The sequence below is a fragment of the Klebsiella sp. WP4-W18-ESBL-05 genome, from assembly GCF_014169075.1.
Classification (GTDB): domain Bacteria; phylum Pseudomonadota; class Gammaproteobacteria; order Enterobacterales; family Enterobacteriaceae; genus Kluyvera; species Kluyvera ascorbata_B.
On sequence record NZ_AP022057.1, the window covers coordinates 4,859,956 to 4,975,298 of the forward strand.

Below are 115,343 nucleotides of genomic sequence, written 5' to 3' on the forward strand. Positions count from 1 at the left end.
TTCCGACTGCCAGGTAAACTCAACCGGCTGGCCTTTCAGCTGCTGCCAGAAACGGTGGCAATGCAGCGGGTTACGGGTGACGCCCGCGCCTACCATCGCCACCAGCGCCAGCCCCTGACGCAGCCGCAGCTCGCCAGGTAAACCGGCTTCATCAAGAATTTTCAGCGCGCTATCAACAACTTCTGAGGTATAGCAGAACTGGAGCAGACGGTGATCCGCGTGTACGCCCACCGCCAGCGGACGAATCTGCGCACGTTTGAGGATTTGGTCGATCTCTTTATGTACCAGTTTGAAATCCTGGCCAGCCGGGACGCGGAATTCAATCAGGCAGACGTCATCATGGCTGGTCACGATTCGCGCGCCGGTACCGGAGGCAAGCACGCGTTCGATGCGCGTTGAGCCTTTATCTGGCGTGTAGCTACAGCGAAGCTGCAGGTCGATATCGCTGCCTGAAACCGGCTGTAAGGTACGCGCGTGCAGTACCGGGGCCGCCAGGCGCGCCAGTTCGCTGGCTTCATCCAGACGCAGCAACGGCAGCAGACAGGCATCTTTAACTTTGCGCGGGTCGGCGCTATACACGCCCGCCACGTCGCTCCAGATGGTCACGCGGGAAACTCCCGCCAGCGCGCCAATCTGGGTTGCGGAATAGTCGGAGCCGTTACGCCCCAGCAGCACGGTTTCACCGGCATTGTTGCGGCTGATAAAGCCGGTCACCACCAGACGTTTACCCGGATGCTGCGCCATCAGCTGTTGCAGCAACGGGTACGATAGACCCTCATCCACCTGCGGCTGCGCGCTGCGCTCCGCACGCAGGAAGGCGCGGGCGTCCAGCCATGCGGCATCCAGACCTTGCAGCTTGAGCACTTCCGCCATCAGGCGTGCCGACCACACTTCACCGTGACCGACCACTTCCGCATAGACAGCGTCATTCACGCCGTTATCCAGTAGCCCGGCCAGACGCTCCAGGTCGTGGATAAAGTCGGCAATCATGCCATCGGCAATCTCGGCAGGCAGCAGGCCGCTAATCAGATCCGACTGATAGCGGCGCAGCGTCTGCTGAACCTGATGCGCAGAGAGGCGATCGGTCTGACTGAGTTTCAGCCAGCTAATCAACTGGTTGGTGGTGCTACCGGCGGCCGACACCACCATCATATCGCCAGGCTGAGAGTACTCCGCCATAATGCCGGCCACGCGCAGGTAACACTTCACATCCGCCAGACTACTCCCACCAAATTTATGCAGCTGACGTTCGTTCGCCCCTGCCTGCGCAATCACACTCATGTTTACCCCTCGGCTGCGACCCGGAATCCATTTTCCAGATCGGCAATTAAGTCTTCGCTATCTTCAATACCGGTTGAGATACGCAATAGCGTCTCAGAAATGCCCGCGGCGGCACGCGCTTCTGGCGCCATGCCCGCGTGGGTCATGGTGGCCGCATGGGAGATCAGGCTCTCTACCCCGCCCAGCGATTCCGCCAGAGTGAACAGCGACAGCCCGCTCAGGAAGCGGCGCAGCGTTTGTTCGTCGCCGTCGAGCTCAAAGCTCAGCATCGCGCCAAAGCCTTTCTGCTGGCGCGCGGCAATCTCATGGCCCTGGTTTTCCGGCAGAGAAGGATGATACAGCTTTTTGACCAGCGGTTGGCGTTTGAGGAAATCAACAATCGCATTGGCGTTACGCTGTGCCGCTTCCATACGTGGAGAAAGGGTGCGTAAGCCGCGCAGCAGCAGATAGCTGTCGAACGCGCCGCCGGTGACGCCGATATTATTTGCCCACCATGCCAGTTCTGTGACGGTGTCAGGATCTTTCGCAATCACTACGCCAGCCACCACGTCAGAGTGGCCATTGAGGTACTTGGTGCAGGAGTGCAGCACCAGATCCGCACCCAGCGCCAGCGGGTTTTGCAGCGCCGGGCTGAGGAAGGTGTTATCCACGACGCTTACCGCGCCGGCCTCACGCGCCAGCTGGCAGATTTTCGCAATATCGACCACCCGCAGCAGCGGGTTGCTTGGGCTTTCGACCAGCACCAGCTTCGGTTTTTCTGCCAGCGCCGCTTTTAACGCCTCATCATTACCCTGATCGACAAACAGCACGCGATAGCAGCCGCGCTTTGCCAGACTGTCGAACAAACGATAGCTGCCGCCGTAGCAGTCATGAGGTGCCACCAGCAGATCGCCTGGCTTCAGGAAAACGGTCGTGACGAGGTGAATCGCCGACATGCCCGTATTGGTCAGGACCGCGCCCGCGCCGCCTTCCAGCTCCGCCAGCGCCCGCTGCACGACGTCACGCGTTGGATTACCGCGACGGGAATAGTCATGCGCACGCGGCTCGTTAAAACCGGTAAAGTTATAGGTACTGGAAAGATGAATCGGCGGGACAACACAACCATACTGCTCGTCGTCATTTAATCCGCTACGCACTGCGATGGTGGCCTGTTTACGGGTCATGAGGATTCGTTCCTGGCAAGGTCTGTGAAAAGTCAGCCCCCAGAGTAAACATTGTTGCAATAGCCGTCAATACATCTAGACATCTAAACCTCTTTGCGTATAGATTGAGCTATCGGCAAATAGCCGTTAAAATTATATGCATTAGCGCACATCTGCGAAGGCTAAGTTCGTGTCAGAGCAAGGTCTCTACGGTACACTACGCGCGATCATGGCCGTGTATCGGCCTGTTAACTAATGACTAGAGGATTAAAGGTATCTCATGGCTGAATGGAGCGGCGAATATATCAGCCCATACGCTGAGCACGGTAAGAAGAGTGAGCAAGTAAAAAAAATTACGGTTTCCATTCCTCTGAAGGTGTTGAAGATCCTCACCGATGAACGCACGCGTCGTCAGGTGAATAACCTGCGTCACGCCACCAACAGCGAACTGCTGTGTGAAGCGTTCCTGCATGCTTTTACCGGTCAACCGTTACCTAACGATGAAGACCTGCGAAAAGAGCGCAGCGATGAAATTCCGGAAGCGGCGAAAGAAATTATGCGTGAGCTGGGGATCGACCCGGAGACGTGGGAGTATTGATTCGATAAAAAAGCCGGGAAACGCCAACGTTTCCCGGCTTTTTTATTTTCAGCGGGCGCTATTTCACCTCAAACTCCGGCAGCGGCCGGGCGGCAATAAACTGCGCCACCGTTTCGCCGTCAGGAACCGCCGACAGCGCGCCCTTCTGCGTTGTCGCCAGTGCGCCACAGGCGCTAGCCTGGGCAACGGCCTGCTGTAGCTGTACGATATCACCCGGCATCCCGTGCCGCGCAATATGGCTGAGTAACCCTGCCATAAACGCATCCCCCGCCCCGGTGGTGTCGATACTCTCGACCCGATAGCCGCAGAAATGAATCACCTGCCCTTGCCACAGCACCATCGCGCCTTGTGCACCGTAGGTCACTATCTTTAACGCGGCGGGGTAAGACGCCAGCGCGGCGATCGCCTGACTGAAGTCCTGCGTTTGCGTTAACCAGTACCACTCTTCCTCGGAAAGCTTAAGGATGTCTGCCTGACAGGCCGAACCGTGCACCGTTTCCAGCATCTGTTGGGGATGGGGCCACATTTGCGCCCGCAGGTTAACGTCAAAACTCACCAACCCCTGATGATGTTGAATCTGCGCTACCGCCTCGCTTAAGGTCTGCCGACACGTTGGTGCCACCAGCGCCAGTGAACAGAAATGCAGAATATCGGCCCCCAGCGCGGGCAGCGCTTGTGTCGATAAAAACTGATCGGCGGATGGATTCACCAGAAACGTAAAGTCCCGTTCACCGCCCTTCCCCAGGGAAACCACCACCGTGCTCGTGCGGTGCTGGCTGTCCTGTTCCATTGCCGATGTGATCACGCCGTATTGCTGCAGCGTCTTGTACATCAGATGCCCGAACGGATCGTCACCCACGCGGCCAATAAAACCGCTGCGGCAGCCCAGACGAGCCGCGCCTGCCGCGACGTTCAACGGCGCGCCGCCGGGGCACACCTCGTAACGGGTCTCTGAGATCGGCAGGAGATCCGCCACCGCATCGCCCAGCGTCCAGATAGTCATAGCGTGCTCTCCTCTGTTTATTGATCCAACGGCCAATAGCCACCGTTACTGAGCATGGCGCTACCGTTACCGGCAAACAGCGACAGCTGGCGTTCCCCCTCTTGCGGGTAAATTCGGCTGCTCAGACAAGCTTCGCCGTCATTGACGAAGACTTCAATTGATGAGCGATCGATAAACACCCGCAGTTTCAATAATGCGGCCGCCGGTAACGCCACGCTGCGCACCCCCTCTAACGCATACTGCGGATAACGGCGTTCAAGCACCAGACGCTGCGCCTGGGTATCAACGTACAGCAGCAGCCCTTCACCGAGGGTAATACCGTAACGCTCCGCCGTCGCACCGTTTAATTCCCACGACAGTTCCAGCTCAACGGCCTGCGCATCATCCACAATCGGCGACGTTTGGTTTTTAAGCTGCTGCGCCAGCAGTGGATAATAACTGCCGCGCAGCGCCGCGACCTCTTCGGCTGGCACCATCCGCAAACGATGATCCGCACCGAGATAAATTTCGCGCGGTAGCGAGAGCATGCCGGCCCAGCCGTCCTGTTGCTCTGGCATCGGCGATTCCCACATATCCAGCCAGCCAATGACGATACGGCGACCATCCGGCGTGAGAAAACTTTGCGGCGCGTAAAAGTCATGGCCGTGATCCAGCTCGATAAATTCCCCGTCGGCGGCAAAAGTCTGCCCCGGCAGCCAGTCGCCGATTAAATAGCCGCTCTGGAACACGTTACGGTTGCGGTAGCCTTCCGCCGCCAGCCCCTGCGGTGAAAACATCAGCACGCGCTTGCCGTTGAGGGTGAAGAAGTCAGGGCATTCCCACATATAGCCCATGCCCGCGTTGGCCTGTGCAAGCACGCCTTCTTCCTGCCACTGATGCAGATCGGGCGAACGGAATAAACGTACCTGGCCAACATCACCCACACGTGCGCCGACGACCATGTACCAGTACTCACCCTCACGCCAGACCTTCGGATCGCGGAAATGATGCAGGCCCTCTGGCGTATCAACCACCTGCCCCTGGCGCTCGAAATGAATGCCGTCGCGACTGGTTGCCAGGCACTGTACCTGGTAGAGATTATCGTCGCTGCTCGGGTCGCCATGAAATTTATGCCCGGTGTAAATCAGCGCCAGCGTATCGCCATCCACCACCGCCGAACCGGAGAAACAGCCGTCTTTATCTTCAGGTCCCTCTGGCGCTAACGCCACCGGCAGATGTTCCCAGTGCACTAAGTCTTTACTCCGGGCGTGGCCCCAGTGCATGGGCCCCCACTGGTTCGAGTAAGGGTGGTGCTGATAAAACGCGTGATACCAACCGTCAAACCACACCAGCCCGTTAGGGTCGTTTATCCATCCGGCGCGCGCCGCCAGGTGATAGCGCGGATACCAGCGCGGGTTTAGCGTCGCGCTGCGTTTCTGAAGTGCTTGTTCAGCAAGGGCAATTGAAAATGTCATATTCTTCACTCTTAATTCAGACAGCAGAAGATTGTGTCAGCAGCGGTTCGGAAGCCGGTTTGCTGGCGCGTAACAGGAAAATGGAGATAAAGGTGGTGCAGAACACCAGGGCTCCCATAAACAGATAGGATTCGGCAAAGCCATATTTTTCATAGCTATAGCCAGCAAGAGGCGACAGCACGCTGGCGATAATCGAGCTGGTACAGGCGAATCCCACCAGATAAAGCGTTGAGGAGAGGCGCTTGTCGAAATGGGCGCTGTTGTATTTGAAGATGGAGACCAGCAGTACCGGCAGCTCCACGCCATGCAGTAATTTAGTGAGAGAGATAAGCAGTGGCCCCTCAACCAGACCGGAGGCCACCATACGCAGCGCCATTACCATTCCGGCAAAAATTAACCCATTTTTAGCGCCAATACGGTTTACCAGCCACGGCGCGCAGAACATGCCTGCGGCCTCCAGAAAGACCTGGAACGAATTCAGGTAGCCATACATGGCGTTGCCTTCCTTCAACGTCGGGAACTGCGAGGAAAAATAGACAGGAAACTGCTGGTCATAGACGCTGTAAATGCAGGTGCCGACCACAAAAAACACCAGTGCCCAAAAGCGCGGCAGTGAAAGCAGGCGCAGCGCATCTTCCAGCTTCACTTTACCTTCCGCTCCTTCGGCCGCCGTCGATTGTGCGTCGGTAGGAACCGACAAACGTACCAGCAGAAAGAAAAAAATCAGCCCCGAGCAGCTCGCCACCGCAAAGTTCAGCTGCGGGTTGATGTTAAACAGCAGCCCGGCGAAAAACGTAGCTACCGCCCAGCCCAGAGAACCCCACATGCGCGCTTTACCAAACTCAAAATGCGTCTGGCGCGCCACGCGCTCGGTGTAGGATTCCAGCACGCCTATCCCGCCGTTAAAAGTCAGCCCAATGTAGATACCGCCAAAAATACTGCCGGCAAAAATATTTATTTTCAGCAAGTAACCAAACAGCAGATACGCCGGACCGGACAAAATCAGCAGCGCGGTGATGTACCAGAGCAGATGCTTTCGCAGACCCAGCTTATCCTGGATAAAGCCGTAACAAACTTGTGCAAACAGCGCTGAAACCGACAGCACGGCGTAAATAATCCCTGTGTCTCCGGCTTGTAGTCCCACTTCCTGATGGAGCCAGATAGAGAGTAATGAGCCAGAAGAGGACCAGGTAACAAAAAAGAAAAACAGTAAGGCGCTCAGTAACAGGTAGCTGCGTGAGTGATGTTCTTTCATCGTGGCAATCTCATCGTGGATTAACGCCGTTATGGTAACGTTAACAAAAAACATTCATCATGTCGTTTTGTGACGATATTCGATGTTAATCACAAAAGTTAACGTTAACATAATGAAAATAGGATCGTGATCAAATATTTACCGCCGCGGGAAAAGAGCGGCGTTCACTAAAATAGCACGCAACCCTTTTACATCAGTAGGTTAGTGATATAGCGTATGGCACGACGCATGAGTGGAGTAAAAAAATGGCATCGTTAAAGGATGTGGCAAAACTGGCAAACGTCTCGCTGATGACCGTTTCGCGGGCCCTGAACTCCCCGGAGCGGCTCAAACCTGAGACATTGGCTCGCGTTCAGGCGGCCATTGCGCAAACCAACTACGTACCCGATCTCTCAGCGAAAAAAATTCGCGGCGCGCACGATACGCCGAAAACCATCGGCGTGCTGGCGCTCGATACCGTGACCACGCCCTTTTCGGTAGAAATGACGCTGTCGATTGAGGAAACCGCCCGCGCACACGGCTGGAACAGCTTTGTGGTGAATATGTTTTCCGACGATAGCCCGGACGCCATTGTTGACCTGCTGCTGTCGCATCGCCCTGGCGGTATCATCTATACCACGATGGGTCTACGCCAGGTACCGGTGCCCGCCAAACTGCTCACGCTCCCCTGCGTGCTGGCAAACTGTGAAAGCCTGCACCATCCGGTGGCCAGCTTTATCCCTGACGATGAACAAGGGCAGTACGTTGCCGTACAGGGGCTGCTCGCAGCAGGCTACAGACGCCCGCTGTGTCTGCATTTGCCTGAGAACCACCTTGCAACGGTTCGCCGCCGACGCGGCCTGGAACGCGCCTGTCAGGAAGCAGGGATCGACCCCGCCACGCTGACCCATTACTACATGGAATATGGCGACGCACACTATCGTGATATGCCAGCAAAAGTGCTGGAAAATATCGATGCGGGCCAACCACGATTTGATTCGGTTATCTGCGGTAACGATCGTATCGCCTTTATGGTTTATCAAACGCTGCTGGCGCAAGGGCTGCGGATACCTGAGGATGTCGCGGTGCTAGGCTATGACAATATGGTCGGTATTGGCGACCTGTTCCTGCCGCCGCTGTCAACGGTGCAGCTGCCGCACTATGAGATTGGGCGGCTCAGCGCGCTACACATCATTAATGGTGATACACATCGGAATACGGTGCACGTCGACAGCCCGTGGATCCACGGTGCATCGATATAAAAAAACCGCCTTGAAGGCGGTTTTTTAACATTTTTTTGCGTCTTAGAAGCGGGTGACTTCAGGATGAAGCTCAGACAGAGAGATCAGGTAAGATACAAACACGTTTTTCATTGCAGTCAGCATAATCACACCTTTACCCATAAAGTTATTGCGGTCATTTGATGGACAAATAGTAAGCGTCTTTCGATGACATCGCAACTTTTATGTGATTTAGATCACAAAATTTTTAGCACAAAATAACATCATCCCTACGTCATCCGCAGAGGGTCAGAAGTTATAACCCAGACCTATACGATAGCGCGTCTGGCGATCGTCAGTGGTGGTGGTGTTATAACCAGAAGAGACGTTACCCACCTCGAAGAATGGGATCCACGAATTAATATTGTACGCTACACGGAAGTTGTATTCGTAATCGTCTTTACCGTTATTATAGAGATTCTCGCTGTCGGCCACCTTATAAATCCCGTTAAGTTCGAACATCCAGTTGTTTATATTATACCCCAGCCAGGCTTCCGGGCGATAAACGGTGCGATCGTCACGGCCATCACCATTGCGACGAGCATATTCGGTACGATAGCGGAATGCGGTCCACCAGTTATCGTTAATATTATACTGTACGCGAATATACGGCTTATAAATCGCCATATCATCACCCATCTCCACGGCGATACCCGGCTGCCAGATAAAGCCTTGCCACTCGAACTGATAGCTTGCTGTATATTCAGCGCTGTTCGATTCCATATTGTTCAGCGCATGATTTGATTCTTTATCATCAGAGCGCGACACCGCTTCTACCGCGACACCAAAGCCGGTAGCAAAGCGATTCGACATGTACACACGGTCGTAGTTACGACCATCATCGTAGTATTCATGACGATAGTCGACATATCCCGCATGGGCCGCGCCACATAATAAAGGCAGAAGTAAGAAGGCGTATTTTGTTTTCATAATAATTACTCTTAAAAATATCAGCAATCAGTCCCATAATCCCTACTAATTAAAGTGGAGTATAAAAGGCTGTTTCGTATTCCATCCTGTTACGCTGAGAGTTTATTTTGTAATTTATAGAAACACCTTTTTATTATTGCCATCAGAAATTTAAAAATGGCAAAAAAGACAGAATAAATAAGATGAAGATCACCAACAAAAACAATTATCCGCACCTATATTAGATACGGTTTATCATATTAAAAATATATTTCATCAGGCCACGAATATTTTTCGAGGGATGAATATCGAATGCGGCATTGATTTACCTTATTCTTTAAAATATCTATTCACGGTTTTGATTTAAAATCGAGGAAGAATAACTGTCACGCCGGGCGATCGCGAGGCACAAAAAAAGCGCCCTAAGGCGCTTTTTTCGCTTGGCAACTTACTTGCTGCCTGGGATGCTGAAACGCTTGTTGAAGCGGTCAACACGGCCACCGGTAGCAACATCACGCTGCTTGCCAGTATAGAACGGGTGGCATTTACCGCACACGTCCAGGTTCAGATCGTGACCGACGGTAGAGCGGATTTTCATCACGTTACCGCAAGAACAGGTAGCAGTAACTTCTTCGTATTTCGGGTGAATATCTTTTTTCATGGGAAAACCTCGGTTAAGGCCGCGTCGCTCTTCCAGCCCTAACGCCAGACACCACGCGATGTTGATAGTAAGTTTCCTGATGCCAAAATGCATCAAAGGCGGCGAATCATACAGAATTTGACCAGCAGATGCAAACTGATCCGCGCTCCCTTACCACAATGTGTATACTGTCTCGCCAGATTTCAAGTCAGGAAGAAATTATGCCCGTTGCCCACGTCGCCCTGCCTGTTCCGCTGCCCCGTACGTTCGACTACCTGCTGCCTGATTCCCTCAGCGCCAAAGCGGGCTGCCGCGTACGCGTGCCGTTCGGCAAACAGGAGCGCGTCGGCATCGTGGTCTCCGTCAACGAAAGCAGCGAGCTGCCGCGCGATGAGCTCAAAGCGGTGCTCGACGTGCTGGACGGCGAATCGGTATTCTCCCACTCCGTCTGGCGTCTGCTGCTGTGGGCAGCGGAGTACTACCATCATCCGATTGGCGACGTCCTGTTCCACGCCCTGCCGATTATGCTACGCCAGGGGAAACCCGCCAGCGCCACGCCGCAGTGGTTCTGGTTTGCCACCGAACAGGGGCAGGCGGTCGACATCAATAGCCTGAAGCGATCGCCGAAACAGCAGCAGGCGCTGGCCGCGCTACGTCAGGGGAAAATATGGCGTCATCAGGTAGCGGAGCTGGAATTTAATGAAAGCGCCATGCAGGCGCTGCGCACCAAAGGCCTGTGCGAGCTGGGTAGCCTGGCGCCGGAAACGGTCGACTGGCGCGCAACCTACTCGGTGCCGGGTGAGCGCCTGCGTTTGAATACCGAACAGGCGACCGCCGTGGGCGCAATCCACAGCGCGTCTGACGAGTTTTCAGCATGGCTGCTGGAAGGGGTGACCGGCTCAGGCAAAACGGAAGTCTATCTCAGCGTGCTCGAAAACGTGCTCGCCAAAGGCAAGCAGGCGCTGGTGATGGTGCCGGAAATCGGCCTGACGCCGCAGACCATTGCGCGCTTTCGCGAACGCTTTAACGCCCCGGTAGAAGTGCTGCATTCAGCGCTTAACGATAGCGAACGTCTCGCCGCCTGGCTGAAGGCCAGAAGCGGCGAAGCAGCTATCGTCATTGGCACTCGCTCATCGCTGTTTACGCCGTTTAAAAACCTCGGCGTGATTGTCATTGATGAAGAACACGACAGTTCCTACAAACAACAGGAAGGCTGGCGATACCATGCCCGCGATCTGGCCGTGTGGCGCGCGCACAGCGAACAAATTCCTATCATCCTTGGCTCGGCAACCCCCGCATTAGAAACGCTGCTCAACGTCCGCCAGCACAAATATCGCCTGCTGCGCTTAACCCGCCGCGCGGGTAACGCGCGCCCGGCAACGCAGCACGTGCTCGATCTGAAAGGCCAGCACCTTCAGGCCGGGCTTTCGCCCGCGCTGATTAACCGTATGCGCCAGCATTTGCAGGCCGATAATCAGGTCATTTTATTTCTTAACCGCCGAGGCTTTGCCCCGACGCTGCTGTGCCACGACTGCGGCTGGATTGCCGAGTGCCCGCGCTGCGATAGCTACTATACGCTGCACCAGGCACAGCATCACCTGCGCTGCCACCACTGCGACAGCCAGCGGCCCATTCCGCGCCAGTGCCCTTCCTGTGGTTCAACGCACCTGGTGCCCGTGGGGCTGGGAACGGAACAGCTTGAACAGGCTCTGGCGCCTATGTTCCCCGGCGTCCCGCTGTCGCGCATTGACCGCGACACCACCAGCCGCAAAGGCGCGCTGGAGCAGCACCTGGCGGAAGTGCATCGCGGCGGCGCACGTATTCTGATCGGCACGCAGATGCTGGCAAAGGGCCACCATTTCCCGGACGTGACGCTGGTTGCCCTGCTGGACGTCGACGGCGCGCTTTTCTCTGCCGACTTCCGCTCTGCGGAACGCTTTGCCCAGCTGTATACCCAGGTCTCCGGCCGCGCCGGACGCGCGGGTAAACAGGGAGAGGTGGTGCTGCAAACCCACCATCCGGATCACCCACTGCTGCAAACGCTGCTCTATAAAGGCTATAACGCCTTTGCCGAACAGGCGCTGGCCGAACGCCAGACCATGCAGCTGCCGCCGTATACCAGCCATGTCCTGATCCGCGCGGAAGACCATAACAACCAGCAGGCCCCCATTTTCCTACAGCAGCTGCGTAATCTGATTCAGGCCAGCCCGCTGGCGGACGACAAGCTATGGGTGCTGGGCCCGGTTCCGTCGCTGGCGCCCAAGCGCGGCGGCCGCTATCGCTGGCAAATCCTGCTTCAGCATCCGTCGCGCGTGCGTTTGCAGCATATCGTCACCGGTACGCTGGCGCTCATCAATACGCTCCCGGAATCCCGTAAAGTGAAGTGGGTTCTCGACGTTGACCCGATAGAAGGTTAATTCAGAGTTGCGAGCGGGATCGTGGAATCAAACAATCATCACACTTTTGATGAAAATTCTGTAACAGATCTCCCTAACTATCTGATAAAAGTGTGTCAGATGTCAGGTCACAAAGGACGTGCCTGCGCCAGTGAGTGAGGAGAGAATCAGGTGAAGGCTAAAAAACCGGTTGTTGCCGCAACCATGAAAGATGTTGCCCTGCAGGCGAATGTCTCTACGGCAACCGTATCCCGTGCATTGATGAACCCAGAGAAGGTCTCGCAGGCAACGCGTAATCGCGTCGAGCAGGCGGCGCTGGAGGTGGGGTATCTCCCGCAAATGCAGGGGCGTAACATGAAGCGCAACGAGTCACGCACCATCCTGGTGATTGTCCCGGATATTTGCGATCCCTTCTTTAGCGAAGTGATCCGCGGGATCGAGGTCACCGCAGCGGCGCAGGGCTATCTGGTGCTGATTGGCGACTGTGCTCATCAGAATCAGCAGGAAAAAACCTTCATCGATTTAATCATCACCAAGCAGATTGACGGCATGCTGCTGCTCGGCTCGCGTCTGCCGTTCGATGCCAGTATCGAAGAGCAGCGCAACCTGCCGCCGATGGTCATGGCCAACGAATTTGCGCCAGAACTGGGCCTGCCGACCGTACACATCGACAACCTCACTGCCGCCTTTAACGCCGTTAACTATCTGCACGAGCTGGGTCATCAGCGCATTGGCTGCATCGCCGGGCCGGAAGAAATGCCGCTGTGCCACTACCGTCTTCAGGGCTACGTTCAGGCGCTGCGCCGCTGCGGTATTACCGTCGATCCCCACTACATTGCCCGCGGCAACTTTACCTATGAAGCGGGTGCCAGCGCGCTGGAACAGCTGCTGGCGCTGCCGCAGCCACCGACCGCAGTGTTCTGCCACAGCGACATTATGGCGCTGGGCGCGCTCTCGTTTGCTAAACGCCGGGGCCTTAAAATACCCGACGATCTGTCCATCATCGGCTTCGATAACATCTCGCTGGCCGAGTTCTGCGATCCGCCGTTAACCACCGTCTCTCAGCCGCGCTTTGATATCGGCCGAGAAGCCATGCTGCTGCTGTTAAACCAGCTGAGCGGGAAGTTTGTTGATAGCGGTTCGCGTCTTCTTGACTGTGAACTGATCGTTCGCGGCAGTACAAGTAAAATATGATGTAAAGCGGGGTCCTTTAGGACTTGCTTGTCTGGTCAAAGCCCCGCCGCTTAAGTAACATGTCGGGCTAACTAACGGAAAAAGACAGCGAAACGATAGTGGCACAACGAGACTATGTACGCCGCGGCCAGCAGGCACCTTCGCGGCGCAAGAACAGCGCTTCACGGAATACACGGAAAAAGCAGAGTAACTTTCCGGCAGTCTCTCCTGCCATGGTGGCGATTGCTGCTGCGGTAGTGGTCGCTTTTATCGGCGGTTTGTACTTCATCACGCACCATAAAAAAGAAGACTCGGAATCTCTGCAAAGCCGCCAGATGACCGGTAACGGCCTGCCGCCGAAGCCGGAAGAGCGCTGGCGCTATATCAAAGAGCTGGAAAGCCGCCAGCCAGGCGTGCGTGCGCCAACGGAACCGTCCGCGGGCGGGGAAGTGATTAACCCTAATCAGCTGACCGACGAACAGCGCCAGCTGCTGGCCCAGATGCAGGCGGATATGCGCCAACAGCCAACGCAGCTGACCGAAGTACCGTGGAACGAGCAAACGCCAGCCCAACGCCAGCAAACGCTACAGCGTCAGCGCCTTGCTCAGCAGCAGGTTCAGCAGCAACAACAGCAACAGTGGACGCAAACGCAGCCGGTCCAGGCGCCGCAGACGCAAACTCGCGCGACGCAGCCGGTGCAGCAGCCGCGTCAAACGCAAACGCAGCAGCCAAAAGCGGTCGCATCCAACTCGCCGTATCAGGATCTGCTGCAAACGCCAGCGCATACGACATCACAGCCTAAAACGCAGGCCGCCGCGCCGGTGACGCATGACACCACGCCGCCAAAAGCGAGCGAGAAAAAAGACGAACGTCGCTGGATGGTCCAGTGCGGTTCGTTTAAAGGCGCGGAACAGGCGGAAACCGTCCGTGCCCAGCTGGCGTTTGAAGGATTTGACTCGAAGATCACCACCAACAACGGCTGGAATCGCGTGGTCATCGGGCCGGTCAAAGGTAAGGATAACGCCGACAGCACCATCGCCCGTCTGAAGATGGCCGGTCACGGAAACTGCATTAGGCTCGCTACCGGGGGTTGAAACCCCTAAAAACCCCCCCATTTATACTTACATTCTGCCCCGTACGCGGTACGGGGCCCCTACATCCGTATTTGTAAGAAGGGGTCTGCTCGTGACAACAATAGTAAGTGTTCGCCGTAACGGCCACGTCGTAATCGCCGGTGATGGCCAGGCCACTCTGGGCAATACCGTCATGAAAGGCAACGTGAAAAAAGTTCGCCGTCTGTACAACGACAAAGTGATCGCTGGCTTTGCAGGCGGCACTGCGGACGCCTTCACGCTGTTTGAACTGTTTGAACGTAAACTGGAAATGCACCAGGGCCATCTGGTCAAAGCCGCCGTTGAGCTGGCGAAAGACTGGCGTACCGACCGGATGCTGCGCAAGCTGGAAGCCCTGCTGGCGGTCGCGGACGAAACCGCCTCTCTCATCATCACCGGCAACGGTGACGTCGTGCAGCCAGAAAATGACCTGATTGCTATCGGCTCTGGCGGCCCGTACGCCCAGGCCGCGGCCCGTGCGCTGCTGGAAAATACCGAGCTTGGCGCCCGTGAAATTGCTGAAAAAGCGTTGGATATTGCAGGCGATATCTGCATTTACACCAACCATTTCCATACCATTGAAGAATTACCGTCTAAGGCGTAAGGATCTCCCATGTCTGAAATGACCCCACGCGAAATTGTCAGCGAACTGGACAAACACATCATCGGCCAGGACGCAGCAAAGCGTTCCGTGGCTATCGCCTTACGTAACCGCTGGCGCCGTATGCAGCTTGATGAAGAGCTGCGCCACGAAGTTACGCCGAAAAACATTCTGATGATTGGCCCGACCGGCGTTGGTAAAACCGAAATTGCCCGTCGCCTGGCGAAGCTCGCCAACGCGCCGTTCATCAAAGTTGAAGCGACCAAGTTCACCGAAGTGGGCTATGTCGGTAAAGAAGTGGACTCCATCATCCGCGATCTGACCGACTCAGCGATCAAGATGGTGCGCGTTCAGTCCATCGAGAAAAACCGCTACCGTGCCGAAGAAATGGCCGAAGAGCGCATTCTCGACGCGCTGATCCCACCGGCCAAAAACAACTGGGGCCAGGCTGAACAGCCGTCTGAACCTTCTGCCGCACGCCAGGCGTTCCGTAAAAAGCTGCGCGAAGGCCAGCTGGACGACAAAGAGATTGAAATCGATCTCGCCGCCGCGCCGATGGGCGTAGAAATCATGGCGCCTCCGGGCATGGAAGAGATGACCAGCCAGCTGCAGTCTATGTTCCAGAACCTGGGCGGCCAGAAGCAGAAACCGCGTAAGCTGAAAATCAAAGATGCGATGAAGCTCCTGATTGAAGAAGAAGCGGCGAAGCTGGTGAATCCAGAAGAGCTGAAGCAAGACGCAATTGATGCGGTTGAGCAGCACGGTATCGTGTTTATCGATGAGATCGATAAAATCTGTAAGCGCGGCGAATCATCCGGCCCGGACGTATCTCGCGAAGGCGTACAGCGCGATCTGCTGCCGCTGGTCGAAGGCTGCACCGTCTCCACCAAACACGGTATGGTCAAAACCGACCACATTCTGTTTATTGCTTCCGGTGCATTCCAGGTGGCGAAGCCGTCCGATCTGATTCCGGAGCTGCAGGGCCGTCTGCCGATTCGCGTTGAGCTGCAGGCGCTGACCACCAGCGACTTCGAACGTATCCTGACCGAACCAAACGCGTCGGTTACCGTACAGTACAAAGCGCTGATGGCAACCGAAGGCGTGAATATCGAGTTCACCGAATCCGGTATCAAACGCATTGCCGAAGCGGCGTGGCAGGTGAACGAAACCACCGAAAACATCGGTGCGCGTCGTCTGCATACCGTTCTGGAGCGTCTGATGGAAGATATCTCCTATGACGCCAGCGACCTCAACGGCCAGAGCATCACAATTGATGCGGAATACGTGAGCAAACATCTGGATGCATTAGTCGCAGATGAAGATCTGAGCCGTTTTATCCTATAATCGCGGTCACTGCATTTTCATCTTTAATTGATGGGGCTGAAAAGCCCCATTTTTATTGGCTGATTACTAATGACAAATACACCTGTGAGCCGCACCCAGGCCTGGCTGGAAAGCCTGCGCCCTAAAACCTTACCGCTGGCCTGCGCGGCGATTATCGTCGGTACCGCACTCGCCTGGTGGCAGGGCCACTTTGACGCCATCGTCGCCGTACTGGCGCTGATTACCGCCAGCCTGCTGCAAATTCTTTCTAACCTCGCCAACGACTACGGCGATGCGGTCAAAGGCAGCGACAAGCCGGACCGCATCGGGCCACTGCGCGGGATGCAAAAAGGGGTGATTACCCAGGCGCAGATGAAGCGCGCGTTGATCGTCACCGTCGGCCTGATCTGCGTTTCCGGCCTTGCCCTGCTGTTTAGTGCGTCGCAGACTCCCGGCGATTTCATTGGCTTCCTCGTGCTGGGTCTGCTGGCGATTATCGCCGCCATCACCTACACCGTCGGCACGCGTCCGTACGGCTACATTGGCCTCGGCGACGTTTCAGTGCTGATCTTCTTCGGCTGGCTGAGCGTGATTGGCAGCTGGTATTTACAAACGCATAGCCTGAGCAGCGCGATTATCCTGCCGGCCACCGCCTGCGGCCTGCTGGCGACAGCAGTGCTCAATATCAACAACCTGCGCGATATCGACAGCGACCGTGAAAACGGCAAAAACACCCTGGCGGTGCGCTTAGGGCCGGTTAACGCCCGCCGCTACCACGTTTGTCTGCTGATGGGGACGCTGGTTTGCCTGGCGCTGTTTAACCTGCTGTCACTGCACAGTCCGTGGGGCTGGCTGTTTATTCTCAGCACCCCGCTGCTGGTGAAGCAGGCCCGCTACGTGCTGCGCGAACGCTCACCGCAGGCAATGCCACCGATGCTTGAGCGGACGGTCAAAGGCGCGCTGCTGACTAACCTGCTGTTCGTTATCGGTATTGTGCTCAGCAAGACGCTGGCTTAACTGACAAATATCAATTAACAATTGATGATTTTGCCAACAATGCATAGAGCGCGATATACTAAAATCACTCGCAGCAACTGAGCGTTAATCCTATGAAATACGATACTTCCGAGCTTTGCGACATCTACCAGGAAGATGTCAACGTAGTAGAACCCCTGTTCTCTAACTTTGGCGGACGGTTGTCGTTCGGTGGGCAAATCATCACCGTAAAATGTTTCGAGGATAACGGGTTGCTGTACGATCTGCTCGAACAGAACGGCCGTGGCCGCATTCTGCTGGTCGACGGCGGCGGTTCAGTCCGTCGCGCGCTGATCGACGCCGACCTTGCCCGTCTGGCCACGCAAAACGAGTGGGAAGGTATTGTGGTCTACGGCGCGGTGCGCCAGGTTGACGATCTGGAAGAGCTGGACATCGGCATCCAGGCCATTGCAGCCATTCCGGTTGGCGCGGCGGGTGAAGGCATCGGCGAAAGCGACGTACGCGTCAATTTCGGCGGGGTAACCTTCTTCTCCGGCGATCATCTGTATGCTGACAATACCGGTATTATTCTGTCGGAAGATGCGCTGGATATTGAATAACCCCTGCCAACAAAAAAGCCTTCTCAACGAGAAGGCTTTTTTTTTATCCGCTATTTTTACAGCGTCAATTAGTACAGCTGTTTAGCGCATTCCAGCCAGTCACCTTTGAACGGACGCTTCATGTTTTCAATCGCGTCGATGATGTCGTGGTGAACCAGTTTTTCGTTCTGAATACCGACGCAGCGGCCGCCGTAGCCCTGCTGCAGCAGTTCAATCGCGTACGCGCCCATACGGGACGCCAGGATGCGGTCGTAAGGCACCGGGGAACCGCCGCGCTGAATGTGGCCCAGTACGGTGGCGCGGGTTTCACGGCCGGTTTCCGCTTCGATAAAGTGGGCCAGCTCGTCAACGTCGCACATGTGCTCGGTAATAGCCACGATCGCGTGTTTTTTACCTTTAGCGATGCCCGCTTTGATTTCCGCGACCAGATCGTCACGCTTAAATTCGATTTCCGGCACGACGATAAACTCACAGCCGCCAGCAATCGCTGCCGCCAGGGTCAGATCGCCGCAGTAGCGGCCCATGACTTCAACCACGGAAATACGCTGGTGAGAAGAAGAGGTGTCGCGCAGGCGGTCAATCGCTTCTACCACGGTGCTCAGCGCGGTGAAGAAGCCGATGGTGTAGTCGGTGCCTTTGATGTCGTTATCGATGGTGCCCGGCAGACCGATGCACGGGAAGCCCATTTCGGTCAGACGCATGGCGCCCATGTAGGAGCCGTCGCCGCCGATCACAACCAGCGCATCAATACCGCGGTTTTTCAGGTTTTCAATAGCCACGTTACGGACGTTTTCGTCGCGGAATTCCGGGAAACGTGCGGAGCCCAGGAAGGTGCCACCGCGGTTGATCATGTCGGACACGCTGTAACGGTCAAGCGGAACCATACGATCTTCATACAGGCCCAGGTAACCGTCGTAGACGCCCATCACTTCCAGGCCTTCCGTCAACGCTGCGCGCACAACGCCGCGAATGGCGGCGTTCATGCCTGGCGCATCACCGCCACTTGTCAACACACCGATTTTCTTAATCATGACTACCTCTGAACTTAGGAATGCTAATAATTAATTCTTCTGCCCGAAGCGCTCCCGATGTAGGGGGGAGAGAACGACGCTATCTAGAGATAGTATATCAAGCGCTTCTTGCTGAATTGATTCAGGTCAGGCTAACCGGCGGTTATTTATACAAATAATGCCGATTTAGCTCACACTTTGTACAACCACTACGAAAGTTCAAATGCTGCTGCCCTGTGGCACGACAGAGCATGGGTCCTGGTGAATAATCACGTCGGAACCGGGAAAACGCTGCAAAATCGCCTGCTCCACCTGGTCAGCAACATAATGCGCCTGAACCAGCGGCAGGTTATCTTCCATTTCCAGATGGATTTGAATAAAGCGGGTCGGCCCTGACTGCCGCGTACGGAGATCGTGAGCACCGCTCACGCCAGGCCAGGCGGTCACGATGTCGATAATTTCCTGACGTTCCTCATCGGGCAACGCGCGATCCAGCAGCGACTGAACCGCTTCATACCCCATGCGCAACGCGCTATATAGAATATAGATGCCAATTCCTAATGCAAACAGCGCATCGGCACGATGCCAGCCGTACCAGGAAAGACCAAGCGCAATCAGAATGGCGCCGTTCATCATAACATCAGACTGATAGTGGAGCATATCTGCCCGCACGGCCTGACTTTGCGTTCTTCGCACCACCCAGCGCTGAAACGTGACCAGAATCAGGGTGCTAATGAGCGCAATCACCGTCACAATCACGCCAATACCAGGCTGGCTCATGGGTGTCGGCCGCGCCAGATGCTCAATACCGGTCAGGAACAGGAACAACGCAGAACCGGAAATAAACATACTTTGCGCCAGCGCTGCCAGCGATTCCGCTTTGCCGTGACCAAATGTGTGCTCTTCATCGGCCGGCTGCAGCGAATAGCGCACCACCAGCAGGTTAGTCAGCGAAGCGGCGATATCCACCAGCGAGTCCACCAGCGCAGCCAGAATACTCACAGAGCCGGTCAGCCACCATGCAAAAATTTTAATCACCAGTAACAGTGAGGCCATCACCGTTGCCGCAATTGCCGCGCGGCTGACCAATCGGCCATAAGATTGATTCATAAACACTCCTGACTTCAGATCTGCGTAGTATAGCGGAATGTTTAAGCGCCGTGATGTGACAAATTCAGGACAAAAAAAACCCCCTCATCATGAGGGGGAAGACAGGGATGGTGTCTATGGCAAGGAAAAACAGGGTTTGTTACTGGTTGCTACGGGTATTGCTACTAAACAGACTCACATTCGAATCTTGTTGCATCCGTGCAACGTCACGCAGCTGCTCCATTCGCTGCTGGTGATTCTCATTTAAAGCCGCTTGCTGCTCTGGCGTAAGCAGGCGGTACATCTGATTGCGAACCTTTGCCATTTCAACCTGGCGGTTCACCTGCTCCTCGGCCATTTTCTCGGCCTGGGCGCGCACAGCGGCTTCATCAAATTTTTCTGCGGTGACAAGGCGATGCATTGTCTCCATTTCGCTAACATTAACAGGTGGACGATCGTGTCGTGCCCGTTGCATCAGATCGCGCATCTGTTGACGTTGATGTTCGGTTAAACTAATACCGTCGAACATATGGCCCTGGCCGTTTCTCAGCGGGTTATTTTCCGCCGGGTGCCAGTTAACGCTGGTGACGACTTCATCGGCCTGGCTTAGTGCACTGAATGCCAGCGTTGAGGCCATGACGGCAGCGATAACATTGCGCATCACATGCTCCCAAAAACTTTTGTGTCGCGATTCAACGAGAGACAGTTTACGATTCAGGCTGAAAACATGCGTCAGGGGGTGTAAAACAACGTAAAGTCATGGATTAGCTGGCTCTGATGACGTAATTTCTGCCTCGGAGGGATGAAAATATGAATAAAATTTTATTAGTTGATGATGACCGAGAGCTGACTTCCTTACTTAAGGAACTGCTTGATATGGAAGGTTTTAACGTACTGGTTGCCCATGATGGCGAGCAGGCGCTTGCGCTTCTTGATGACAGCATCGACCTACTTTTACTCGACGTGATGATGCCGAAAAAGAACGGTATCGACACGCTGAAAGAATTGCGACAAACACACCAGACTCCCGTCATTATGTTGACCGCCCGCGGAAGCGAGCTGGATCGCGTTCTGGGCCTCGAACTGGGCGCAGATGACTATTTACCTAAGCCGTTTAACGATCGTGAACTGGTCGCTCGTATCCGCGCTATTTTGCGCCGTTCACACTGGAGCGAACAGCAGCAAAGTAGCGACGCCAGTTCGCCGACCGTTGAAGTCGATGCGCTGAGCCTCAACCCGGGTCGCCAGGAAGCCAGTTTTGATGGCCAAACACTGGAGCTGACCGGCACTGAGTTCACCCTGCTTTATCTGCTGGCACAGCACCTCGGCCAGGTTGTCTCGCGCGAACATTTAAGCCAGGAAGTGCTGGGGAAACGCTTAACGCCGTTCGATCGCGCGATCGACATGCATATTTCCAACCTGCGCCGGAAGCTGCCGGAGCGTAAAGACGGTCATCCGTGGTTTAAAACCCTGCGTGGTCGCGGTTACCTGATGGTCTCCGCTTCATGATAGGAAGTTTAACCGCCCGCATCTTCGCCATCTTCTGGTTAACCCTGGCGCTGGTGTTGATGTTGGTTTTGATGTTACCCAAGCTCGATTCGCGCCAGATGACGGAGCTGCTCGACAGCGAGCAGCGCCAGGGCATCATGATTGAGCAGCACGTTGAAGAAGAGCTGGCCAACGATCCCCCCAACGATTTGATGTGGTGGCGTCGGCTGTTCCGCGCAATTGATAAATGGGCACCGCCGGGCCAGCGTTTGCTGCTGGTGACCAGCGAAGGCCGAGTGATTGGCGCAGAACGTAACGAAATGCAGATTATCCGTAACTTCATCGGGCAGTCGGACAACGCCGACCATCCGCAGAAGAAAAAATACGGTCGCGTTGAGTTAGTCGGGCCATTTTCGATTCGTGACGGTGAGGATAACTATCAGTTATACCTGATCCGTCCGGCCAGCAGCTCGCAGTCTGATTTTATCAACCTGCTGTTCGACCGGCCGCTGCTGCTGCTTATCGTCACCATGCTGGTCAGCGCGCCGCTGCTGCTGTGGCTGGCGTGGAGCCTGGCAAAACCGGCGCGTAAGCTAAAAAATGCTGCGGATGAAGTCGCCCAGGGCAACCTGCGACAGCATCCTGAGCTGGAGTCGGGGCCGCAAGAGTTTCTGGCGGCGGGCGCCAGCTTTAACCAGATGGTAATGGCGCTGGAGCGGATGATGACGTCCCAGCAGCGTTTGCTTTCCGATATCTCCCACGAGTTGCGTACGCCGTTAACGCGCCTGCAGCTGGGCACCGCGCTGCTGCGTCGCCGTAGCGGCGAAAGCAAGGAGCTGGAGCGTATCGAAACGGAAGCACAGCGTCTGGATAGCATGATTAACGACATGTTAGTTATGTCGCGCAATCAGCAGAAAAGCGCGCTGGTCAGCGAAACGCTGAAGGCGAATCAGCTGTGGGGCGAGGTGCTGGACAACGCCGCATTTGAAGCCGAGCAAATGGGCAAATCATTTAGCGTCGATTACCCGCCGGGCCCGTGGCCGCTGTACGGCAACCCAAATGCGCTGGAGAGCGCGCTGGAGAACATCGTTCGTAACGCGCTGCGCTACTCGCACACCAAAATTGCCGTCAGCTTCTCGGTTGATAAAGACGGCGTCACCGTTCACGTGGACGATGACGGCCCGGGCGTTAGCCCGGAAGACCGTGAGCAGATTTTCCGCCCGTTCTACCGTACCGATGAAGCACGTGACCGCGAATCCGGCGGCACGGGACTGGGGCTGGCGATTGTGGAAAGCGCTATGCAGCAGCACCGAGGCTGGGTTAAGGCTGATGACAGCCCGCTCGGCGGATTACGCCTGACGCTGTGGCTCCCGCTCTACAAGCGAACGTAAAAGACAATCGGCCTGCTTATGCAGGCCGATTTTTTTGTAAGCTGAAAGAGGCGAAGCCGTCATCGGACAATGTGCACCTGACGGCCCGATGGCGCTAGGCTTATTCGGCCTTCCCCCACAATCTTCTGCGGTTATCTTCAATTTTGCCGCTCAGCCGACGTTTTTGCATCGTTCTGCTCCAGCTTGCCGACAGCCCGGCGGCGCTCAGCAGGCGGTGATACTGGTCGTCATCAAACGGCATATGCCAGGCAATAGCGGCGGCTTCATACACCGAAATATCGCTTAACCGCGATACCAGCTCCAGCGGCGCATCGCTGGAGACTTTGCCTGGTGCGATGACCCGATACAGCCACCCCACCTGACCGCTGTTCTGCATCAGGGAAGCCATGTCGCTAATCGCAAAGTGGAAATTAAGTTTGAAGCACGGCGAGCGCGGCTGAGTGACCTGAATTAACGTCTCGCCCCAGCGGTAAATATCACCGATAAACACGTTGTGCTCGGTCATTCCTTCCGTCGACAGGTTTTCACCAAATGCAGGGGGGCAAAACAGAGCGGCCTGTTCAGGAAATTCACGAATCAGCGTTTCGTAATGTTCGCGGGGGTACTGGCACAGCGCGCGATCGGGCCCACCGTGGATTTTTTTCTCGGCCTGTTCATCGCCGAGCAGTCCCCGCTCGGTCAGCTCCAGCTCACCGTCAATCTGTACTTTGGCAATCGCGCTGGGACGGCTGCCGTCATAATCACGGATTTTGCCAATAAACACGTCAACCGGATAATGCATCTGCTGCTCCTTAGGCGGATACAAAAAAAGCGAGTCATCAGACTCGCTTCTCAGGACGTGCAATGCAAATTATTTTTTAGCGGCGAAACGCGCTGCTGCTTCGTCCCAGTTCACCACGTTCCAGAACTCTTTGATGTAGTCCGGGCGGCGGTTCTGGAATTTCAGGTAGTAAGCGTGTTCCCACACGTCCAGACCCACGATAGGGAAGCCGGAAGCGCCAGAAACGGCTTCACCCATCAGCGGGGAATCCTGGTTAGCGGTAGAAACCACGGCCAGTTTGTCGCCTTTCAGCACCAGCCACGCCCAGCCGGAGCCGAAACGGGTCGCTGCTGCTTTTTCAAATTCAGCTTTGAAGTTGTCAACGGAACCGAAATCGCGCTCGATAGCCGCTTTCAGATCACCCTGCAGGGTGGTGCCTTTTTTCAGGCCTTTCCAGAAGAAGCTGTGGTTCGCGTGGCCGCCAGCGTTGTTACGCAGAACGGTTTTCTTGTCGGCCGGCAGCTGATCCAGTTTGGTGATCAGCTCTTCTGCAGACAGAGAAGCGAACTCCGGCAGGCTTTCCAGCGCTGCATTAGCGTTGTTCACGTAGGCCTGGTGGTGCTTGCTGTGATGGATTTCCATCGTCTGTTTGTCGAAGTGCGGTTCCAGGGCATCGTACGCATAAGGCAGTGATGGCAGGGTATAGCTCATAATCATCTCCATTATTGTCGGGCGGCAAACCTGTAAACGCCGCGTAATCAGTTGGTTCATTATAGTTAATTAAATGATATTGAAAATGATTATCAATGCCGTAGTTTTTATATGGATATAACGAATTGTTATGTTCCTGATATTCTGTGTGCTTTCGGTTAATCATCTTGATGAATTCTGAAAATTTCACACTTTGACCTCGCCCAATACAACTACGTCGTTATTGCCACCTGAAGCCAGACGCTGGCAATAACCACAAGGTCTTTCACGTTTTTAACAGGTAATTTCGCCCCGGAACTATCAAACGTTGAGGGCAATATGAAATTACTACGGACAGTCAAAATACTTCTGTTGTGCTGCCTTTCGCTGTCTGGATTTTCGCATGCCGGGACGGTACTCCGCCTCGCTTATGCCGAGAACAGCCAGCCGGTGAAAGATGCGCTGCGATTCCTGGGTGACCAGATCGAGGAGAAAACGCACGGCGATATCAAGGTGATGTATTTCCCGGACGGCCAGTTGGGAGGTGAGCGCGAGCTGGTTGAGCTGACCCAGGTCGGCGTCGTGGACATCACCAAAGTCTCATCCGGACTGATGGAAAGCTTCTCGCCAATGTACGGCGTGTTCTCCCTTCCCTATCTCTTCGCCGACCGCGATGAATACTACAAAGTGATGGATAACCCGGACGTTATGACGCCGGTTTATCAATCAACCCAGGCACAGGGCTTTATCGGTATAGGCTGGTACGACTCGGGGGCCCGTAACTTCTACATGAGTAAAGCGCCGGTACGCAGCATTGACGATCTGAAAGGCAAAAAAATCCGCGTCATGCAGAGCGACACCGCCATCCGTACGCTGAAACTGCTGGGCGCATCGCCTATTGCCATGGGCCAGGCCGAAGTCTATACCTCGCTGCAACAAGGCATTCTGGACGGCGCTGAAAACAACGAATTTGCCCTGACCATCGCACGTCACGGTGAAGTTGCCCGTTTTTACACCTACGACATGCATACCCGCATTCCCGACATTCTGCTGATGAGTTCGCTCACGCTGGAAAAACTCACCGCCGAACAGCAGCGCATCGTCAATGAAGCGATAAAAGCCTCCATTGAATTTGAGAAAGCCGCCTGGGACGCTGAAATCGAAAAAACCAAACAGCAGGCCGTGAAGGACTTCAACGTTGAGTTTTTTGAAATTGATATCAAACCCTTCCAACAGGCCGTGCAGCCCATCTACGCCGATCTGAAAAGCCGACCGGTGCTGGATAATCTCTATCAGAAAATCCAGGCCGCGAAACACTGATACCTAAGGACTCAAAATGGAAATAATCAGAAAAGGACTCGATCGGCTACTGGAAGCCGTCTGCTGCCTGGTGCTGGCAATGATGGTTGCCGTTTCATGCTGGCAGGTCATTAGCCGCTATATCGTTGGCCAACCAAGCACCATTACCGAGGAACTGCTGCGCTTCTCTTTAGTGTGGATCTCGATGCTGGGCATGGCCTACGTTGCCGGTAAACAGCAGCATATCAGCCTGACCATTCTGGTCGATAAGGTCTCCGCGCAGGTGCGTCACGGATGGATGATCGTTCTGCAGCTGACCTTTATGGCGTTTTCTACGTGGATTTTAATCATCGGCGGCCTGAAAATTTCCGCCATCTCCATGCTGCAAATCTCACCTGCACTGGGCATTCCCATGGGCCAGGTTTACTACGCGCTGCCGATTGCCGGCGTGCTGATCATTATCTATAGCGTGCTGAACATCATTGATTCCCTGCGCGCTATGGCGCAACCGTCCCCGCAGCACGTGGAGAAATAACATGATAGATCCGATTACCGCTTCGCTAACGCTGATCGGCGTTTTTGTGGTCCTGCTGGCGATGGGTGCGCCGATTGGGATTTGTATCGTCATCGCCTCATGCAGCACGATGATGCTGGTGCTGCCTTTCGATATTTCGATGTTCGCGACCGCGCAGAAAATGTTCTCCAGCCTGGACAGCTTTGCGCTGTTAGCGGTGCCTTTCTTCGTGCTTTCCGGGGTCATCATGAACAGCGGCGGCATTGCCGCACGATTGGTTAACTTCGCCAAACTGTTTACCGGCCGCCTGCCGGGCTCGCTGTCTTACACCAACATCGTCGGCAACATGATGTTCGGCGCCATTTCCGGTTCCGCCATCGCCGCCTCCACGTCTATCGGCGGCGTACTCGTGCCGATGAGCGCCAAAGAGGGCTATAACCGTAGTTTTGCCGCAGCGGTCAATATCGCTTCAGCGCCAACCGGTATGCTGATACCGCCAACCACCGCCTTCATTCTGTATGCCTTAGCCAGCGGCGGTACCTCCATTGCGGCGCTGTTTGCCGGCGGCATGGTCGCTGGCGTGCTGTGGGGAATTGGCTGTATGGTGGTGACCTGGGTTGTGGCTAAACGTCATAACTACCGCGTCTTTTTCACCCTGCAAAAAGGCATGGCGCTTAAGGTCACGCTGGAGGCCATACCTAGCCTGCTGCTGATTGTCATCATCGTCGGCGGTATCGTGAAGGGGATTTTTACAGCCATCGAGGCCTCCGCGATAGCGGTGGTTTATACCCTGTTTCTGACTCTGATTTGCTATAAGACATTGAAGCTCAGAGATATGCCGTCGGTGTTCATTCAAACCGTCGTCATGACCGGGGTGATTATGTTCCTGCTGGCGACCTCATCAGCGATGTCTTTCTCGATGTCGATCACCAATATTCCGACCGCGCTAAGCGAGATGATTCTCGGCATTTCAGAAAGCAAGGCAATGATTTTACTGGTCATTACCGTCTTCTTGCTGATCATCGGTGCGTTTATGGATATCGGCCCCGCCATTCTGATTTTCACCCCGATTCTGCTACCGATCATGACCAAACTGGGCGTTGATCCGGTGCACTTTGGCATCATCATGATCTACAACCTGGCCATTGGCACCATCACGCCGCCGGTGGGTAGCGGCCTGTACGTCGGGGCTAGCGTAGGTAAAGTGAAGGTGGAAGAGGTGCTGAAGCCGCTGATGCCGTTCTATATCGCGATAATCAGCGTACTGCTGCTGATAACCTATCTGCCGGAGCTGACGCTGTTCCTGCCGCGTCTGTTGGGCGTGATGTAAGACAACCCTCCCGACCGTGCAGTACGCGGCCGGGAGATAGCGTTACGCGGCTACCCGACTCCGCTGCCGCCACTGGCCGGGCGTCATACCAATCTCACGGTTGAACACCACCGAGAAATAGTTACTGTCCTCAAACCCACACTGCATCGCCACTTCGCCAATCAGCAGTTCGGTATGCTGCAACAGATACTGCGCGTGGCAAATGCGCAGCTGACGCAGGTAATGATTGACGGTCATCCCGGTCTGGTTGCGGAACTGCTGGCGCAGCGCGCGCTCGCTGCACGCCTGCTGCTCGCAGAAGGCATCCAGCGCGAATGGGCGATTAAGGCTGCCCGCCAGCGCGGTCAGCAGCTTGTCGAGCAGCGCTTCACTTTGCGTGGCCGCCAGATTGTCGGTGGCGTAGCGATAACGCTTCAGGCAAACCACCAGCTGCGCAAATAGCAGCTCAGACATCTGATTCGCCAGCGCATCATCTTTACGGCTTTCGTGTTCCAGTTGGGTCATGATCTGCCGCGCCTGCGTCATGCCGGTACTGCCAATGCGCCAGTGCGGCGCCCAGTGCGTACCGTGCAGGCCGGGGATGTGGGCAACCCAATCCAGGTTCAGCTTCAGGCGCTCTGGGCAATAAATAATGTTTTGTAAAACCAGATCGTTAACTGAGGCGTAGGAGTGTTTATCCTCGGCGCGGATATAGAAAAGATCGCCGCGGGTGATCCGATAAGGGCGATCGTTGAGGATATGCAGACCATTGCCGCGCCAGACCAGAACCAGCTCGCAAAATTCGTGCGTATGCTCGGCAAACACGTTCTGCGGATAACGATCCGCCACCGCCACGGCCTGCGTCGGGCTGGCAAAAAAATCGGCTTTTCGGAGAATGAGCTGGCCTGACACGCTAATACCTCAACGACTAACAACCGCTTATTATTCGTCGTTTTGCGGCAAAAAACGGTGACTGCCTTCGCGTTACTGAAGCATCGTATCCCGCCCCTGGCGGATATCGCGCGGCGACCAGTTGAACTCCCGGCGAAACAGCGTGGAGAAATGGTTGCTGTCGCCAAAACCGCAGTGATAGGCAATATCGGTCACGCTTTCATCGCTATGGCGCAGCATATGCCGGGCTTTAATCAGACGCAGACGGTTCAGGTAACGCTGTGGCGTCAGGCCAGTGCAGTGTTTCAGCTGGCGGTGCAGCGTACGCAGCGACAGTGAGAATTGCTCCGCCAGCCCTTCCCAGCACACATCGTCCGCATAGTGCTCCTCCAGCCACGCCATCAGCTGATTCAGACGGGCATCGTTATTCACGCCCCCCTGCACCTGGCTACCTTTACGCAGCAATACCAGCAGCTGCATAAACAGAATTTCACGATTCGCCAGCGACATCATATCGGTGCTGTCGCTGACCGCTTCCATCTGGCCGACAATCGCCCGCACCTGCTGTAGCGTGCTCTGGTTAACCCGCCAGTGCGACGGATAGTGGCCGTCTTGTTCCTGCGGCAGCAGTTTGTGAAGACCTGACAAGAACTGGAAAGCATCCGGCGCGCGGTACAGCACGTTGGTCAGACACAGATTGTCGGTATGCTCATACAGATGACGATCGAAGTCGCGGACGAAGCAAACGGTGCCTCCGCAAATAGTATGCGGCTGACCATTAAACACATGAATACCCGAGCCGTGCTCTACGATAACAATCTCATTAAAATCATGATGATGCTCAGGAAATGCAGCCTGAGGAAGCCGGGGTTCGATCGCAACGGGTAACTGACCGGAAGAGAAGAAATCCACGCTGTGTAGTACGGTCATAACGACTCCCGCCAAATGAGAAATGTTATCAGGATAGTAATATCCGCTGAGACATCTGACCTTGACGTTTTGACAGCAAAGCGCGCAAACCCGGTCGTTTTTTCAAGAAACAGCCGGAAAGATCGGGAAATGCGGTCACCATCACACCCCTCGCTAACGCGCAGTATCGCAGGAAACTGTGAACTCTCTCACGTTCATCTTTGCTTTCTTGCCAGCGCCCAATTTCGCCTGTCAGTAACGAGAAGGTAGTGACAATGGGCTTTTTTTAGACTGAGCGGCAATGACTCTCAAAAGGACTCTTGCCATGACTTTTCGCCATTGTGTGGCCGTCGATTTAGGCGCCTCAAGCGGACGCGTAATGCTGGCGCGCTACGACGCCCGGCAGCGTTCGCTTTCACTGCGCGAAATCCACCGCTTCACCAACAGCCTGCACCAGCAGGACGGGTTTGATACCTGGGATATCGACGGTCTGGAAGCCGACATTCGTACCGGTCTTAATAAGGTATGTGAGGAAGGCATCCGCATCGACAGCATCGGCATCGATACCTGGGGCGTTGACTACGTCCTGATCGATAACCTTGGCCAGCGGGTTGGCCTGCCGGTCGCCTACCGCGACAAGCGTACCGACGGCATCATGGCCATGGCGATGGAACAGCTGGGCAAAGGCGATATTTACCGCCGCAGCGGTATCCAGTTTCTGCCGTTCAATACCCTCTATCAGCTGCGGGCGCTGGTTGAACAGCAGCCGGAGCTGGTATCACAGGCCGCACACGCGCTGCTGATACCGGATTATTTCAGCTATCGCCTGACCGGCAACATGAACTGGGAATACACCAACGCCACCACCACTCAGTTGGTCAACATCAACAGCGATAGCTGGGATGAAGACCTGCTCAACTGGACCGGTGCACCCGCATCCTGGTTTGGTACCCCCACGCATCCAGGTAACGTCATTGGCCACTGGATCTGCCCACAAGGCAATGCCATTCCTGTCGTTGCGGTTGCCAGCCACGATACCGCCAGCGCGGTTATCGCTTCGCCGTTGGTCAGTGATGACGCCGCCTATCTCTCCTCCGGCACCTGGTCGCTGATGGGGTTCGAGAGCAAAACGCCCTACACCAGCGAGCGGGCGCAGCGCGCCAATATCACCAACGAAGGCGGTGCCGAAGGGCGCTACCGCGTGCTGAAAAACATCATGGGCCTATGGCTGCTGCAGCGGGTGCTGAAAGAGCAAAACGTCAGCGATCTGACGGCGCTGATTGCCGACACCGCAAAACTGCCCGCCTGCCGCTGGCTGATTAACCCGAATGACGATCGCTTTATCAACCCTCAGAACATGAGCGCGGCGATCCAGGCCGCCTGCCGTGAGGCGGGACAGCCGGTTCCCGTTACCGCCGCCGAGCTGGCCCGCTGCATCTTCGACAGCCTGGCACTGCTGTATGCCGACGTGCTCAATGAACTGGCGCAGCTGCGCGGTAGACCGTTCCGCCAGCTGCACATCGTAGGCGGCGGCTGCCAGAACCAGCTGCTGAACCAGCTGTGCGCCGACGCCTGCGGTATCACCGTTGTGGCTGGCCCGATTGAGGCCTCGACGCTTGGCAATATCGGCATCCAATTAATGACGCTGGACGAACTCGCCAACGTTGACGATTTCCGCAAGGTGGTGAGCCACAACTACGGCCTCACTACGTTCACCCCACATCCTGACCATGAAATTGCCCGCTACGTTGCGCAGTTTCAGCAACAACGACAGACAAAGGAGCTTTGCGCATGACCACTCAACTTGACCAGGCCTGGGAACTCGCGAAACAGCGCTACGCCGCCGTCGGTATCGACGTCGAAGAGGCCTTGCGCCAGCTGGATCGCCTACCGGTATCCATGCACTGCTGGCAGGGCGACGATGTCGCTGGTTTTGAAAACCCAGAAGGCAATTTAACGGGTGGGATTCAGGCAACCGGCAATTATCCGGGGAAAGCGCGTAACGCCAGCGAACTGCGTGCCGATCTGGAGCAGGCGTTGAGCCTGATACCAGGACCAAAGCGCCTGAACCTGCACGCTATTTATCTGGAGTCTGATACCCCAGTTGCGCGTGACGAGATTAAGCCAGAACACTTCAAAAACTGGGTTGAGTGGGCAAAAAAACATCATCTTGGCCTCGATTTTAACCCATCCTGCTTCTCGCATCCGCTGAGCGCTGACGGCTTCACGCTGTCGCACGCCGACCCGAAAATCCGCCAGTTCTGGATCGACCATTGCAAAGCCAGCCGTCGCATTTCCGCCTATTTCGGTGAGCAGTTGGGCACGCCGTCGGTCATGAACATCTGGATCCCTGACGGGATGAAAGATGTGACCGTTGACCGCCTGGCACCGCGCCAACGTCTGGCCGCCGCGCTGGATGAAGTCATCAGCGAGAAGCTCGATCCGGCACACCATATTGACGCCGTTGAAAGCAAGCTGTTCGGCATTGGCGCAGAAAGCTACACCGTCGGCTCCAACGAGTTCTATATGGGCTATGCCACCAGCCGTCAGACCGCGCTATGCCTTGACGCCGGCCACTTCCACCCAACGGAAGTGATCTCCGACAAAATTTCCGCCGCCATGCTGTACGTGCCGCGTTTGCTGCTGCACGTGAGCCGTCCGGTACGTTGGGACAGCGACCACGTGGTGCTGCTGGATGACGAAACGCAGGCTATCGCCAGCGAAATCATCCGTCATGACCTCTTCGACCGCGTACATATCGGCCTCGATTTCTTCGACGCCTCCATCAACCGCATCGCCGCGTGGGTTATTGGTACCCGCAACATGAAGAAAGCCCTGCTGCGCGCGCTGCTGGAGCCAACCGCCGAGCTGCGCCAGCTGGAAGCATCCGGCGACTACACCGCCCGTCTGGCGCTGCTGGAAGAGCAGAAGTGCCTGCCGTGGCAGGCGGTGTGGGAAATGTACTGCCAGCGTAACGATACGCCAGCGGGCAGCCAGTGGCTGGAGAGCGTGCGCAGCTACGAGAAAGAGATTTTGAATCAGCGTAAATAATCGAATGCGATTGCCGGGTGGCGGCGTTGCCTTATCCGGCTTACGAAACAACGGCCATTATAGGCCCGATAAGCGCAGCGCCATCGGGCAGCAAAGTACACAGGATAACAAGACTATGCAGACCATTACCGATTCCTGGTTCGTCCAGGGCATGATTAAAGCCACCTCAGACGCGTGGTTAAAGGGTTGGGATGAACGCAACGGCGGCAACCTGACGCTGCGTCTGGACGAAGCAGATATCGCGCCGTTCGCCGCTGACTTCCACGCAAAACCGCGCTATATCGCCCTGAGCCAACCGATGCCGATGCTGGCCAACACGCCGTTTATCGTCACGGGCTCCAGCAAATTCTTCCGTAACGTACAGCTCGATCCGTCCGCCAACCTGGGCGTGGTGAAAGTCGATAGCGACGGTGCTGGCTACCATATTCTGTGGGGGCTGACTCACGAAGCCGTCCCCACATCCGAGCTGCCGGCACATTTCCTGTCGCATTGTGAACGTATCAAACTAACCAACGGCAAAGACCGCGTCATCATGCACTGTCACGCGACCAACCTGATCGCACTGACCTACGTGCTGGAAAATGACAGCGCGCTGATCACCCGCAAGCTGTGGGAAGGCAGCACCGAGTGTCTGGTGGTCTTCCCGGACGGCGTTGGCATCCTGCCGTGGATGGTACCGGGTACCGATGAAATCGGCCAGGCAACCGCCGTTGAAATGCGTCAGCATTCTCTGGTGCTGTGGCCGTTCCACGGGGTTTTCGGCAGCGGCCCTACGCTCGACGAAACGTTTGGTCTGATTGATACCGCCGAAAAATCCGCCGAAGTGCTGGTTAAGGTGTACTCAATGGGCGGCATGAAGCAAACCATCACGCAGCAAGAACTGATAGCCCTCGGCCAGCGCTTTGGCGTCACCCCGATGGCCAGCGCGTTGAATCTGTATAAATAAGCACATCGCCTGACCTCCCGCTACAGGGGTCAGGCGCCAGAGCTCATCCCATTAGAAATGGCTTTCATGCTGAGCTAATGGGATAGGTTTTCATCCCCAGTGGCATGACTCTTACTTATTTTCTCCGCCAGAAAGACAACGCCAATCATGCTGAAGGGACGCTGAATTTAACAAAATAGGTATCAAGGAGAAACACCATGAGTTTTATGTTAGCACTGCCAAAAATCAGCCTGCACGGTGCGGGCGCGATTGCCGATATGGTTAATCTGGTCGCGGGTAAACAGTGGGGCAAGGCGCTGATCGTCACCGACGGCCAGTTGGTTAAGCTGGGCCTGCTGGACAGCCTGTTTGCCGCGCTGGACGGCCATAAAATGTCTTATCACCTGTTTGACGAGGTTTTTCCAAACCCCACGGAAGAACTGGTGCAGAAAGGTTATGCAGCCTATCAGGCCGAAGGCTGTGATTACATCATCGCCTTTGGCGGCGGCAGCCCGATCGACACCGCGAAAGCGATTAAAATTCTTACCGCCAACCCGGGCCCGTCTACCGCTTACTCCGGCGTGGGCAAAGTGCTGAACGCGGGCGTACATCTGGTAGCCATCAACACCACCGCCGGTACCGCCGCCGAGATGACCAGCAACGCGGTGATCATCGACACCGTGCGCCAGGTGAAAGAAGTCATTATCGATTCCAATATCATTCCGGACATCGCCGTGGATGACGCCAGCGTGATGCTTGATATCCCCGCCTCTGTTACCGCAGCAACCGGCATGGATGCGCTGACCCACGCGGTTGAAGCGTACGTTTCCGTTGGCGCGCACCCGCTGACCGACGCCAATGCGCTGGAGGCTATCCGCCTGATTACGCTGTGGCTGCCGAAAGCCGTTGATGACGGGCATAACCTGGAAGCGCGCGAGCAAATGGCCTTTGGTCAGTACCTGGCGGGCATGGCGTTCAACAGCGCCGGTCTGGGCCTGGTGCATGCGCTGGCACACCAGCCTGGCGCGACCCACAACCTGCCGCACGGCGTGTGTAACGCCATCCTGCTGCCGATCATCGAAAACTTTAACCGCCCGAACGCGGTAGCGCGTTTTGCTCGCGTCGCGCAGGCGATGGGCGTCGATACCCGCAACATGAGCGACGAAGCGGCCAGTATGGAAGCCATTAATGCTATCCGTCAGCTCAGCGCCCGCGTAGGTATTCCGCAGGGCTTCAGTGCGCTAGGCGTGACCAAAGACGACATCGAGGGATGGCTGGATAAAGCGCTGGCCGACCCCTGCGCACCATGCAACCCGCGTACCGCCAGCCGCGAAGAGGTTCGTGAGCTGTATCTGGAGGCATTATGATTCGCAAAGCCTTTGTGATGCAGGTAAACGCCAACGCACACGAAGAGTACCAGCGTCGCCATAACCCAATCTGGCCGGAACTGGAAGCCGCGTTGAAATCACACGGCGCACACCATTACGCCATTTATCTCGATGAAGCGCGCAGCCTGCTGTTCGCAACTGTGGAAATCGAGTCTGAAGAGCGCTGGAATGCGGTAGCGAATACCGACGTGTGCCAGCGTTGGTGGAAATACATGACCGATGTCATGCCGTCGAACCCGGATAATAGCCCGGTCAGCGCAGAGCTGAAGGACGTGTTTTACCTGGCGTAAGTTAGCGCTATTTGTAGGCCGGATAAGGCGCTAGCCGCCCTCCGGCAATGTGCGCTAAAGAGCCTGATGGCGCCAGGCTTATCAGGCCTACCGAAGAAAAAGGCCTCTGCTTGCAGAGGCCTTTGTTTTTTAGAAGTAGTATTTGAAGCGAACGCGCGCGCCGTAGCGATCGTCGTCGGTGGAGATTTCCTGGTCACTCTGAATTTTAGAGTAATAGGTCCCCAGGTAAATGTTGAAGTTCTGCATATTCATGACGTTTTTAATCCAGTAGGAGGCATGCACGGTATGAATATCGTAAGTGCCTTCCTCCTGAATAATGCAGCTATTCTCACAAACTACGCCTGCAAAATCGCTAATCTTGTTATGTGCGTAGATATAACCCACTTCGAAGTTTTTCCACCAGATGTTGGTGGCAGCAGTAAAGTCATCTTCGTTGTTCGCGTCTAAGTAAGCGGTGTTCAGGTTAAAGATAACGCCGTTATCCGGATCGCCTTTGGTATTATCCCAGGTCATGGTTAAACCATAGCCGGTACGGTCGGACTGATCGACAAACTCACCCTTACTGTTGGTATAGCCGTAGGCGTTGTTCACAACGTTTGCTTCCATCGCCGCAGAGAAGGAAAGTTCAGACGTCGGCTTCCAGTTCACTACCGGACGCAGATAAACAACGTTTTTCTCCTGTTCCATCTTACGACCGTGGTAGGTACGGCCATCGACTTTCACGTTGTCACCATCGGAAAACAGAGTGGTGCCGTCTTCAATCAACGAGTTCAGTTCGAAGTACCAGTCGTCAACCTGCTTACTCATCAGGAAGTTACCGCCCGCATCGGAACGACCGCGGCCTTCTTTCATCATATAGATGTAACCCTGGCCATCGGTGTACAGGTCGTTGGCGGTGTTCCCGGAGTGCTCAACGAAGGTATCCTGATTAAGCGGGAACATATCGGCGGCTTCGAAGCGACCGATTTCAATTTTCCAGTCATTTTCCTGACCGAAGTTAAAGCGCGCATCATCAAGATTCATGCTGCCGTACATATCCGCCAGCGGCTGGATAGAGAAGCCCGCGAACTGGCCGTTATCCATCTTACGCTTACCGTCGAAGCCAATCAGGATACGACCGTCCATATCCCACGTTCCGATGGATTTATCTTCATTCAGCTTGGTGAGCGTGCCGCGGCGGCTTTCACCGTCCATGTTAAATTCCACGTCGCCATAGATTTTCAGATCGCCATAACCCGTTAACTGAAGGTTAGGCATTGCGGCATTTTTCTTGGTTTCATCAGCTGACGTTTGACCATTAACCGGCGTATTGCCTTGAGCGTCCTTAATTTCTTTGATTTCAGCCGCCTGCTGAACCTGCATATCCTGCACTTTCTGCTCGGCCTGGTCAGCGCGGCTCTCCGCCGCTTCCAGGCGAGATTCTAACTGCTCCAGCCGCTGTTCCAACGTCACTTTCGTTGTTTTAGCAAAACCGGTATTGGCCACTAATAATAATCCAATAGCAATTGCTAATGTTGATTTCTTCATTATTTACTTTCCTTGAAATAAAGACTCACTCCAAAACCCCAGAAGAGATTTCGTGCGCACTTGTATTACTGCGATGAATGTTTTTTATAATTTAATTACCAAAGGAAATGCTTCACAAATAAAACACATTCCATGACAAGCACGAGAACACTAGCTAATAAAGTTTAGTCCGTAAATAACGGGCATTAAAAGATCGTGAGCGAGATAACACTGAAAATGAAGAAAATAAACAAGACGGAAAGAAATATAATAGAAAATTATTTATTAAACTTAAAAATAAAAACAATGCATTATTTTCACAATGTATTTATTTAATATCTATGCAGTAACATGTATTACTGCATAGAGACGACATCAGTTCTGCTCAGCGACCAGAATAGCCATCGTATCGGGCTCCAGCGCCTTAAACAGGTGCTCTTCATCTGCGGGATAGCAAATGTAGTCCCCCGCATTCAGCTCCTCCGGCCCGGAGGTTAACCCCACCAGCGCCCTTCCCTGCGTTACGATAATATGCTCAATTGAGCCCGGAGGATGAGGATGAGAGACGCGATCGGCACCCGGCTGCGTAGTCAGCAGGTAAATATCACGCCGTGCGCCCGGCGGGCAGGTCGCCAGCAGCGTCGCCTGATAGTTAGCCTGCTCGGCAATCACTTTGGTACCCTCACCCCGCCGAATAACCTGCGTTTTATTCGGCTGCGGCTCCAGCAGCCGCGCAAACGGAATATCCAGCGCGACGCAAAGCGCCCATAGGGTCTCCAGACTTGGGTTACCGTTGCCTGCTTCAAGCTGCGAAAGCGTAGATTTGGCAATACCGGCACGGCGGGCGATTTCGGCCAACGACAGGCCGGTTCTGGCCCGCTCGCGCACCAGGCTTTTTGCAATCACGCTGATTGGCTGTGTCATACACAACTCCATCGTTTTATATATCGAACGTAACGTTCGCCTTGAACTACCACTTTGATTCGTTCATTATAATGGATATATCGTTCGATATGGTAAATTTACATGTCTGTAAAAATGTTCTCCTGCCTGAAAAGCAGCACGGTGAAAGCCATTTTTCTGGTCTGTCTGGCGGTCGGCGTCGTGGGCGTATCTTACGGCTCGCTCGCGATGGCATACGGTTTTCCGCTGTGGGTTCCACTGCTGCTCTCCGTTTCCGTACTTGCGGGCGCCTCTGAATTTATGTTCATCGGTATTGTGGCCAGCGGCGGTAACCCGCTGGCCGCGGCCGCAGCAGGGCTGTTGGTCAACGCCCGGCATATTCCATTTGGCGTCACCGTGCGCGATCTGGTTGGCCGCCGCGCCGCCGGTTTTATCGGATGCCATATTATGAACGATGAAAGCGTGGTGTTTGGGCTGTCTCAGCCCACGCCCGAACAGCGAAAAGCGGCTTTCTGGCTATGTGGAATGGGCGTTGCGCTATTCTGGCCGCTGGGTGCACTTTTCGGCGCCGCAGTAGGCAAACTGCTGCCCGCCCCGGAAACAATCGGCCTTGATGCCGTGTTCCCGGCCATTTTGCTGGCACTGGTTATTTCCGCGTTTAAGAATCGCACCACGTTGATTCGCGCCTGCAGCGGCGCGGCTATCTCGCTCGCCTGCGTTCCTTTCGCCCCGGTGGGGCTCCCGGTGCTGCTTTCACTATTCGGTCTGCTGGCGAGGAAGAAATAATGGGCAATATGACACTGTTTATCACCGGTATCGCCGTGCTTTCCATTGGCACCTATTTGATGCGCCTGGGAGGCGCAAAGCTGGGCAGCCGCCTGGCCTTTTCCGAACGCTCGCAGGCGCTGCTTTCTGATGCTGCGACGGTGCTGCTTTTCTCGGTCGCGCTGGCCACCACCTTCTATGAAGGTGAGCATTTCGCCGGCATGGCGCGGGTTTTAGGGGTTGGGTTTGCGGTATTTCTGGCCTGGCGTAAAGCACCGTTGATCGTAGTGATTATTGCCGCAGCCGCGGCCACCGCGCTGCTACGTCTGGCAGGTATAAACTAAAAAAGCGCCCCGAGGGCGCTCTTTCGACTGTGGCAAATCGCTTATTTGGTCAGTTCTGCCGTCATGTGCACGCGATTACCGGTGTATGCCTGGGTAATTTTGTATGAGCTTGCACCTGCCTGTTCAGCCTGAGCCGCAATTTTTGCTTCAGCACCGTCGATGGTGGAGGCGGTTGCGGTAACGGTCTGAGCAGCAAAAGTACCGAAGGAAGCGGCAAGAGCCATAACTGCGACAAAAGTTTTGATGCTTTTCATGATATAAACCCTTTCACTTAGTTGTTTAGATAAGGCGTTGTGCCTTGATGTGATAATAGTAGGCCACATCTTGCCCAACTAATAGCGGAAGGATTTGCTGATATCATTCAAATTAATTGATTAAATTTTACACACCTCACGTTCGATCCATTGGTTAACTTCTTCAATATCCAGCGGCTTTTGCTGATCGACGGTCAATACCGCCCCCAGCCTCATGGGCTCAGCGCGCGCAGCCAGTTGCGCCAGTTCCGGTAGATACTCTTCGCCAGGGTGGCCAGAAAGACGTTGCTGTAGCCGCTGCGCATAGCGCGAAACCACCTGCTCAGGAGAGATCGCGTTCCAGATTTCTAATATCTTTTCTACCCCGGCCTGCTGCGTCAGATGCTGCAAAACCTCCCTTGGCTGAAAACCAAACCAGGCATCCATCAACCAGATGCAGCTGGCGGGAGATTGCCCGACTATCGACCACATCGCTTCATAAGCCGCACAACCCAACTGGCGATTAAAAGGCCGATCGATATCGGTAAAGCGTGCCATAAAGGGTTCTTTGATACCGTCGATAGTCAGCAGCGGCAACCCAAACGTTTCTGAGAGCTGGCGAGTCAGCGTGCTTTTCCCCGAAGCGGGAACGCCATTAACCAGAATCACCGTTTTAGCATGGGGTATAAGAGCTCTTTTCATAGCAGCGCAATCACCTCTTCTTTCGAATGTGCCGAACGCAGTCTCGCCATTCGCTCGTCGTTATCCAGCAGCGCCACAATTGCCCGAATCCCCTCTTCAATATGCGCATTACTGTCCTGAGCACCAAACATAATCACAATGTCGGCAGCGTCGCTGTCAGCGAAACGAATGGGTTTTTCCAGTACGACCAGGCTAAAACAGTTACGCTTCACTCCGCATTCCGGGCGGGCATGGGGAATGGCTACGCCTTCCTCAAACACATAATACGCACCATGGCTAAGAGTATTATCAATAACGGCCTGGCCATAATCAGCCGAAATATAGCCTTTTGTCTCCAGCGGGCCAGCGGCCAGGCGGATGACCTGCTGCCAGTCCGACTCCGTCACGCCAACCTGTATGGCATCCGCCTCAATTAAGAGTTCTTTGATCGTCATAGCCACTCCCTAAATATTCCGACGAATAATATTCCGTAAATTATCGATGCGAATAAAAAGTGAATCTATCTGATTACGGTGTGATTGACTTTTCGCATATATCGGTAGCGCCCGGTTATAAACTAACATAAGTGCTTTTTGTATTTCGCCATTATCAGGATGGCCCTGTAGTTCATCCTCCAGCCGGTTTATTTCTGCTGCCAGCTGGTGAGACTGTTCATCATAATCCTGCGGCGGGCTATTTTCTTTTTTCCACAACGTTTTCAAAGATTCAAACATAGCGAGCTCCCCCCTGACGAACTATAGGGCAATAAGAATAGTTAACCAAAGAATAAGGCGCTATTTAAATAAAGCGATTTTTTCCATCAATACCTGTGTAACGGCATTATTTGCCGGGATTAAAAACTTCCTCACGCTATCGTTAACCTTGCCTTTTTCGAACGTGTTCTTACATTGATCAACCCATTGAACGTTCATTTCCGTTCCTACGTTCACTTTATTGATCCCTTCAGTGACGGCGAGCCGCATATCTTCATCGCTCACCCCCGTACCGCCGTGCAACACCAGGGGCACGCCGGTGGCTGCGCTTATTTCTTTCAGGCGCTGATGTTGAATCTCAGCTTTGCCCGTATAGAGACCGTGCACCGTGCCGACGGATACCGCCAGCATATCGACGCGGGTTTCCTCGGCAAAGCGTTTAGCATCTTCCACCGTGGTAAAGCAGATATCCTCCGCCGCAACGGCTTTGCCGTCTTCAGAGCCGCCTATTGCGCCCAGTTCACCCTCGACGGTGATATTTCGCGGTCGCGCCATCTCCACGACTATCCGCGTATTGCCAATATTTTCTTCAAGATCAAGGTGCGAACCGTCGTACATAACCGAAGAAAACCCCGCATCCATGGCGGTTTCAATCGCGCTGATATCCGAACAGTGATCCAGATGCAGGCAGGTAGGCACGTTTTCACTTTCCGCCAGCGAAACAACGGCATCAACCAATAAGCGGTAGCCAAGATATTCTGCGGTACCGGTTGATATTTGAATCATTAACGGGCTATGACTCTTTTGGGCCGCCTTGAAGAAGGCCGGCAGCATTTCAATGCAATGCAGGTTAAAAGAGCCAATTGCTTTGAAATTTCGTTCCTGCGCAATTTTCAGGATATCGTTGAAGTTATACAGACTCATGAACATTTTCCCCTTTCGGCTTAGCTGATTTGCCGTTTACGAACCATGCCAGTGCGGCGACGAAGACAATAAACAGTGCAACAAACAACCAGTTATTCTGGAAAGCATGGCCTAGCACCAGCCCTGAACTGATCACATCAGAATCGCTGAAGGTCACGCCGGTGAAACCATAACTCTCCAGCATCGGTACCAGAATGGCGGGCAGGAAGGTGATAAAGAGGCCGTGTACAACGCCGCCAATCATGGCACCACGGCGTCCCCCCAGCGCATTACCAAACACTCCCGCCGTTCCTCCGGCGAAAAAGTTGGTCAGCAGGCCGGGTAAAATCATCGCCAGGCCAAACATCGGGAAGACCAGCATGCCGATGATGGAGCCAACCGTCGTCGCCAGGAAGCCAACAATCACCGCATTAGGCGCATAAGGAAACAGCACCGGACAATCAAGTGCAGGCTTGGCATCCGGGACGATACGCATCGCAATACCGCGAAACGCAGGCACCAGCTCATTGAGAAGTAAGCGCACGCCGCTGTAGAGAACAAAGACCCCAGCAACAAACTGAATGGACTGCATAAAGGCATACATCAGATAGTTAATGCCGTTGGAAAACTGAGCGATATAGTCAGGACCCGCCGCCAGCGCAGGGATGAGGTACATCGGTACCATGACCACCGCCATGGCGAGGTAAGTATCCTGTAAAAATTTGAAGTTATCAGGCAGCTCAAGGCCTTCGGTAGAACGCGAGCCTTTCCCAACGACCTTCGCCACCGCGGCCTGGACCAGATAGCCGATAGTACAGAAATGCCCCAGCGCCACGTCGTCTGAGCCGGTAATACGCCTGACTACCGGCTGTGCCAGCGCTGGCATTAATACCGCCATCACGCCGCCAAAAATGCCGCCGGTCAGAATCAACGGTAGCCCCGTCAGGCCGGCCTTATAGCCAATCACCGCGCCGATGGTCGCCATCCACAGCAGGGCCTGGCCGGTCAGGAAGATATATTTCAGCGGCGTCAGGCGCGCAATAATGATGTTAACGGCAAAAATAACCATTAACGTCAATGCGACTTCGGACCCAAGCTCTCGATTCGCCAGACCGGCAATGGCGGCAACATCGGTAATATAGCCTTTCATGCCAAAACCCTGGGTGAAGATATCATTCAGGAACGTTAACGTGGCGACAATAATGTTTATTCCCGCCATCATAATTAAAAAACCTAACAGCGTTTTAAACGTCCCTTCCGCCGTCTTGCCCGGCGATTTTTTCTGTAAGATCAGACCCAGCATTGCAATAAAGGCGATCAGTATCGAAGCCTGGCCGAGCAAATCTTTAACGATAAACTCAACGAAACTATTCATAATCGGCTACCTGTAAATTACGCTCATTTAAAAAAGCAACAATCTTTCTCTCAACCTCATCTTTGTCAGTCAATTTATTTAATATTACGACTCGTTTGATCTCTTCCTCACTGGCGTCAGCCGTTAAAATATCAGCAAACGTTTTCTGGGTCAGGATCATGTCAGACTTAAATGCGCCAGCCTCAGAAACAGTGGTATGTTCAATATGCGCAGGAATTTCCAGTTTTTTTAAGACAGCTTTCGCCGTCATTTCAATAGCAAAGCTTGAACCGAGGCCGCAGCCACATACGCAAAGAATTTTAAGCATGTAGGGTCTCCTCAAATAATATTGAGTTGTTTGGCAAGTTTGTAATAGTGTCCTTCGGTATCAACCAGACGTTTTTTCATACTAAGAAGATCGATCGGAATAGGTTTATTGCTGGAGTTAATAATAATGGCTTTATTTTTCATCCCTGATTGAATGCAACGTACCACCTCGCTGGCCATAATCGTACCCTGATAAATTTCTTCACAGGTAGGATCGCCGTTACGCAAGCCGTAGCCGACAATCGTCTTACGAACGCGTACGCCAATACGTGGTTCAAGCTGCTTGATCATCGTATCAATGGCGCCCTGAAATCCGGGGGAGTACTCCCGCGTGTAGCCTTCGGAGCATAAAATAATGACGCTATTCTGCTCTACCAGCTTTTGCTTCACGCGCTCGGCGAGCACATCCAGCGGTATTTGTGACTCCGGAATTAGAGCGATATCAGCATTACTTTTAATTGCAGACTGTAAGGTTAATTCACCACAGTAGCCCCCTAATATTTCGACCATAAATACGCGACCAGGAAGTGCTCTTCCGGTGTTTCGCAGTCGTGAAACCTCCTTAATAATCTGCTCACAGGCAGTGGAGAAGCCGATCGTATAGTCACTACCGTAAACATCATTATCGATAGTCATACCAACGCCAAAGCAGTTAATATCAAACTCGCTTAGCGTATTGAGAAATTGCAAACTTCCATCGCCTCCAGCCATGATCAGCACATCAAGACGTAATGATTTTATTTTTCTGGCAATAACCTCATATTCACTACGCTGAAGCTTACGACTGGTTCGCCCAGAAGCAATAATTGGAATGGACGCGATAGAGAAATCAATCAGGTCGCGCAAGGCAATCTCATGATGATTTTTTTCTAGCAGACCGGGTATCCCGCCATTAAATAGCGTGATCTGCGCATTGGCGAGCCTGGCAATCTGGAAAATAAAATTATTAATACCAGAGACATCTCCACCGCTAATGACAATACCAATTTTCATCTTCTGCCCTCACGCTTCCCCGTGAAAACATTTTTCCCTGACTTCAAGGTTCTTATTTGCAATGAAGATCACAAAATAAGGATAATTTAGACCCATTCAAACATTGACGTGTGCTCAATGGAGATGATTTTTGTGATTAAAATCTCATTTTAAAAGTGAGATCTTTTTAACAGTTATTATTTTAAATCTTTAATTATCAATGAGTTGTTTTTGCAGATAATAACCATTATTTGCGCAATGATTTAGCAAACCTGAAGGGGAAATATACGATAAAGGAAATGTGATAAATATCGCTTTTTTTTACGCAAAGGAGGAGGAGGAGACAAGCGCCTGCATGACGCTAAAAAAGAAAAAAGCGCCCCCGGGGCGCTCTTTCGACTGTGGCATATCGCTTATTTGGTCAGTTCTGCCGTCATGTGCACGCGATTACCGGTGTATGCCTGGGTAATTTTGTATGAGCTTGCACCTGCCTGTTCAGCCTGAGCCGCAATTTTTGCTTCAGCACCGTCGATGGTGGAAGCGGTTGCGGTAACGGTCTGGGCAGCAAAAGTACCGAAGGAAGCGGCAAGAGCCATAACTGCGACAAAAGTTTTGATGCTTTTCATGATATAAACCCTTTCACTTAGTTGTCTGGATAAGGCGTTTTGCCTTGATGTGATAAATAATAGGTCACATCTCGATCAACAAAAAGCGGAATGATTTGCTGTTCTCATTCAAATTAATTGATTTATTTTCACACATCGAACTATTAGTTAACATCTTCACTTCCAACCCCCCTTGTCGACGGACGGCAAGCGACTGTCGGTGGCACAAGCTGGGCTTAATCATTTTCAACCGCAGGCCAAAAGCGCCCGGGTCATTTGCATAACGCCCCGTCAGAAACAAAAAAAGCGCCCCGAGGGCGCTCTTTCGACTGTGGCGTATCGCTTATTTGGTCAGTTCTGCCGTCATGTGCACGCGATTACCGGTGTATGCCTGGGTAATTTTGTATGAGCTTGCACCTGCCTGTTCAGCCTGAGCCGCAATTTTTGCTTCAGCGCCGTCGATGGTGGAGGCGGTTGCGGTAACGGTCTGGGCAGCAAAAGTACCGAAGGAAGCGGCAAGAGCCATAACTGCGACAAAAGTTTTGATGCTTTTCATGATATAAACCCTTTCACTTAGTTGTTTGGATAAGGCGTTGTGCCTTGATGTGATAAATAATAGGTCACATCTTGATCAACAAAAAGCGGAAGGATTTGTTGTTCTCACTCAAAAATACTGATTAATATTTAACCGCCAATTAAACGCTGCGGATGGGTATAAATCGTTGCCCTTCCCGGCTTACAGAACCCGACCAATGTCAGGTTGCAGCGCTCGGCCACTTCGACCGCCAGCGTGGTGGCGGCAGAAACGGCAAACAGAATTTCGACGCCGCACATGGCGGATTTCTGCACCATTTCATAGCTGGCGCGACTGGAAACGAGCGCCGCCCCCTTCTGCCAAAGCGCCCCTTCTTTTGCCCGGTGGCCCAGCAGTTTATCCAGCGCAACGTGGCGGCCAACATCTTCATGGCCGCCCACCAGCTCACCGGACGGCATCACCCACGCAGCCGCGTGAGTACAGCCCGTTTCACGGCCTACCGGCTGAACGTCATTTAAGTGCCTTAGCGCCCAATCGAGATGGGCCAGATCGAAAGTCTGGCTAAACGGCAGCGGCTTGATAGGTTTGCCGATATCGTTGAGCTGTTCGACGCCGCACACGCCGCAGCCTGTGCGCCCGGCCAACGCGCGGCGGCGCTCTTTTAGCCCCATAAAGCGACGGCTGGAGAGCTCGATGCGAACCTCCATACCGTTACAAGCAGGCACAACATCCATACCGAAGATTTCACGCGGATGTTCAATGATGCCTTCCGACAGCGAAAAGCCAATGGCGAACGCTTCCAGATCTTTTGGCGTCGCCATCATGACCACGTGTGAAATGCCGTTGTAGACCAGCGCAACGGGAACTTCTTCAGCAAGAATATCCATGGTGGGTTGCATAATCTGTGGCCTTCTGAAGACGGTACGCTCGGCTGCGCCAACCAGCTGCAACGAGGTGTCGACTTCTTCATTAACATTAAACACGGCAAATACTCTGAACGGCGAAAAATAAGGGACGTCTATTCCATCACAACATGAGGGAATTGAGGCTTATTATGGATCAACTTTGTGCTGCAAAAACGCTCAGCCTCATATTATTTCGCCGCATATTGCTACAAATTGCCGGACAAAACCAGAACTAACCCCTTGTAGTTATCGCCGTTAGCGCCGCGAAAAAATCCGTTTATATTTAGATGAAATCGTGATCAACATCACAGTTCATTGTTAATACCTGCAAAATCCATTCACCTGTCATTAACCGCATTGGAACAAGCCTACCGATATTGTGGTATTCTGATTTAAAGCCCTCCAGGAACTGAGGGCATCGCATTATTCAGCATCTTTGCCACTCGTTGGCGAAGAACAACTACAAGCAATGACAATGTCGAAACAAGGAGCTAACCATGCAGGTCAGCAGAAGGCAGTTCTTTAAGATCTGCGCTGGCGGTATGGCAGGAACCACGGCAGCAGCCCTGGGCTTTGCCCCAGGCATCGCACTCGCGGAAACACGGCAGTATAAATTGCTGCGTACCCGTGAAACCCGTAACACCTGCACTTACTGCTCTGTCGGCTGTGGGCTTTTAATGTATAGCCTCGGCGACGGCGCAAAAAACGCGAAGGCCTCAATTTTCCACATCGAAGGGGATCCGGATCACCCGGTAAACCGCGGTGCGCTGTGCCCGAAAGGCGCAGGTCTGGTGGACTTTATCCATTCAGAAAGCCGTTTAAAATATCCTGAATATCGCGCGCCAGGCTCCGACAAATGGCAGAAAATCAGCTGGGACGACGCGTTCGATCGCATCGCGAAGCTGATGAAAGCCGACCGTGACGCCAACTTTATTGAGAAAAACGATGCCGGCACCACCGTCAACCGTTGGCTGACCACCGGTATGCTGTGCGCCTCTGCATCCAGTAACGAAACCGGTTTTTTAACGCAGAAATTCACCCGCGCGCTGGGTATGCTCGCGGTCGACAACCAGGCGCGTGTCTGACACGGACCAACGGTAGCAAGTCTTGCTCCAACATTTGGTCGCGGTGCGATGACCAACCACTGGGTCGACATCAAGAACGCCAACCTCATCGTGGTGATGGGCGGTAATGCCGCAGAAGCACACCCGGTCGGGTTCCGCTGGGCGATGGAAGCCAAAATTCACAACGGCGCGAAGCTGATTGTGATCGATCCTCGTTTTACGCGAACCGCATCAGTGGCGGATTTCTACGCCCCTATTCGCTCCGGTACTGACATTACTTTCCTGTCAGGCGTCATGCTGTACCTGCTGAATAACGAAAAATTCAACCGCGAATACACCGAGGCCTATACCAACGCCAGCCTTATCGTGCGCGAAGATTTTAGCTTCGATGACGGTCTGTTCAGCGGCTATGACCCGGAAGCCCGTAAGTACGATAAAACGTCGTGGAACTACGAGCTGGACGAAAACGGTCACGCCAAACGCGATACCACCCTCACCCACCCGCGCTGCGTCTGGAACCTGCTGAAACAGCATATTTCCCGCTATACACCTGACGTGGTTGAGCAGATTTGCGGTACGCCGAAAGCGGACTTCCTGAAAGTCTGTGAATACATCGCAGAAACCAGCGCTCACGATAAAACCGCCTCGTTCCTGTATGCATTGGGCTGGACGCAGCACTCCGTCGGCGCGCAGAACATTCGCACCATGGCGATGATTCAGCTGCTGCTCGGCAACATGGGGATGGCAGGCGGCGGCGTGAACGCCCTGCGCGGCCACTCCAACATTCAGGGCCTGACTGACCTTGGCCTGCTGTCACAAAGCCTGCCGGGCTATATGACGCTGCCAAGCGAGAAACAGGCCGACCTGCAAACCTACCTCGCCGCCAACACGCCAAAACCGCTGCTGGACGGGCAGGTGAACTACTGGGGCAACTACCCGAAATTCTTCGTCTCAATGATGAAGACCTTCTACGGTGATAAAGCAACGGCGGAAAATAGCTGGGGCTTTGACTGGCTGCCGAAGTGGGACAAAGGGTACGACGTGCTGCAGTACTTCGAGATGATGAACCAGGGCAAGGTCAACGGCTATATCTGCCAGGGCTTTAACCCGGTCGCCTCATTCCCGAACAAGAATAAGATTGTCGCGTCACTGTCGAAACTGAAGTTCCTGGTGACTATCGATCCACTCAATACCGAGACATCAACCTTCTGGCAGAACCACGGTGAATCGAACGATGTCGATCCATCGAAAATTCAGACGGAAGTGTTCCGTCTGCCATCGACCTGCTTCGCTGAGGAGAACGGTTCTATCGTCAACTCCGGTCGCTGGCTGCAGTGGCACTGGAAAGGCGCCGATGCCCCGGGGGATGCGGTGACTGACGGTGAGATCCTGGCCGGTATTTTCTTGCGCCTGCGTAAGATGTACGCCGAAGAAGGCGGCCCGGTTCCTGAGCAGGTTCTCAACATGAGTTGGAACTACTCAACGCCGGAAGAACCTGCGTCTGAGGAAGTGGCGATGGAGAGCAACGGTAAAGCGCTGGCCGATATTATCGACCCGGCGACCGGTGCGGTTATCGTCAAAAAAGGGCAGCAACTGAGCTCGTTCGCACAGCTTCGCGATGACGGTACGACCGCTAGCGGCTGCTGGATCTTTGCCGGTAGCTGGACGCCGGAAGGTAACCAGATGGCGCGTCGCGATAACGCCGACCCGTCAGGCCTGGGTAACACGCTGGGCTGGGCCTGGGCCTGGCCGCTTAACCGCCGTATTCTCTATAACCGTGCTTCCGCTGACCCGCAGGGCAACCCGTGGGATCCAAAACGCCAGCTCCTGAAATGGGACGGTGCGAAATGGGGCGGCGTGGACATTCCGGACTACAGTACCGCGGCGCCGGGCAGCAACGTCGGGCCGTTCATCATGCAGCCGGAAGGGATGGGGCGTCTGTTCGCCCTCGATAAGATGGCCGAAGGTCCGTTCCCGGAACACTACGAGCCGTTTGAAACACCGCTGGGAACTAACCCACTGCACCCGAACGTGGTTTCTAACCCTGCCGCCCGTATCTTTAAAGGCGACAAGGAAGCGTTGGGCAAAGCGGAGAAATTCCCGTATGTCGGCACCACTTATCGTCTGACCGAGCACTTCCACTACTGGACCAAGCATGCGTTGCTTAACGCCATCGCCCAGCCGGAACAGTTTGTGGAAATCGGTGAAAAGCTGGCAGATAAGCTCGGCATCGCCCATGGCGATACCGTGAAGGTCTCCTCTAACCGCGGCTATATTAAAGCCAAGGCGGTGGTGACCAAGCGTATCCGCACGCTGAAAGTAGACGGCAAGGATATCGATACCATCGGTATTCCAATTCACTGGGGCTACGAAGGCGTGGCGAAGAAAGGCTTTATTGCCAATACGTTAACGCCATTCGTCGGTGATGCGAACACGCAGACGCCGGAATTTAAGTCCTTCCTCGTGAACGTGGAAAAGGTGTAACGGAGACGACCTATGGCTTATCAATCGCAAGACATTATCCGTCGTTCCGCCACTAACGGTTTCACCCCCGCGCCTCAGGCGCGGGATCACCAGGAAGAGGTGGCGAAGCTCATCGACGTCACCACCTGTATCGGCTGTAAGGCCTGTCAGGTGGCGTGTTCGGAGTGGAACGATATCCGTGATGAAATCGGCAGCAACGTCGGGGTGTACGACAACCCCGCCGATCTGACCGCCAAATCCTGGACGGTGATGCGTTTCTCGGAAGTGGAACAGAACGACAAACTGGAATGGCTCATCCGCAAAGACGGCTGTATGCACTGTGCCGATCCGGGCTGCCTGAAGGCGTGCCCGTCGGAAGGTGCAATCATTCAGTACGCCAACGGCATCGTCGACTTCCAGTCTGAACAGTGCATTGGCTGCGGCTACTGCATCGCCGGCTGTCCGTTCAACGTGCCGCGACTGAACCCGGAAGACAACCGCGTCTACAAGTGTACGCTATGCGTCGATCGCGTAACCGTCGGGCAAGAGCCGGCCTGCGTGAAAACGTGCCCAACCGGCGCTATCCACTTTGGCTCCAAAGAGGATATGAAAACGCTGGCGGGCGAGCGCGTCGCCGAGCTGAAAACCCGTGGCTATGATAACGCAGGTCTGTACGATCCGGCGGGCGTTGGCGGAACACACGTAATGTACGTTCTGCACCATGCCGACAAGCCGAACCTGTACCACGGCCTGCCGGAAAACCCGGAAATCAGCGCCACCGTGAAGTTCTGGAAAGGCGTCTGGAAACCGCTGGCCGCTATCGGCTTTGCTGCTACGTTCGCCGCGAGCATCTTCCACTACGTCGGGGTCGGTCCGAACCGTGCGGAAGAGGAAGAAGACAATCTGCATGAAAAAGACGACGAGGTGCGCAAATGAAAAGACGTGACACCATCGTGCGCTACACGGCGCCGGAACGCATCAATCACTGGGTCACCGCCTTCTGCTTCATGCTGGCGGCGATAAGCGGGCTGGGATTTTTCTTCCCATCCTTCAACTGGTTAATGCAAATCATGGGCACACCACAGCTGGCGCGTATTCTGCACCCGTTTGTCGGCGTTATCATGTTTGCGTCGTTTATCATCATGTTTTTCCGCTATTGGCACCACAATCTAATCAATCGGGATGATATCTTTTGGGCGAAGAATATTCGTAAGATCGTCGTCAACGAGGAAGTAGGTGACACCGGGCGTTATAACTTCGGCCAGAAATGCGTATTCTGGGCGGCGATTATCTTCCTGGTGCTGCTGCTGGTGAGCGGCGTGATTATCTGGCGTCCGTACTTTGCGCCTGCTTTCTCAATCCCGGTGATCCGATTTGCGCTCATGCTGCATTCATTTGCCGCAGTGGCGTTAATTGTGGTTATCATGGTGCATATCTACGCCGCCCTTTGGGTGAAAGGCACCATTACCGCGATGGTGGAGGGATGGGTTACCAAAACGTGGGCGAAGAAACATCACCCGCGCTGGTACCGTGAAGTCCGCCAGAAACAGGAAAAGTCATCTGAATGAGTATTCGCATAATCCCGCAAGATGAGCTGGGTTCGAGCGAGAAACGTACGGCGGAAGTCATTCCGCCGTTATTGTTCCCCAGACTCAAAAACCTCTACAACCGCCGCGCAGAGCGTCTGCGCGAGCTGGCAGAGAACAACCCGCTGGGTGATTACCTGCGCTTTGCCGCGCTGATTGCCCACGCTCAGGAAGTGGTGCTGTACGACCACCCGCTGAAAATGGATCTCACCGCGCGCCTCAAAGAAGCGAATGACCAGGGCAAGCCGCCGCTGGATATTCACGTTCTGCCGCGCGACAAGCACTGGCACACGCTGCTGCAGTCCATGATTGCCGAACTGAAGCCGGAAATGAGCGGCCCGGCGCTGGCGGTTATCGAGAACCTGGAAAAAGCCTCCGAACAGGAGCTGGAGCAAATGGCCAGCGCGCTGTTTGCCTCTGACTTCTCTTCCGTCAGCAGCGATAAAGCGCCGTTTATCTGGGCTGCGCTGTCGCTGTACTGGGCGCAGATGGCCAGCCTCATTCCGGGTAAAGCCCGTGCGGAATACGGCGAACAACGCCAGTACTGCCCGGTATGCGGTTCGATGCCGGTTTCCAGCATGGTGCAAATCGGCACCACCCAGGGGCTGCGCTACCTGCACTGCAACCTGTGTGAAACCGAGTGGCACGTCGTGCGCGTGAAGTGCAGCAACTGCGAGCAGAGCCGTGACCTCCACTATTGGTCGCTGGATAACGAGCAGGCGGCCATTAAAGCCGAAAGCTGCGGCGACTGCGGGACTTACCTGAAAATTCTGTATCAGGAAAAAGACCCGAAAGTGGAAGCCGTAGCCGACGACCTCGCCTCACTGGTGCTGGACGCACGGATGGAACAAGAAGGGTTCGCCCGTAGTTCTATCAACCCGTTCCTGTTCCCGGGTGAAGGGGAGTAATTTCCCGCGTTAAACCGGGCTGTTTTTGGCCCGGTTTACAGCGCGTAGGGTAAAATCACGCCCGGAAGCCTCGCAAAATCCTTTGTATTACGCGTCACCAGTTCCCGGCGATGAACATGCGCAGTGGCCAGAATAATCGCATCGGGCAGCTTCATGCCGTACTCCTGCCGTAGATTCACACTCTGCTCAGCAATTTCTTCTGTCACACCAATAATTTCGAATGCGCTCAAGGCTATTCGCGTTCGCTGCTCCTGATGAAAGCGCTTTGCCCCTATCATGACCTCCATCCAGGTGATCAGGCTTATCGCATGTTGCGGAGGGTAGGAATCCATCGCCCGCTTCGCCTCCATCCGCCCGCTGAAGAGATCGATTAAAATATTGGTATCAAAAAGAACGGGTCTTTTCATCGCTGCCACTCTTCCCGAAGTTTTCTTTCATACTCAACGCCATCTTCTTCACACCCTTGCCAGATGCCAAGCGCGCCAGAAATAGTGAGCTCAGCCTGACTCTGCTTTTCAAGATATTGCTCAACGGCTTCACGCAGCAGTTCCGCACGAGGCAGATTTCGCTGCTGTTTAAGTATGTCGAGGCGCTTAATCACCTCGTCCGACAAATCGAGAAGTATTCTGCCCATGTCCCTTTCCACCATCATGCTCATATATACCTCAAGTATATCATCCATGCTCAATAAGCGAACAAGATACACACATTTTAAATATGGTTATAGACTGACATTAAGAAATCGTTCGTTTTTGCGAGCCGCTATCCACAATCACTATCCCACCCAATTTCCCGTTTCCATTCGCGATAAACCAGGCTATAAAACTGTATGTTTATGGGTCTTCCCTTGTTGTGGTGGCTGAAGGCATGATAATGGTGTATTTAATCGCCAGAGGTCACCGCCATGGACGAAAAGTCCCTCTACGCTCATATTCTCAACCTGTCCGATCCGTGGCAGGTAAAGTCCCTTTCTCTCGATGAAAATGCCGGTTCTGTTACTGTCACTATTGAGATCGCTGAAAACACCCGGCTAGCCTGTCCGACCTGCGGTAAATCCTGTTCTGTTCACGATCACCGTCATCGTAAATGGCGCCATCTTGATACCTGCCAGTTCACCACTATTGTTGAAGCCGATGTTCCACGAATTATGTGTCCGGAGCATGGCTGCCTGACGTTGCCTGTTCCGTGGGCTGGCCCCGGAAGCCGGTATACGTTGCTATTCGAATCGTTCGTTCTCTCATGGCTGAAAATCAGCACCGTTGATGCTGTCAGGAAGCAACTTAAGCTCAGTTGGAATGCGGTTGACGGCATTATGACCCGGGCAGTTAAGCGAGGTCTTGCCCGGATAAAAAAGCCATTATCCGCCCGTCATATGAATGTGGATGAGGTCGCCTTTAAAAAAGGACATCGTTACATAACGGTGATCTCCGATCGCGATGGTCGGGCGCTGGCCTTAACGGATGATCGCGGCACAGAGAGTCTTGCCGGCTATCTTCGCACGCTCACTGATGGGCAGTTGCTGGCTATCAAAACGCTCTCAATGGACATGAACGCGGGCTATATAAGAGCAGCGCGTATCCACTTACCCAGTGCGGTTGAGAAAATCGCCTTTGACCGCTTCCATGTGGCGAAGCAACTGGGCGAGGTAGTTGATAAAACCCGTCAGAATGAACATCCGCACCTCCCTGTTGAAAGCCGACACCAGGCAAAAGGAACCCGCTTCCTGTGGCAGTACAGCGATAAGTGGATGACCGAATCCCGGCAGGAAAAGCTGATGTGGCTGCGTGCACAGATGAAGCTGACGAGCCAGTGCTGGGCGCTGAAAGAGCTGGCAAAGGATATCTGGAACAGGCCATGGAGCGAGGAAAGACGGAGTGACTGGCAGAGATGGTTGGCGCTGGCGGCTAACAGTGACGTTCCCATGATGAAAAATGCCGCGAAAACGATAGGAAAAAGGCTGTACGGGATCCTGAATGCGATGCGACACAGTGTCTCAAACGGAAATGCGGAGGCACTTAACAGCAAGATCAGGCTGCTGAGGATAAAAGCCAGGGGATACCGAAACCGGGAGCGCTTTAAACTGGGGGTGATGTTCCACTACGGAAAGCTGAATATGGCGTTCTGAGCCTTCCCACCATGATCGGGGAAGACCCATGTTTATACAGCAAAAAGGACATCATCATGGCATTGGAAAACGGTATTGCGCAGCTAGTTGCTGAGTTTATTGCGGCCGGTCGCCCTTCTTCACGCGAGCAGAATATTGATGACCGGAGAAAGGGGTATATTGCCAGCACGGCGCTGGCAGGCGAGAAAGAGATTCGCGTCAAATCAGAAGATATCGTGCTGGAAGGGATGACATTTCGCGTCATTTCGCCGCTAAATTCAACCTCATCACTCCCCTGCATTATCTACTTTCATGGCGGCTGTTTTGTCAGCGGTGGGTTTATCACGCACGACAATCAGCTACGTCAGCTTGCCTGGCACAGTGGATGCCGGGTGATTGCGGTGCAGTATCGTCTGGCACCAGAACACACTTTCCCCGCCGCTCACGATGACGCCGAGCGTGGCGCGAACCTGGTTTATAAATATGCTCAGCAGCTTGGTATCGACCGCCAGCATATCACGCTCGCTGGCGATAGCGCTGGCGGCCATCTGGCACTGGTCACCGCGCTACGCCTAAAAGCCAACGCGGCATGGACACCGTCAAAGCTTATGCTGATTTACCCCATGCTCGACGCTACCGCCAGCTTTGCCAGCTACATCAGCAATGGCCAGGACTACATTATTACTCGCGATACGCTACTTTCAGGTTTTGAGATGTATCTGCAGGGAAACGATCCACTGGACCAGGAAGCTAGCCCACTCTGGCGCGACGATTTTAACGGCCTTCCGCCGGTGCATATCATTACCGCCGAATACGATCCACTCCGCGATGAAGGTGAGGCGCTGTATGAACGGCTAACCCGACAGGGCGTAACCTGCACCTGCCTGCGCTATCATGGGGTTATTCACGGATTTTTCCAGCTTGGCGGCGTGAGCCAGGCGGCGCGGGATGCAATGGAGGATGTGGCCCGCAGGGTGGCAGGCCACTGAAGATAGCGAGGCTGGGAGATACCCTACTCCTCTTCGTTACCGCCTTCTTCGTACGACCCGAATGGCTTCGCAGGCAGCACGATATAGGTCCCCTCGAACACCACACCGGGGGTGTCATCGCCGAACAGCTCAACCTGCATCTGCACACGCGCTTTGCGTCCTCGGGCCAGTCGGTCCAGGTCGCCGCTAAGCGAGCCGAGGTCGGCAATGGCGGTCGGTTTACCGGCGATAGGTTTTCGATAGCGGATATGAGCATCGGCCAGAATAATAGTGCCGCCCAGGTGGCGCTCACGCAGCATCAGCCAGATAAGCCCCCAGCCGGTGAGTGTTGCCAGCGAAAAGAGGCTGCCAGCAAACAGCGTATGGTGCGGGTTCTGGTTGCCAGTTTCCGGCATGGTGGTAATGAATTTCTGCCCGGTGTACTGCTGGATGCGCACGCCCATCTTCTCGCTGAGCGGAATATGATCGTACCAGGCCTGCTGTAGCTGTGCACACCAGTCGCCGCGGTGCAGAATATCGTCCAGCGAGGCAACGGGTTTAATCATCAGGAAATGGCGAACGGGGGTGGTCTGCGGGGTAGTAATCTCCCCTTCGTTCTTGAATCCTAGCTTGGAAAAGAACGGCACGGCATCTTCACGTGCGCTACAGGTGACGCGTTTAACCCCTTCCTGACGCGCAACGGACTCCAGGGTCATCGCAATCAGCGTTCCCAGCCCTTTATCCTGCACGTCGGGATGTACGGCCATAAAGCGGATAGACGCTTCGTTATCCGCATTAATGTATAACCGCCCGACGGCGACCAGCTTTCCCTGTTCATCGACCACCATCTGATGGTGCGCCATGGCATCCCAGGCGTCGCGTTCGGAGCCTTTTGGCTGGTGCAGCGGTTTACGCAGCATTTCCCAGCGAAACTGATAGTACTCGTCTAACTCTTCTGCCGTTTGCGGTACTCGGAGATGGTACATAATCGCGCTCTCTTTTGCCCCCCGCGCTCTACCGGGAAGTGGGTTCATACCTGTAACCAGAATGTCACGGGGCCATCATTGACCAGCGACACCTGCATATCCGCAGCAAATCGTCCCGTTTGCGTGTGCATCTCCTGCTGGCGACAGCGCTGCACAAAGTACTCATAGAGCGCTTCGGCGCGGTCCGGCGCAGCGCCTTTAGAAAAGCTCGGCCGCATACCGCGTTCAGTATCGGCCGCCAGCGTAAACTGTGACACCACCAGCACGCTGCCTCCTGCCTGCTGAACGTTCAGATTCATTTTACCTTCGGCATCGCTGAAGATACGGTAGCCAAGCACTCGCTCGCACAGACGATTGGCTTTCTGTTCATCGTCATCTTTCTCTACGCCGAGGAGCACCAGTAGCCCTGGACCTATTTCCCCCGTGACCTCATCCGCCACGCTCACGCTGGCGCGGGTAACGCGCTGAATTAATGCAATCATGGTTCGTCTGCTTCTTGTTGTTCTGTTTTCAGTTTTCGGTATTCACCGAGAGTGACAGTTATTTCTGCGCCAAGCAAGACGATACACCACGTCCAGTAGACCCAGACAAACAAAATGGGGATCACCGCCAGCACGCCATAAATCAGCTGGTACGAGGGGAACGCGGTGATGTACAGGGAGAAGGCCTTCTTACCCAGTTCGTGCAACAGCGCGGCGACCAGTGCCCCAATAACCGCATCGCGGTTCGGTACCTGGGTCGTTGGCACGATGCTGTAAAGCAGCCAGAAAGAGAGCCAGGACAGCAGCAGCGGAAATACGCGCAGCACATTATCGATAACGCCGTGCAGTTCGCTGGCCCAGCGCAGCGACAGTAAATAAGAGCTGATTGCCAGACTGACCCCGGCCAACAGCGGCCCGAGCGTAAGGATCATCCAGTAAACGGCAAAAGAATATACTTTTGGCCGTACGCGCTTGCTGCGCCAGATGGTATTCAGCGCGCTGTCGATGGAATACATCAGCAGCAGCGCGGTAACAATCAGCCCGCAGGCGCCCACGGCGGTCATGCGATTCGAGTTGGCGACGAACTGCTCGATATAGCGCTGAATGACGTCGCCCGTCGCGGGAAGAAAGTTAGCAAACACGAAGTGACGAATCTGCAAACTCACTTCAGAAAACATCGGGAACGCCGCAAACAGGGCAAAAATGACCGCCACCAGCGGCACGAGCGAAAGCAACGACACGTAGGCCAGATTGCCCGCCAGCGTCGTCATATTATCTTCTTCGATACGCCGCCAGAGGAATTTACTCCACGCCACCAGCGGCCGGGTATGATGAATACATTTTTGATGAACGGTTTTTAACATAACGACTTCATAAAATAGTCGGGCAGGGTTTCTCTCCCTGTGACCAGCACGCTGGTAATACCCAACTGGTTAGCACCCTCTATATTATCGGCGTTATCGTCAAAAAAGACCGCATCGGCGGCAGAAAAACCTTCCAGCTCAAGTACCCGTTGATAAATACGCGCTTCCGGTTTACGCATGCCCATCTCCTGAGAAAGATAAACATGGTCGGCAGCGGCATAGATTTGCGGATATTCATCCGGCCAGAACGTGGTGTGCAGCGCGTTCGTATTGGAGAGTACGACCACACGATGCCCCTGTTCCCGCAGCGTTTTCATGATATCGATGACTTCAGGACGGAGTTCAACAAATACCGCCTGCCAGCCGTGAGCAAACTGTTCATAGCTGAGCGGCAAATCCATGTCATGGCACATTGCCTTTGCGAAAGCTTCATCTGATATTTCACCGCGTTCGTGCTGGTGAAATGCTTCCCCCATGGTGAAGTTCTGCTTCAGCCGGGCCAGCGGTACGCGGGCAAGATCGCTCCACGTGCCCAAAACACGGTTGAAATCAATGTCGACAATCACATTACCTAAATCAAAGATATAGAGCATTTTTGCCTCCGTTCGCGCCGTGGAAATTTCACTCTAGCGGGAAAGTCGGGCTTTGACTATGAACAAACGCTCTCTATTTCAAAAAGAAAAACCCCGCCATAAGGCGGGGTTTCAGGTCGTGACAAAAGCGAGATTACTCTTCTTTTGCACCGCGCATTGCGCGACGACGATCGTTTTCCGTCAGGTGACGTTTACGGATACGAATAGACTGCGGCGTCACTTCAACCAGTTCGTCATCATCGATGAATTCCAGAGCTTGTTCCAGAGTCATACGAATTGGCGGAACCAGAACAACAGCTTCATCCGTACCGGATGCGCGCATGTTGGTCAGTTTCTTACCGGTCAGGCAGTTTACAGTCAGGTCGTTAGAACGGCTGTGAATACCGATGATCTGGCCTTCATAAACTTCAGCACCGTGACCCAGGAACAGCTTACCGCGGTCCTGCAGGCTGAACAGTGCGAACGCAACTGCTTTACCCTGGCCGTTGGAGATCAGTACGCCATTCTGACGCTGGCCCACTTCACCCTGACGAATATCGTCGTAGTGGCTGAAGGTGGAGTACAGCAGACCGGTACCGGAAGTCATGGTCATGAACTCTGAACGGAAGCCGATCAGACCACGGCTCGGGATCACGTAGTCGAGACGTACGCGACCTTTACCGTCTGGATTCATGTTTTTCAGGTCGCCTTTACGCTCGCCCAGTGCCTGCATGACAGAACCCTGGTGCTGCTCTTCGACGTCCAGCGTGACGTTTTCGTACGGCTCTTGTTTGCGGCCGTCGATTTCACGGAAGATAACTTTCGGACGGGAAACCGCCAGTTCGAAACCTTCACGACGCATGTTTTCAATCAGAACGGACAGGTGCAGTTCACCACGGCCAGAAACGCGGAACGCATCAGCGTCTTCGGTTTCGTCAACGCGCAGCGCTACGTTGTGCACCAGCTCTTTGTTCAGGCGGTCAAGGATCTGACGAGAGGTAACGAATTTACCTTCTTTACCACAGAACGGAGAGGTGTTAACGCAGAAGAACATAGAAACGGTCGGCTCATCGACGGACAGTGCCGGCAGCGCTTCGACGTTCTGCGGATCGCAGATGGTGTCGGAGATGTTCAGCTCACCCAGACCGGTGATCGCGATGATATCGCCCGCTTCCGCGAGGGTGCTGTCAATACGTTCCAGACCCAGGTGGGTCAGGACTTTACCGACTTTACCGTTACGGGTTTTGCCTTCGCTATCGATGATAGTGATCTGCTGGTTCGGTTTCACTTTACCGCGTTTGATGCGGCCGATACCGATGACGCCAACGTAGTTGTTGTAGTCCAGCTGGGAGATCTGCATCTGGAACGGACCGTCAAGGTCAACGTCCGGAGCCGGTACATGGTCAACAATCGCCTGATACAGCGGGGTCATGTCTTCAGCCATGTCTTCGTGATCCAGACCGGCAATACCGTTCAGCGCCGAAGCGTAGATGATCGGGAAGTCCAGCTGTTCGTCGGTCGCGTCGAGGTTAACGAACAGGTCGAAGACCTGATCAACAACCCAGTCAGGACGCGCGCCCGGACGGTCAACCTTGTTGATAACAACAATCGGTTTCAGGCCGTGGGCAAATGCTTTTTTGGTCACGAAGCGCGTTTGCGGCATCGGGCCATCGAAGGCATCAACTACCAGCAGCACGGAGTCAACCATGGACATAACGCGCTCAACTTCACCACCGAAGTCGGCGTGCCCCGGGGTATCAACGATGTTGATACGGTAGTCATTCCATTTGATAGCGGTGTTTTTTGCGAGGATGGTAATCCCACGCTCTTTCTCCAAATCGTTGGAGTCCATCACACGCTCTTGAGTTTCAGCACGTTCGTCGAACGTACCGGATTGCTGCAGCAGCTTGTCAACCAGGGTCGTTTTACCATGGTCAACGTGAGCAATGATGGCGATGTTACGCAAATTTTCGATCACAACTTTGCCTCGGGCATTAGAAATAGCGCGTTATTGTACACGGATTAATCGCACTACAAAACAGGATCACAGAGATCCTCCGCAAACAAGTATCGCAGAGTTTCTTTGTGATCGCTTTCACGGAGCATAAAAAGGGCACCTAATCACAATTTGCACCAATATGGTGCTCAACGCTCGCGTGTAAGCACTATAATGGTGCAAAAAGACTATCATGGTGCAGCCATTTTGCACTATGGTGCGCATGATAACGCCTTTTGGGGGTGATTTAAAAGTTGGCACAGATTTCGCTTTATATTTTTCACGGCAACACCGCCACTTTTAAGCAGTGATTGAAGACCTCGTTACCACGACGACAATGACAAATCCGGGAGATGTAAAGTATGTCCGCTGAACACGTTTTGACGATGCTGAATGAGCATGAAGTGAAGTTTGTCGATCTGCGCTTTACCGATACCAAAGGTAAAGAACAGCACGTCACTATTCCTGCCCATCAGGTTAATGCCGAATTCTTCGAAGAAGGCAAAATGTTTGACGGCTCCTCCATCGGCGGCTGGAAAGGCATTAACGAATCAGACATGGTTCTGATGCCGGACGCATCTACCGCTCTCATCGACCCGTTCTTTGAAGAGTCTACCCTGATTATTCGTTGTGACATCCTGGAACCAGGCACCCTGCAGGGCTACGACCGCGACCCGCGCTCTATCGCGAAACGCGCTGAAGAGTACCTGCGCGCTACCGGCATCGCAGACACCGTTCTGTTCGGGCCAGAGCCAGAATTCTTCCTGTTTGATGACATCCGCTTCGGCGCATCTATCTCCGGTTCCCACGTGGCTATCGACGATATTGAAGGCGCATGGAACTCCTCCACCAAATACGAAGGCGGTAACAAAGGTCACCGTCCTGGCGTGAAAGGCGGTTACTTCCCGGTTCCTCCGGTTGATTCCTCACAGGACATCCGTTCTACCATGTGTCTGATCATGGAAGAGATGGGCCTGGTGGTTGAAGCGCATCACCACGAAGTGGCAACCGCTGGCCAGAACGAAATCGCGACCCGCTTCAACACCATGACCAAGAAAGCGGACGAAATTCAGATCTACAAATACGTTGTGCACAACGTTGCGCACCGTTTCGGTAAAACCGCGACCTTTATGCCAAAACCAATGTTTGGCGATAACGGTTCCGGCATGCACTGCCACATGTCCCTGTCCAAGAACGGCGTAAACCTGTTCTCCGGTGACAAATATGCGGGTCTGTCTGAGCAGGCGCTGTACTACATCGGCGGCGTCATCAAACACGCGAAAGCGATCAACGCCCTGGCGAACCCGACCACCAACTCCTACAAGCGTCTGGTCCCGGGTTACGAAGCGCCGGTTATGCTGGCTTACTCTGCGCGTAACCGTTCTGCTTCCATCCGTATTCCGGTGGTTGCATCTCCGAAAGCGCGTCGTATCGAAGTGCGCTTCCCGGACCCGGCGGCTAACCCGTACCTGTGCTTCGCCGCGCTGCTGATGGCTGGCCTTGACGGTATCAAGAACAAAATCCATCCGGGCGAAGCCATGGATAAAAACCTGTACGACCTGCCGCCGGAAGAAGCGAAAGAGATCCCACAGGTTGCAGGCTCTCTGGAAGAAGCGCTGCAGGCACTGGACGCAGATCGCGAGTTCCTGACGGCTGGCGGCGTATTCACTGATGAAGCTATCGACGCTTACATCACGCTGCGCACGGAAGAAAACGACCGCGTACGCATGACTCCGCACCCGGTTGAGTTCGAACTGTACTACAGCGTCTAAGACGTTTTGAGTTGTACTGTCTGGATGAGGTCGCGTCATTGCCGATGGGCGCTGGCGCGACAATCTGGAATTGAGTTGCCGTGGAAACTTTCAGCCCATCTCAGGATGGGCTTTTTTCTCCACCAACAACCTGATCTTCCGCGCTTTTTATCCGTAAAAAGCTATACTGCACTAAAACAGTGCAAGCCTTTTCAGGAGACTGCTAAATGGCAACAGGCGCACTGCCCGATGCTGGGCAGATCCTTAACTCGTTAATCAACAGCATTTTGTTGGTCGATGACGACCTCGCCGTTCACTACGCCAATCCGGCGGCGCAGCAGCTGCTGGCGCAGAGCGCGCGTAAACTTTTCGGTACTCCGCTTCCCGAACTGTTGAGCTATTTCTCGCTTAACGTCGGTTTAATGCAGGAGAGCCTGCAAACCGGCCAGGGGTTCACCGATAACGAAGTGACGCTGGTCATCGACGGTCGTTCGCACATTCTTTCGCTCACCGCCCAGCGGCTGCCTGACGGCTTTATTTTGCTGGAGATGGCACCCATGGATAATCAGCGTCGCCTGAGCCAGGAACAGCTCCAGCACGCCCAGCAGATTGCCGCACGCGATCTGGTCCGCGGGCTGGCACACGAGATTAAAAACCCGCTTGGCGGCCTGCGCGGCGCAGCGCAGCTGCTCAGCAAAGCGCTACCCGACCCAGCGCTCACCGAATACACCAACGTGATTATCGAACAGGCCGACCGCCTGCGTAATCTGGTCGATCGCCTGCTTGGCCCCCAGCATCCCGGTACGCATGTGACCGAGAGCATTCATAAAGTGGCCGAACGGGTAGTGAAGCTGGTGTCGATGGAGCTGCCGGAAAACGTCAAGCTGGTGCGCGACTACGATCCAAGCTTGCCGGAATTACCGCACGATCCCGACCAGATTGAGCAAGTTTTGCTTAATATCGTGCGTAATGCCCTTCAGGCATTGGGGCCAGAAGGCGGCGAAATTGTCCTGCGCACCCGTACTGCTTTTCAGTTAACGCTGCACGGCGTTCGCTACCGCCTGGCCGCCCGCATTGATGTCGAAGATAACGGCCCCGGCATTCCATCACATTTGCAGGATACGCTGTTTTATCCGATGGTCAGCGGGCGCGAAGGTGGCACCGGGCTGGGTCTGTCGATCGCGCGCAACCTGATCGACCAGCACTCCGGCAAAATTGAATTTACCAGTTGGCCAGGCCATACCGAGTTTTCGGTTTTCCTGCCAATTAAAAAATAAGGTGTGTTTATGCAACGAGGGATAGTCTGGGTTGTTGATGACGATAGCTCCATCCGTTGGGTGCTTGAACGCGCGCTCACCGGCGCAGGGCTAACCTGCACGACATTTGAAGGCGGGAAAGAGGTGCTGGACGCGCTGGCCAGCAAAACCCCCGACGTACTGATGTCCGATATTCGTATGCCCGGCATGGACGGCCTGGCGCTGTTGACGCAAATCAAGCAGCGCCATCCGATGCTTCCGGTCATCATAATGACGGCACACTCCGATCTGGACGCCGCCGTCAGCGCCTATCAGCAAGGTGCCTTCGACTACCTGCCAAAACCGTTCGATATTGATGAGGCGGTGGCGCTGGTTGAACGCGCCATCAGCCACTATCAGGAACAGCAGCAGCCGCGCAACGTTCAGGTTGACGGCCCGACCACCGATATCATCGGCGAAGCCCCGGCGATGCAGGACGTATTCCGCATCATTGGTCGCCTTTCACGCTCTTCCATCAGCGTGTTGATTAACGGCGAATCGGGTACCGGTAAAGAGCTGGTCGCTCATGCCCTGCACCGCCATAGCCCCCGCGTTAAGGCACCATTTATCGCGCTGAACATGGCGGCCATTCCAAAAGATCTGATAGAGTCCGAGCTCTTTGGTCACGAAAAAGGGGCCTTCACCGGCGCCAATACCGTGCGCCAGGGCCGCTTTGAGCAGGCCGACGGCGGCACGCTGTTTCTCGATGAAATTGGCGATATGCCAATGGACGTCCAGACCCGTCTGCTGCGCGTGCTGGCAGACGGCCAGTTCTATCGCGTCGGCGGCTACGCCCCGGTGAAGGTCGACGTGCGTATTATTGCCGCCACCCACCAGAACCTTGAGCAACGCGTGCAGGAAGGCAAGTTCCGCGAGGATTTGTTCCACCGTCTGAACGTTATTCGCGTCCATCTGCCGCCGCTGCGCGAGCGTCGGGAAGATATTCCGCGCCTGGCGCACCATTTCCTGCAGGTTGCCGCCCGTGAGCTGGGCGTGGAAGCTAAACTGCTGCATCCGGAAACCGAAGCGGCCTTAACGCGTCTGGCCTGGCCTGGCAACGTACGCCAGTTGGAAAACACCTGTCGCTGGCTGACGGTGATGGCCGCCGGGCAAGAGGTGCTGATTCAGGATCTGCCGGGCGAGCTGTTTGAAGCGAGCCTGCCCGACAGCACTAACGCCTCCTCGTTGCCGGATAGCTGGGCGACGCTGCTGGCGCAGTGGGCCGATCGCGCGCTGCGCTCCGGTCATCAAAACCTGCTTTCAGAAGCTCAGCCTGAAATGGAACGCACGTTGCTGACCACCGCGTTACGCCATACGCAGGGGCATAAACAGGAAGCCGCACGCCTGCTCGGCTGGGGGCGTAATACCCTGACGCGTAAGCTGAAAGAGCTCGGAATGGAGTAAGAACAGGGTGAAGTGTAAATATTGCGCGATTGGCGCAAGTTGCTGCAATTTTATACTTTACTGTTCCGATGAGTTAAGTATTATGCTGCCCGGCAATCCACGGGGGGACGAAAATGCTTGAGTCATTGATTAATCTGGTATCGAGCGGTGCGGCCAGCCACTCACCGCAAACGGCGATGGCCGCCGTGCTGTGCGCGGCGCTGGTAGGGCTGTTCAGCTAAGCCGGATGGCGCTAGCGCTTATCCGGCCTGTAGGCCCGGTAAGCGTAGCGCCACCGGGCGATATCAACACTAAATCACCCGCGAGAACTGCTGCATACGCGCCTTCTGGCGCAGATAAGCGTCAAAGCACATGCAGATGTTGCGAATCAACAGCCGGCCTTTAGCGGTTACCTGAATGCCCTTTTCATCGATATCCACCAGCCCATCTTTCGCCAGCGGAGCCAGCAGCGCCAGATCCTCGGCGAAGTAGTCGCCGAAATTCAGATCCCATCGTGTTTCTACTGCCGCGAAATCAAGGCTGAAATTGCAGATTAGCGCCTTAATCACGTCACGACGGATACAATCATCGCGGGTTAAAGCAATACCGCGCCACAGGGCATTCCCCTGCTCAGCCACCTGCTGATAATACAGCTTCAGCTCTTTTTGGTTCTGCGCGTAGCAGTCGCCAATCATGCTGATGGCAGAAACACCCATGCCCAGCAGGTCGGTATCGCCCTGGGTGGTATAGCCCTGGAAGTTGCGGTGCAGTACGCCTTCCCGCTGTGCCACGGCCAGCTCGTTGTCCGGGCGCGCAAAGTGATCCATGCCAATGAACTGATAGCCTGCCTGCGTCAGCGAGGCGATGGTCTCTTGCAGGATATCCAGCTTCTGCTGCGCCGACGGCAGATCGGCATCTTTAATCTTGCGTTGGGCGGCAAACAGCGTCGGCAGATGCGCGTAGTTAAACACGCTCAGCCGATCCGGGTTCAGCTCAGCCACGCGCTTGAGGGTAAAGGCAAAGCTCTCCGGCGTCTGCTTCGGCAGGCCGTAAATCAGGTCAATGTTGGTCGAGGTAAAGCCGATATCACGGGCGTGATTGAGCAGCGCAAAGATGAAATCTTCATCTTGCTCGCGATTCACTAGCCGCTGTACCTCTTTATTGAAGTCCTGGACGCCCATGCTCAGGCGGTTAAAACCTTCAGCGCGCAGATGGTCAATCACATCGAGTTCAATTTCTCGCGGGTCGACTTCAATGGAGATCTCGGCGTCAGCATCAAAGTGAAAATGCGCGCGCAGTAACGTCATCAGGCGGCTGATTTGCGCCTTATTCAGATAGGTTGGCGTGCCGCCGCCCCAGTGCAGCTGGCTGACGTGGCGGCCGGTAAACAGCGGCGCACGCTGGCGAATCTCCTGCTCCAGAACGTCGAGATACTGGTCAGCTTTATGCTGCTGGCGGGTGACGATTTTATTACAGCCGCAGAAGTAGCAGAGCTTATGGCAGAACGGGATATGTACGTACAGCGACAGCGGCCGCTCAGGGTAACGCGCAACGGCGTCCTGAAACTCCGCTTCGCCAAAGGCGTCTGAGAATTCCAGCGCCGTCGGGTACGAGGTATAGCGTGGCCCGGAATAGTTATATTTCTGGATCAGGGCCAGATCCCAGTCGATTAACTGCACAGACATGCTCACTCCTTGCGATGGTGTCGAGAACGACGACGGCTTGCCGGCCTGGCCGCATGACGCAGCGTTAGCCGGTTGCGCAGCCAGTTTTGACGCCGCGACAACCGTCGTAGTTTAACGAATAACCACCCCAGATAACATATAACCAAAAGGGTTATAAGCAGGACGGGCAGGCCAATCGGGTGCAAACGTTACTTTCCGCCTCGCAGCAGACGCATCATGTCTTCTTTCTCTTCCTCTTCCTCTTCTTCTTCTTCGTCATCATCATAAGAGAGGCCGAGTTGCTGCATCAGTTCATCAATGCGGTCCAGCTTCGCGTCAACCCAGGTTTGCTCTTCAGCAGTCAGGGTTTCGCCTTCTTCCAGACGTTCCAGCAGCGCGTCCAGGCGCTCATCGGTCTCCAGCATATCCAGCTCAGCCTGCGGTGAAAGCATAGGTTTCTCGCTCTTCGGTTTGTGCTGCTTAACGACCGGCGCGTCGGTGACGCCCAGTGCGATCGGTTTTTTACTACCAATACGAGGATCTTTTTGCTGCTTCTGTTTATTGGAGCCCGATGCACCGTCACTGCCGCTGGCGCGGCTGCCCGGCGCATGGCCACGGTGCTTTTTGTCACGTTTACGGTCGCGAGCTTCCTGGTTCAGCTCTTCACGCGTTTTGCGACGCTGTTTGCCTGGCGCTTTACTGCGCGGCACAGAGGTTGGTTTTTTCATGATGTCTGATCTTTTAAGCCGTTTTATTCAGTATAGAATTGAGGCGGAATCTAGCAGAAAGCAAACAAAGAAAAAAGGCGACAGAGTAATCTGTCGCCTTTTTTCCTGACTCACAACCCATTACGGGTTCTACATTCCGTGTTTGCTTTCAACGCACCCTGTTTATCCGTTAGCTCTATAACAGTCCCTGTTATTGTTCCCTTTCCTTGCGTAACGTCTCCAGACGTTGGTCATCCTGACAGATTCCGTAGGTCTTCGCCTCCTGGCGTTCCTGACCCCTCATCCTGAGTCTAAATCCTTCTGGCACCCTTGCCGATGGGTGCTACTTTACCGCGTTGAGTTAAACTAACAAGCAACAAATGAGTGAAAGTCTTACAAATGAGATTATTGCTCGCATGTAATATTATGATTTTAAATAACTTGACCATAATATAAGCAATATTTTCTCCTCAATATCCCATAGCGAATAGAGCAAATGTCTTACAAACGTAAGGGCATTGGCTTACAGTTGAGGGGAGTGGAGGAAATCCAGCCTTTTTTTGCCGATCGGGTATAATCGCCCCCATTGCCTGATTTAACGGAGACGACCGTTTTGACTAACTGGAACTATCAACTGACGCACTTTGTCACCAGCGCGCCAGATATCCGCCACTTGCCTTCCGATACCGGAATCGAAGTGGCCTTCGCCGGACGCTCCAACGCGGGGAAATCCAGCGCCCTGAATACGCTGACCAACCAGAAAAGCCTGGCCCGCACCTCAAAGACGCCGGGTCGTACGCAGCTGATTAACCTGTTTGAAGTCGCCGACGGCAAACGCCTTGTCGACCTGCCGGGTTATGGCTACGCTCAGGTACCGGAAGAGATGAAAATCAAGTGGCAGCGTGCGCTGGGTGAATACCTGGAAAAACGTCTGTGCCTGAAAGGATTAGTGGTGCTGATGGATATCCGCCATCCGCTGAAGGACCTCGACCAGCAGATGATCGAGTGGGCCGTCGCCAGCGAAATCCCGGTTCTGGTGCTGTTAACCAAGGCAGACAAGCTGGCCAGCGGCGCGCGTAAAGCGCAGCTGAATCTGGTGCGCGAGGCGGCAATTGCCTTTAACGGCGATGTGCAGGTCGAAGCATTTTCTTCACTGAAAAAGCAGGGCGTGGATAAACTGCGTCAGAAACTGGACAGCTGGTTTAACGACATTCCTCCGCAGGCAGAAACGGAAGCAGCCGCAGAGTAACCCGCTCTATGTCCCGGATTGCGGCGCCTGGCGCCCTGTTCCGGGCACATTCTCTTTCGTCCCTACCCGTCTTTTTCACGCCAGGCCAACTGTGGCAAAACATTTCTTTCGCCCAATAAAAAACGCCCCAGTCATTACTGACTGGGGCGGCTAAAATATTCAGCCAAATCCGATTACGTGAAGTAAAAGGTCTGAAAGATAGAACATCTTACCTCTGTACCCTACGCGATTAACTCTACTCTTTTTTACGGCCGACAGAAAGCACTTTTTGTAGTTTTTTTTCAGTTGTTACATAACAAATTCTAATGTTCATCACAAAATTAGATAAGTTATGTTGCTTACTTACATAAAGCGCCGTTATTCATTGAACACTTAATGAGCTTGATCCCAGTTTTCACCGCTGCCCACTTCCACCAGCAACGGTACGTCCAGCGTGGTGCTGTTTTCCATGAGCTCATGCACCTTCTTCGACACCGCCTCAACATCGTCTTTATGCACTTCAAAGACCAGTTCATCGTGCACCTGCATAATCATTCGCACGCGCGGTTTCTCAGCTTCCAGCCAGCCGTCAACGGCAATCATCGCCCGCTTAATGATATCCGCAGCGGTCCCCTGCATTGGGGCATTTATCGCCGCGCGCTCTGCACCAGCACGACGTGCGGCATTGCTGGCTTGAATATCCGGCAAGTAAAGACGACGGCCATCAAGCGTAGCGACATAGCCCTGCTCTTTCGCCTGCGCACGCGTACGCTCCATATAGTCCAGCACGCCAGGATAACGTTCGAAGTAGAGATCCATATACTTCTGCGCTTCTTTACGCGGAATGTTCAGCTGGCGAGCAAGGCCAAAGGCACTCATACCATAGATCAGACCAAAGTTGATCGCCTTGGCGCTACGGCGCTGTTCGCCGGTCACGCTCTCCAGCGGCAGGCCGAAGACTTCTGCTGCGGTGGCGCGGTGAATGTCTTTCCCTTCGGCAAAGGCCTTCAGCAGGCCTGCGTCGCGCGAAAGGTGCGCCATAATACGCAGCTCAATCTGCGAGTAGTCGGCGGAGACAATGACGTAATCTTCCGGCGCAATAAACGCCTGGCGAATACGGCGCCCTTCGTCGTTACGTACCGGAATGTTTTGCAGGTTCGGATCGGTTGATGACAAGCGCCCGGTAGCGGTAACCGCCTGGTGATAAGAGGTGTGCACGCGGCCGGTTTTCGGGTTGATCATCAGCGGCAGCTTATCGGTATAGGTTGATTTCAGCTTCGCTAGCCCGCGGTATTCAAGGATCACCTTCGGCAGCGGGTAGTCCAGCGCCAGCTCTTCCAGCACCTCTTCCGACGTGGACGGCGCGCCGCCCGGCGTTTTTTTCAGTGGCTTAATGCCTTGTTTTTCAAACAAAATAGTTTGCAGCTGTTTCGGTGAGGAGAGATTAAACTCTTCGCCAGCAATCTCGTAGGCTTTCTGCTCCAGCTCAACCAGACGTTTGGCAATCTCCTGCGAATGCGCGTGCAGCACGGCGGGATCGATCTTCACGCCGTTACGCTCGATGCGGGAGAGAACCGGCACCAGCGGCATTTCAATTTCGTTAAAGATACGCAGCGGGCCTTCGTTCTTTTGCAGCTTCGGCCACATCTTCAGGTGTAGCTGTAACGTTACGTCAGCATCTTCCGCCGCATAGCGCCCGGCTTCTTCCAGCGCAATCTGGTTGAAGGTGAGCTGGTTCTTACCTTTGCCGGCAATCTCTTCAAAGGTGATCGTCTTGTGCTTCAGCCAGCGGTCGGAGAGGCTGTCCATATCGTGACGCCCGGCGACGCTATTCAGCGTGTAAGATTCCAGCATCGTGTCATAAGCAATACCGCGCAGTTCAATGCCGTAATTGGCCAGAATACCGCGGTCGTACTTCAGGTTTTGCCCCACCTTCAGCAGCGAGTCATCTTCCAGCAGCGGCTTGAGCAGCTCAAGTACTCGCTCCCGCGAGATTTGCTCTGGCGCATCCAGATAGTCATGGGCCACAGGCACATAAGCCGCTACCCCTGGCTCGATGGCGAACGACAGGCCCACCATATTGGCGGAAATATTGTCGAGGCTGTCGGTTTCCGTATCAAAAGCAAACAGCGGCGCTTTCTTCAGCTTTTCAATCCAGCTCACCAGCGTCGCTTCATCGAGGATAGTGACGTAGTTCTCCGCCGAGAGCGTTGCCGCCGTTTCTTCAACCTCAACCTCAACGTCCGCAACGACCGCTTTACCTGCGGGTTTCGATGCCGGTTTAGCGCCTTTAGCCTGCATCCAGGTGCCGGACTCAACGTCGGTGATCCAGCGTTTAAACTCGTATTTCTTAAACAGCGCCAGCAGCTCATCCGCCGCCGGCTGCGCAACGGTCAGCTGTTCACAGCCAAGCTCCAGCTCAACGTCAGTTTTAATGGTCGCCAGTTTGTAAGAGAGATAAGCCAGATCTTTATTTTGCTCGAGCTTCGCCGCCATCGTTTTTGCGCCGCGGAAAGTAAGCCCGGCAATTTTTTCCGGTTCACCGTACAGCGTGTCCAGGCCACCAAGCCCTTGTAGCAGCGCCTGCGCGGTTTTCTCACCCACGCCAGGTACGCCAGGGATGTTATCCGAGGAGTCGCCCATCAGCGCGAGGAAGTCGATAATCAGCTCCGGCGGCACACCGTATTTGGTAACCACTTCGTCTGGGCCAAGGATCGTGTTGGTCATGGTGTTGATAAGCGTAATACCCGGCGTGACGAGCTGCGCCATATCTTTATCACCGGTGCTGATAAGCACCGGACGGCCTGCTTTTTCAGCTTCGCGCGCCAGCGTACCGATGACGTCGTCCGCTTCCACGCCGGAAACGGCCAGCAGCGGCAGACCCATCGCTTTCACCATGGTATGCAGCGGTTCAATCTGCGCGCGCAGATCGTCCGGCATCGGCGGCCGGTGGGATTTGTAGTCCTCAAACAGTTCATCACGGAAGGTTTTCCCCTTCGCATCAAACACCACCGCGGCATGCGTCGGCTGGTATTGCAGGATCAAGCTGCGCAGCATGTTCAGCACCCCGTACATAGCGCCTGTCGGCTCGCCCGCCCGGTTAGTCAGCGGTGGGAACGCGTGGTATGCCCGGTAGAGATAAGAGGATCCATCAACGAGGATAAGGGGGTTTTCTGGGATCTGAACCATAATTTCCGTGCCTGTTTATCAGATTATGGGTAAAGGATGCCACAGACGGCATGAAAACATGAATTTTTCGCCAAAATAACGCGAAAAGATTTAGAGATCTTCACGATCGCACGCAAATAAAATTGTGGATAACTTTGTGAATAGTTTTATTTTACTGATAACAAATGATATATAACCGTCGGTTAAATAAAAATTAATTATTAATTTTCAATGTATTATGAAAAGATCGCAGGCTAAGAGTGCGATCTGGTGATAATTCACACTGTGTGGATAGAGATGCCGGTGATTTTTCTGTTTCAGTAAGACCCGTCATTTGGTGCGTTTTCTGATAAAATCAGCCCCTTGTGCCCTTTTATGCGTGCACGTTAAACAACTAACTATCTGAATAGAAACACTATGTCGAGATTGCTCGCGGCGATAACGCTACCCATCAGTATCGCACTCACCATTTTAGTGACGATTTTATGCTCCGTGCCGATTATTATCGCCGGGCTCATAAAACTCATTTTACCCATCCCGGTTATCTGGCGCTCGGTCTCGGTGTTCTGCAATTTCATGATGTACTGCTGGTGTGAAGGGTTAGCCGCGCTTCTGCATCTCAACCCCTGGCTAAAGTGGGATATTCAGGGGCTTGAATCGCTCAGCAAGAAAAACTGGTATCTGCTGATCTGCAATCATCATAGCTGGGCCGATATCGTTGTCCTGTGCGTGCTCTTCCGTAAGCACATCCCAATGAACAAATACTTTCTCAAACAGCAGCTGGCCTGGGTGCCGTTTATGGGCCTGGCATGTTGGGCGCTGGATATGCCGTTTATGCGCCGCTACTCGCGCAGCTACCTGATTCGCCACCCCGAGCGTCGCGGTAAAGACGTGGAAACAACCCGTCGTTCATGTGAGAAATTCCGCGCGCACCCGACGACTATCGTTAACTTTGTTGAAGGTTCACGCTTCACACCGGAGAAACGCCGTCAGACGCGCTCACCGTATCAGCATTTGCTGCCGCCGAAGGCCGCAGGGATTGCGATGGCCTTGATCGTGTTGGGGTCGCAGTTTGATAAGATGCTGGATGTCACGCTGTGCTATCCGGAAAACGACAAGACGCCGTTTTACGATATGTTGAGCGGCAGGCTGACGCGTATCGTGGTGCGCGTTAATCTGCGCCCTATCGATTCAGAACTGCACGGTGACTACGTTGGGGATAAGAACTTTAAACGTCGCTTCCAGCTTTGGCTGAACGGCATATGGGAAGAGAAAGACCAGCAGATAAAAACAATCAAAGCAGAATATAAAAACGCCGGTCACTGACCGGCGTTTTTATTTTTACTTCTTCTCAACCAGCTGTTTCACGGTATCCGCGTACTGCGCCACAAAGACATCCATATTGCTGGTGTCCATGCCCTGCGGGTTCAGCTGATATTTACCGTTAACAAACATCGCCGGCACGCCCTGCAGCTGCAGGTCGGACGCGGCTTTTTCCTGCTGTGCGACCAGCGATTTCACCACGAAGCTGTTCCAGGCGGCGTCATAATCTTCGCCCTTCACGCCCGCATCGGTGAACACTTTGCGGATATCCGCCACGGTCTGCACGGTCTGGTTTTTCTGCACGGCTTCAAACATTGGCGCGGTGATCTGATCTTCAACGCCCAGTGCCATCGCCACTGCCCACGCCTGCGTCAGGTCTTTGCCCAGCGGGCCCAGGAACTCAACGTGGTATTTGGTCATTTTGGTGCCTTCCGGCAGCTTTTTCTTCACGTTGTCAGAAACGTGCAGAACCTCTTCAAACTGATAGCAATGCGGGCAGTAGAAGGAGAAGAACTCCAGCACCTGCGGCTCGCCTGCAACCGGCTTATCGATCGTAATATACTGTTTGCCGTCGGTAATCTGTGCAGCGGATGCGCTGAATGCCAGAATCATACCTGCCAGCGCAAGCCAAACCTTTTTCATAACTCACTCTCTCCTGACTGTGTTGAATTAATACATTGGCGTTAACTGAAGCGGCGGTTCCTGGAGGACTTTCACCTGCTCCACAAAAGTAGCGATCTGCCGATGCCAGAAATCTTCCCCGGTTAACCAGGGAAAATTTTTCGGAAATGCAGGGTCATCCCACCGCCTGATTATCCAGGCAAGATAATAAACCAACCGCATTGCACGTAAAGGCTCGATCAGCGGCAATTCGTCTGAATTAAAGCGGCTGAACTCTTCATAAGCCTCAACAATTGTCTCTAGCTGCATACGTCTCTCGGCAAGGGAGCCGTTAAGCAGCATCCATAAATCCTGTACCGCCGGGCCGTTGCGCCCATCGTCGAGATCGACAAACAGCGGGCCATCGCGCCAGAGGATATTTCCGGCATGGCAATCACCGTGCAGGCGCAGCGCATCGAACCGGCCGTGCCAGAGGCCCATAACGGCATCAATAAGATCGTCGGTAGCCTTCAGGAAACGGTCTTTTAAACCAGCAGGGATCAACGCCGACTGCTCAAACACCGCGCGCGGCTCAATCAGGTACTCTTTCACGCCAATCGACGGACGAGCGGTAAAGCGGGATTTGCGCCCGGTTTGATGCAGACGCCCGAGGTAACGCCCCACCCATTCCATTTGATCCAGATTATCTGACTCAAACTGACGCCCTCCCAGGCTTGGGAAAACGGCAAAGTAGAAGCCTTCGTGGGTCAGTAAGGTTTGGTCATTAAAGATGAGCGGGGCTGCAACGGGCACCTCATCCTGAACCAGCTCCAGCGCAAACTGGTGCTCTTCAAGAATCTGCGCGGCCGACCAGCGTTCCGGGCGATAAAACTTGACCACCATCCGGCGGCGGTCTTCGTCCTGGAACTGATAAACCCGATTCTCGTAGCTGTTAAGTGGGGTGAGACCAGAGTCCACCCGGATGCCCTGTTCAAAAAGGGCATCGATAATGGTATCCGGGTGGAGGGTCTGGAAAGTGAAAGCCTTGTCGTTCATCCTGGCATCCGATAACGATACGAATGGTTCAGGATATCATTTCATGCGGATTTCAGCGGCTCTGCTTACAACCTTTTACTCTTTAATCACGCCGCGCGCGCGCAGCAGCGCCGTTTTAAAGTCTTCTTCGTAATCTTTCTGAATACCCGGAATGACCGCATCTTTCGCCGAGTCGCGCATTTTCAGATGGTAGATCAGAATATCATCCGTTAAATCGGCCAATTCGCCGTCATAGCCTGACTCCTTCGCCAGTTTCTGCAAAAATTGCAGTAAATTCAGCTCTGGCTCTTTCTGCCAGGCCGGCTGGAGGAGTTCAATAACTTCATTCAGACGTTTACATTTCATGGTCGTGCTCCTTACGCTTGATAGAGACACGTTAGCAGGGTAATCCCCACAATAAAAGAGGCGATATTGGTGAATGCAGAGAGCCAGATAACCGGCGTTGTGCTGGCAGGGGGTAAGGCCTCCAGAATGGGCGGGCAGGATAAAGGCTTAATGCTGCTTAACGGGAAGCCACTGTGGCAACATGTGGCTGATTGTCTGCGCCCACAGGTGAACAACATGATCATCAGTGCGAATCGTAATCTGGATATCTATCGTCAGAGCGGTTTGACCGTCATAACTGATACGCTATCAGACTTCCCGGGTCCACTGGCTGGGCTGTTATCGGCTATGCAGCAAACTTCCGCTGAATGGTTTTTATTTTGCCCCTGTGATACGCCCTTTATTCCTGCTCGGCTCGTCGAACGGCTGGTCACACAGCGTCACCATGCCCCCGTAGTTTGGGTTCATGATGGCGATCGCGATCACCCTGCCGTGGCGCTGGCTCATCGCAGCCTGGCCCCGTTGATTGAGGATTATCTTGTCCGCGGAGAACGTCGCGTAATGGTGTTTATGCGCCAGGTTGGCGGGCATTCCGTCGATTTTAGCGACATGAAAGCCGCATTCCGCAATATTAATACGCTGGAAGATCTGCAGACCCATCAGGAAAGAACATGATCCCATTGTTAGCAATTGCCGCATGGAGCGGTACGGGAAAAACAACGCTGTTGAAAAAGCTCATACCGGAGCTTTGTCTACGCGGTATTCGTCCAGGTCTTATTAAGCATACCCATCACAATATGGATGTTGATAAACCCGGTAAGGATAGTTATGAGCTCCGTAAGGCAGGTGCTGCACAGACGTTGGTTGCGAGCAGGCAACGCTGGGCGCTAATGACCGAAACCCCTGAAGAAACGGAGCTGGACCTGGCTTTTCTGGTCAGCAGGATGGACGCATCAACGCTGGATCTGGTGCTGGTGGAGGGGTTTAAGCACGAAGCCGTCGCTAAGATTTTACTGTTTCGCCAGGATGCTGGACATGCAGTAAGCGAGTTGACGATCGATGAACATACGATTGCAGTGGCCAGCGATATTCCGCTGAACGTTGGTGTGCCGGTACTGAATTTGAATAATGTGCCGGAAATAGTCGCGTTTATTGTGGCGTGGCTGGAAGCAAAATCGTAGGCCGGATAAGGCGTTCACGCCGCCATCCGGCGATATGCGCCAGGTGTGCCTGAGGGCGCTGCGCTTATCAGCGCCTGCAGCATGATTATCCGGAAATACAGACGCAAAAAAGCCCATCCGTCAGGATGGGCTTCTTCACTTAATTGATGCCTGGCAGTTCCCTACTCTCGCATGGGGAGACCCCACACTACCATCGGCGCTACGGCGTTTCACTTCTGAGTTCGGCATGGGGTCAGGTGGGACCACCGCGCTACGGCCGCCAGGCAAATTCTGTTATTAACCCGCTTTTCGCCGGTTAATCTAATCTGTAATCAATGCTGAAAATCGTCTCAATTTCGCCAAAACATCTTCGGCGTTGTAAGGTTAAGCCTCACGGTTCATTAGTATCGGTTAGCTCAATGTATCGCTACACTTACACACCCGACCTATCAACGTCATCGTCTTTAACGTTCCTTCAGGACTCTCAAGGAGTCAGGGAGAACTCATCTCGGGGCAAGTTTCGTGCTTAGATGCTTTCAGCACTTATCTCTTCCGCATTTAGCTACCGGGCAATGCCATTGGCATGACAACCCGAACACCAGTGATGCGTCCACTCCGGTCCTCTCGTACTAGGAGCAGCCCCCCTCAATTCTCCAGCGCCCACGGCAGATAGGGACCGAACTGTCTCACGACGTTCTAAACCCAGCTCGCGTACCACTTTAAATGGCGAACAGCCATACCCTTGGGACCTACTTCAGCCCCAGGATGTGATGAGCCGACATCGAGGTGCCAAACACCGCCGTCGATATGAACTCTTGGGCGGTATCAGCCTGTTATCCCCGGAGTACCTTTTATCCGTTGAGCGATGGCCCTTCCATTCAGAACCACCGGATCACTAAGACCTGCTTTCGCACCTGCTCGAGCCGTCACTCTCGCAGTCAAGCTAGCTTATGCCTTTGCACTAACCTCCTGATGTCCGACCAGGATTAGCTAACCTTCGTGCTCCTCCGTTACTCTTTAGGAGGAGACCGCCCCAGTCAAACTACCCACCAGACACTGTCCGCAACCCGGATTACGGGTCTACGTTAGAACACCAGCCATTAAAGGGTGGTATTTCAAGGTTGGCTCCACACGAACTGGCGTCCGCGCTTCAAAGCCTCCCACCTATCCTACACATCAAGGACCAGTGTTCAGTGTCAAGCTATAGTAAAGGTTCACGGGGTCTTTCCGTCTTGCCGCGGGTACACTGCATCTTCACAGCGAGTTCAATTTCACTGAGTCTCGGGTGGAGACAGCCTGGCCATCATTACGCCATTCGTGCAGGTCGGAACTTACCCGACAAGGAATTTCGCTACCTTAGGACCGTTATAGTTACGGCCGCCGTTTACCGGGGCTTCGATCAAGAGCTTCGCGTTGCCGCTAACCCCATCAATTAACCTTCCGGCACCGGGCAGGCGTCACACCGTATACGTCCACTTTCGTGTTTGCACAGTGCTGTGTTTTTAATAAACAGTTGCAGCCAGCTGGTATCTTCGACTGATTTCAGCTCCATGGGTAAACCACTTCACCTACATATCAGCGTGCCTTCTCCCGAAGTTACGGCACCATTTTGCCTAGTTCCTTCACCCGAGTTCTCTCAAGCGCCTTGGTATTCTCTACCTGACCACCTGTGTCGGTTTGGGGTACGATTTGATGTTACCTGATGCTTAGAGGCTTTTCCTGGAAGCAGGGCATTTGTTACTTCAGCACCGTAGTGCCTCGTCATCACACCTCAGCGTTAAAAGAAGTCCGGATTTACCTAAACTTCCCGCCTACATGCTTAAACCGGGACAACCGTCGCCCGGCTAACATAGCCTTCTCCGTCCCCCCTTCGCAGTAACACCAAGTACAGGAATATTAACCTGTTTCCCATCGACTACGCCTTTCGGCCTCGCCTTAGGGGTCGACTCACCCTGCCCCGATTAACGTTGGACAGGAACCCTTGGTCTTCCGGCGTGCGGGTTTTTCACCCGCATTATCGTTACTTATGTCAGCATTCGCACTTCTGATACCTCCAGCACCCCTCACAGGACACCTTCAACGGCTTACAGAACGCTCCCCTACCCAACAACACATAGTGTCGCTGCCGCAGCTTCGGTGCACAGTTTAGCCCCGTTACATCTTCCGCGCAGGCCGACTCGACCAGTGAGCTATTACGCTTTCTTTAAATGATGGCTGCTTCTAAGCCAACATCCTGGCTGTCTGAGCCTTCCCACATCGTTTCCCACTTAACTGTGACTTTGGGACCTTAGCTGGCGGTCTGGGTTGTTTCCCTCTTCACGACGGACGTTAGCACCCGCCGTGTGTCTCCCGTGATAACATTCTTCGGTATTCGCAGTTTGCATCGGGTTGGTAAGTCGGGATGACCCCCTAGCCGAAACAGTGCTCTACCCCCGAAGATGAATTCACGAGGCGCTACCTAAATAGCTTTCGGGGAGAACCAGCTATCTCCCGGTTTGATTGGCCTTTCACCCCCAGCCACAAGTCATCCGCTAATTTTTCAACATTAGTCGGTTCGGTCCTCCAGTTAGTGTTACCCAACCTTCAACCTGCCCATGGCTAGATCACCGGGTTTCGGGTCTATACCCTGCAACTTAACGCCCAGTTAAGACTCGGTTTCCCTTCGGCTCCCCTATACGGTTAACCTTGCTACAGAATATAAGTCGCTGACCCATTATACAAAAGGTACGCAGTCACCCCATAAAGAGGCTCCCACTGCTTGTACGTACACGGTTTCAGGTTCTTTTTCACTCCCCTCGCCGGGGTTCTTTTCGCCTTTCCCTCACGGTACTGGTTCACTATCGGTCAGTCAGGAGTATTTAGCCTTGGAGGATGGTCCCCCCATATTCAGACAGGATACCACGTGTCCCGCCCTACTCTTCGAGTTCACAACCTGTGCATTTTGGTGTACGGGACTATCACCCTGTACCGTCGGACTTTCCAGACCGTTCCACTAACACACAAGCTGATTCAGACTCTGGGCTGCTCCCCGTTCGCTCGCCGCTACTGGGGGAATCTCGGTTGATTTCTTTTCCTCGGGGTACTTAGATGTTTCAGTTCCCCCGGTTCGCTTCATTACGCTATGTATTCACGTAATGATAGTGTGACGAATCACACTGGGTTTCCCCATTCGGAAATCGCCGGTTATAACGGTTCATATCACCTTACCGACGCTTATCGCAGATTAGCACGTCCTTCATCGCCTCTGACTGCCAGGGCATCCACCGTGTACGCTTAGTCGCTTAACCTCACAACCCGAAGATGTTTCGTAAAACACCATCGTGTTGCGAAAATTTGAGAGACTCGAACACACCGCTTATCTGTTCTTATTACGGAGAACAGACACAGTGTGTCGTTTCAATTTTCAGCTTGATCCAGATTTTTAAAGAGCAAAACTTCTTAATGCACTCGAAAGTACATTCAGAAGTTCATCATTTACCAGACAATTTGTGTGAGCACTTCAAAGAACGTTTCTTTAAGGTAAGGAGGTGATCCAACCGCAGGTTCCCCTACGGTTACCTTGTTACGACTTCACCCCAGTCATGAATCACAAAGTGGTAAGCGCCCTCCCGAAGGTTAAGCTACCTACTTCTTTTGCAACCCACTCCCATGGTGTGACGGGCGGTGTGTACAAGGCCCGGGAACGTATTCACCGTAGCATTCTGATCTACGATTACTAGCGATTCCGACTTCATGGAGTCGAGTTGCAGACTCCAATCCGGACTACGACATACTTTATGAGGTCCGCTTGCTCTCGCGAGGTCGCTTCTCTTTGTATATGCCATTGTAGCACGTGTGTAGCCCTACTCGTAAGGGCCATGATGACTTGACGTCATCCCCACCTTCCTCCAGTTTATCACTGGCAGTCTCCTTTGAGTTCCCGGCCGAACCGCTGGCAACAAAGGATAAGGGTTGCGCTCGTTGCGGGACTTAACCCAACATTTCACAACACGAGCTGACGACAGCCATGCAGCACCTGTCTCAGAGTTCCCGAAGGCACCAAAGCATCTCTGCTAAGTTCTCTGGATGTCAAGAGTAGGTAAGGTTCTTCGCGTTGCATCGAATTAAACCACATGCTCCACCGCTTGTGCGGGCCCCCGTCAATTCATTTGAGTTTTAACCTTGCGGCCGTACTCCCCAGGCGGTCTATTTAACGCGTTAGCTCCGGAAGCCACTCCTCAAGGGAACAACCTCCAAATAGACATCGTTTACGGCGTGGACTACCAGGGTATCTAATCCTGTTTGCTCCCCACGCTTTCGCACCTGAGCGTCAGTCTTCGTCCAGGGGGCCGCCTTCGCCACCGGTATTCCTCCAGATCTCTACGCATTTCACCGCTACACCTGGAATTCTACCCCCCTCTACGAGACTCAAGCTTGCCAGTTTCAAATGCAGTTCCCAGGTTGAGCCCGGGGATTTCACATCTGACTTAACAAACCGCCTGCGTGCGCTTTACGCCCAGTAATTCCGATTAACGCTTGCACCCTCCGTATTACCGCGGCTGCTGGCACGGAGTTAGCCGGTGCTTCTTCTGCGAGTAACGTCAATCGCTAAGGTTATTAACCTTAACGCCTTCCTCCTCGCTGAAAGTACTTTACAACCCGAAGGCCTTCTTCATACACGCGGCATGGCTGCATCAGGCTTGCGCCCATTGTGCAATATTCCCCACTGCTGCCTCCCGTAGGAGTCTGGACCGTGTCTCAGTTCCAGTGTGGCTGGTCATCCTCTCAGACCAGCTAGGGATCGTCGCCTAGGTGAGCCGTTACCCCACCTACTAGCTAATCCCATCTGGGCACATCCGATGGTGTGAGGCCCGAAGGTCCCCCACTTTGGTCTTGCGACGTTATGCGGTATTAGCTACCGTTTCCAGTAGTTATCCCCCTCCATCGGGCAGTTTCCCAGACATTACTCACCCGTCCGCCACTCGTCACCCGAGAGCAAGCTCTCTGTGCTACCGTTCGACTTGCATGTGTTAGGCCTGCCGCCAGCGTTCAATCTGAGCCATGATCAAACTCTTCAATTTAAGTTTGATGCTCGTGAATTAAACTTCGTAATGAATTACGTGTTCACTCAGAGACTTGGTATTCATTTTTCGTCTTGCGACGTTAAGAATCCGTATCTTCGAGTGCCCACACAGATTGTCTGATAAATTGTTAAAGAGCAGTTGCGACGCGCTTTAGCGCCTGTCGCTGAGGTGGCGTATACTACGCTTTCCTCTTTCAGAGTCAAGCGTTTAATTTCGCTTTTCTCTGCCGAGATTCTCAGGAGAACCTCGCTGACCCGGCGGCTTGTAATCCGTTGTTCCGTGTCAGTGGAGGCGCATTATAGGGAGTTTATTCTGGCTGACAAGCGTAAATTCAAAATAATTTATCGCTCGCTTTTTTTTTCACCAAATTGTGTATCAATACAGCGTAAAAAGCCCAGACTGCTGTTTTTAACACCGATCCAGTACGTCAAATGGCATACTAAAGAAAGATAAATAATAGGAATGGCCTTTATGTCTCTTAGCGCACAGCAACTTGCAGCCCAAAAAAACATCTCCTGGGTCCTGGCGGAAAAAATAGCCCAGAAGATATTAACCGGTGAATATCCACCGGAAAGCATCCTCCCCGGTGAAATGGAGCTGGGTGAGATATTCGGCGTAAGCCGCACCGCCGTCCGTGAGGCGGTAAAAACGCTCTCGGCAAAAGGTATGCTGCTTCCGCGCCCGCGCATCGGCACACGCGTAATGCCTCAGGCGCACTGGAACTTCCTTGATACCGAGCTGATCTCCTGGTGGCTAACCACCGATAACTTCCAGGCCGTCATGAAGCACTTCCTGGTACTGCGCCGCAGCCTGGAACCACAGGCGTGTATGCTGGCCGCCACGCTCGGCACCGCCGAACAGAAAGCGCAGCTGAACACCTTAATGGCGGAAATGGCAACGCTGGAAAAATCCTTCGACCGTGAGCGATGGATCGATATCGACACCACCTGGCACGAACATATCTATGAAATGAGCGCGAATCCGTTCCTGACGTCCTTCGCCAGGCTCTTCCATTCCGTGTACCACATCTATTTCACGTCAATTACTGAAGATGAAGTGATTGAACTGGCCAGTCACCAGGCCATCGTGGATGCCATCCAGGAAGGCGATGGTCCAGGCGCATTTCAGGCCTGCCAGGCGTTATTAAACGCGCCACACATCCTGGCCGCAGTATAAAGGACAATGCATGACTGAAAAGAAAGCGCGGAGTATGGCCGGGCTACCGTGGATAGCCGCGATGGCCTTCTTTATGCAGGCGCTGGACGCCACCATTCTGAATACGGCGCTTCCCGCCATTGCGCATAGCCTCAACCGTTCACCGCTGGCGATGCAGTCGGCAATCATCAGCTATACCCTTACCGTGGCCATGCTTATCCCGGTGAGCGGCTGGCTGGCCGATCGTTTTGGTACCCGACGTATCTTTATGCTTGCGGTTAGCCTGTTCACGCTCGGTTCACTCGCCTGCGCGCTTTCCTCCTCGCTCGGTGAACTGGTTGTTTTCCGCGTAATCCAGGGCATCGGTGGCGCGATGATGATGCCCGTTGCCCGTCTGGCTCTCCTGCGCGCCTACCCGCGTAGCGAACTGCTGCCGGTGCTCAACTTTGTCACGATGCCTGGGTTAATTGGGCCAATTCTCGGCCCAGTGCTTGGCGGCGTGTTCGTCACCTGGGCTAGTTGGCACTGGATATTCCTGATTAACATTCCGATCGGCGTCGTCGGCATGCTGTACGCCCGTAAATATATGCCGAACTTCACCACGCCACGGCGGCGTTTCGATCTGGCCGGATTCCTGCTGTTTGGGCTGAGCCTGGTACTGTTCTCTATCGGCATGGAACTGCTAGGAGAGCAGATTGTGTCGGGGTGGGTTGCGTTGATGGTCGTGTTGTTCAGCTTGATTCTGCTGCTGGCCTATATCCGCCACGCGCGTCGTCACCCGACGCCGCTCATCTCGCTGGGCCTGTTTAAAACGCGCACCTTTTCTGTCGGCATCGCCGGTAACCTGGCCACCCGCCTGGGGACCGGCTGCGTACCGTTCCTGATGCCGCTGATGCTGCAAGTCGGGTTTGGCTACCCAGCGCTGATTGCCGGCTGCATGATGGCGCCAACGGCCATCGGCTCAATTATTGCAAAATCGACGGTCACTCAGGTGCTACGCCGTTTAGGCTATCGGAAAACGCTGGTAGGGGTGACATTATTCATCGGCCTGATGATTGCGCAGTTCTCGCTGCAGTCGCCATCCATGCCGGTATGGCTACTGATCCTGCCGCTGTTCGTGCTGGGGATGGCCATGTCGACGCAGTTCACCTCAATGAACACCATCACGCTTGCCGACCTCACGGATGACAACGCCAGCGGCGGCAACAGCCTGCTGGCGGTGACACAGCAGCTATCAATCAGCTTAGGCGTCGCCATCAGCGCCGCGGTGCTTCGCTCCTACCAGAGCATGGTGGATTCGACGATCGATCAGTTCCACTACACCTTTATCACCATGGGCGTGATTACGGCAGTTTCAGCGCTGATGTTTATGCTGCTGCGGCCGAAGGATGGCCGCAACCTGATAAAAGAAAAGCATTAGTCTCAGACCGAGCCTCGCACCACCAGCTCGGGCGTCAGCTGCATACGCTGCTGTTTTTGCCCGGGCTGCGTGATACGGTGAATGAGTACATCTATCGCCAGCTCGCCCAGTTCATCTTTGGGTTGATGAATAGTGGTCAGCGGCGGCGTCATATAGCGCGCCAGTTCGATATCGTCATAACCGATTACCGCCATATCCTGAGGAATGCGCAGTCCGGCCTGATACAGCGCCTGATAAGCACCCACCGCCATCGCATCGTTGCCGACGAAGACCGCATCCGGACGTTCAGGATGCGCCAGCAGTTTCTGCATCGCGTCAAAGCCGCCGCCAAACTCGAAGTTGCTGGTAATTTCATAGCCGTCCGGGATCGGCAACTGCGCGTTATGCATCGCTTCCCGATACCCTTCCAGACGCAGCCGCGCCGGCGTTTTATCCAACGGACCGGCAATACAGGCAATTCGCGTATGCCCGCGCGCGATAAGGTAGCGGGTGGCCATGTCGCCGCCCAACAGCGAATTATCCTGAATCAGATCGCTGTCGCCGTCGAACGGCGCCCAGTCCATCATGACAGAAGGAATCGAAGGGTAGCGCTGCATAATCTCCAGCGACGGCTGGTGCGTTTCGGTACACAGCAATAGCAGCCCGTCGACGCGCTTTTGCATCAGCGTCTCCAGGTTGCGATTCATTCGCTGTTCATCACCTTCGGTATTGCACAGTACCAGGCTATAGCCGCGCTCAAAGCAGCTGCGCTCCACGCCGCGTACCAGTTCAGAATAGAACGGGTTGGTACTGGCAGTGATTAGCATGCCAATGGTATGGGTCTGATTTAGCTTGAGGCTGCGCGCCAGCGCCGACGGCGCGTAGTTCAGTTCTTTAATCGCCGCATCAACTTTCTCAGTAATGGCATCGCTGACAAACCGATCTTTATTAATAACGTGAGATACCGTGGAGGTGGAAACGCCCGCCAGGCGAGCAACATCCTTCATCGTGGCCAAGCGTTACCCCTGCTGACGTAAAAATTCGTCGATCTCTTCACGCCAGGGCACAGAAGGCTGCGCGCCTTTACGCGTTACGGCAATGGCCGCTGCCGCATGCGCAAAGCGCAACGCCTCGGCCAGCGGCGTGTTTTCCAGCAGCGCGGTCATCAGAGCACCGTTGAAGGTATCACCCGCAGCAATGGTATCAATGGCCTGGACCTTAAAGCCCGGCACGCGACGGCCTTCACCCTTAACGCTGGCCCAAACGCCACGGCTGCCAAGGGTAATAATCACCGTATCGATGCCCTTGTTGTGCAGCACCTGTGCAGCCTTCGCGGCATCGTCATCGTTTTCAACCCGCACGCCCGTCAGCTTCTCAGCCTCGGTTTCGTTCGGCGTAATAATATCCACCAGCGACAACAGCGCATCCGGCAACGCACGTGCCGGGGCCGGGTTTAATACCACGGTAGTCTGGTTCTGGTGGGCTATCTGCGCGGCCAGCAGTACGCTGTCCAGCGGGGATTCGAGCTGCATCAGCAGCGCATTTGCATTGGCAATACGTTCACGCTGTGCTTCCACCAACGCAGTAGACAGCGCCGCGTTGGCGCCCGCGTGAATACCAATGACGTTCTCACCTTCGCCGTTAACGAAGATCAGCGCGACCCCGGTAGATTCGCCGCTAATGGCGCTCACCGGTGCAACATCAATGCGATCGGTGACGAGCTGCTTACGGATACGTTCGCCAATATCGTCATCGCCGGTACAGGCGATAAACGCGATATCAGCACCGCTGCGCCCGGCTGCAACCGCCTGATTTGCGCCTTTGCCGCCAAAAGCAACCTGATAATGGCTACCGGTGACGGTTTCGCCAGGCAGGGGGAAAGATTCAAGATTGAGAATGTGATCGGCATTGATGCTGCCAAGGACGACGAGTTTGCCTGCGGTTTTCATTTTCAGAGTGTCCGGTAAGATGCGCCACCGGCATCCCGGTGGCGCGTGCCCTGCTTTTCTTTATTGATGTTGTCCCTCAGGCTTCTGGAGCCTGAATCGCATTCGCGTTTATTACTGCTTAATTACCAGCTTCAGGTCAACAGGATATTTTGCCTGTACCTTTTCGCCTTTCAGCACTTTGTCAGCGGTTTCAACGCCTTTAGCACCGATCTGGTCCGGTAACTGAGCGATAGTTGCCGCCAGTTTACCGTCGTTAACGGCCTTTTCACCGTCCGGAGTACCGTCAAAGCCCACCACCATCACATCGGACTTACCGGCTGTTTGCAGCGCACGCAGTGCACCCAGCGCCATTTCATCGTTCTGTGCGAACACGGCTTTCACATCCGGGTGAGCAGTCAGCAGGTTCTGCATCACGTTCAGACCTTTAGTACGGTCAAAGTCAGCCGGCTGGCTGGCCAGTACATTAAATTTGTGAGCAGCAACGGCCTGCTGGAAGCCTTCGCCGCGTTCACGCGCTGCTGAGGTCCCGGCAATGCCCTGCAGTTCGATAACTTTGGCGCCTTCACCGGCTTTCTTCGCGATGTAATCACCAGCAATTTTACCGCCCAGAACGTTATCAGAAGCGATATGGCTCACGACTTCACCTTTAGACGCTACGCGGTCCAGGGTGATGACCGGGATTTTAGCCTGGTTAGCCATCTTGATGGCGTTACCCACGGCATCGGAATCAGTCGGGTTGATCAGCAGAATTTTGGTACCGCGAACCGTTAAATCCTGAACGTTAGCCAGCTCTTTCGCCGGGTTGTTCTGCGAGTCCAGAACCACCAGGTTGTAACCCAGTTTGTCGGCTTCTTTCTGCGCGCCATCCTTCAGGGAGACGAAGAACGGGTTATTCAGGGTAGAGATAACCAGCGCGATAGTATCTTTCGCCATCGCGTTCGCACTGACGGTGGCGCTCAGCGCAACCGCGGAAACCAGGGTAGCCAGTTTTTTCATGTTCATATTTAAGATGTCCTGTAGTGTCGTTAGTTACTGCTTTTTGTTGTCCACCAGCACCGCCAGCAAAATCACGACTGCTTTAACGATCATCTGGTAATAAGAAGAAACACCTAACAAATTCAAACCGTTGTTCAAGAAACCAAGAATCAGCGCACCGATAAGCGTGCCGACGATACGACCTTTACCACCCGCCAGGCTGGTCCCCCCCAGCACCACCGCCGCAATGGCATCCAGCTCATAGCCGGTACCTGCCGTCGGTTGCGCAGAGGAGAGACGCGCCACTTCGATAATCCCCGCCAGCGCCGACAGCAGCCCGCACAGAGAGTAGACGATAATTTTGACTTTGTTGACGCTGATGCCGGAAAGACGCGTTGCTGCTTCGTTACCGCCTAGCGCATAGATGTAACGGCCCAGGCGGGTATGGTGCAGCATGTACCACGCGGCCAGGAAAACAATCGCCATGATCCACACCGGCGTCGGTATCCCCAGCGGACGGCCAATACCGAACCAGCCAAAGATATCGGCGTTATCGGTAAACCCGGTGTTCACCGGGCTGCCGTTGGTGTACACCATGGTCACCCCGCGCAGCAGCAGCATCATCACGAGGGTGGCGATAAACGCCTGTACGCGCCCTTTTGCAACAATAACGCCGGTAACGGCCCCGATTGCGGCACCCAATGCGAGTGCGGCAGCAACCGCCACCAGCGCATTGACTTCAATGCCGACAATCGACGCGGCGACCGCGCCGGTCAACGCCAGCAGCGAACCGACGGACAGGTCGATCCCCGACGTTAAAATGACCAGCGTCATCCCGACCGCCATGATCGCGTTCACGGAGGTTTGCTGCAGGATGTTGAACAGGTTATTGACGGTAAAAAAGTTCGGACTCATGGTCGACACAATCGCTATCAGCACCAGCAGGGCAATCAGCGATTTTTGCTCCAGCAGCCATGCTTTAGTGAAATAGCGGCGACCCGCCACAGACTGGGTTGTCATCTTTTTTACTCCTGGTTCACGCGGTTAAGCTTGCCCACAGCGGCAGCCATTAATACTTCCTGGGTGGCCTGCTCGCGTGAAAACTCACCGCCGAGATGCCCTTCATGCATCACAATAATGCGATCGCTCATCCCCAATACTTCCGGCATCTCGGACGAGACCAGAATGATGCTCAGACCGTCGGCCTTGAATTGGTTGATCAGCTGATAAATCTCTTTCTTTGCCCCCACGTCGACGCCGCGCGTCGGCTCATCGAGGATCAGCACTTTCGGGCGAGTCATCAGACCGCGCGCAATCGCTACTTTTTGCTGGTTACCGCCGGAAAGCAGACCGATAGCCTGTTCCATCGAAGGGGTCTTCACGTTGAACAGACGGATAAAATCACCGACCGCCTGCTGCTCATCTTTATGCTTCAGGCCGCCGCCGGCGCGGCTGAAATAGCGCAGCGCGGTCAGCGACATGTTCTCTTTCACCGACATGCCCAGCACTAAACCATCGCGCTTACGGTCTTCGGAGATGTAGACAATGCCGTTGGCCAGGCCATCCTGCGGCGAGCGCGTGACCACCTCATGGCCGTCGAGGGTGACGTAACCACTGGTGCGCGGCAGCGCGCCATACAGCACCTTCATTAATTCGGTACGCCCTGCGCCCATCAGGCCGGCAACGCCAAGAATTTCACCTTTACGCAGCGTAAAAGAAACGCCGTCCACGCCAGGGCCGCACAGCGCATCGACCTTCAGGCGGATCTCACCCGGCTCTTTATCCAGATGCGGGTACTGATCTTCGAGCTTACGTCCTACCATCATTTCAATCAGACGGTCTTCATCAAGGCTTGCCACTTCACGCTCGGCAATAAACTGCCCGTCACGGAAGACCGTAACGTCGTCGCAAATCTCGAAAATCTCTTTCATGCGGTGAGAAATATAGACAATGCCGCGCCCCTGCGATTTCAGCTCGCGGATCACGCGGAACAGGGACTCAGTTTCGGTATCGGTCAACGCATCGGTGGGTTCATCCATGATGATGACCCTGGACTCAAAGCTCAGCACCTTGGCGATCTCTACCATCTGCTGATCGCCGATGGAGAGGTCCCCGACCAGACGGTCGCTCTTAAAGCGCAGGTTTAGCTTCGCCAGCAGGACGTCCGCTTCCGCATACATCTTCTTCCAGTCGATTTTGCCAAAGCGGTTCACGAACTCACGGCCGAGGAATATGTTCTCGGCAATCGTGAGCTGTGGGATCAGGTTCAGCTCCTGGTGAATGATGCCGATACCGGCTTCCTGCGAGGATTTCGGGCCGTTGAAGGTGGTATCTTTACCTAACCACAGAAGGGAACCTGCATCGCGGGTGTAGATCCCGGTCAGCACCTTCATCATGGTCGATTTACCGGCGCCGTTTTCGCCCACCAGCGCCATCACGCGACCGGCATAGACGTTTAGCGCGGCGCCGGAAAGGGCCTTCACGCCTGGGAACGATTTATCGATCCCTTTGAGTTGTAAGAGTGCGTCCATGATGGCCTCAGAAGGTGACGCCAGCACAGAGAATGATATTCGCATACGGGGAACATTCCCCGCTGCGAATCACCGCCTGACTGTCTGCGGTTTGTTGTTTGAACTGCTCATGCGAGACGTAACGAACGTCAATGCGATTTCCCTGGTGTTGCTGCAGCTGCTCAAGGTGTTTGAGCAACGCTTCGTGGAGCTGCGGATTATGCTGTTGAATTTCCGCGGCGAGAATGGCGGCCTCGACCTGCATCTCCTGCGTCACCACGCCCAGCACCTGCATAAAGGTGGGGACGCCCTGGGTGAGCGCCATATCAATGCGCGCCGTGCTGCGAGGGATAGGTAAACCCGCATCGCACACCACCAGCGTATCGGTATGACCCAGACGGGAAATGACCGATGAGATTTCAGAATTGAGTACCGTACCTTTCTTCATTTATTTTCTGGCTCCACTAGCGAAACGTTTCGCTGTTATCAGTGTAGTCTTAAGAACGTGCAGAAAACCATCGGCAGGTTATAGAAATGTGATCGCCATCGAAACGTTTCGCGAACAATGAGAAAGGGATAAAAAAACGCCCTCCGTCAAAATGAGGGAGGGCGTTGATAGCGTTAGATTTCGACCTGGGTGCCCAGTTCGATAACGCGGTTCGGCGGGATCTCGAACTGATCCGGCGCGCGCAGCGCATTGCGTTGCAACAGCAGGTACAGCTTGCCGCGCAGGCGCAGGTACCACGGACGCTTGCCGACAATCAGCGACTCATGCGACATAAAGAAGGAGGTTTCCATCATCCGGCAGCTTAAGCCTTCCAGGCCGCAGCGGTGGAACACCTCTTCCACGTTCGGCGTCTCACGCCAGCCGTAGCTGGCTACCACGCGCCAGAAGGTCGGTGAGAGCTGCTCAATCTGCACGCGCCTAACGTTGTGCACGTACGGCGCATCTTCGGTGCGCAGCGTCAGCAGGATAACCCGCTCGTGCAGCACCTTGTTATGCTTGAGGTTATGCAGCATAGCAAACGGGATCACGTTGAGCGCACGAGACATATACACCGCGGTGCCCGGCACACGTACCGGCGGTGATTTCTCCAGTGAGGCGATCATGGCCTCCAGGGAGTTACCGTGTTCATGCATCCGGCGCAGCAGGCGGAAACGCTCGCTTTTCCAGGTGGTCATGATGGTGAACATGATCAGCGCCAGGCTCAGCGGCAGCCAACCGCCGGAGACGATTTTATCGAGATTCGCCGAGAACAGCGGAATGTCGATGCACATAAACGCCACGAACAGCAGCGCCACAAAGAACTTATTCCAGCGCCAGTTCTTCCGCGCCACCGTGGTGAACAGAATCGTCGTCAGAACCATGGTCCCCGTAACCGCAATACCGTACGCCGCCGCCAGGTTTGAGGAGTGCTCAAAGCTGACGATCACCACCACCACCGAGATATAAAGCAGCCAGTTGATAAACGGGATATAAATCTGGCCGGACTCCATTTCCGAGGTGTGAATAATGCGCATCGGTGACAGATACCCCAGGCGCACCGCCTGGCGAGTCAGCGAGAAGACCCCGGAGATAACCGCCTGAGAGGCGATAACCGTCGCCAATGCGGCAATCACCAGCATTGGAATCAGCGCCCAATCAGGGGCCAGCAGGAAGAACGGGTTCTTAATGGCTTCCGGGTGTTTTAACAACAGCGCGCCCTGACCAAAGTAGTTCAATACCAGCGAAGGCAGCACCACCGAGAACCAGGCCAGGCGAATCGGTAATTTCCCGAAGTGACCCATGTCGGCATACAGCGCCTCCACGCCGGTGATCGACAGCACCACCGCGCCCAGCGCCACGAAAGAAACGGTTTTGTATTGCAGGAAGAAGTTCACCGCCCAGTAAGGGTTAAGGGCATGCAGGACTTCAGGGTTTGCAATAATGCTCCGCGCGCCCAATACCGCCAGCAGCAGGAACCAGATAAGCATAATGGGCGCAAACAGTTTGCCGACCATGCTGGTACCGTGCTTCTGGATAGCAAAAAGCAGCGTCAGAACAATAATCGAAATGGGGACAATCCAGGTATCGAGCGTGGGGGCGATAATTTCCAGCCCTTCAATCGCCGACATCACCGAGATAGCCGGGGTAATGACCACTTCGCCATAGAAGAAGCTTCCCCCAATGAGTCCAAGGATCACCAGGATGGATGTCGTCTTCGCAGAGGTGTTACGCCCGGCCAGTGACATCAGCGTGAGGATCCCGCCTTCGCCGGCGTTGTCCGCCCGCATCACGAAGGTAATGTATTTGAGTGAAACCGTAAAAACGAGCAGCCAGAAAATTAATGACAGAAAGCCAAAAACCGCGTCACGTTCGACGCCAAAACCAAACTGCCCAGACAAACATTCACGAAGCGTATAAAGAGGGCTGGTACCAATATCGCCGTATACCACGCCAATTGCAGCGAGTGTAATCGCTGATAAAGATTGTTTCTTATCAGTGCTCATAGACTAGTCTTTCGTTTTTGAAACAAATGTGTGCCTAGTCCCTTGGCCCACGAAAAGCGCACAGTATGCACGATTAACGCCAAAATCGTACCCCTTAATCACATCATATTAACCTGCCTCAAGAAATTGCGAGGTAGTATTGAGGCTATTCACCTAAAGACTTAAACGTCTATACTCAGCCAGTTAGCTGATTAAACGGCGAAAGGACGCAAGTTAATTATGGCCCAACCACATTTATTAGCAGAAAGAATTTCGCGGCTGAGCGGCGCGCTGGAGAAAGGGCTATTTGAACGTAGTCATGCCATTCGTCTGTGCCTGCTGGCAGCGCTGAGCGGCGAAAGCGTCTTTTTACTTGGCCCTCCGGGCATCGCAAAAAGCCTGATAGCCCGTCGCCTGAAATTTGCTTTCCAGCACGCCCGCGCTTTCGAGTACCTGATGACGCGCTTTTCCACGCCGGAAGAAGTGTTTGGGCCACTCTCTATCCAGGCGTTAAAAGATGAAGGTCGCTATGAGCGCCTGACCGCTGGCTATCTGCCGGAAGCCGAGATCGTGTTTCTGGATGAAATCTGGAAGGCGGGCCCGGCCATTCTGAACACCTTACTTACCGCCATTAACGAACGCCATTTCCGTAACGGCGCCAGCGTTGAAAAAATTCCCATGCGTCTGCTGGTTACCGCATCGAACGAACTGCCGGAGGCCGAAAGCAGCCTGGAAGCACTGTACGACCGCATGCTGATTCGCCTGTGGCTCGACAAAGTGCAGGACAAAGGCAATTTCCGCTCCATGCTGATTAGCCAGCAGGACGAAAACGACAATCCGATCCCGGCCAGTCTTCAGGTAACGGATGAAGAGTACTTCCAGTGGCAGAAGGATATCGGCAACGTCAAGCTGCCGGACGCGGTGTTTGAGCTTATTTTCACCCTGCGCCAGCAGTTGGATAACCTGCCAAACGCACCTTATGTTTCCGATCGTCGCTGGAAAAAGGCGATCCGCCTGCTGCAGGCCTGCGCCTTCTTCAGCGGCCGAGATGCGATCGCACCTATCGATCTGATCCTGCTCAAAGAGTGCCTGTGGCACGATGCTGAAAGCCTGAATCTGCTTAAACAACAGATAGATATTTTGATGACCGGACATGCATGGCAGCAGCAGGCCATGCTCAATAAGCTGGGCGCGATTACCCAACAGCGCCTGCAAATTCAGCAACAGCAAAGCGACAAAACGGCGTTGAAAGTCATCCGCCTGGGCGGCATGTTCAGCCGCAAGCCGCACTACGAGCTGCCGCCGGAGGTACAATCGCCTACGATCACCCTACTGCTGCAGCAGCCGCTGAAGCTGCACGATATTGAAGTCATTCACATAACCTTCGAGCGCCAGGCGCTGGCTAACTGGCTGGAGAAAGGCGGTGAAATTCGCGGCAAACTGAACGGCATCGGCTTTGCACTAACGCTGAATATGGAAGTCGATGCTGCGCAGCACCTGGTGGTGCGCGACGTCAGTCTGCAGGGTACCCGGCTATCGCTGCCGGGCTCCGGCAGCACGGAAAATATGCCGAGCGAAATCCGCCAGCAGCTGCTCGCCTTAGAGGAAGAATGGCACCAGCAGCACAACCGCTTTAGCGAACAGCAAAAATGCCTGTTCATCAATGAAGAGTGGCTGGGGCGTATCGAAGCCAGTCTGCAGGACGTCGCAGCGCAAATTAAGCAGGCGCAGCTTTAATGCTCACCATCGACACGCTCAACGTCATGCTGGCGGTCAGCGAAGAGGGGATGATCGAAGAGATGATCATCGCCCTGCTGGCTTCGCCGCAGCTGGCCGTGTTCTTTGAAAAATTCCCACGACTAAAAAGCGCCATTACCGACGATCTGCCCCGCTGGCGTGAAACCTTCAGAAACCGCTTAAAGGGCGCGCCGGTGCCGCAGGAGCTGGAAGAGGAGGTTATCTGCTACCAGCAGAGCCAGATTCTCTCCACCAGCCAGTTTATTGTGCAACTGCCGCAGATTCTGGCGCTGTTGATTCGGGTGCAGTCGCCGTTTGCCGGCCAGGCTCAGCAGCTGGTGGCAAACAACACCACCTTTACACCGGCCCTTCATACCCTTTTTCTACAACGCTGGCGGCTAAGCCTGGTGGTTCAGGTCACCTCGCTCAACCAACAGCTGCTGGAAGAAGAACGCGAGCAGCTGCTGAGCGAAGTGCAGGAACGTATGACCCTAAGCGGCCAGCTGGAGCCGCTGCTGGTGGAAAACGACAGCGCGGGCGGGCGACTCTGGGACATGAGCGCGGGTCAGCTTAAGCGCGGCGACTATCAGCTGATTGTTAAATACGGCGAGTTTCTCAGCCAGCAGCCAGAGCTGCTGCGCTTGGCCGAGCAGCTTGGTCGCTCACGGGAAGCGAAATCTGTGCCGAAAAAAGACGCACCGATGGAGACGTTCCGTGCGCTGGTTCGTGAACCGTCGACCGTGCCGGAACAGGTCGACGGCATCCAGCAAAGCGATGACATTCTGCGCCTGTTGCCGCCGGAGCTGGCGACGCTTGGGATCACCGAGCTGGAATACGAGTTCTATCGCCGGCTGGTGGAAAAGCAGCTGTTAACCTACCGGCTGCACGGCGACGCGTGGCGAGAGAAAATCACTGAACGTCCGGTCGTGCGCCAGGATGTCGACGAACAGCCCCGCGGGCCGTTTATTGTCTGCGTCGACACGTCTGGCTCAATGGGTGGCTTCAACGAACAGTGCGCCAAAGCGTTCTGCCTGGCGCTGATGCGGGTGGCGCTGGCCGACAACCGCCGCTGCTACATTATGTTGTTCTCCAGCGAAGTGGTGCGCTACGAGCTAACTGGCCGTCAGGGGCTGGAGCAAGCGATCCGCTTTTTGAGCCAGCGGTTTCGCGGCGGCACCGACATGGCCAGCTGTTTCCGCGCCATTATTGAGCATCTGCAAAACCCGCAGTGGCAGGACGCCGATGCGGTGGTGATTTCTGATTTTATCGCCCAACGGCTGCCGGATGAGGTGGTCAAAAAGGTAGGGGAGCTGCAGCAGAAACATCAGCATCGTTTTCACGCGGTGGCGATGTCCGCACACGGCAAACCTGGGATCATGCGCATTTTCGATCATATCTGGCGCTTTGATACCGGGTTAAGAAGCCGCCTGCTGAGGCGCTGGCGGCGTTAGACTGGGTTACAGCAGAGCAGAGACGCTTTCACGAACCTGGGCTGGCCATACGCCGCACTGCACCTGGCCGATATGAGACAGTTGCAGTAGCAGCATCGTCAAACGAGACTGACCAATACCGCCGCCGATCGTCTGCGGCATGTCACCGCGCAGCAGCGCCTGGTGCCACTCCAACTGTAAACGATCTTCATCGCCGGTGATCTGCAACTGGTGTTTCAGCGCTTTCGCATCCACGCGGATCCCCATGGAAGAAATCTCAAACGCGTCTTCCAGCACCGGGTTCCACACCAGGATATCGCCGTTTAGCCCGGCAAAACCGGAAGCGGCCTGAGTGCTCCAGTCATCATAGTCCGGCGCACGGACGTCGTGCCGCTGGCCGTCAGACAGTTTACCGCCGATACCAATCAGGAAGACCGCGCCCAGCTCTTTGGCAATTGCGCGCTCGCGCCCTTTCGCATCCAGGCCCGGGTAACGGCTCAGCAGCGTTTCGCTGTGTACAAAGTGAATCTGCTCTGGCAGGAACGGCGTCAGACCAAATTCTTTGCTTACGGCGGTTTCTGTTTCTTTAATACCCGCCCAGATAGCCTTCACGGTGCTTTCCAGCGTGCCGATATGGCGTTCATCATCACCCATCACGCGTTCCCAGTCCCACTGGTCAACGTAAACGGAGTGAATCGGAGAAAGTCGGTCTTCATCGGGGCGAAGGGCCTTCATGTGCGTGTACAGCCCTTCGCCCGCGCTGAAGTCGTGTTGTCCCAGGGTTTGACGCTTCCACTTCGCCAGTGAATGAACCACTTCGAACTGGGCGTCTGGCAGTGTTTTCACTTTCACCTGAACCGCCTTCTCGCAGCCAGACAGGTTGTCCTGTGTCCCATCGCCCACGCGGCTTAAGATCGGCGCCTGGACTTCTACGAGCCCTAGCTTCTCTTCCAACTGACGGGAAAAATAGGATTTAACGAAACTAATCTGGCGTTGTTTTGCGATGTATGCGGTTTTCATTATTTTTACTCCTGCGTCCTGTTGCCACTGATTAAGCAACAAAACCGGCCCACAATTCAATAATCAAACAACAAAAAGCCCATCTCACTTTTAATTCATCAAAATTAAAGGCTAGAATAGAAAGAATCACTAATCTTCATAAGAAAAACCTATGGAAAATTATCAGATCGACAATCTGGACCGCGGCATCCTGGAAGCGCTAATGGCCAATGCCCGTACCGCTTACGCCGAATTGGCCAAACAGTTCGCCGTGAGTCCGGGGACCATCCATGTGCGCGTAGAGAAGATGAAACAAGCAGGGATCATCACCGGCGCGCACGTGGACGTCAGCCCCAAACAACTCGGTTATGACGTAGGGTGCTTTATCGGCATCATTCTCAAGAGCGCCAAAGACTACCCATCAGCGCTGGCACGCCTGGAAAGCCTGGATGAAGTCACCGAGGCGTATTACACCACCGGCCACTACAGCATCTTTATTAAGGTGATGTGTAAATCTATCGATGCGCTGCAGCAGGTACTTATCAACAAGATCCAAACAATTGATGAAATTCAGTCCACTGAAACGCTGATCGTTCTGCAGAACCCGATCATGCGTACCATCAAGCCTTGATCGCTTTTTTTAATCCCACATTTTTCCACAGGTAGATCCCAGCTCGCTCACAGCGTACAATGCGCTCTCTCTATAAAGGTGGGCGAGCATGGCAGACATCACTTTAATCAGCGGCAGCACGCTTGGCAGTGCGGAATATGTCGCGGAACACCTGGCCGAAAAGCTGGACGACGCCGGCATGACCAGTGAAATACTGCACGGGCCGATGCTGGATGAGGTTCCGCATGAAGGAATCTGGCTGGTGGTCAGCTCAACGCATGGTGCCGGTGACATTCCGGACAACCTTCTGCCCCTATATGAAGCATTGCATGAGCAAAAACCGGATCTCTCTCAGGTTCGCTTCGGGGCTATTGGCATCGGTAGCCGCGAATATGACACCTTTTGCGGCGCGATCGATAAGCTGGAAGCCGAATTGAAAGCCTGCGGGGCAAAACAGATCGGGGAGACGCTGCGGATCAACGTACTGGAACATGAAATTCCGGAAGATCCGGCGGAAATATGGCTGCGATCGTGGCAACCAATGCTCTGAGATTTGTAAAGATCGAACTTTTTTATGTGGATAACTCTGGTTAAAAGCTTGGATCAACCGGTAGTTATCCAAAGAATAACCGTTGGCTAGTTTTTGAGTTGTGTATAACCCTCCACTTTGATCCCAGCTTATACGGTCCAGGATCACCGATCATTCACAGAAAACGATCCGCCTTAACCGGTTGATCTTAATGTCAGGATCGTACTTATCCACAAGACTTGCCGATCCTAATAAGAGATCACAATAGAACAGATCTCTAAATAAAAAGATCTTCTTTTTAATACCCAGGATCCAGACGCTTTCTCCATCGACTAAAGTTGAGTAGAATCCACGCCCGGACTTCAATCCATTTAAAAACCGCAGTACGCGAGGCAAACCACCATGTTTTATCAGGATCCTTTTGACGTCATCATCATTGGCGGGGGTCATGCAGGCACTGAGGCCGCGATGGCCGCAGCGCGAATGGGCCAACAAACCCTGCTTTTGACACACAATATCGACACTCTGGGGCAGATGAGCTGCAACCCGGCGATTGGCGGCATTGGGAAAGGACACCTGGTAAAAGAAGTGGATGCGCTTGGCGGCCTGATGGCAACGGCGATCGACCATGCAGGTATTCAGTTTAGGATACTAAACGCCAGCAAAGGCCCGGCCGTTCGTGCCACTCGCGCCCAGGCAGATCGCGTGCTTTACCGTCAGGCGGTGCGTACCGCACTGGAGAATCAGCCAAACCTGATGATCTTCCAGCAGGCGGTAGAAGATCTGATTGTCGAGAACGATCGCGTTGTCGGTGCTGTCACCCAGATGGGGCTGAAATTCCGCGCGAAAGCGGTAGTGCTGACCGTGGGGACATTCCTTGACGGTAAAATTCATATCGGTCTGGATAACTACAGCGGTGGCCGTGCGGGCGATCCGCCGTCTATCCCGCTGTCTCGTCGTCTGCGTGAACTGCCGCTGCGCGTCAGCCGCCTGAAAACCGGTACGCCGCCGCGCATTGACGCACGGACTATCGACTTCAGCGTACTGGGCCAGCAAAACAGCGACGACCCTATGCCGGTGTTCTCGTTCCTGGGCGATGTCTCTCAGCACCCGCGTCAGATGCCGTGCTACGTGACGCACACCAACGAGAAAACCCACGACGTCATCCGCAATAACCTCGATCGTAGCCCGATGTATGCTGGCGTGATCGAAGGGATCGGCCCACGCTATTGCCCGTCGATCGAAGATAAAGTGATGCGCTTTGCCGATCGTAATCAGCACCAGATCTTCCTCGAGCCGGAAGGGCTGACGTCTAACGAAATTTATCCGAACGGTATCTCCACCAGCCTGCCGTTCGATGTGCAGATGCAGATTGTCCGCTCCATGCAGGGGATGGAAAATGCGCGCATCGTGCGCCCTGGCTACGCCATTGAATACGATTTCTTCGATCCGCGTGACCTGAAGCCAACGCTGGAAAGCAAGTATATCCACGGCCTGTTCTTTGCCGGCCAGATCAACGGCACCACCGGTTACGAAGAAGCTGCCGCGCAGGGGCTGCTGGCGGGCTTGAATGCCGCCCGTCTGTCTGCCGACAAAGACGGCTGGGCGCCGCGCCGCGATCAGGCCTATCTTGGCGTACTGGTCGATGACCTCTGCACGCTGGGCACCAAAGAACCGTACCGCATGTTTACCTCACGCGCTGAATATCGCCTGATGCTGCGCGAAGACAATGCTGATCTGCGCCTGACTGAAATTGGTCGCGAGCTGGGAATGGTCGATGATGTCCGCTGGGCGCGCTTCAACGAGAAGCTGGAGAACATCGAACGTGAACGCCAGCGCCTGAAATCCACCTGGGTCGCGCCTTCGGCAGCGACGGCGGCAGAAGTGAATGCTCACCTGACCGCGCCGCTGTCTCGTGAAGCTAACGGTGAAGACCTGCTGCGTCGCCCGGAAATGACCTACGCACAGCTGACCTCTCTGACGCCGTTCTCACCGGCGCTGGACGATGTACAGGCGGCGGAACAGGTTGAAATCCAGGTGAAATACGAAGGTTATATCGCGCGTCAGCAGGATGAGATCGAAAAACAGCAGCGCAATGAAAATACGCTGCTGCCTGAAACGCTGGACTATCGCCAGGTTAACGGTTTGTCCAATGAAGTGATCGCGAAACTTAACGATCACAAACCGGTTTCTATCGGCCAGGCGTCACGCATTTCCGGGATCACCCCGGCGGCAATCTCTATTTTGCTGGTATGGCTGAAAAAACAAGGTCTGCTGCGCCGCAGCGCGTAATGATTGAACATTGCCCGGTGGCGCTATGCTTACCGGGCCTACTTTGTAGGTCGGATAAGGCGAAGTCGCCATCCGGCAGATTATCGCTAACAGGTATTCTCTGTGCTCAACAAACTCTCTCGACTGCTGAATGAAGCAGGCATTTCCCTCTCCGATCACCAGAAAAATCAGCTTGTCGGCTATGTCGATATGCTGCATAAGTGGAACAAGGCGTACAACCTGACGTCGGTGCGCGATCCGAACGAGATGCTGGTTCGCCACATCCTCGACAGCATTGTGGTGGCACCGTCGCTGAAAGGTGAACGTTTTATCGATGTCGGTACCGGGCCGGGCCTGCCGGGTATTCCGCTGTCTATCGTGCGTCCGGATGCGCACTTCACGCTGCTCGATAGCTTGGGCAAGCGCGTTCGCTTTCTGCGCCAGGTTCAGCACGAACTGAATCTGGACAACATCACGCCGGTGCAGAGCCGCGTTGAAGCATTCCCCGCTGAGCCGCCGTTTGACGGTGTCATCAGCCGCGCCTTCGCCTCGCTGACCGATATGGTGAACTGGTGTCATCATCTCCCGGGTGCGGAAGGGCGCTTCTACGCGCTGAAAGGGCAGCTGCCGGAAGATGAAATTGCGCAACTTCCAGAGGGATTTAGCGTGGAGTCCGTGGTCGAATTACGGGTTCCTCAGTTGGAAGGGGAGCGTCATTTGGTGATTATTGCACCAAACAAAATTTAATTTTTATCAAAAAAAGTAGAAAAAAAAGGCGGGTTCAGGTGTTAACAAACTGGCGACACTGCCCGCCGTTGTATGACTGAATTTTACTAGGACTTAACCTGTTTTTATCTTATCGATAACCAAGCTTTTTTTGTTAATGATGAGAATAGTAAACGTGGAAAATATCAGTCTGCTATAAATCAGCAGGTAAGTCATTTGTTCATGTTAATAATTTATTATAAATGTCAACGAATGGTTTTTGTTCTGTATCTACGTTTTTTTAAAAGAGTACTCAGATTTAGCCTTAGATATCAAAACGATGAGAACTCATATTTTGCGACGTTGATACAGAAGCCAGGCGCTAAAATGTTTAATATGTGATCTTGTGCACGCTTTATAGTCACTGTTTTCGCTGTATTTGCACTTTTGTACGATCGTTCACACTTTGACGAAAAGTAGGAAAATAGCGCGAATGAAAAATATTTAAATATTTATTCACCTTTTGGCTACTTATTGTTTGAAATCACGAGGCACCACCGTATAATTTGACCGCTTTTTGATGCTTGACTCTGAGCTTTAAAGAACGTTTTATACGACACGCGGCATACCTCAAAGGGAGCAGGAGTTCAAACGTGATGTCTATGTCGCTCGTGAGTCGAAATGTTGCTCGTAAGCTTCTGTTCATTCAGCTTCTGGCAGTGATAGCAAGTGGATTGCTGTTCAGCCTTAAAGACCCCGTCTGGGGCATCTCCGCCGCGTGTGGAGGCCTGGCAGTGTTACTGCCTAATATGTTGTTTATGATTTTTGCCTGGCGTCACCAGGTGCATACACCCGCGAAGGGCAAAGTGGCCTGGACGTTCGCCTTCGGCGAAGCGTTCAAGGTGCTAGCGATGCTGGTGTTACTGATTGTGGCGCTGGCGGTTTTAAAGGCGGTATTCTTACCGCTGATCGTTACATGGATTTTGGTGCTAGTGGTTCAGATACTGGCGCCCGCTGTAATTAACAACAAAGGGTAAAAGGCATCATGGCTTCTGAAAATATGACGCCGCAGGAATACATAGGACACCATCTGAATAACCTTCAGCTGGACCTGCGTACTTTCTCGCTGGTAGATCCGCATAACCCCCCAGCCACCTTCTGGACGCTCAATATTGACTCCATGTTCTTCTCGGTGGTGCTGGGTCTGTTGTTCCTGCTTATGTTCCGTAGCGTTGCCAAAAAAGCGACCAGCGGCGTACCAGGTAAATTTCAGACCGCGATTGAGCTGGTAATCGGCTTCGTTCATGGCAGTGTCAAAGACATGTACCATGGCAAAAGCAAGGTTATCGCTCCGCTTGCCCTGACGATCTTCGTCTGGGTCTTCCTGATGAACCTGATGGACTTACTGCCTATCGACCTGCTGCCGTATATTGCTGAGCATATACTGGGCCTGCCGGCGCTGCGCGTGGTTCCGTCTGCGGACGTAAACATCACCCTGTCTATGGCACTGGGCGTGTTTATCCTGATTCTGTTCTACAGCATCAAAATGAAAGGCATCGGTGGCTTCGCGAAAGAGCTGACACTGCAGCCGTTCAATCACTGGGCATTTATTCCTGTCAACTTAATCCTTGAAGGGGTAAGCCTGCTGTCCAAACCAGTATCTCTGGGTCTGCGACTGTTCGGCAACATGTATGCCGGTGAGCTGATTTTCATTCTGATTGCTGGTCTGTTGCCGTGGTGGTCACAGTGGATTCTGAATGTGCCGTGGGCCATTTTCCACATCCTGATCATTACGCTGCAAGCCTTCATCTTCATGGTTCTGACGATTGTCTATCTGTCGATGGCGTCTGAAGAGCATTAATTTACCAACACTACTACGTTTTAACTGAAACAAACTGGAGACTGTCATGGAAAACCTGAATATGGATCTGCTGTACATGGCTGCCGCTGTGATGATGGGTCTGGCGGCAATCGGTGCTGCGATCGGTATCGGCATCCTCGGGGGCAAATTCCTGGAAGGCGCAGCGCGTCAACCGGATCTGATTCCTCTGCTGCGTACTCAGTTCTTTATCGTTATGGGTCTGGTGGATGCTATCCCGATGATCGCTGTAGGTCTGGGTCTGTACGTGATGTTCGCTGTCGCGTAGTAAGCGTTGCTTTGAATTAAGTAAGAGCAATATCAGAACGTTAACTAGATAAGAGGCATTGTGCTGTGAATCTTAACGCAACAATCCTCGGCCAGGCCATCGCGTTTGTCCTGTTCGTTCTGTTCTGCATGAAATACGTATGGCCGCCGTTAATGGCAGCCATCGAAAAACGTCAAAAAGAGATTGCTGACGGTCTTTCTTCTGCAGAACGAGCTAAAAAGGATTTGGACCTTGCACAGGCCAATGCGACCGACCAGCTGAAAAAAGCGAAAGCGGAAGCCCAGGTGATCATCGAGCAGGCGAACAAACGTCGTTCTCAGATCCTGGACGAAGCTAAAGCTGAAGCAGAGCAGGAACGTACTAAAATCGTGGCACAGGCTCAGGCAGAAATTGATGCCGAGCGTAAACGTGCTCGCGAAGAGCTGCGTAAGCAAGTCGCTATCCTGGCTGTTGCTGGCGCCGAGAAGATCATCGAACGTTCCGTGGATGAAGCTGCTAACAGCGACATCGTGGATAAACTTGTCGCTGAACTGTAAGGAGGGAGGGGCTGATGTCTGAATTTGTTACGGTAGCTCGCCCCTACGCCAAAGCAGCTTTTGACTTTGCCGTCGAACACAAAAGCGTAGATCGCTGGCAGGACATGCTGGCGTTTGCCGCCGAAGTGACGAAGAACGAACAAATGGCAGAGCTTCTGTCTGGCGCACTGGCGCCGGAAACGCTCTCTACGTCGTTTATCGCTGTATGCGGTGAGCAACTGGACGAAAACGGCCAGAACCTGATTAAGGTCATGGCTGAAAACGGTCGTCTTAAAGTGCTCCCTGATGTTCTTGAGCAGTTCGTGCATCTGCGCGCCGCGAGTGAAGCTACCTCTGAGGTAGAGGTCATCTCCGCCAATGCGTTGAATGAAGAACAGCTCGCGAAAATCACCGCCGCGATGGAAAAACGTCTGTCACGCAAAGTTAAGCTGAATTGCAAAATCGATAAGTCTGTAATGGCAGGCGTTATCATCCGTGCGGGTGATATGGTCATTGACGGTAGCGTACGCGGCCGTCTTGAACGCCTTGCAGACGTCTTGCAGTCTTAAGGGGACTGGAGCATGCAACTGAATTCCACCGAAATCAGCGAACTGATCAAGCAGCGCATTGCTCAGTTCAATGTTGTGAGTGAAGCTCACAACGAAGGTACTATTGTTTCTGTAAGTGACGGTGTTATCCGCATTCACGGCCTGGCCGATTGTATGCAGGGTGAAATGATCTCCCTGCCGGGTAACCGTTACGCTATCGCACTGAACCTGGAGCGCGACTCTGTAGGTGCTGTAGTCATGGGCCCGTACGCTGACCTTGCCGAAGGCATGACCGTCAAGTGTACTGGTCGTATCCTGGAAGTTCCGGTTGGCCGTGGCCTGCTGGGCCGTGTGGTTAACACCCTGGGTGCACCAATCGATGGTAAAGGCGCGCTGGACAACGACGGCTTCTCCGCCGTTGAAGCTATCGCACCAGGCGTAATCGAACGTCAGTCCGTTGATCAGCCAGTTCAGACTGGTTATAAATCCGTTGATGCCATGATCCCAATCGGTCGTGGTCAGCGTGAACTGATCATCGGCGACCGTCAGACCGGTAAAACCGCGCTGGCAATCGACGCCATCATCAACCAACGTGATTCCGGCATCAAGTGCGTCTACGTGGCTATCGGCCAGAAAGCGTCCACCATTTCTAACGTGGTACGTAAACTGGAAGAACACGGCGCGCTGGCTAACACCATCGTTGTTGTGGCAACCGCGTCTGAATCCGCTGCACTGCAATACCTGGCACCGTATGCCGGTTGCGCAATGGGCGAATACTTCCGCGATCGCGGCGAAGATGCGCTGATCATTTACGATGACCTGTCTAAACAGGCTGTCGCATACCGTCAGATCTCCCTGCTGCTTCGTCGTCCACCAGGACGTGAAGCATTCCCGGGCGACGTATTCTACCTCCACTCCCGTCTGCTGGAGCGTGCTGCGCGTGTTAACGCCGAATACGTTGAAGCCTTCACCAAAGGTGAAGTGAAAGGGAAAACCGGTTCACTGACCGCTCTGCCGATTATCGAAACCCAAGCGGGTGACGTTTCTGCGTTCGTTCCGACCAACGTAATTTCCATTACCGATGGTCAGATCTTCCTGGAAACCAACCTGTTTAACGCCGGTATTCGTCCTGCGGTTAACCCGGGTATCTCCGTATCCCGTGTAGGTGGTGCAGCACAGACCAAGATCATGAAGAAACTGTCCGGTGGTATCCGTACCGCGCTGGCACAGTATCGTGAACTGGCAGCGTTCTCCCAGTTCGCCTCTGACCTTGACGATGCAACCCGTAAGCAGCTGGACCACGGTCAGAAAGTAACTGAACTGCTGAAACAGAAACAGTATGCGCCGATGTCCGTCGCGCAGCAGTCTCTGGTTCTGTACGCAGCAGAACGTGGTTATCTGGCGGATGTTGAACTGGCGAAAATCGGTAGCTTCGAAGCCGCTCTGCTGGCTTACGTTGACCGTGATCACGCTCCGTTGATGCAAGAGATCAACCAGTCCGGTGGCTATAACGACGAAATCGAAGGCAAGCTGAAAGGCATCCTCGATTCCTTCAAAGCAACCCAATCCTGGTAAAGTCTGACGGCCTGTCTTAGGGCAGGCCGTAGGCATTGAGGAGAAGCTCATGGCCGGCGCAAAAGAGATACGTAGTAAGATCGCAAGCGTCCAGAACACGCAAAAGATCACTAAAGCGATGGAGATGGTCGCCGCTTCCAAAATGCGTAAATCGCAGGATCGCATGGCGGCCAGCCGTCCTTATGCAGATACCATGCGCAAAGTGATTGGTCACCTTGCGAACGGTAATCTGGAATATAAGCACCCATACCTGGAAGAACGCGACGTTAAGCGCGTGGGCTACCTGGTGGTGTCTACCGACCGTGGTCTGTGCGGTGGCTTGAACATTAACCTGTTCAAGAAACTGCTGGCGGATATGAAGGCATGGACCGAGAAAGGCGTTCAGTGCGACCTCGCAATGATCGGCTCGAAAGGTGTGTCCTTCTTTAATTCCGTAGGTGGCAACATTGTCGCTCAGGTAACCGGTATGGGCGATAAACCTGCCCTGTCCGAACTTATCGGTCCGGTAAAAGTGATGTTGCAGGCCTACGACGAAGGTCGTCTGGACAAGCTTTATATTGTCAGCAACAAATTTATTAACACCATGTCTCAGGTGCCGACGATCACCCAACTGCTGCCGTTACCGGCTTCAGAAGATGATGATCTGAAACGTAAAACCTGGGATTACCTGTACGAACCCGATCCGAAAGCGCTGCTGGATACCCTCCTGCGTCGCTATGTCGAATCTCAGGTCTATCAGGGCGTGGTAGAAAACCTGGCCAGCGAGCAGGCCGCACGTATGGTGGCGATGAAAGCCGCGACCGACAATGGCGGCAGCCTGATTAAAGAGCTGCAGTTGGTATACAACAAAGCTCGACAGGCCAGCATTACTCAGGAACTCACCGAGATCGTCGGTGGTGCATCCGCGGTATAACCAGGTTAATTCGTAGAGGATTCAAGATGGCTACTGGAAAAATTGTCCAGGTAATCGGCGCCGTAGTTGACGTCGAATTCCCTCAGGATGCCGTACCGCGCGTGTACGAAGCTCTTGAGGTGCAGAATGGTAATGAAGTTCTGGTGCTGGAAGTTCAGCAGCAGCTCGGCGGCGGTATCGTACGTACCATCGCTATGGGTTCTTCCGACGGTCTGCGTCGCGGTCTGGATGTTAAAGACCTCGAGCACCCGATCGAAGTTCCGGTAGGTAAAGCAACACTGGGTCGTATCATGAACGTTCTGGGTCAGCCAGTAGACATGAAAGGCGACATCGGTGAAGAAGAGCGTTGGGCTATCCACCGCGCAGCACCTTCCTACGAAGAGCTGTCCAGCTCTCAGGAACTGCTGGAAACCGGTATCAAAGTTATCGACCTGATGTGTCCGTTCGCGAAGGGCGGTAAAGTCGGTCTGTTCGGCGGTGCGGGTGTAGGTAAAACCGTAAACATGATGGAGCTGATCCGTAACATCGCGATCGAGCACTCCGGTTACTCCGTGTTTGCGGGCGTAGGTGAACGTACTCGTGAGGGTAACGACTTCTACCACGAAATGACCGACTCCAACGTTATCGATAAAGTATCCCTGGTATATGGCCAGATGAACGAGCCACCGGGAAACCGTCTGCGCGTTGCTCTGACCGGTCTGACCATGGCTGAGAAATTCCGTGACGAAGGTCGTGACGTACTGCTGTTCGTCGATAACATCTATCGTTACACCCTGGCCGGTACTGAAGTATCTGCACTGCTGGGTCGTATGCCTTCAGCGGTAGGTTACCAGCCGACTCTGGCGGAAGAGATGGGCGTTCTGCAGGAACGTATCACCTCCACCAAGACCGGTTCTATCACCTCCGTACAGGCAGTATACGTACCTGCGGATGACTTAACTGACCCATCCCCAGCAACGACCTTTGCGCACTTAGATGCAACCGTCGTACTGAGCCGTCAGATCGCTTCCCTGGGTATCTACCCTGCGGTTGACCCGCTGGACTCCACCAGCCGTCAGCTGGATCCGCTGGTTGTTGGTCAGGAACACTACGACACCGCTCGTGGCGTTCAGTCCATCCTGCAGCGTTATCAGGAACTGAAAGACATCATCGCCATCCTGGGTATGGATGAACTGTCTGAAGAAGACAAACTGGTGGTAGCACGCGCACGTAAAATTCAGCGCTTCCTGTCCCAGCCGTTCTTCGTAGCAGAAGTATTCACCGGTTCTCCGGGTAAATACGTTTCGCTGAAAGACACCATCCGTGGCTTTAAAGGCATCATGGACGGCGAATACGATCACCTGCCGGAGCAGGCGTTCTACATGGTCGGTTCCATTGACGAAGCAGTGGAAAAAGCCAAAAAACTTTAACGCCTTAATCGGAGGGTGATATGGCAATGACTTACCACCTGGACGTCGTCAGCGCAGAGCAACAAATGTTCTCTGGTCTGGTCGAGAAAATCCAGGTAACGGGTAGCGAAGGTGAGCTGGGTATTTACCCGGGCCACGCCCCGCTGCTCACCGCCATTAAGCCTGGTATGATTCGCATCGTTAAACAGCACGGTCACGAAGAGTTTATCTATCTGTCCGGCGGCATTCTTGAAGTGCAGTCTGGCACCGTGACCGTTCTGGCTGATACCGCGATTCGCGGTCAGGACCTCGACGAAGCGCGAGCTCTGGAAGCGAAACGTAAGGCCGAAGAGCACATTAAGAGCTCTCATGGTGACGTGGATTACGCTCAGGCGTCTGCGGAACTGGCCAAAGCGATCGCTAAACTGCGCGTTATCGAGTTGACCAAAAAAGCGATGTAACACCGGCTTGAAAGTCAAAAAGCCAGTCTGGTTTCCAGGCTGGCTTTTTTTATGTCTTGTTTTAATTTAAATGAAACTGAAAAGGTATTTTAAATATTTTGTGATTAAGGTCACAAAACTGTTGATCGAAAAAATCTGGAGGAGTAGACTTCGTTTTGTGAGTTGAGTCACAAAAAATATCACTACTATCGCAGGATAAAAATCATGAAACTGATCAACAAAATCATCGCTCTCTTCAGCTCTATGAACATCTCTTTCGGTACTTTCAACCTGTAAGGTTGATGACCGCACTGACCGCCTCACCTGTAGGTCAGATGCCGTTCTGTTAAGCGCTGTACCGCTAACGAAAACCACAACACACGCGGTGTAAACAGAACCCAAAACGAAGAAGGTCGCCTCACGGCGACCTTTGTATTTTGTAGGCCGGATAAGCCGTTTACACCATCAACCATCAACCGGCAATGTGCTCGCGGCATACCTGATGGCGCTGCGCTTACCAGGCCTACATGACAGACCACATTAATCCTTAGTCAGGAAATTCCCGGTATCAAAACTGCCGTCCGCATTACGCTTCAGCGGCTGCGGTAATGACAGCGACTGGAAGTCTTCCGCGCGCAGTTCCTTCCCTTCGGTATTCACGCTTTTACCCTGCTCGATAAAGTAGTTGGTGGCATCGATATTGCCGACAACGGCATCATCGTATTTCCCCGGCTGGCTGCGCAGCGAAATGTTGTCGCTGAACACGCCCTGGGTGGCGGGATCGCCGTAAGGACTCGGGCGGAAGATAAAGTTGAAGCGCTGGTTATCGACCGCAACGTTGTTGACGACCACCAGCTTGCCCGGGTTGAAGTTATCGGTGAAGCCATCGAGATGGTTGCCAACCGCAATACTATTGCGGATCTCATGGGCGACCGGCTGGCCTTCGCCGCCTAGCTTAAAGCCATTGCTGGTATTATTACGGGCGATGGAGTTTTCAATCACGACCACGCCGTTGGCACCGTCTTCAATCTTGTTGAACAGGTCGTACCCATCGTCAATGTTATCATGGGAATAGCAGCCTTCCAGTCGGTTACCCTCACCCACGCGCATCTTCACGGCGAAGCCGTCGGCGTTAATCTTACCCGGGTCTTCGTTGCTATAAGACTCGGAATTCACCACCCGGTTGTAGCTGGCCCACAGCGGGCGACCAATCTTATCTGCCGAAGATATCTGAATCCCGGTATCGTCATTACGGTAAGCGGTGACGTTTTCAATCAGGTTGTGGCTCCCCTGAATACGCAGACTCTTATCGGTGATATCGATACCGCGCAGCGTCCAGTAGTGGCCGTCCAGCAGCATACCGTGGATAACCGCCTTTCCGGATGCCTCTAGCGTTTTATGGCCGTTTTCAAGGCCGCTAGCAGACAGCGGAATATCGGTCTTCGGGTAATCACCCGCAGCGAGCACAATTTTTCCGCCCGGTGGCACTAGCTCAATTGCCGTTTTCAAATCTAATGGTGAACCCTCAGTGCCTTTGGCGTCGGCCTTGCCGTCTGCTGCCGCATACAGCGTGGTAGCCGTAATGCCTTTTTCCTGGCTTACGGTCAGCTGCTGCTCAACCGGTGAACGATCTTTGCCGCTGGTGGGGGTGAAGCTAATCTGGAACGTATTGTTGTCTTTCAGCCGGGCCGGCAGGGTGAACATTTCGCCAGCTTTAACCGCTTTATTCTCCCCGATCACCACTTCATTTTGCCGTACGGTGAACTGCCCGTCGTAGTTAGCACGTGCCTGGAGGGTATACGTTGGCGTCTGACTCTTACTGCCAGAGGCTATCTGCATTACCACCGGCCACGATTTGGCGACGAAAGGTTTAGAGGCGACGGTTTGGGCCGCTGAGGTGGTTAATGACGCGTTGCTGACGGTAATCCTGGCATTACGTGATGCAAAGAAGCCGACGTAATATTGTTGCTTATCCTGAACGGAAATGAGATCGGCATGTGGTACGCGTTCGCTCACCCACTCTTCGCTATTGGCTGGAGCCCAGGCGGTGATGAAGCCGTCGTTGGTGCGTTCGAGCTTGAGGCGGAAGGTTGGTGATTGGTGAAGATCGATCCCCTCTTTATAGCTGACCTTTTTGATCTCAGAACCGGCGTTGCCCCACGGTTGAGTAATACCGTTACGTGCAATCGCCTGGAGCTTCACGCGGTAATCATCCTTTTTATCCTGCGTCATGATGGCGTTCATCACCATATTTGACGCAGCGGGGAACTCTTCATAGCCTTCTTTCAGCGGCTCCTGGCGCGGAATACCGATGATATCGCGCACCAGCAGGCCTGCGCCTTCCTGTGCTGCTGGCCTGGCGCCATTTTCCGGACCGAACTGATCCACGGTGACCGTTGCCGAAAGAACAAAGTTCTTATCGGTAGGCAGTGTGGTGTAGAAGAAGGTCAGGCCATCATGAGAGTTGGCGATTTTTCCGCCGCGGCTTTCAATGGTGATGGGTTTACTGAGATCGGCAATTTGCTGTGGTGTCAGCGTCTTACCGTCGATGGTAACGTTATTCACGCCCACTTTCTCCGCCAGTACGTTGGAGGAGAAGTTGACGTCGGTGGACTGCCCAAAAGCGATCGCTTTCCATTGCTGGGGCGTCTGGGCCTGCGCGGAGAGAGAGAGCGCTGCGCTACAGAGGGTAAGAGCCAGAGGTATCTTCTTGTTCATATTATCTTCCTGAATGGTTGAGCGCCGTAATTATCACCAAATCAAAACGCTGTTTCTTTTTTGTTCGTCACAATAATGAGTAAATAAAACGCTGTTTTAATTAGACGCGTTCTTTATTCAGGTGGCAAAAAAACAGGATAAGCAGTGAGATAGCGTAGAATCAGACTGTTGGTCTGATTTCTTACAAGACAAATGGATTTGATATGGACGAAAATAAGGAAAGAAAAACAGTGCTAAAGGGAATGTTGAACGTTTTATCGGCAGGCCATTTCATGCTGCAAAATATGTAGAATTTTCAACGATAACCCGGTTTACTTCATACTTAATCTACAGACAGGATACCTATGTCTAACCGTACCATGAGCGTTGTGATCCTTGCCGCTGGCAAAGGCACACGCATGTATTCCGAACTTCCGAAAGTGCTGCACACCCTGGCGGGAAAACCCATGGTGCAGCATGTCATTGACGCCGCTAACCATGTCGGCGCGAACCAGGTGCACCTGGTGTACGGCCACGGTGGCGATTTACTGAAGCAAACCTTAACGGAAGGTAACCTGAACTGGGTGCTTCAGGCTGAACAGCTGGGTACCGGCCACGCCATGCAGCAGGCGGCACCGTTCTTTGCTGATGACGAAGATATTCTGATGCTGTACGGCGATGTGCCGCTGATCTCGGTGGAAACGCTGCAGCGCCTGCGTGAAGCGAAGCCGCAGGGCGGCATTGGTCTGCTGACGGTCGTGCTCGACGATCCAACCGGCTATGGCCGTATTACCCGCGAAAACGGCAAAGTTTCTGGCATCGTGGAGCAGAAAGATGCGAGTGAAGAGCAGCGCCAGATTCGTGAAATTAACACCGGCATTCTGATTGCGAACGGTGCCGATCTCAAACGCTGGCTGGCGAAGCTCGACAACAACAACGCGCAGGGCGAGTTCTATATCACCGATATTATCGCGATGGCGTACCAGGAAGGGCGTGAGATTGCTGCGGTTCATCCGGCGCGTATCAGTGAAACCGACGGCGTGAATAACCGCCTGCAGCTGTCACGTCTTGAGCGTATTTATCAGTCCGAACAGGCAGAAAAATTGCTGCTGGCAGGCGTCATGCTGCGCGATCCCGCGCGCTTCGACCTGCGCGGCACGCTTACGCATGGGCGCGATGTTGAGATTGATACTAACGTTATTCTTGAAGGCAACGTCGTGCTGGGCAACCGCGTCAAAATCGGTACCGGCTGCGTCATTAAAAACAGTACCATCGGTGATGGCTGCGAAATTAGTCCATACAGCGTTGTAGAAGATGCCGTTCTCGAGGCGGCCTGTACTATCGGGCCGTTTGCTCGTCTGCGTCCCGGCGCTGAGCTGCTGGAAGGGGCACACGTCGGTAACTTTGTCGAAATGAAAAAAGCGCGTCTGGGCAAGGGCTCGAAGGCCGGTCATCTGACTTACCTCGGCGACGCTGAAATTGGCGACAACGTCAATATCGGCGCAGGGACTATCACCTGCAATTATGATGGTGCGAACAAGTTTAAAACCATTATCGGCGACGACGTGTTCGTCGGTTCCGACAGCCAGCTGGTGGCACCGGTCACCATCGGTAACGGCGTGACCATCGCCGCAGGAACCACGGTTACCCGTAATGTGGCCGATAATGAGCTGGTGCTGAGCCGCGTACCGCAGGTACACAAGCAAGGCTGGCAGCGTCCGGTGAAGAAGAAGTAGTTTTTTGTAGGCCTGATAAGGCGTAGCCGCCATCAGGCTGACAGGGGCGAGGCGATAACATAATCTCCCGCCCAACGTGCAGTACCTATAAAAATAACCCCATTCTCTACAAGGCTCGGGGCGCCCGGTATACGGGCAACAGGTTGACCGACAACGCGTAAAAAATCGGAACATAAAACTATGTGTGGAATTGTTGGCGCAGTCGCGCAACGTGATGTAGCTGAAATCCTTCTTGAAGGGCTTCGTCGTCTGGAATACCGCGGATATGACTCTGCCGGTCTGGCCGTCGTCGATGGGCAAGGGCATATGACCCGCCTGCGCCGCCTGGGCAAAGTCCAGATGCTGGCACAGGCTGCGGAAGAGCACCCGCTGCCAGGCGGCACCGGTATCGCTCACACCCGCTGGGCAACGCATGGTGAACCTTCAGAAGGCAATGCGCACCCGCATGTGTCTGATCATATTGCGGTGGTGCATAACGGCATCATCGAAAACCACGAACCGCTGCGTGAAATGCTGCAAGCACGCGGCTATGTCTTCGTTTCAGCGACCGACACCGAAGTGATTGCTCACCTGGTGCACTGGGAAATGGAACAGGGCGGTACATTACGTGAAGCCGTGCTTCGCGCGATTCCGCAGCTGCGCGGAGCGTACGGTACGGTGATCATGGATTCTCGCGATCCGAGCACGCTGCTGGCAGCGCGTTCCGGCAGTCCTTTGGTTATCGGTCTGGGCATGGGCGAGAACTTTATCGCTTCTGACCAATTAGCGCTGCTGCCGGTCACCCGTCGCTTTATCTTCCTGGAAGAGGGCGATATCGCGGAGGTTACCCGTCGTACCGTGGCCATTTTCGATAAGACTGGCGCGGAAGTGAAGCGTCAGGATATTGAATCCAACGTGCAGTATGATGCGGGTGATAAAGGCATCTACCGCCACTACATGCAAAAAGAGATCTACGAGCAGCCGAACGCGATCAAAAACACCTTAACCGGGCGTATCAGCCACGGTCAGGTGGATCTGAGCGAGTTGGGGCCGGAGGCCGATGCGCTGCTCGCTAAGGTTGAGCACATTCAGATTATCGCCTGCGGAACGTCCTATAACTCGGGCATGGTCGCGCGCTACTGGTTTGAATCGCTGGCCGGTATGCCGTGCGATGTCGAAATCGCCTCTGAATTCCGCTACCGCAAATCAGCCGTGCGCCCGAATAGCCTGGTGATCACCCTGTCGCAGTCCGGAGAAACCGCCGATACGCTGGCAGGCCTGCGTCTGACCAAGGAGCTGGGTTACCTGGGCTCGCTGGCGATTTGTAACGTGGCGGGTTCGTCGTTGGTGCGCGAGTCGGATTTGTCGATCATGACCAAGGCCGGTGCGGAAATTGGCGTCGCGTCGACCAAAGCATTCACCACTCAGCTGACCGTTTTGCTGCTGCTGGTGGCGAAAATGGCGCGTCTGAAAGGTCAGGATGCGTCCGTTGAGCACGATATCGTCCACGGTTTGCAGGCGCTGCCGAGCCGTATTGAGCAGATGCTCTCGCAGGATAAACGCATTGAAGCGCTGGCAGAAGATTTCTCTGACAAGCATCACGCGCTGTTCCTGGGCCGCGGCGATCAGTACCCCATCGCACTGGAAGGGGCATTGAAGCTGAAAGAGATCTCCTACATTCACGCAGAAGCGTATGCGGCGGGTGAACTGAAGCACGGCCCGCTGGCGCTGATTGACGCCGATATGCCGGTGATTGTTGTCGCGCCGAACAACGAGCTGCTGGAGAAACTGAAATCCAACATCGAAGAAGTGCGCGCGCGCGGCGGTGAGCTGTATGTCTTCGCCGATCAGGATGCGGCGTTCAGCAACAGCGATAACATGCATATCATCGAACTGCCGCACGTCGAAGAGGTGATTGCGCCTATCTTCTACACCGTGCCGCTGCAGCTGCTGTCTTACCACGTGGCGCTGATTAAGGGCACCGATGTGGATCAGCCGCGTAACCTGGCGAAATCGGTGACAGTCGAATAAGGTATTACTCTCTGGTAAAAAAGGCCGCATAGCGGCCTTTTTTTATCGGTGACATGGCACAATAATCGTGTGATTTTTCGTTCGAAACTTAACCATGGCACAAAATGCAAATAAAATAGCGGAATAATGATTATTCTATTTTTATCTTTTTGATATTGATTTCTTTAGCGTTATTTTAACTCCGGTATAAATTTATTCTGAATTATCATGCATTTTATGCAAAAATCTTAATGTATGTGTATAATTTAAGTATGTTATATATATATTTTGTTTTTGATTTTTGCGTGTGATATTGAAATATTACAATAATTCCATCGAGATAAATAAATTTTCATTCTGGAAATTAATTTATTTATCTTGTGACTAATTCGACTCCAGATGTATCATCCTCCTGCAATTAAACCTCTATGTATATTATCGATAAAAATAGTGGTTATTATAATCAATGTTTATGGAGTCTAAAATGAAAGGAAAATTAACGGCTATTTCTTTAGGGAAGGTGCGAATAAGCAGGTCATTTCTTCCCAAGCTGACTCGCTGATTAAAATTTCGCGGATCTGGGCCGATTTTTTTCCCGCAAACACATCGAATCAGCCTATTTAGGCTATTTTTTCCACCATTTCTGGCGTTATTTCCGGTTTTTACTGAGATCTCTCCCACTGACGTATCATTTGGTCCACCCGAAACAGGTTGGCCAGGGTGAATAACATCGCCAGTTGGTTATCGTTTTTCAGCAGCCCCTTGTATCTGGCTTTCACGAAGCCGAACTGCCGCTTGATGATGCGAAACGGGTGCTCCACCCTGGCACGGATGCTGGCTTTCATGTATTCGATGTTGATGGCCGTTTTGTTCTTGCGCGGATGCTGCTTCAAGGTTTTTACCTTGCCGGGACGCTCGGCGATCAGCCAGTCCACATCCACCTCGGCCAGCTCCTCGCGCTGTGGCGCTCCTTGGTAGCCGGCATCGGCTGAGACAAATTGCTCCTCTCCATGAAGCAGATTACCCAGCTGATTGAGGTCATGCTCGTTGGCCGCGGTGGTGACTAGGCTGTGGGTCAGGCCACTCTTGGCATCGACACCAATGTGGGCCTTCATGCCAAAGTGCCACTGATTGCCTTTCTTGGTCTGATGCATCTCCGGATCGCGTTGCTGCTCTTTGTTCTTGGTAGAGCTGGGTGCCTCAATGATGGTGGCATCCACCAAAGTGCCTTGGGTCATCATGACGCCTGCTTCGGCCAGCCAGCGATTGATGGTCTTGAACAATTGACGGGCCAGTTGATGCTGCTCGAGCAGGTGGCGGAAATTCATGATGGTGGTGCGATCCGGCAGGGCGCTATCCAGGGATAATCGGGCAAACAGGCGCATGGAGGCGATTTCGTACAGGGCATCTTCCATGGCACCGTCGCTCAGGTTGTACCAATGCTGCATGCAGTGAATACGCAGCATGGTCTCCAGCGGATAGGGCCGTCGGCCATTGCCCGCCTTGGGATAAAACGGCTCGATGACAGCGGTCATATTCTGCCATGGCAGAATCTGCTCCATGCGGGAGAGGAAAATCTCTTTTCGGGTCTGACGGCGCTTAGTGCTGAATTCACTATCGGCGAAGGTGAGTTGATGGCTCATGATGTCCCTCTGGGATGCGCTCCGGATGAATATGATGATCTCATATCAGGAACTTGTTCGCACCTTCCTTAGCCGATGTCTATATCCAGGGGGATATCACCGCTCCACAGGAGTGTGAAGTTAACGGTGGGCAAGTGATTGAAGTCAATTTTGAAAAAATACCGGCTTCTGAATTTTCGTCAACGCCGGGTTCGGCGATAACCAGCCGTAAAATTCCGATCAAAGCATCGGTGAAGTGTACGGGAATGGCGGCTGGGCAAGATGTTGAAGTTTCGCTACATGCGACGCAGACGGCGGCATCGCCCACAATGTTACAGACATCAAACGACGATGTTGGAATCAAGATTTATGATGAATACGATAAAGAAGTTGATGTGAACGGCGGGCGCATGGAAACAGATATGGGAAAACGTTCGCGTTTGGGTGAAGAAGATGGCGAGTTCAATTTCTCTGCCGCGCCCGGTAGCGCCACCGGCGCCAGGCCAAAACCCGGTACCTTTAACGCCAATGCCACGATCATCATGGAAATTAAAAACTAACGTCTTCAAGCACAACGGCTGTTTATGACAGCCGTTGTCATATTTGCCATTCTGAACCCGTCTTATTCAAAAAAAACAAGAATCTACGTGAATTATTTTTCATAATTATCAATTAGTTATGTTTTACGTGTTTGCTGTCATTAAACTGTCATAAACCTTACATATAACTGTCACCTGTTTGTCCTATTTTGCTCATCGTAGCCACTAAACAACGATTTACGAATTCTTGCAGGAGACATTATGAAAGTTATGCGTACCACTGTCGCAACT

The 115,343-nt window shown here is 53.9% G+C and carries 107 protein-coding genes and 3 rRNA genes (2 of these 110 only partly in view); 56 read left to right on the top strand and 54 right to left on the bottom strand.

Translation table 11 applies throughout. From position 1 onward, the window contains the following. Both H7R58_RS23130 and metB read right to left on the bottom strand, forming a co-directional pair. Positions 1-1,281, bottom strand: partial view of a bifunctional aspartate kinase/homoserine dehydrogenase II gene (locus tag H7R58_RS23130; RefSeq protein ID WP_106929373.1) — the 5' portion only. It extends 1,152 nt beyond the left edge of the window; the window shows 1,281 of its 2,433 coding nt (coding positions 1-1,281); the start codon lies at positions 1,279-1,281; its stop codon lies beyond the left edge, outside the window. A gap of 2 nt (positions 1,282-1,283) precedes the next feature. Beyond that, positions 1,284-2,444 (bottom strand): cystathionine gamma-synthase, encoded by a 1,161-nt coding sequence (gene metB / locus H7R58_RS23135; protein WP_182929721.1) that lies wholly within the window; start codon positions 2,442-2,444, stop codon positions 1,284-1,286. A 259-nt stretch (positions 2,445-2,703) separates the two neighbouring features. Between metB and metJ the strand changes: the two genes are divergently transcribed. Continuing rightward, positions 2,704-3,021, top strand: coding sequence for a met regulon transcriptional regulator MetJ (gene metJ / locus H7R58_RS23140; RefSeq protein ID WP_012907792.1), 318 nt, complete (start codon positions 2,704-2,706; stop codon positions 3,019-3,021). A 58-nt stretch (positions 3,022-3,079) separates the two neighbouring features. Here metJ and H7R58_RS23145 read toward each other — a convergent pair whose 3' ends face one another. From H7R58_RS23145 to H7R58_RS23155, 3 genes are read right to left on the bottom strand one after another with little or no spacing between them, the layout of a single operon-like run. Beyond that, the gene (locus H7R58_RS23145) at positions 3,080-4,024 is read right to left on the bottom strand and encodes an aminoimidazole riboside kinase (RefSeq protein WP_106929369.1); all 945 of its coding nucleotides are present in this window, start codon (positions 4,022-4,024) and stop codon (positions 3,080-3,082) included. A 17-nt stretch (positions 4,025-4,041) separates the two neighbouring features. Then, entirely contained in the window at positions 4,042-5,478 is a 1,437-nt protein-coding gene (locus H7R58_RS23150; RefSeq protein ID WP_182929722.1) for a glycoside hydrolase family 32 protein, read from the bottom strand. A 16-nt stretch (positions 5,479-5,494) separates the two neighbouring features. Then, entirely contained in the window at positions 5,495-6,733 is a 1,239-nt protein-coding gene (locus H7R58_RS23155) for an MFS transporter (protein WP_106929418.1), read from the bottom strand. Positions 6,734-6,978: 245 nt separating this feature from the next. Here H7R58_RS23155 and H7R58_RS23160 point away from each other — a divergent pair, with 245 nt between their 5' ends. Next, positions 6,979-7,974, top strand: coding sequence for a LacI family DNA-binding transcriptional regulator (locus H7R58_RS23160; protein ID WP_182929723.1), 996 nt, complete (start codon positions 6,979-6,981; stop codon positions 7,972-7,974). Between the two features lie 267 nt (positions 7,975-8,241). Here the strand turns inward: H7R58_RS23160 and H7R58_RS23165 are convergent, their stop codons facing one another. Beyond that, on the bottom strand, positions 8,242-8,922 hold the full coding sequence (locus tag H7R58_RS23165; RefSeq protein ID WP_106929364.1) for an oligogalacturonate-specific porin KdgM family protein: 681 nt from the start codon (positions 8,920-8,922) through the stop codon (positions 8,242-8,244). Between the two features lie 427 nt (positions 8,923-9,349). Further along, entirely contained in the window at positions 9,350-9,562 is a 213-nt protein-coding gene (gene rpmE / locus H7R58_RS23170) for a 50S ribosomal protein L31 (RefSeq protein ID WP_106929362.1), read from the bottom strand. A 200-nt stretch (positions 9,563-9,762) separates the two neighbouring features. Between rpmE and priA the strand changes: the two genes are divergently transcribed. From priA to rraA, 7 genes are all read left to right on the top strand, one after another. Further along, positions 9,763-11,958, top strand: a complete 2,196-nt coding sequence (gene priA, locus H7R58_RS23175) for a primosomal protein N' (protein WP_182929724.1) — start codon at positions 9,763-9,765, stop codon at positions 11,956-11,958. Positions 11,959-12,108: 150 nt separating this feature from the next. After that, a complete protein-coding gene (gene cytR, locus H7R58_RS23180; RefSeq protein WP_182929725.1) occupies positions 12,109-13,131 on the top strand; it encodes a DNA-binding transcriptional regulator CytR in 1,023 nt (340 codons plus the stop codon). 98 nt (positions 13,132-13,229) lie between these two features. Then, positions 13,230-14,204 carry a cell division protein FtsN gene (gene ftsN, locus H7R58_RS23185; protein WP_106929357.1) on the top strand — a complete coding sequence of 325 codons (975 nt, stop codon included), beginning with the start codon at positions 13,230-13,232 and terminating at the stop codon, positions 14,202-14,204. A gap of 91 nt (positions 14,205-14,295) precedes the next feature. Then, positions 14,296-14,826: an ATP-dependent protease subunit HslV gene (gene hslV / locus H7R58_RS23190; RefSeq protein WP_103779960.1), complete on the top strand. Its 531-nt coding sequence runs from the start codon at positions 14,296-14,298 to the stop codon at positions 14,824-14,826. Positions 14,827-14,835: 9 nt separating this feature from the next. After that, positions 14,836-16,167, top strand: coding sequence for an HslU--HslV peptidase ATPase subunit (gene hslU / locus H7R58_RS23195; RefSeq protein ID WP_106929355.1), 1,332 nt, complete (start codon positions 14,836-14,838; stop codon positions 16,165-16,167). A 69-nt stretch (positions 16,168-16,236) separates the two neighbouring features. Then, the gene (menA, locus tag H7R58_RS23200) at positions 16,237-17,163 is read left to right on the top strand and encodes a 1,4-dihydroxy-2-naphthoate polyprenyltransferase (protein ID WP_106929353.1); all 927 of its coding nucleotides are present in this window, start codon (positions 16,237-16,239) and stop codon (positions 17,161-17,163) included. A 92-nt stretch (positions 17,164-17,255) separates the two neighbouring features. Beyond that, entirely contained in the window at positions 17,256-17,741 is a 486-nt protein-coding gene (gene rraA, locus H7R58_RS23205; protein WP_035892355.1) for a ribonuclease E activity regulator RraA, read from the top strand. A gap of 68 nt (positions 17,742-17,809) precedes the next feature. On the opposite strand, the gene pfkA is transcribed toward rraA, so the two are convergent. From pfkA to cpxP, 3 genes are all read right to left on the bottom strand, one after another. Next, entirely contained in the window at positions 17,810-18,772 is a 963-nt protein-coding gene (gene pfkA / locus H7R58_RS23210) for a 6-phosphofructokinase (RefSeq protein WP_106929346.1), read from the bottom strand. Between the two features lie 198 nt (positions 18,773-18,970). Continuing rightward, positions 18,971-19,861 carry a CDF family cation-efflux transporter FieF gene (fieF, locus tag H7R58_RS23215; RefSeq protein ID WP_106929344.1) on the bottom strand — a complete coding sequence of 297 codons (891 nt, stop codon included), beginning with the start codon at positions 19,859-19,861 and terminating at the stop codon, positions 18,971-18,973. Between the two features lie 139 nt (positions 19,862-20,000). Then, positions 20,001-20,501: a cell-envelope stress modulator CpxP gene (cpxP, locus tag H7R58_RS23220; protein WP_182929726.1), complete on the bottom strand. Its 501-nt coding sequence runs from the start codon at positions 20,499-20,501 to the stop codon at positions 20,001-20,003. Between the two features lie 149 nt (positions 20,502-20,650). On the opposite strand from cpxP, the gene cpxR reads away from it, so the two are divergent. Both cpxR and cpxA read left to right on the top strand, forming a co-directional pair. Next, positions 20,651-21,349, top strand: a complete 699-nt coding sequence (gene cpxR, locus H7R58_RS23225; RefSeq protein WP_064540403.1) for an envelope stress response regulator transcription factor CpxR — start codon at positions 20,651-20,653, stop codon at positions 21,347-21,349. After that, positions 21,346-22,719: an envelope stress sensor histidine kinase CpxA gene (gene cpxA, locus H7R58_RS23230; RefSeq protein ID WP_106929339.1), complete on the top strand. Its 1,374-nt coding sequence runs from the start codon at positions 21,346-21,348 to the stop codon at positions 22,717-22,719. The genes cpxR and cpxA overlap by 4 nt, the downstream gene beginning before the upstream one ends. Positions 22,720-22,819: 100 nt before the next feature. On the opposite strand, the gene yiiM is transcribed toward cpxA, so the two are convergent. Both yiiM and sodA read right to left on the bottom strand, forming a co-directional pair. Beyond that, entirely contained in the window at positions 22,820-23,563 is a 744-nt protein-coding gene (gene yiiM / locus H7R58_RS23235; protein ID WP_106929337.1) for a 6-hydroxyaminopurine reductase, read from the bottom strand. Positions 23,564-23,569: 6 nt separating this feature from the next. Further along, the gene (sodA, locus tag H7R58_RS23240; RefSeq protein ID WP_106929335.1) at positions 23,570-24,190 is read right to left on the bottom strand and encodes a superoxide dismutase [Mn]; all 621 of its coding nucleotides are present in this window, start codon (positions 24,188-24,190) and stop codon (positions 23,570-23,572) included. A 318-nt stretch (positions 24,191-24,508) separates the two neighbouring features. On the opposite strand from sodA, the gene H7R58_RS23245 reads away from it, so the two are divergent. From H7R58_RS23245 to H7R58_RS23255, 3 genes are read left to right on the top strand one after another with little or no spacing between them, the layout of a single operon-like run. Then, positions 24,509-25,489 (top strand): TRAP transporter substrate-binding protein, encoded by a 981-nt coding sequence (locus H7R58_RS23245; protein ID WP_182929727.1) that lies wholly within the window; start codon positions 24,509-24,511, stop codon positions 25,487-25,489. 16 nt (positions 25,490-25,505) lie between these two features. Continuing rightward, positions 25,506-26,003, top strand: a complete 498-nt coding sequence (locus H7R58_RS23250; protein WP_106929331.1) for a TRAP transporter small permease — start codon at positions 25,506-25,508, stop codon at positions 26,001-26,003. Between the two features lies 1 nt (position 26,004). Continuing rightward, positions 26,005-27,312 (top strand): TRAP transporter large permease, encoded by a 1,308-nt coding sequence (locus tag H7R58_RS23255; protein ID WP_106929329.1) that lies wholly within the window; start codon positions 26,005-26,007, stop codon positions 27,310-27,312. A 42-nt stretch (positions 27,313-27,354) separates the two neighbouring features. On the opposite strand, the gene rhaR is transcribed toward H7R58_RS23255, so the two are convergent. Together rhaR and rhaS are read right to left on the bottom strand one after the other, a co-directional pair. Continuing rightward, positions 27,355-28,203, bottom strand: a complete 849-nt coding sequence (rhaR, locus tag H7R58_RS23260; RefSeq protein ID WP_106929328.1) for an HTH-type transcriptional activator RhaR — start codon at positions 28,201-28,203, stop codon at positions 27,355-27,357. A gap of 72 nt (positions 28,204-28,275) precedes the next feature. Next, positions 28,276-29,112 (bottom strand): HTH-type transcriptional activator RhaS, encoded by an 837-nt coding sequence (gene rhaS, locus H7R58_RS23265; RefSeq protein WP_106929326.1) that lies wholly within the window; start codon positions 29,110-29,112, stop codon positions 28,276-28,278. Positions 29,113-29,416: 304 nt separating this feature from the next. Between rhaS and rhaB the strand changes: the two genes are divergently transcribed. The 5 genes from rhaB (at position 29,417) to rhaM (ending at position 34,745) form a co-directional block, all read left to right on the top strand. Continuing rightward, the gene (gene rhaB / locus H7R58_RS23270; protein WP_106929323.1) at positions 29,417-30,886 is read left to right on the top strand and encodes a rhamnulokinase; all 1,470 of its coding nucleotides are present in this window, start codon (positions 29,417-29,419) and stop codon (positions 30,884-30,886) included. After that, the gene (rhaA, locus tag H7R58_RS23275; RefSeq protein ID WP_182929729.1) at positions 30,883-32,142 is read left to right on the top strand and encodes an L-rhamnose isomerase; all 1,260 of its coding nucleotides are present in this window, start codon (positions 30,883-30,885) and stop codon (positions 32,140-32,142) included. Before rhaB ends, rhaA begins: the two co-directional genes overlap by 4 nt. Before the next feature lie 115 nt (positions 32,143-32,257). Next, a complete protein-coding gene (gene rhaD, locus H7R58_RS23280; protein WP_182929730.1) occupies positions 32,258-33,088 on the top strand; it encodes a rhamnulose-1-phosphate aldolase in 831 nt (276 codons plus the stop codon). A gap of 197 nt (positions 33,089-33,285) precedes the next feature. Continuing rightward, positions 33,286-34,434, top strand: a complete 1,149-nt coding sequence (fucO, locus tag H7R58_RS23285; protein ID WP_182929731.1) for a lactaldehyde reductase — start codon at positions 33,286-33,288, stop codon at positions 34,432-34,434. Beyond that, positions 34,431-34,745, top strand: a complete 315-nt coding sequence (rhaM, locus tag H7R58_RS23290; RefSeq protein WP_106929315.1) for an L-rhamnose mutarotase — start codon at positions 34,431-34,433, stop codon at positions 34,743-34,745. The genes fucO and rhaM overlap by 4 nt, the downstream gene beginning before the upstream one ends. Positions 34,746-34,874: 129 nt before the next feature. Here rhaM and H7R58_RS23295 read toward each other — a convergent pair whose 3' ends face one another. Beyond that, the gene (locus tag H7R58_RS23295; protein ID WP_106929311.1) at positions 34,875-36,272 is read right to left on the bottom strand and encodes a carbohydrate porin; all 1,398 of its coding nucleotides are present in this window, start codon (positions 36,270-36,272) and stop codon (positions 34,875-34,877) included. A 354-nt stretch (positions 36,273-36,626) separates the two neighbouring features. Beyond that, a complete protein-coding gene (locus H7R58_RS23300) occupies positions 36,627-37,175 on the bottom strand; it encodes a helix-turn-helix domain-containing protein (RefSeq protein ID WP_106929309.1) in 549 nt (182 codons plus the stop codon). A 114-nt stretch (positions 37,176-37,289) separates the two neighbouring features. Between H7R58_RS23300 and H7R58_RS23305 the strand changes: the two genes are divergently transcribed. Continuing rightward, positions 37,290-37,940 (top strand): AzlC family ABC transporter permease, encoded by a 651-nt coding sequence (locus H7R58_RS23305; protein WP_413774323.1) that lies wholly within the window; start codon positions 37,290-37,292, stop codon positions 37,938-37,940. Next, complete coding sequence (locus tag H7R58_RS23310; RefSeq protein ID WP_182934537.1) at positions 37,940-38,263, top strand: AzlD domain-containing protein; 324 nt, start codon at positions 37,940-37,942, stop codon at positions 38,261-38,263. The genes H7R58_RS23305 and H7R58_RS23310 overlap by 1 nt, the downstream gene beginning before the upstream one ends. A gap of 41 nt (positions 38,264-38,304) precedes the next feature. On the opposite strand, the gene H7R58_RS23315 is transcribed toward H7R58_RS23310, so the two are convergent. The 11 genes from H7R58_RS23315 to fdhD form a co-directional block, all read right to left on the bottom strand. After that, a complete protein-coding gene (locus H7R58_RS23315) occupies positions 38,305-38,517 on the bottom strand; it encodes a YdgH/BhsA/McbA family protein (RefSeq protein WP_106929291.1) in 213 nt (70 codons plus the stop codon). Between the two features lie 120 nt (positions 38,518-38,637). Then, positions 38,638-39,198 (bottom strand): P-loop nucleotide/nucleoside kinase family protein, encoded by a 561-nt coding sequence (locus H7R58_RS23320; RefSeq protein ID WP_182934538.1) that lies wholly within the window; start codon positions 39,196-39,198, stop codon positions 38,638-38,640. Further along, positions 39,195-39,632, bottom strand: coding sequence for a PTS sugar transporter subunit IIA (locus tag H7R58_RS23325; RefSeq protein ID WP_182934539.1), 438 nt, complete (start codon positions 39,630-39,632; stop codon positions 39,195-39,197). The genes H7R58_RS23320 and H7R58_RS23325 overlap by 4 nt, the downstream gene beginning before the upstream one ends. A gap of 9 nt (positions 39,633-39,641) precedes the next feature. After that, positions 39,642-39,911 (bottom strand): hypothetical protein, encoded by a 270-nt coding sequence (locus tag H7R58_RS23330; protein ID WP_106929300.1) that lies wholly within the window; start codon positions 39,909-39,911, stop codon positions 39,642-39,644. A gap of 60 nt (positions 39,912-39,971) precedes the next feature. Further along, positions 39,972-40,814 carry a class II fructose-bisphosphate aldolase gene (locus tag H7R58_RS23335; RefSeq protein WP_106929298.1) on the bottom strand — a complete coding sequence of 281 codons (843 nt, stop codon included), beginning with the start codon at positions 40,812-40,814 and terminating at the stop codon, positions 39,972-39,974. Beyond that, on the bottom strand, positions 40,801-42,168 hold the full coding sequence (locus tag H7R58_RS23340) for a PTS sugar transporter subunit IIC (RefSeq protein ID WP_182934540.1): 1,368 nt from the start codon (positions 42,166-42,168) through the stop codon (positions 40,801-40,803). The genes H7R58_RS23335 and H7R58_RS23340 overlap by 14 nt, the downstream gene beginning before the upstream one ends. Continuing rightward, positions 42,161-42,475, bottom strand: a complete 315-nt coding sequence (locus H7R58_RS23345; RefSeq protein ID WP_106929294.1) for a PTS sugar transporter subunit IIB — start codon at positions 42,473-42,475, stop codon at positions 42,161-42,163. The genes H7R58_RS23340 and H7R58_RS23345 overlap by 8 nt, the downstream gene beginning before the upstream one ends. Positions 42,476-42,486: 11 nt before the next feature. Continuing rightward, the gene (locus tag H7R58_RS23350; protein ID WP_106929292.1) at positions 42,487-43,467 is read right to left on the bottom strand and encodes a 6-phosphofructokinase; all 981 of its coding nucleotides are present in this window, start codon (positions 43,465-43,467) and stop codon (positions 42,487-42,489) included. A 392-nt stretch (positions 43,468-43,859) separates the two neighbouring features. Then, complete coding sequence (locus H7R58_RS23355) at positions 43,860-44,072, bottom strand: YdgH/BhsA/McbA family protein (protein ID WP_106929291.1); 213 nt, start codon at positions 44,070-44,072, stop codon at positions 43,860-43,862. A 322-nt stretch (positions 44,073-44,394) separates the two neighbouring features. Beyond that, complete coding sequence (locus H7R58_RS23360) at positions 44,395-44,607, bottom strand: YdgH/BhsA/McbA family protein (protein WP_106929291.1); 213 nt, start codon at positions 44,605-44,607, stop codon at positions 44,395-44,397. A 128-nt stretch (positions 44,608-44,735) separates the two neighbouring features. After that, positions 44,736-45,530 (bottom strand): formate dehydrogenase accessory sulfurtransferase FdhD, encoded by a 795-nt coding sequence (fdhD, locus tag H7R58_RS23365; RefSeq protein ID WP_374956754.1) that lies wholly within the window; start codon positions 45,528-45,530, stop codon positions 44,736-44,738. 458 nt (positions 45,531-45,988) lie between these two features. Here fdhD and fdnG point away from each other — a divergent pair, with 458 nt between their 5' ends. Genes fdnG through fdhE form a run of 4 tightly spaced genes read left to right on the top strand, consistent with a single transcriptional unit; the run spans position 45,989 to position 51,512 of the window. Further along, positions 45,989-49,039 carry a formate dehydrogenase-N subunit alpha gene (fdnG, locus tag H7R58_RS23370; protein ID WP_182929733.1) on the top strand — a complete coding sequence of 1,017 codons (3,051 nt, stop codon included), beginning with the start codon at positions 45,989-45,991 and terminating at the stop codon, positions 49,037-49,039. Between the two features lie 12 nt (positions 49,040-49,051). After that, a complete protein-coding gene (gene fdxH, locus H7R58_RS23375) occupies positions 49,052-49,954 on the top strand; it encodes a formate dehydrogenase subunit beta (RefSeq protein ID WP_106929286.1) in 903 nt (300 codons plus the stop codon). After that, positions 49,951-50,586: a formate dehydrogenase cytochrome b556 subunit gene (gene fdoI, locus H7R58_RS23380; RefSeq protein ID WP_006179126.1), complete on the top strand. Its 636-nt coding sequence runs from the start codon at positions 49,951-49,953 to the stop codon at positions 50,584-50,586. The genes fdxH and fdoI overlap by 4 nt, the downstream gene beginning before the upstream one ends. Then, positions 50,583-51,512, top strand: coding sequence for a formate dehydrogenase accessory protein FdhE (gene fdhE / locus H7R58_RS23385; protein WP_106929284.1), 930 nt, complete (start codon positions 50,583-50,585; stop codon positions 51,510-51,512). The genes fdoI and fdhE overlap by 4 nt, the downstream gene beginning before the upstream one ends. A gap of 35 nt (positions 51,513-51,547) precedes the next feature. Here the strand turns inward: fdhE and H7R58_RS23390 are convergent, their stop codons facing one another. Together H7R58_RS23390 and H7R58_RS23395 are read right to left on the bottom strand one after the other, a co-directional pair. Continuing rightward, positions 51,548-51,919 carry a type II toxin-antitoxin system VapC family toxin gene (locus tag H7R58_RS23390; RefSeq protein ID WP_106929282.1) on the bottom strand — a complete coding sequence of 124 codons (372 nt, stop codon included), beginning with the start codon at positions 51,917-51,919 and terminating at the stop codon, positions 51,548-51,550. Further along, complete coding sequence (locus H7R58_RS23395; RefSeq protein WP_181358031.1) at positions 51,916-52,164, bottom strand: ribbon-helix-helix domain-containing protein; 249 nt, start codon at positions 52,162-52,164, stop codon at positions 51,916-51,918. Before H7R58_RS23395 ends, H7R58_RS23390 begins: the two co-directional genes overlap by 4 nt. Positions 52,165-52,416: 252 nt before the next feature. Here H7R58_RS23395 and H7R58_RS23400 point away from each other — a divergent pair, with 252 nt between their 5' ends. Both H7R58_RS23400 and H7R58_RS23405 read left to right on the top strand, forming a co-directional pair. Then, complete coding sequence (locus H7R58_RS23400; protein WP_000343760.1) at positions 52,417-53,637, top strand: ISL3-like element ISKox3 family transposase; 1,221 nt, start codon at positions 52,417-52,419, stop codon at positions 53,635-53,637. 56 nt (positions 53,638-53,693) lie between these two features. Beyond that, complete coding sequence (locus H7R58_RS23405; RefSeq protein WP_182929734.1) at positions 53,694-54,605, top strand: alpha/beta hydrolase; 912 nt, start codon at positions 53,694-53,696, stop codon at positions 54,603-54,605. 23 nt (positions 54,606-54,628) lie between these two features. Here the strand turns inward: H7R58_RS23405 and fabY are convergent, their stop codons facing one another. From fabY to typA, 5 genes are all read right to left on the bottom strand, one after another. Beyond that, positions 54,629-55,570 (bottom strand): fatty acid biosynthesis protein FabY, encoded by a 942-nt coding sequence (gene fabY / locus H7R58_RS23410; protein WP_181358030.1) that lies wholly within the window; start codon positions 55,568-55,570, stop codon positions 54,629-54,631. Between the two features lie 44 nt (positions 55,571-55,614). Next, positions 55,615-56,052, bottom strand: coding sequence for a D-aminoacyl-tRNA deacylase (dtd, locus tag H7R58_RS23415; RefSeq protein WP_106929276.1), 438 nt, complete (start codon positions 56,050-56,052; stop codon positions 55,615-55,617). Then, complete coding sequence (locus tag H7R58_RS23420) at positions 56,049-56,915, bottom strand: virulence factor BrkB family protein (RefSeq protein ID WP_106929274.1); 867 nt, start codon at positions 56,913-56,915, stop codon at positions 56,049-56,051. Before H7R58_RS23420 ends, dtd begins: the two co-directional genes overlap by 4 nt. Continuing rightward, positions 56,909-57,508 (bottom strand): glucose-1-phosphatase, encoded by a 600-nt coding sequence (gene yihX / locus H7R58_RS23425; RefSeq protein WP_106929272.1) that lies wholly within the window; start codon positions 57,506-57,508, stop codon positions 56,909-56,911. Before yihX ends, H7R58_RS23420 begins: the two co-directional genes overlap by 7 nt. Positions 57,509-57,641: 133 nt before the next feature. Beyond that, complete coding sequence (gene typA, locus H7R58_RS23430) at positions 57,642-59,465, bottom strand: ribosome-dependent GTPase TypA (protein ID WP_106929270.1); 1,824 nt, start codon at positions 59,463-59,465, stop codon at positions 57,642-57,644. Between the two features lie 380 nt (positions 59,466-59,845). Between typA and glnA the strand changes: the two genes are divergently transcribed. From glnA to H7R58_RS23450, 4 genes are all read left to right on the top strand, one after another. After that, complete coding sequence (glnA, locus tag H7R58_RS23435) at positions 59,846-61,255, top strand: glutamate--ammonia ligase (RefSeq protein ID WP_064540489.1); 1,410 nt, start codon at positions 59,846-59,848, stop codon at positions 61,253-61,255. Positions 61,256-61,461: 206 nt separating this feature from the next. Beyond that, complete coding sequence (gene glnL, locus H7R58_RS23440) at positions 61,462-62,511, top strand: nitrogen regulation protein NR(II) (protein WP_182929735.1); 1,050 nt, start codon at positions 61,462-61,464, stop codon at positions 62,509-62,511. A 9-nt stretch (positions 62,512-62,520) separates the two neighbouring features. Then, positions 62,521-63,933 carry a nitrogen regulation protein NR(I) gene (glnG, locus tag H7R58_RS23445; protein WP_106929264.1) on the top strand — a complete coding sequence of 471 codons (1,413 nt, stop codon included), beginning with the start codon at positions 62,521-62,523 and terminating at the stop codon, positions 63,931-63,933. Between the two features lie 113 nt (positions 63,934-64,046). Next, positions 64,047-64,154, top strand: coding sequence for a YshB family small membrane protein (locus H7R58_RS23450; RefSeq protein ID WP_106929262.1), 108 nt, complete (start codon positions 64,047-64,049; stop codon positions 64,152-64,154). Between the two features lie 69 nt (positions 64,155-64,223). Here H7R58_RS23450 and hemN read toward each other — a convergent pair whose 3' ends face one another. Together hemN and yihI are read right to left on the bottom strand one after the other, a co-directional pair. After that, positions 64,224-65,597, bottom strand: coding sequence for an oxygen-independent coproporphyrinogen III oxidase (gene hemN / locus H7R58_RS23455; protein ID WP_106929260.1), 1,374 nt, complete (start codon positions 65,595-65,597; stop codon positions 64,224-64,226). Positions 65,598-65,785: 188 nt separating this feature from the next. Then, positions 65,786-66,304: a Der GTPase-activating protein YihI gene (gene yihI / locus H7R58_RS23460; protein ID WP_182929736.1), complete on the bottom strand. Its 519-nt coding sequence runs from the start codon at positions 66,302-66,304 to the stop codon at positions 65,786-65,788. Between the two features lie 592 nt (positions 66,305-66,896). On the opposite strand from yihI, the gene yihA reads away from it, so the two are divergent. Continuing rightward, positions 66,897-67,532, top strand: a complete 636-nt coding sequence (yihA, locus tag H7R58_RS23465; RefSeq protein WP_182929737.1) for a ribosome biogenesis GTP-binding protein YihA/YsxC — start codon at positions 66,897-66,899, stop codon at positions 67,530-67,532. 372 nt (positions 67,533-67,904) lie between these two features. Here yihA and polA read toward each other — a convergent pair whose 3' ends face one another. Continuing rightward, positions 67,905-70,700, bottom strand: coding sequence for a DNA polymerase I (gene polA / locus H7R58_RS23470; RefSeq protein ID WP_182929738.1), 2,796 nt, complete (start codon positions 70,698-70,700; stop codon positions 67,905-67,907). A 396-nt stretch (positions 70,701-71,096) separates the two neighbouring features. Here polA and H7R58_RS23475 point away from each other — a divergent pair, with 396 nt between their 5' ends. Next, the gene (locus H7R58_RS23475; protein ID WP_182934541.1) at positions 71,097-72,005 is read left to right on the top strand and encodes an acyltransferase; all 909 of its coding nucleotides are present in this window, start codon (positions 71,097-71,099) and stop codon (positions 72,003-72,005) included. A gap of 15 nt (positions 72,006-72,020) precedes the next feature. Here the strand turns inward: H7R58_RS23475 and dsbA are convergent, their stop codons facing one another. From dsbA to H7R58_RS23490, 3 genes are all read right to left on the bottom strand, one after another. Beyond that, complete coding sequence (gene dsbA / locus H7R58_RS23480; RefSeq protein ID WP_106929248.1) at positions 72,021-72,644, bottom strand: thiol:disulfide interchange protein DsbA; 624 nt, start codon at positions 72,642-72,644, stop codon at positions 72,021-72,023. A 27-nt stretch (positions 72,645-72,671) separates the two neighbouring features. Further along, on the bottom strand, positions 72,672-73,658 hold the full coding sequence (locus H7R58_RS23485; RefSeq protein WP_182934542.1) for a serine/threonine protein kinase: 987 nt from the start codon (positions 73,656-73,658) through the stop codon (positions 72,672-72,674). A gap of 75 nt (positions 73,659-73,733) precedes the next feature. Then, positions 73,734-74,003, bottom strand: a complete 270-nt coding sequence (locus H7R58_RS23490) for a YihD family protein (RefSeq protein WP_035892297.1) — start codon at positions 74,001-74,003, stop codon at positions 73,734-73,736. Between the two features lie 126 nt (positions 74,004-74,129). Here H7R58_RS23490 and mobA point away from each other — a divergent pair, with 126 nt between their 5' ends. After that, positions 74,130-74,657 (top strand): molybdenum cofactor guanylyltransferase MobA, encoded by a 528-nt coding sequence (gene mobA, locus H7R58_RS23495; protein ID WP_413774324.1) that lies wholly within the window; start codon positions 74,130-74,132, stop codon positions 74,655-74,657. Next, complete coding sequence (gene mobB / locus H7R58_RS23500; RefSeq protein ID WP_106929242.1) at positions 74,654-75,163, top strand: molybdopterin-guanine dinucleotide biosynthesis protein MobB; 510 nt, start codon at positions 74,654-74,656, stop codon at positions 75,161-75,163. Before mobA ends, mobB begins: the two co-directional genes overlap by 4 nt. A 148-nt stretch (positions 75,164-75,311) precedes the next feature. On the opposite strand, the gene rrf is transcribed toward mobB, so the two are convergent. The 3 genes from rrf to H7R58_RS23515 all read right to left on the bottom strand — a co-directional run bounded on the left by rrf (position 75,312) and on the right by H7R58_RS23515 (position 80,202). Then, positions 75,312-75,427 (bottom strand): 5S ribosomal RNA (gene rrf, locus H7R58_RS23505). A gap of 95 nt (positions 75,428-75,522) precedes the next feature. Next, positions 75,523-78,429, bottom strand: a 23S ribosomal RNA gene (locus H7R58_RS23510). A gap of 233 nt (positions 78,430-78,662) precedes the next feature. Next, positions 78,663-80,202, bottom strand: a 16S ribosomal RNA gene (locus tag H7R58_RS23515). Together the 16S, 23S and 5S rRNA genes form the textbook arrangement of a ribosomal RNA operon. Before the next feature lie 474 nt (positions 80,203-80,676). Here H7R58_RS23515 and H7R58_RS23520 point away from each other — a divergent pair. Continuing rightward, positions 80,677-81,381, top strand: a complete 705-nt coding sequence (locus tag H7R58_RS23520) for a FadR/GntR family transcriptional regulator (protein ID WP_106930073.1) — start codon at positions 80,677-80,679, stop codon at positions 81,379-81,381. Between the two features lie 10 nt (positions 81,382-81,391). Next, positions 81,392-82,780, top strand: a complete 1,389-nt coding sequence (gene mdtD, locus H7R58_RS23525) for a multidrug transporter subunit MdtD (protein WP_106930075.1) — start codon at positions 81,392-81,394, stop codon at positions 82,778-82,780. 2 nt (positions 82,781-82,782) lie between these two features. Here the strand turns inward: mdtD and rbsR are convergent, their stop codons facing one another. From rbsR to kup, 7 genes are all read right to left on the bottom strand, one after another. Then, positions 82,783-83,775, bottom strand: coding sequence for a ribose operon transcriptional repressor RbsR (rbsR, locus tag H7R58_RS23530; protein ID WP_106930077.1), 993 nt, complete (start codon positions 83,773-83,775; stop codon positions 82,783-82,785). A gap of 3 nt (positions 83,776-83,778) precedes the next feature. Then, entirely contained in the window at positions 83,779-84,708 is a 930-nt protein-coding gene (rbsK, locus tag H7R58_RS23535) for a ribokinase (RefSeq protein ID WP_106930079.1), read from the bottom strand. Positions 84,709-84,819: 111 nt separating this feature from the next. After that, positions 84,820-85,710 (bottom strand): ribose ABC transporter substrate-binding protein RbsB, encoded by an 891-nt coding sequence (rbsB, locus tag H7R58_RS23540; RefSeq protein ID WP_106930081.1) that lies wholly within the window; start codon positions 85,708-85,710, stop codon positions 84,820-84,822. A gap of 27 nt (positions 85,711-85,737) precedes the next feature. Beyond that, positions 85,738-86,703, bottom strand: coding sequence for a ribose ABC transporter permease (gene rbsC / locus H7R58_RS23545; protein WP_106930083.1), 966 nt, complete (start codon positions 86,701-86,703; stop codon positions 85,738-85,740). Positions 86,704-86,708: 5 nt separating this feature from the next. Further along, complete coding sequence (gene rbsA, locus H7R58_RS23550) at positions 86,709-88,214, bottom strand: ribose ABC transporter ATP-binding protein RbsA (protein ID WP_106930085.1); 1,506 nt, start codon at positions 88,212-88,214, stop codon at positions 86,709-86,711. A gap of 7 nt (positions 88,215-88,221) precedes the next feature. Continuing rightward, a complete protein-coding gene (rbsD, locus tag H7R58_RS23555) occupies positions 88,222-88,641 on the bottom strand; it encodes a D-ribose pyranase (RefSeq protein WP_106930087.1) in 420 nt (139 codons plus the stop codon). Positions 88,642-88,814: 173 nt separating this feature from the next. Beyond that, the gene (gene kup / locus H7R58_RS23560) at positions 88,815-90,683 is read right to left on the bottom strand and encodes a low affinity potassium transporter Kup (protein WP_106930089.1); all 1,869 of its coding nucleotides are present in this window, start codon (positions 90,681-90,683) and stop codon (positions 88,815-88,817) included. A 219-nt stretch (positions 90,684-90,902) separates the two neighbouring features. Here kup and ravA point away from each other — a divergent pair, with 219 nt between their 5' ends. Together ravA and viaA are read left to right on the top strand one after the other, a co-directional pair. Further along, a complete protein-coding gene (ravA, locus tag H7R58_RS23565; RefSeq protein WP_182929741.1) occupies positions 90,903-92,399 on the top strand; it encodes an ATPase RavA in 1,497 nt (498 codons plus the stop codon). Beyond that, positions 92,399-93,850 carry an ATPase RavA stimulator ViaA gene (viaA, locus tag H7R58_RS23570; protein ID WP_106930093.1) on the top strand — a complete coding sequence of 484 codons (1,452 nt, stop codon included), beginning with the start codon at positions 92,399-92,401 and terminating at the stop codon, positions 93,848-93,850. Before ravA ends, viaA begins: the two co-directional genes overlap by 1 nt. Before the next feature lie 6 nt (positions 93,851-93,856). Here the strand turns inward: viaA and asnA are convergent, their stop codons facing one another. Beyond that, complete coding sequence (gene asnA, locus H7R58_RS23575) at positions 93,857-94,849, bottom strand: aspartate--ammonia ligase (protein ID WP_106930095.1); 993 nt, start codon at positions 94,847-94,849, stop codon at positions 93,857-93,859. Positions 94,850-95,000: 151 nt separating this feature from the next. On the opposite strand from asnA, the gene asnC reads away from it, so the two are divergent. The 13 genes from asnC (at position 95,001) to H7R58_RS23640 (ending at position 106,490) form a co-directional block, all read left to right on the top strand. Then, a complete protein-coding gene (gene asnC, locus H7R58_RS23580; protein WP_035893632.1) occupies positions 95,001-95,459 on the top strand; it encodes a transcriptional regulator AsnC in 459 nt (152 codons plus the stop codon). 88 nt (positions 95,460-95,547) lie between these two features. Next, positions 95,548-95,988, top strand: a complete 441-nt coding sequence (mioC, locus tag H7R58_RS23585; protein WP_106930097.1) for an FMN-binding protein MioC — start codon at positions 95,548-95,550, stop codon at positions 95,986-95,988. A 381-nt stretch (positions 95,989-96,369) separates the two neighbouring features. Next, entirely contained in the window at positions 96,370-98,259 is a 1,890-nt protein-coding gene (gene mnmG, locus H7R58_RS23590; RefSeq protein WP_106930099.1) for a tRNA uridine-5-carboxymethylaminomethyl(34) synthesis enzyme MnmG, read from the top strand. A gap of 102 nt (positions 98,260-98,361) precedes the next feature. After that, positions 98,362-98,985 carry a 16S rRNA (guanine(527)-N(7))-methyltransferase RsmG gene (gene rsmG, locus H7R58_RS23595; RefSeq protein WP_182929742.1) on the top strand — a complete coding sequence of 208 codons (624 nt, stop codon included), beginning with the start codon at positions 98,362-98,364 and terminating at the stop codon, positions 98,983-98,985. 614 nt (positions 98,986-99,599) lie between these two features. Then, positions 99,600-99,980, top strand: coding sequence for a F0F1 ATP synthase subunit I (gene atpI / locus H7R58_RS23600; protein WP_106930103.1), 381 nt, complete (start codon positions 99,600-99,602; stop codon positions 99,978-99,980). Positions 99,981-99,988: 8 nt separating this feature from the next. Beyond that, positions 99,989-100,804 (top strand): F0F1 ATP synthase subunit A, encoded by an 816-nt coding sequence (gene atpB, locus H7R58_RS23605; RefSeq protein WP_005121454.1) that lies wholly within the window; start codon positions 99,989-99,991, stop codon positions 100,802-100,804. 46 nt (positions 100,805-100,850) lie between these two features. Beyond that, positions 100,851-101,090 (top strand): F0F1 ATP synthase subunit C, encoded by a 240-nt coding sequence (gene atpE / locus H7R58_RS23610; RefSeq protein WP_000429386.1) that lies wholly within the window; start codon positions 100,851-100,853, stop codon positions 101,088-101,090. A gap of 65 nt (positions 101,091-101,155) precedes the next feature. Continuing rightward, the gene (gene atpF / locus H7R58_RS23615; protein WP_064540589.1) at positions 101,156-101,626 is read left to right on the top strand and encodes a F0F1 ATP synthase subunit B; all 471 of its coding nucleotides are present in this window, start codon (positions 101,156-101,158) and stop codon (positions 101,624-101,626) included. A gap of 14 nt (positions 101,627-101,640) precedes the next feature. After that, positions 101,641-102,174 carry a F0F1 ATP synthase subunit delta gene (gene atpH / locus H7R58_RS23620; RefSeq protein ID WP_182929743.1) on the top strand — a complete coding sequence of 178 codons (534 nt, stop codon included), beginning with the start codon at positions 101,641-101,643 and terminating at the stop codon, positions 102,172-102,174. Positions 102,175-102,186: 12 nt separating this feature from the next. Then, positions 102,187-103,728 (top strand): F0F1 ATP synthase subunit alpha, encoded by a 1,542-nt coding sequence (atpA, locus tag H7R58_RS23625; RefSeq protein WP_106930107.1) that lies wholly within the window; start codon positions 102,187-102,189, stop codon positions 103,726-103,728. Positions 103,729-103,777: 49 nt separating this feature from the next. Beyond that, complete coding sequence (gene atpG / locus H7R58_RS23630) at positions 103,778-104,641, top strand: F0F1 ATP synthase subunit gamma (RefSeq protein ID WP_035893615.1); 864 nt, start codon at positions 103,778-103,780, stop codon at positions 104,639-104,641. A gap of 26 nt (positions 104,642-104,667) precedes the next feature. After that, complete coding sequence (gene atpD, locus H7R58_RS23635; protein ID WP_035893613.1) at positions 104,668-106,050, top strand: F0F1 ATP synthase subunit beta; 1,383 nt, start codon at positions 104,668-104,670, stop codon at positions 106,048-106,050. A gap of 20 nt (positions 106,051-106,070) precedes the next feature. Next, positions 106,071-106,490 carry a F0F1 ATP synthase subunit epsilon gene (locus H7R58_RS23640; protein ID WP_064540602.1) on the top strand — a complete coding sequence of 140 codons (420 nt, stop codon included), beginning with the start codon at positions 106,071-106,073 and terminating at the stop codon, positions 106,488-106,490. A gap of 519 nt (positions 106,491-107,009) precedes the next feature. On the opposite strand, the gene H7R58_RS23645 is transcribed toward H7R58_RS23640, so the two are convergent. After that, a complete protein-coding gene (locus tag H7R58_RS23645) occupies positions 107,010-109,187 on the bottom strand; it encodes a right-handed parallel beta-helix repeat-containing protein (protein ID WP_182929744.1) in 2,178 nt (725 codons plus the stop codon). A 344-nt stretch (positions 109,188-109,531) separates the two neighbouring features. On the opposite strand from H7R58_RS23645, the gene glmU reads away from it, so the two are divergent. After that, positions 109,532-110,902, top strand: coding sequence for a bifunctional UDP-N-acetylglucosamine diphosphorylase/glucosamine-1-phosphate N-acetyltransferase GlmU (gene glmU, locus H7R58_RS23650; protein WP_182929745.1), 1,371 nt, complete (start codon positions 109,532-109,534; stop codon positions 110,900-110,902). 180 nt (positions 110,903-111,082) lie between these two features. Further along, positions 111,083-112,912, top strand: coding sequence for a glutamine--fructose-6-phosphate transaminase (isomerizing) (gene glmS / locus H7R58_RS23655; protein ID WP_106930116.1), 1,830 nt, complete (start codon positions 111,083-111,085; stop codon positions 112,910-112,912). Between the two features lie 414 nt (positions 112,913-113,326). Here the strand turns inward: glmS and H7R58_RS25525 are convergent, their stop codons facing one another. Together H7R58_RS25525 and H7R58_RS23660 are read right to left on the bottom strand one after the other, a co-directional pair. Next, positions 113,327-113,572: a hypothetical protein gene (locus H7R58_RS25525; RefSeq protein WP_320108687.1), complete on the bottom strand. Its 246-nt coding sequence runs from the start codon at positions 113,570-113,572 to the stop codon at positions 113,327-113,329. Continuing rightward, complete coding sequence (locus H7R58_RS23660; RefSeq protein WP_000019445.1) at positions 113,554-114,534, bottom strand: IS5-like element ISKpn26 family transposase; 981 nt, start codon at positions 114,532-114,534, stop codon at positions 113,554-113,556. The genes H7R58_RS25525 and H7R58_RS23660 overlap by 19 nt, the downstream gene beginning before the upstream one ends. Before the next feature lie 53 nt (positions 114,535-114,587). On the opposite strand from H7R58_RS23660, the gene H7R58_RS23665 reads away from it, so the two are divergent. After that, positions 114,588-115,073, top strand: coding sequence for a fimbrial protein (locus H7R58_RS23665; protein WP_182934543.1), 486 nt, complete (start codon positions 114,588-114,590; stop codon positions 115,071-115,073). A 240-nt stretch (positions 115,074-115,313) separates the two neighbouring features. Beyond that, positions 115,314-115,343, top strand: the beginning of a protein-coding gene (gene pstS, locus H7R58_RS23670) for a phosphate ABC transporter substrate-binding protein PstS (RefSeq protein ID WP_182934544.1). The gene runs 1,011 nt beyond the window's last position; 30 of the gene's 1,041 nt are visible here — the first part of the coding sequence; its start codon is at positions 115,314-115,316; its stop codon lies beyond the right edge, outside the window.

Bases quoted from the DNA above. Each gene is read 5' to 3' on its own strand.
- metB (WP_182929721.1), bottom strand. From the start codon at position 2,444: ATGACCCGTAAACAGGCCACCATCGCAGTGCGTAGCGGATTAAATGAC.
- metJ (WP_012907792.1), top strand. From the start codon at position 2,704: ATGGCTGAATGGAGCGGCGAATATATCAGCCCATACGCTGAGCACGGT.
- H7R58_RS23145 (WP_106929369.1), bottom strand. From the start codon at position 4,024: ATGACTATCTGGACGCTGGGCGATGCGGTGGCGGATCTCCTGCCGATC.
- H7R58_RS23150 (WP_182929722.1), bottom strand. From the start codon at position 5,478: ATGACATTTTCAATTGCCCTTGCTGAACAAGCACTTCAGAAACGCAGC.
- H7R58_RS23155 (WP_106929418.1), bottom strand. From the start codon at position 6,733: ATGAAAGAACATCACTCACGCAGCTACCTGTTACTGAGCGCCTTACTG.
- H7R58_RS23160 (WP_182929723.1), top strand. From the start codon at position 6,979: ATGGCATCGTTAAAGGATGTGGCAAAACTGGCAAACGTCTCGCTGATG.
- H7R58_RS23165 (WP_106929364.1), bottom strand. From the start codon at position 8,922: ATGAAAACAAAATACGCCTTCTTACTTCTGCCTTTATTATGTGGCGCG.
- rpmE (WP_106929362.1), bottom strand. From the start codon at position 9,562: ATGAAAAAAGATATTCACCCGAAATACGAAGAAGTTACTGCTACCTGT.
- priA (WP_182929724.1), top strand. From the start codon at position 9,763: ATGCCCGTTGCCCACGTCGCCCTGCCTGTTCCGCTGCCCCGTACGTTC.
- hslU (WP_106929355.1), top strand. From the start codon at position 14,836: ATGTCTGAAATGACCCCACGCGAAATTGTCAGCGAACTGGACAAACAC.
- menA (WP_106929353.1), top strand. From the start codon at position 16,237: ATGACAAATACACCTGTGAGCCGCACCCAGGCCTGGCTGGAAAGCCTG.
- rraA (WP_035892355.1), top strand. From the start codon at position 17,256: ATGAAATACGATACTTCCGAGCTTTGCGACATCTACCAGGAAGATGTC.
- pfkA (WP_106929346.1), bottom strand. From the start codon at position 18,772: ATGATTAAGAAAATCGGTGTGTTGACAAGTGGCGGTGATGCGCCAGGC.
- fieF (WP_106929344.1), bottom strand. From the start codon at position 19,861: ATGAATCAATCTTATGGCCGATTGGTCAGCCGCGCGGCAATTGCGGCA.
- cpxP (WP_182929726.1), bottom strand. From the start codon at position 20,501: ATGCGCAATGTTATCGCTGCCGTCATGGCCTCAACGCTGGCATTCAGT.
- cpxR (WP_064540403.1), top strand. From the start codon at position 20,651: ATGAATAAAATTTTATTAGTTGATGATGACCGAGAGCTGACTTCCTTA.
- cpxA (WP_106929339.1), top strand. From the start codon at position 21,346: ATGATAGGAAGTTTAACCGCCCGCATCTTCGCCATCTTCTGGTTAACC.
- sodA (WP_106929335.1), bottom strand. From the start codon at position 24,190: ATGAGCTATACCCTGCCATCACTGCCTTATGCGTACGATGCCCTGGAA.
- H7R58_RS23245 (WP_182929727.1), top strand. From the start codon at position 24,509: ATGAAATTACTACGGACAGTCAAAATACTTCTGTTGTGCTGCCTTTCG.
- H7R58_RS23250 (WP_106929331.1), top strand. From the start codon at position 25,506: ATGGAAATAATCAGAAAAGGACTCGATCGGCTACTGGAAGCCGTCTGC.
- H7R58_RS23255 (WP_106929329.1), top strand. From the start codon at position 26,005: ATGATAGATCCGATTACCGCTTCGCTAACGCTGATCGGCGTTTTTGTG.
- rhaS (WP_106929326.1), bottom strand. From the start codon at position 29,112: ATGACCGTACTACACAGCGTGGATTTCTTCTCTTCCGGTCAGTTACCC.
- rhaB (WP_106929323.1), top strand. From the start codon at position 29,417: ATGACTTTTCGCCATTGTGTGGCCGTCGATTTAGGCGCCTCAAGCGGA.
- rhaA (WP_182929729.1), top strand. From the start codon at position 30,883: ATGACCACTCAACTTGACCAGGCCTGGGAACTCGCGAAACAGCGCTAC.
- rhaD (WP_182929730.1), top strand. From the start codon at position 32,258: ATGCAGACCATTACCGATTCCTGGTTCGTCCAGGGCATGATTAAAGCC.
- fucO (WP_182929731.1), top strand. From the start codon at position 33,286: ATGAGTTTTATGTTAGCACTGCCAAAAATCAGCCTGCACGGTGCGGGC.
- rhaM (WP_106929315.1), top strand. From the start codon at position 34,431: ATGATTCGCAAAGCCTTTGTGATGCAGGTAAACGCCAACGCACACGAA.
- H7R58_RS23295 (WP_106929311.1), bottom strand. From the start codon at position 36,272: ATGAAGAAATCAACATTAGCAATTGCTATTGGATTATTATTAGTGGCC.
- H7R58_RS23300 (WP_106929309.1), bottom strand. From the start codon at position 37,175: ATGACACAGCCAATCAGCGTGATTGCAAAAAGCCTGGTGCGCGAGCGG.
- H7R58_RS23305 (WP_413774323.1), top strand. From the start codon at position 37,290: ATGTTCTCCTGCCTGAAAAGCAGCACGGTGAAAGCCATTTTTCTGGTC.
- H7R58_RS23310 (WP_182934537.1), top strand. From the start codon at position 37,940: ATGGGCAATATGACACTGTTTATCACCGGTATCGCCGTGCTTTCCATT.
- H7R58_RS23315 (WP_106929291.1), bottom strand. From the start codon at position 38,517: ATGAAAAGCATCAAAACTTTTGTCGCAGTTATGGCTCTTGCCGCTTCC.
- H7R58_RS23320 (WP_182934538.1), bottom strand. From the start codon at position 39,198: ATGAAAAGAGCTCTTATACCCCATGCTAAAACGGTGATTCTGGTTAAT.
- H7R58_RS23325 (WP_182934539.1), bottom strand. From the start codon at position 39,632: ATGACGATCAAAGAACTCTTAATTGAGGCGGATGCCATACAGGTTGGC.
- H7R58_RS23330 (WP_106929300.1), bottom strand. From the start codon at position 39,911: ATGTTTGAATCTTTGAAAACGTTGTGGAAAAAAGAAAATAGCCCGCCG.
- H7R58_RS23335 (WP_106929298.1), bottom strand. From the start codon at position 40,814: ATGAGTCTGTATAACTTCAACGATATCCTGAAAATTGCGCAGGAACGA.
- H7R58_RS23340 (WP_182934540.1), bottom strand. From the start codon at position 42,168: ATGAATAGTTTCGTTGAGTTTATCGTTAAAGATTTGCTCGGCCAGGCT.
- H7R58_RS23345 (WP_106929294.1), bottom strand. From the start codon at position 42,475: ATGCTTAAAATTCTTTGCGTATGTGGCTGCGGCCTCGGTTCAAGCTTT.
- H7R58_RS23350 (WP_106929292.1), bottom strand. From the start codon at position 43,467: ATGAAAATTGGTATTGTCATTAGCGGTGGAGATGTCTCTGGTATTAAT.
- H7R58_RS23355 (WP_106929291.1), bottom strand. From the start codon at position 44,072: ATGAAAAGCATCAAAACTTTTGTCGCAGTTATGGCTCTTGCCGCTTCC.
- H7R58_RS23360 (WP_106929291.1), bottom strand. From the start codon at position 44,607: ATGAAAAGCATCAAAACTTTTGTCGCAGTTATGGCTCTTGCCGCTTCC.
- fdxH (WP_106929286.1), top strand. From the start codon at position 49,052: ATGGCTTATCAATCGCAAGACATTATCCGTCGTTCCGCCACTAACGGT.
- fdoI (WP_006179126.1), top strand. From the start codon at position 49,951: ATGAAAAGACGTGACACCATCGTGCGCTACACGGCGCCGGAACGCATC.
- fdhE (WP_106929284.1), top strand. From the start codon at position 50,583: ATGAGTATTCGCATAATCCCGCAAGATGAGCTGGGTTCGAGCGAGAAA.
- H7R58_RS23390 (WP_106929282.1), bottom strand. From the start codon at position 51,919: ATGAAAAGACCCGTTCTTTTTGATACCAATATTTTAATCGATCTCTTC.
- H7R58_RS23395 (WP_181358031.1), bottom strand. From the start codon at position 52,164: ATGATGGTGGAAAGGGACATGGGCAGAATACTTCTCGATTTGTCGGAC.
- H7R58_RS23400 (WP_000343760.1), top strand. From the start codon at position 52,417: ATGGACGAAAAGTCCCTCTACGCTCATATTCTCAACCTGTCCGATCCG.
- H7R58_RS23405 (WP_182929734.1), top strand. From the start codon at position 53,694: ATGGCATTGGAAAACGGTATTGCGCAGCTAGTTGCTGAGTTTATTGCG.
- fabY (WP_181358030.1), bottom strand. From the start codon at position 55,570: ATGTACCATCTCCGAGTACCGCAAACGGCAGAAGAGTTAGACGAGTAC.
- dtd (WP_106929276.1), bottom strand. From the start codon at position 56,052: ATGATTGCATTAATTCAGCGCGTTACCCGCGCCAGCGTGAGCGTGGCG.
- H7R58_RS23420 (WP_106929274.1), bottom strand. From the start codon at position 56,915: ATGTTAAAAACCGTTCATCAAAAATGTATTCATCATACCCGGCCGCTG.
- yihX (WP_106929272.1), bottom strand. From the start codon at position 57,508: ATGCTCTATATCTTTGATTTAGGTAATGTGATTGTCGACATTGATTTC.
- glnA (WP_064540489.1), top strand. From the start codon at position 59,846: ATGTCCGCTGAACACGTTTTGACGATGCTGAATGAGCATGAAGTGAAG.
- glnL (WP_182929735.1), top strand. From the start codon at position 61,462: ATGGCAACAGGCGCACTGCCCGATGCTGGGCAGATCCTTAACTCGTTA.
- glnG (WP_106929264.1), top strand. From the start codon at position 62,521: ATGCAACGAGGGATAGTCTGGGTTGTTGATGACGATAGCTCCATCCGT.
- H7R58_RS23450 (WP_106929262.1), top strand. From the start codon at position 64,047: ATGCTTGAGTCATTGATTAATCTGGTATCGAGCGGTGCGGCCAGCCAC.
- hemN (WP_106929260.1), bottom strand. From the start codon at position 65,597: ATGTCTGTGCAGTTAATCGACTGGGATCTGGCCCTGATCCAGAAATAT.
- yihI (WP_182929736.1), bottom strand. From the start codon at position 66,304: ATGAAAAAACCAACCTCTGTGCCGCGCAGTAAAGCGCCAGGCAAACAG.
- polA (WP_182929738.1), bottom strand. From the start codon at position 70,700: ATGGTTCAGATCCCAGAAAACCCCCTTATCCTCGTTGATGGATCCTCT.
- H7R58_RS23475 (WP_182934541.1), top strand. From the start codon at position 71,097: ATGTCGAGATTGCTCGCGGCGATAACGCTACCCATCAGTATCGCACTC.
- dsbA (WP_106929248.1), bottom strand. From the start codon at position 72,644: ATGAAAAAGGTTTGGCTTGCGCTGGCAGGTATGATTCTGGCATTCAGC.
- H7R58_RS23485 (WP_182934542.1), bottom strand. From the start codon at position 73,658: ATGAACGACAAGGCTTTCACTTTCCAGACCCTCCACCCGGATACCATT.
- H7R58_RS23490 (WP_035892297.1), bottom strand. From the start codon at position 74,003: ATGAAATGTAAACGTCTGAATGAAGTTATTGAACTCCTCCAGCCGGCC.
- mobA (WP_413774324.1), top strand. From the start codon at position 74,130: ATGGGCGGGCAGGATAAAGGCTTAATGCTGCTTAACGGGAAGCCACTG.
- mobB (WP_106929242.1), top strand. From the start codon at position 74,654: ATGATCCCATTGTTAGCAATTGCCGCATGGAGCGGTACGGGAAAAACA.
- H7R58_RS23520 (WP_106930073.1), top strand. From the start codon at position 80,677: ATGTCTCTTAGCGCACAGCAACTTGCAGCCCAAAAAAACATCTCCTGG.
- mdtD (WP_106930075.1), top strand. From the start codon at position 81,392: ATGACTGAAAAGAAAGCGCGGAGTATGGCCGGGCTACCGTGGATAGCC.
- rbsK (WP_106930079.1), bottom strand. From the start codon at position 84,708: ATGAAAACCGCAGGCAAACTCGTCGTCCTTGGCAGCATCAATGCCGAT.
- rbsB (WP_106930081.1), bottom strand. From the start codon at position 85,710: ATGAACATGAAAAAACTGGCTACCCTGGTTTCCGCGGTTGCGCTGAGC.
- rbsC (WP_106930083.1), bottom strand. From the start codon at position 86,703: ATGACAACCCAGTCTGTGGCGGGTCGCCGCTATTTCACTAAAGCATGG.
- rbsA (WP_106930085.1), bottom strand. From the start codon at position 88,214: ATGGACGCACTCTTACAACTCAAAGGGATCGATAAATCGTTCCCAGGC.
- rbsD (WP_106930087.1), bottom strand. From the start codon at position 88,641: ATGAAGAAAGGTACGGTACTCAATTCTGAAATCTCATCGGTCATTTCC.
- kup (WP_106930089.1), bottom strand. From the start codon at position 90,683: ATGAGCACTGATAAGAAACAATCTTTATCAGCGATTACACTCGCTGCA.
- ravA (WP_182929741.1), top strand. From the start codon at position 90,903: ATGGCCCAACCACATTTATTAGCAGAAAGAATTTCGCGGCTGAGCGGC.
- viaA (WP_106930093.1), top strand. From the start codon at position 92,399: ATGCTCACCATCGACACGCTCAACGTCATGCTGGCGGTCAGCGAAGAG.
- asnA (WP_106930095.1), bottom strand. From the start codon at position 94,849: ATGAAAACCGCATACATCGCAAAACAACGCCAGATTAGTTTCGTTAAA.
- asnC (WP_035893632.1), top strand. From the start codon at position 95,001: ATGGAAAATTATCAGATCGACAATCTGGACCGCGGCATCCTGGAAGCG.
- mioC (WP_106930097.1), top strand. From the start codon at position 95,548: ATGGCAGACATCACTTTAATCAGCGGCAGCACGCTTGGCAGTGCGGAA.
- mnmG (WP_106930099.1), top strand. From the start codon at position 96,370: ATGTTTTATCAGGATCCTTTTGACGTCATCATCATTGGCGGGGGTCAT.
- atpI (WP_106930103.1), top strand. From the start codon at position 99,600: ATGTCTATGTCGCTCGTGAGTCGAAATGTTGCTCGTAAGCTTCTGTTC.
- atpB (WP_005121454.1), top strand. From the start codon at position 99,989: ATGGCTTCTGAAAATATGACGCCGCAGGAATACATAGGACACCATCTG.
- atpE (WP_000429386.1), top strand. From the start codon at position 100,851: ATGGAAAACCTGAATATGGATCTGCTGTACATGGCTGCCGCTGTGATG.
- atpH (WP_182929743.1), top strand. From the start codon at position 101,641: ATGTCTGAATTTGTTACGGTAGCTCGCCCCTACGCCAAAGCAGCTTTT.
- atpA (WP_106930107.1), top strand. From the start codon at position 102,187: ATGCAACTGAATTCCACCGAAATCAGCGAACTGATCAAGCAGCGCATT.
- atpG (WP_035893615.1), top strand. From the start codon at position 103,778: ATGGCCGGCGCAAAAGAGATACGTAGTAAGATCGCAAGCGTCCAGAAC.
- atpD (WP_035893613.1), top strand. From the start codon at position 104,668: ATGGCTACTGGAAAAATTGTCCAGGTAATCGGCGCCGTAGTTGACGTC.
- H7R58_RS23640 (WP_064540602.1), top strand. From the start codon at position 106,071: ATGGCAATGACTTACCACCTGGACGTCGTCAGCGCAGAGCAACAAATG.
- H7R58_RS23645 (WP_182929744.1), bottom strand. From the start codon at position 109,187: ATGAACAAGAAGATACCTCTGGCTCTTACCCTCTGTAGCGCAGCGCTC.
- glmU (WP_182929745.1), top strand. From the start codon at position 109,532: ATGTCTAACCGTACCATGAGCGTTGTGATCCTTGCCGCTGGCAAAGGC.
- glmS (WP_106930116.1), top strand. From the start codon at position 111,083: ATGTGTGGAATTGTTGGCGCAGTCGCGCAACGTGATGTAGCTGAAATC.
- H7R58_RS23660 (WP_000019445.1), bottom strand. From the start codon at position 114,534: ATGAGCCATCAACTCACCTTCGCCGATAGTGAATTCAGCACTAAGCGC.